Origin of the sequence: Streptomyces glomeratus (assembly GCF_021462825.1) — a bacterium.
GTDB classification, from domain to species: Bacteria; Actinomycetota; Actinomycetes; order Streptomycetales; family Streptomycetaceae; genus Streptomyces; species Streptomyces glomeratus.
The window spans coordinates 57,672-173,014 of the sequence record NZ_JAKEEB010000006.1 but is presented as its reverse complement, the minus strand read 5'-3'; the positions used below and the strand labels follow the sequence as shown (position 1 = coordinate 173,014).

The 115,343-nt window shown below is 70.9% G+C and carries 102 protein-coding genes, 1 tRNA gene and 2 pseudogenes (2 of these 105 cut by a window edge); 69 read left to right on the top strand and 36 right to left on the bottom strand.

What is annotated here, in order from left to right; genetic code table 11:
* Together LZ604_RS09790 and LZ604_RS09785 are read left to right on the top strand one after the other, a co-directional pair.
* Positions 1-221 carry the 3' portion of an NAD(P)-dependent malic enzyme gene (locus LZ604_RS09790; RefSeq protein WP_234514188.1) on the top strand. It extends 1,003 nt beyond the left edge of the window, so only the last 221 of its 1,224 coding nucleotides appear in the window; the start codon falls outside the window, past its left edge; it ends in the stop codon at positions 219-221.
* A gap of 135 nt (positions 222-356) precedes the next feature.
* On the top strand, positions 357-1,322 hold the full coding sequence (locus tag LZ604_RS09785; RefSeq protein ID WP_234514184.1) for a zinc-binding dehydrogenase: 966 nt from the start codon (positions 357-359) through the stop codon (positions 1,320-1,322).
* 97 nt (positions 1,323-1,419) lie between these two features.
* On the opposite strand, the gene LZ604_RS09780 is transcribed toward LZ604_RS09785, so the two are convergent.
* The 3 genes from LZ604_RS09780 to LZ604_RS09770 form a co-directional block, all read right to left on the bottom strand.
* Positions 1,420-2,430, bottom strand: a complete 1,011-nt coding sequence (locus tag LZ604_RS09780; RefSeq protein WP_234514182.1) for a PadR family transcriptional regulator — start codon at positions 2,428-2,430, stop codon at positions 1,420-1,422.
* A 1-nt stretch (position 2,431) separates the two neighbouring features.
* On the bottom strand, positions 2,432-3,322 hold the full coding sequence (locus tag LZ604_RS09775; protein WP_234514180.1) for a DUF4097 family beta strand repeat-containing protein: 891 nt from the start codon (positions 3,320-3,322) through the stop codon (positions 2,432-2,434).
* A gap of 518 nt (positions 3,323-3,840) precedes the next feature.
* Complete coding sequence (locus LZ604_RS09770; protein WP_028420339.1) at positions 3,841-4,020, bottom strand: DUF6104 family protein; 180 nt, start codon at positions 4,018-4,020, stop codon at positions 3,841-3,843.
* Positions 4,021-4,163: 143 nt separating this feature from the next.
* Between LZ604_RS09770 and LZ604_RS09765 the strand changes: the two genes are divergently transcribed.
* The 7 genes from LZ604_RS09765 to fxsT all read left to right on the top strand — a co-directional run bounded on the left by LZ604_RS09765 (position 4,164) and on the right by fxsT (position 15,380).
* Entirely contained in the window at positions 4,164-4,568 is a 405-nt protein-coding gene (locus LZ604_RS09765; RefSeq protein ID WP_234514178.1) for a CU044_2847 family protein, read from the top strand.
* Positions 4,561-6,549, top strand: a complete 1,989-nt coding sequence (locus LZ604_RS09760; RefSeq protein WP_234514177.1) for a VMAP-C domain-containing protein — start codon at positions 4,561-4,563, stop codon at positions 6,547-6,549. The genes LZ604_RS09765 and LZ604_RS09760 overlap by 8 nt, the downstream gene beginning before the upstream one ends.
* A 157-nt stretch (positions 6,550-6,706) precedes the next feature.
* Complete coding sequence (locus tag LZ604_RS09755) at positions 6,707-7,744, top strand: AAA family ATPase (RefSeq protein WP_234514176.1); 1,038 nt, start codon at positions 6,707-6,709, stop codon at positions 7,742-7,744.
* A gap of 6 nt (positions 7,745-7,750) precedes the next feature.
* Entirely contained in the window at positions 7,751-11,008 is a 3,258-nt protein-coding gene (locus LZ604_RS09750) for an SAV_2336 N-terminal domain-related protein (protein WP_234514175.1), read from the top strand.
* Positions 11,005-11,199, top strand: coding sequence for a hypothetical protein (locus LZ604_RS09745; protein ID WP_234514174.1), 195 nt, complete (start codon positions 11,005-11,007; stop codon positions 11,197-11,199). Before LZ604_RS09750 ends, LZ604_RS09745 begins: the two co-directional genes overlap by 4 nt.
* The gene (locus tag LZ604_RS09740; protein WP_234514173.1) at positions 11,196-12,347 is read left to right on the top strand and encodes an FxsB family cyclophane-forming radical SAM/SPASM peptide maturase; all 1,152 of its coding nucleotides are present in this window, start codon (positions 11,196-11,198) and stop codon (positions 12,345-12,347) included. Before LZ604_RS09745 ends, LZ604_RS09740 begins: the two co-directional genes overlap by 4 nt.
* Before the next feature lie 57 nt (positions 12,348-12,404).
* Positions 12,405-15,380 (top strand): FxSxx-COOH system tetratricopeptide repeat protein, encoded by a 2,976-nt coding sequence (fxsT, locus tag LZ604_RS09735; RefSeq protein ID WP_234514172.1) that lies wholly within the window; start codon positions 12,405-12,407, stop codon positions 15,378-15,380.
* A 73-nt stretch (positions 15,381-15,453) separates the two neighbouring features.
* On the opposite strand, the gene LZ604_RS09730 is transcribed toward fxsT, so the two are convergent.
* The 4 genes from LZ604_RS09730 to LZ604_RS09715 form a co-directional block, all read right to left on the bottom strand.
* Positions 15,454-19,251, bottom strand: a complete 3,798-nt coding sequence (locus LZ604_RS09730; protein ID WP_234514171.1) for a multifunctional oxoglutarate decarboxylase/oxoglutarate dehydrogenase thiamine pyrophosphate-binding subunit/dihydrolipoyllysine-residue succinyltransferase subunit — start codon at positions 19,249-19,251, stop codon at positions 15,454-15,456.
* 281 nt (positions 19,252-19,532) lie between these two features.
* On the bottom strand, positions 19,533-20,639 hold the full coding sequence (locus LZ604_RS09725) for a sensor histidine kinase (RefSeq protein ID WP_234514170.1): 1,107 nt from the start codon (positions 20,637-20,639) through the stop codon (positions 19,533-19,535).
* The gene (locus LZ604_RS09720; protein WP_234514168.1) at positions 20,636-21,373 is read right to left on the bottom strand and encodes a response regulator transcription factor; all 738 of its coding nucleotides are present in this window, start codon (positions 21,371-21,373) and stop codon (positions 20,636-20,638) included. Before LZ604_RS09720 ends, LZ604_RS09725 begins: the two co-directional genes overlap by 4 nt.
* A 111-nt stretch (positions 21,374-21,484) precedes the next feature.
* A complete protein-coding gene (locus tag LZ604_RS09715) occupies positions 21,485-22,171 on the bottom strand; it encodes a spermidine synthase family protein (protein ID WP_234514166.1) in 687 nt (228 codons plus the stop codon).
* Positions 22,172-22,374: 203 nt separating this feature from the next.
* Between LZ604_RS09715 and LZ604_RS09710 the strand changes: the two genes are divergently transcribed.
* Positions 22,375-23,169, top strand: coding sequence for a rhomboid-like protein (locus LZ604_RS09710; protein WP_372482119.1), 795 nt, complete (start codon positions 22,375-22,377; stop codon positions 23,167-23,169).
* A 133-nt stretch (positions 23,170-23,302) separates the two neighbouring features.
* A complete protein-coding gene (gene lon, locus LZ604_RS09705; protein WP_234514164.1) occupies positions 23,303-25,720 on the top strand; it encodes an endopeptidase La in 2,418 nt (805 codons plus the stop codon).
* 111 nt (positions 25,721-25,831) lie between these two features.
* Here lon and LZ604_RS09700 read toward each other — a convergent pair whose 3' ends face one another.
* Entirely contained in the window at positions 25,832-26,665 is an 834-nt protein-coding gene (locus LZ604_RS09700) for a lysozyme (RefSeq protein WP_234514162.1), read from the bottom strand.
* Between the two features lie 274 nt (positions 26,666-26,939).
* Between LZ604_RS09700 and LZ604_RS09695 the strand changes: the two genes are divergently transcribed.
* Entirely contained in the window at positions 26,940-27,431 is a 492-nt protein-coding gene (locus LZ604_RS09695; protein WP_234514160.1) for a MarR family winged helix-turn-helix transcriptional regulator, read from the top strand.
* A 19-nt stretch (positions 27,432-27,450) separates the two neighbouring features.
* Here LZ604_RS09695 and LZ604_RS09690 read toward each other — a convergent pair whose 3' ends face one another.
* Positions 27,451-28,239, bottom strand: coding sequence for a protein phosphatase 2C domain-containing protein (locus LZ604_RS09690; RefSeq protein WP_234514159.1), 789 nt, complete (start codon positions 28,237-28,239; stop codon positions 27,451-27,453).
* A gap of 359 nt (positions 28,240-28,598) precedes the next feature.
* On the opposite strand from LZ604_RS09690, the gene LZ604_RS09685 reads away from it, so the two are divergent.
* The 6 genes from LZ604_RS09685 to LZ604_RS09655 all read left to right on the top strand — a co-directional run bounded on the left by LZ604_RS09685 (position 28,599) and on the right by LZ604_RS09655 (position 35,566).
* On the top strand, positions 28,599-31,583 hold the full coding sequence (locus LZ604_RS09685; RefSeq protein WP_234514158.1) for a sensor histidine kinase: 2,985 nt from the start codon (positions 28,599-28,601) through the stop codon (positions 31,581-31,583).
* Entirely contained in the window at positions 31,580-32,083 is a 504-nt protein-coding gene (locus tag LZ604_RS09680; RefSeq protein WP_234514157.1) for a roadblock/LC7 domain-containing protein, read from the top strand. Before LZ604_RS09685 ends, LZ604_RS09680 begins: the two co-directional genes overlap by 4 nt.
* On the top strand, positions 32,080-32,484 hold the full coding sequence (locus LZ604_RS09675; RefSeq protein WP_234514156.1) for a DUF742 domain-containing protein: 405 nt from the start codon (positions 32,080-32,082) through the stop codon (positions 32,482-32,484). The genes LZ604_RS09680 and LZ604_RS09675 overlap by 4 nt, the downstream gene beginning before the upstream one ends.
* Positions 32,465-33,103: a GTP-binding protein gene (locus LZ604_RS09670; protein WP_234514155.1), complete on the top strand. Its 639-nt coding sequence runs from the start codon at positions 32,465-32,467 to the stop codon at positions 33,101-33,103. Before LZ604_RS09675 ends, LZ604_RS09670 begins: the two co-directional genes overlap by 20 nt.
* Positions 33,104-33,169: 66 nt before the next feature.
* Complete coding sequence (locus LZ604_RS09665) at positions 33,170-34,405, top strand: styrene monooxygenase/indole monooxygenase family protein (RefSeq protein WP_234514154.1); 1,236 nt, start codon at positions 33,170-33,172, stop codon at positions 34,403-34,405.
* A 567-nt stretch (positions 34,406-34,972) separates the two neighbouring features.
* On the top strand, positions 34,973-35,566 hold the full coding sequence (locus tag LZ604_RS09655; protein ID WP_234514153.1) for a hypothetical protein: 594 nt from the start codon (positions 34,973-34,975) through the stop codon (positions 35,564-35,566).
* 185 nt (positions 35,567-35,751) lie between these two features.
* Here LZ604_RS09655 and LZ604_RS09650 read toward each other — a convergent pair whose 3' ends face one another.
* The 4 genes from LZ604_RS09650 to LZ604_RS09635 form a co-directional block, all read right to left on the bottom strand.
* A complete protein-coding gene (locus LZ604_RS09650) occupies positions 35,752-36,510 on the bottom strand; it encodes a coiled-coil domain-containing protein (RefSeq protein ID WP_234514152.1) in 759 nt (252 codons plus the stop codon).
* 102 nt (positions 36,511-36,612) lie between these two features.
* Positions 36,613-36,927, bottom strand: coding sequence for a DUF8847 domain-containing protein (locus LZ604_RS09645; protein WP_234514150.1), 315 nt, complete (start codon positions 36,925-36,927; stop codon positions 36,613-36,615).
* A 49-nt stretch (positions 36,928-36,976) separates the two neighbouring features.
* A complete protein-coding gene (locus tag LZ604_RS09640; RefSeq protein WP_234514148.1) occupies positions 36,977-37,702 on the bottom strand; it encodes a TetR/AcrR family transcriptional regulator in 726 nt (241 codons plus the stop codon).
* 85 nt (positions 37,703-37,787) lie between these two features.
* Positions 37,788-38,717 carry an AurF N-oxygenase family protein gene (locus LZ604_RS09635; protein ID WP_234514147.1) on the bottom strand — a complete coding sequence of 310 codons (930 nt, stop codon included), beginning with the start codon at positions 38,715-38,717 and terminating at the stop codon, positions 37,788-37,790.
* Between the two features lie 208 nt (positions 38,718-38,925).
* On the opposite strand from LZ604_RS09635, the gene LZ604_RS09630 reads away from it, so the two are divergent.
* Positions 38,926-39,846, top strand: coding sequence for an ADP-ribosylglycohydrolase family protein (locus LZ604_RS09630; protein WP_234514146.1), 921 nt, complete (start codon positions 38,926-38,928; stop codon positions 39,844-39,846).
* A gap of 178 nt (positions 39,847-40,024) precedes the next feature.
* Here LZ604_RS09630 and LZ604_RS09625 read toward each other — a convergent pair whose 3' ends face one another.
* The 3 genes from LZ604_RS09625 to LZ604_RS09615 all read right to left on the bottom strand — a co-directional run bounded on the left by LZ604_RS09625 (position 40,025) and on the right by LZ604_RS09615 (position 43,705).
* Positions 40,025-41,605, bottom strand: a complete 1,581-nt coding sequence (locus tag LZ604_RS09625) for a penicillin-binding transpeptidase domain-containing protein (RefSeq protein WP_234514145.1) — start codon at positions 41,603-41,605, stop codon at positions 40,025-40,027.
* Complete coding sequence (locus LZ604_RS09620) at positions 41,602-42,975, bottom strand: FtsW/RodA/SpoVE family cell cycle protein (RefSeq protein WP_234514144.1); 1,374 nt, start codon at positions 42,973-42,975, stop codon at positions 41,602-41,604. The genes LZ604_RS09625 and LZ604_RS09620 overlap by 4 nt, the downstream gene beginning before the upstream one ends.
* A gap of 223 nt (positions 42,976-43,198) precedes the next feature.
* Positions 43,199-43,705, bottom strand: coding sequence for a protein-tyrosine phosphatase family protein (locus LZ604_RS09615; RefSeq protein WP_234514143.1), 507 nt, complete (start codon positions 43,703-43,705; stop codon positions 43,199-43,201).
* A gap of 97 nt (positions 43,706-43,802) precedes the next feature.
* Here LZ604_RS09615 and LZ604_RS09610 point away from each other — a divergent pair, with 97 nt between their 5' ends.
* Complete coding sequence (locus tag LZ604_RS09610) at positions 43,803-44,606, top strand: nuclease-related domain-containing protein (protein WP_234514142.1); 804 nt, start codon at positions 43,803-43,805, stop codon at positions 44,604-44,606.
* 46 nt (positions 44,607-44,652) lie between these two features.
* On the opposite strand, the gene ligD is transcribed toward LZ604_RS09610, so the two are convergent.
* Positions 44,653-45,540, bottom strand: coding sequence for a non-homologous end-joining DNA ligase (gene ligD / locus LZ604_RS09605; protein ID WP_234514140.1), 888 nt, complete (start codon positions 45,538-45,540; stop codon positions 44,653-44,655).
* Positions 45,541-45,592: 52 nt separating this feature from the next.
* Between ligD and ku the strand changes: the two genes are divergently transcribed.
* Positions 45,593-46,705 (top strand): non-homologous end joining protein Ku, encoded by a 1,113-nt coding sequence (gene ku / locus LZ604_RS09600; RefSeq protein ID WP_443732472.1) that lies wholly within the window; start codon positions 45,593-45,595, stop codon positions 46,703-46,705.
* A 15-nt stretch (positions 46,706-46,720) separates the two neighbouring features.
* Here ku and LZ604_RS09595 read toward each other — a convergent pair whose 3' ends face one another.
* The 5 genes from LZ604_RS09595 to LZ604_RS09575 all read right to left on the bottom strand — a co-directional run bounded on the left by LZ604_RS09595 (position 46,721) and on the right by LZ604_RS09575 (position 53,780).
* Complete coding sequence (locus LZ604_RS09595; RefSeq protein ID WP_234514138.1) at positions 46,721-47,989, bottom strand: epoxide hydrolase family protein; 1,269 nt, start codon at positions 47,987-47,989, stop codon at positions 46,721-46,723.
* 511 nt (positions 47,990-48,500) lie between these two features.
* Complete coding sequence (gene meaB, locus LZ604_RS09590; RefSeq protein ID WP_234514137.1) at positions 48,501-49,496, bottom strand: methylmalonyl Co-A mutase-associated GTPase MeaB; 996 nt, start codon at positions 49,494-49,496, stop codon at positions 48,501-48,503.
* 5 nt (positions 49,497-49,501) lie between these two features.
* Positions 49,502-51,679, bottom strand: a complete 2,178-nt coding sequence (gene scpA, locus LZ604_RS09585; RefSeq protein ID WP_234514136.1) for a methylmalonyl-CoA mutase — start codon at positions 51,677-51,679, stop codon at positions 49,502-49,504.
* Complete coding sequence (locus LZ604_RS09580) at positions 51,679-53,487, bottom strand: methylmalonyl-CoA mutase subunit beta (RefSeq protein ID WP_234514135.1); 1,809 nt, start codon at positions 53,485-53,487, stop codon at positions 51,679-51,681. Before LZ604_RS09580 ends, scpA begins: the two co-directional genes overlap by 1 nt.
* Complete coding sequence (locus tag LZ604_RS09575) at positions 53,484-53,780, bottom strand: hypothetical protein (protein WP_234514134.1); 297 nt, start codon at positions 53,778-53,780, stop codon at positions 53,484-53,486. The genes LZ604_RS09580 and LZ604_RS09575 overlap by 4 nt, the downstream gene beginning before the upstream one ends.
* 380 nt (positions 53,781-54,160) lie before the next feature.
* Here LZ604_RS09575 and LZ604_RS09570 point away from each other — a divergent pair, with 380 nt between their 5' ends.
* The gene (locus LZ604_RS09570; RefSeq protein ID WP_234514343.1) at positions 54,161-55,459 is read left to right on the top strand and encodes a phosphatase PAP2 family protein; all 1,299 of its coding nucleotides are present in this window, start codon (positions 54,161-54,163) and stop codon (positions 55,457-55,459) included.
* A 318-nt stretch (positions 55,460-55,777) separates the two neighbouring features.
* On the opposite strand, the gene LZ604_RS09565 is transcribed toward LZ604_RS09570, so the two are convergent.
* A complete protein-coding gene (locus tag LZ604_RS09565; RefSeq protein ID WP_234514133.1) occupies positions 55,778-56,869 on the bottom strand; it encodes an ABC-2 transporter permease in 1,092 nt (363 codons plus the stop codon).
* Between the two features lie 1,255 nt (positions 56,870-58,124).
* Here LZ604_RS09565 and LZ604_RS09560 point away from each other — a divergent pair.
* Positions 58,125-59,201: a zinc-dependent alcohol dehydrogenase family protein gene (locus LZ604_RS09560; protein ID WP_234514132.1), complete on the top strand. Its 1,077-nt coding sequence runs from the start codon at positions 58,125-58,127 to the stop codon at positions 59,199-59,201.
* A 551-nt stretch (positions 59,202-59,752) separates the two neighbouring features.
* Here the strand turns inward: LZ604_RS09560 and LZ604_RS09555 are convergent.
* Positions 59,753-59,926, bottom strand: coding sequence for a hypothetical protein (locus LZ604_RS09555; protein ID WP_234514129.1), 174 nt, complete (start codon positions 59,924-59,926; stop codon positions 59,753-59,755).
* 252 nt (positions 59,927-60,178) lie between these two features.
* On the opposite strand from LZ604_RS09555, the gene LZ604_RS09550 reads away from it, so the two are divergent.
* The 5 genes from LZ604_RS09550 to LZ604_RS09530 are packed head-to-tail and all read left to right on the top strand — an operon-like array spanning position 60,179 to position 63,405.
* A complete protein-coding gene (locus LZ604_RS09550) occupies positions 60,179-60,556 on the top strand; it encodes a DoxX-like family protein (protein WP_234514127.1) in 378 nt (125 codons plus the stop codon).
* Positions 60,553-61,476: a BtaA family protein gene (locus LZ604_RS09545; RefSeq protein WP_234514125.1), complete on the top strand. Its 924-nt coding sequence runs from the start codon at positions 60,553-60,555 to the stop codon at positions 61,474-61,476. The genes LZ604_RS09550 and LZ604_RS09545 overlap by 4 nt, the downstream gene beginning before the upstream one ends.
* A complete protein-coding gene (locus LZ604_RS09540; RefSeq protein WP_234514124.1) occupies positions 61,473-62,237 on the top strand; it encodes a DUF2071 domain-containing protein in 765 nt (254 codons plus the stop codon). The genes LZ604_RS09545 and LZ604_RS09540 overlap by 4 nt, the downstream gene beginning before the upstream one ends.
* On the top strand, positions 62,234-62,980 hold the full coding sequence (locus LZ604_RS09535) for a class I SAM-dependent methyltransferase (protein ID WP_234514123.1): 747 nt from the start codon (positions 62,234-62,236) through the stop codon (positions 62,978-62,980). Before LZ604_RS09540 ends, LZ604_RS09535 begins: the two co-directional genes overlap by 4 nt.
* Entirely contained in the window at positions 62,977-63,405 is a 429-nt protein-coding gene (locus LZ604_RS09530; protein WP_234514122.1) for a hypothetical protein, read from the top strand. The genes LZ604_RS09535 and LZ604_RS09530 overlap by 4 nt, the downstream gene beginning before the upstream one ends.
* Before the next feature lie 101 nt (positions 63,406-63,506).
* Here LZ604_RS09530 and LZ604_RS09525 read toward each other — a convergent pair whose 3' ends face one another.
* The 5 genes and pseudogenes from LZ604_RS09525 to LZ604_RS09505 all read right to left on the bottom strand — a co-directional run bounded on the left by LZ604_RS09525 (position 63,507) and on the right by LZ604_RS09505 (position 66,724).
* Positions 63,507-63,815: an NAD(P)H-binding protein gene (locus LZ604_RS09525; protein ID WP_234514121.1), complete on the bottom strand. Its 309-nt coding sequence runs from the start codon at positions 63,813-63,815 to the stop codon at positions 63,507-63,509.
* Positions 63,816-63,921: 106 nt separating this feature from the next.
* Positions 63,922-64,196: pseudogene (locus LZ604_RS36205) on the bottom strand (NAD(P)-dependent oxidoreductase); the annotation flags it as partial.
* 25 nt (positions 64,197-64,221) lie between these two features.
* The gene (locus tag LZ604_RS09515; RefSeq protein WP_234514120.1) at positions 64,222-64,812 is read right to left on the bottom strand and encodes an NADPH-dependent FMN reductase; all 591 of its coding nucleotides are present in this window, start codon (positions 64,810-64,812) and stop codon (positions 64,222-64,224) included.
* Positions 64,809-65,789 carry an RNA polymerase sigma-70 factor gene (locus tag LZ604_RS09510; RefSeq protein ID WP_234514119.1) on the bottom strand — a complete coding sequence of 327 codons (981 nt, stop codon included), beginning with the start codon at positions 65,787-65,789 and terminating at the stop codon, positions 64,809-64,811. The genes LZ604_RS09515 and LZ604_RS09510 overlap by 4 nt, the downstream gene beginning before the upstream one ends.
* Entirely contained in the window at positions 65,786-66,724 is a 939-nt protein-coding gene (locus LZ604_RS09505) for an NAD-dependent epimerase/dehydratase family protein (protein ID WP_234514118.1), read from the bottom strand. Before LZ604_RS09505 ends, LZ604_RS09510 begins: the two co-directional genes overlap by 4 nt.
* Positions 66,725-67,069: 345 nt before the next feature.
* Between LZ604_RS09505 and LZ604_RS09500 the strand changes: the two genes are divergently transcribed.
* From LZ604_RS09500 to LZ604_RS09470, 7 genes are all read left to right on the top strand, one after another.
* Complete coding sequence (locus LZ604_RS09500) at positions 67,070-67,432, top strand: hypothetical protein (protein ID WP_234514117.1); 363 nt, start codon at positions 67,070-67,072, stop codon at positions 67,430-67,432.
* Positions 67,429-67,575: a hypothetical protein gene (locus tag LZ604_RS09495; RefSeq protein WP_234514115.1), complete on the top strand. Its 147-nt coding sequence runs from the start codon at positions 67,429-67,431 to the stop codon at positions 67,573-67,575. The genes LZ604_RS09500 and LZ604_RS09495 overlap by 4 nt, the downstream gene beginning before the upstream one ends.
* Positions 67,556-68,593, top strand: a complete 1,038-nt coding sequence (locus LZ604_RS09490; protein WP_234514114.1) for an AAA family ATPase — start codon at positions 67,556-67,558, stop codon at positions 68,591-68,593. The genes LZ604_RS09495 and LZ604_RS09490 overlap by 20 nt, the downstream gene beginning before the upstream one ends.
* Complete coding sequence (locus LZ604_RS09485) at positions 68,590-68,781, top strand: helix-turn-helix transcriptional regulator (RefSeq protein WP_234514112.1); 192 nt, start codon at positions 68,590-68,592, stop codon at positions 68,779-68,781. Before LZ604_RS09490 ends, LZ604_RS09485 begins: the two co-directional genes overlap by 4 nt.
* Positions 68,782-68,902: 121 nt before the next feature.
* On the top strand, positions 68,903-70,240 hold the full coding sequence (locus LZ604_RS09480) for a tyrosine-type recombinase/integrase (protein WP_234514111.1): 1,338 nt from the start codon (positions 68,903-68,905) through the stop codon (positions 70,238-70,240).
* A gap of 612 nt (positions 70,241-70,852) precedes the next feature.
* The gene (locus LZ604_RS09475; RefSeq protein ID WP_234514110.1) at positions 70,853-71,257 is read left to right on the top strand and encodes a RidA family protein; all 405 of its coding nucleotides are present in this window, start codon (positions 70,853-70,855) and stop codon (positions 71,255-71,257) included.
* A gap of 48 nt (positions 71,258-71,305) precedes the next feature.
* Entirely contained in the window at positions 71,306-71,800 is a 495-nt protein-coding gene (locus LZ604_RS09470) for a cupin domain-containing protein (RefSeq protein WP_234514109.1), read from the top strand.
* A gap of 351 nt (positions 71,801-72,151) precedes the next feature.
* Here LZ604_RS09470 and LZ604_RS09465 read toward each other — a convergent pair whose 3' ends face one another.
* Together LZ604_RS09465 and LZ604_RS09460 are read right to left on the bottom strand one after the other, a co-directional pair.
* On the bottom strand, positions 72,152-74,206 hold the full coding sequence (locus LZ604_RS09465; protein WP_234514108.1) for a SpoIIE family protein phosphatase: 2,055 nt from the start codon (positions 74,204-74,206) through the stop codon (positions 72,152-72,154).
* Positions 74,207-74,470: 264 nt separating this feature from the next.
* Positions 74,471-74,542: transfer RNA gene (locus tag LZ604_RS09460), tRNA-Arg, on the bottom strand.
* 115 nt (positions 74,543-74,657) lie between these two features.
* On the opposite strand from LZ604_RS09460, the pseudogene LZ604_RS09455 reads away from it, so the two are divergent.
* From LZ604_RS09455 to LZ604_RS09335, 25 genes and pseudogenes are all read left to right on the top strand, one after another.
* Positions 74,658-75,086 (top strand): annotated as a pseudogene (locus tag LZ604_RS09455) (response regulator); the annotation flags it as partial.
* A 369-nt stretch (positions 75,087-75,455) separates the two neighbouring features.
* Positions 75,456-76,631: an ArgS-related anticodon-binding protein NrtL gene (gene nrtL / locus LZ604_RS09450; RefSeq protein ID WP_234514107.1), complete on the top strand. Its 1,176-nt coding sequence runs from the start codon at positions 75,456-75,458 to the stop codon at positions 76,629-76,631.
* Positions 76,632-76,655: 24 nt separating this feature from the next.
* On the top strand, positions 76,656-78,047 hold the full coding sequence (gene lysA / locus LZ604_RS09445) for a diaminopimelate decarboxylase (protein WP_234514106.1): 1,392 nt from the start codon (positions 76,656-76,658) through the stop codon (positions 78,045-78,047).
* A 223-nt stretch (positions 78,048-78,270) separates the two neighbouring features.
* On the top strand, positions 78,271-79,563 hold the full coding sequence (locus LZ604_RS09440; RefSeq protein WP_234514105.1) for a homoserine dehydrogenase: 1,293 nt from the start codon (positions 78,271-78,273) through the stop codon (positions 79,561-79,563).
* A gap of 6 nt (positions 79,564-79,569) precedes the next feature.
* Positions 79,570-80,628 (top strand): threonine synthase, encoded by a 1,059-nt coding sequence (thrC, locus tag LZ604_RS09435; protein ID WP_234514104.1) that lies wholly within the window; start codon positions 79,570-79,572, stop codon positions 80,626-80,628.
* Between the two features lie 273 nt (positions 80,629-80,901).
* Positions 80,902-81,819 (top strand): homoserine kinase, encoded by a 918-nt coding sequence (gene thrB / locus LZ604_RS09430; protein ID WP_234514103.1) that lies wholly within the window; start codon positions 80,902-80,904, stop codon positions 81,817-81,819.
* Positions 81,820-82,227: 408 nt separating this feature from the next.
* Positions 82,228-84,207 carry a transcription termination factor Rho gene (rho, locus tag LZ604_RS09425; protein WP_234514102.1) on the top strand — a complete coding sequence of 660 codons (1,980 nt, stop codon included), beginning with the start codon at positions 82,228-82,230 and terminating at the stop codon, positions 84,205-84,207.
* A 397-nt stretch (positions 84,208-84,604) separates the two neighbouring features.
* On the top strand, positions 84,605-85,744 hold the full coding sequence (locus tag LZ604_RS09420; protein ID WP_234514101.1) for an LCP family protein: 1,140 nt from the start codon (positions 84,605-84,607) through the stop codon (positions 85,742-85,744).
* Between the two features lie 233 nt (positions 85,745-85,977).
* On the top strand, positions 85,978-86,199 hold the full coding sequence (rpmE, locus tag LZ604_RS09415; protein WP_234514100.1) for a 50S ribosomal protein L31: 222 nt from the start codon (positions 85,978-85,980) through the stop codon (positions 86,197-86,199).
* Positions 86,200-86,337: 138 nt separating this feature from the next.
* Positions 86,338-87,405, top strand: coding sequence for a peptide chain release factor 1 (gene prfA, locus LZ604_RS09410; RefSeq protein WP_234514341.1), 1,068 nt, complete (start codon positions 86,338-86,340; stop codon positions 87,403-87,405).
* Between the two features lie 55 nt (positions 87,406-87,460).
* Positions 87,461-88,306: a peptide chain release factor N(5)-glutamine methyltransferase gene (gene prmC, locus LZ604_RS09405; RefSeq protein WP_234514099.1), complete on the top strand. Its 846-nt coding sequence runs from the start codon at positions 87,461-87,463 to the stop codon at positions 88,304-88,306.
* 55 nt (positions 88,307-88,361) lie between these two features.
* Positions 88,362-89,009, top strand: a complete 648-nt coding sequence (locus LZ604_RS09400; RefSeq protein WP_234514098.1) for an L-threonylcarbamoyladenylate synthase — start codon at positions 88,362-88,364, stop codon at positions 89,007-89,009.
* Positions 89,006-89,707 (top strand): arsenate reductase/protein-tyrosine-phosphatase family protein, encoded by a 702-nt coding sequence (locus LZ604_RS09395; protein WP_234514096.1) that lies wholly within the window; start codon positions 89,006-89,008, stop codon positions 89,705-89,707. Before LZ604_RS09400 ends, LZ604_RS09395 begins: the two co-directional genes overlap by 4 nt.
* Before the next feature lie 128 nt (positions 89,708-89,835).
* Positions 89,836-91,077: a serine hydroxymethyltransferase gene (gene glyA / locus LZ604_RS09390; protein ID WP_234514095.1), complete on the top strand. Its 1,242-nt coding sequence runs from the start codon at positions 89,836-89,838 to the stop codon at positions 91,075-91,077.
* Positions 91,078-91,203: 126 nt separating this feature from the next.
* A complete protein-coding gene (locus LZ604_RS09385; RefSeq protein WP_234514094.1) occupies positions 91,204-92,544 on the top strand; it encodes an MraY family glycosyltransferase in 1,341 nt (446 codons plus the stop codon).
* 297 nt (positions 92,545-92,841) lie between these two features.
* Positions 92,842-93,279: a Cg1360 family ATP-synthase-associated protein gene (locus LZ604_RS09380; RefSeq protein ID WP_234514093.1), complete on the top strand. Its 438-nt coding sequence runs from the start codon at positions 92,842-92,844 to the stop codon at positions 93,277-93,279.
* A 225-nt stretch (positions 93,280-93,504) separates the two neighbouring features.
* Positions 93,505-94,323, top strand: a complete 819-nt coding sequence (atpB, locus tag LZ604_RS09375; protein WP_486388719.1) for a F0F1 ATP synthase subunit A — start codon at positions 93,505-93,507, stop codon at positions 94,321-94,323.
* 79 nt (positions 94,324-94,402) lie between these two features.
* A complete protein-coding gene (gene atpE, locus LZ604_RS09370; RefSeq protein ID WP_234514092.1) occupies positions 94,403-94,648 on the top strand; it encodes an ATP synthase F0 subunit C in 246 nt (81 codons plus the stop codon).
* A gap of 39 nt (positions 94,649-94,687) precedes the next feature.
* Positions 94,688-95,239, top strand: a complete 552-nt coding sequence (locus tag LZ604_RS09365) for a F0F1 ATP synthase subunit B (protein WP_234514091.1) — start codon at positions 94,688-94,690, stop codon at positions 95,237-95,239.
* Positions 95,236-96,051, top strand: coding sequence for a F0F1 ATP synthase subunit delta (locus LZ604_RS09360; protein WP_234514090.1), 816 nt, complete (start codon positions 95,236-95,238; stop codon positions 96,049-96,051). The genes LZ604_RS09365 and LZ604_RS09360 overlap by 4 nt, the downstream gene beginning before the upstream one ends.
* 115 nt (positions 96,052-96,166) lie before the next feature.
* Positions 96,167-97,759, top strand: coding sequence for a F0F1 ATP synthase subunit alpha (gene atpA, locus LZ604_RS09355; RefSeq protein ID WP_234514088.1), 1,593 nt, complete (start codon positions 96,167-96,169; stop codon positions 97,757-97,759).
* Between the two features lie 21 nt (positions 97,760-97,780).
* Positions 97,781-98,698 (top strand): F0F1 ATP synthase subunit gamma, encoded by a 918-nt coding sequence (locus LZ604_RS09350; RefSeq protein ID WP_234514086.1) that lies wholly within the window; start codon positions 97,781-97,783, stop codon positions 98,696-98,698.
* On the top strand, positions 98,698-100,134 hold the full coding sequence (gene atpD / locus LZ604_RS09345; RefSeq protein ID WP_234514085.1) for a F0F1 ATP synthase subunit beta: 1,437 nt from the start codon (positions 98,698-98,700) through the stop codon (positions 100,132-100,134). Before LZ604_RS09350 ends, atpD begins: the two co-directional genes overlap by 1 nt.
* Positions 100,135-100,309: 175 nt before the next feature.
* Complete coding sequence (locus LZ604_RS09340; RefSeq protein ID WP_234514084.1) at positions 100,310-100,684, top strand: F0F1 ATP synthase subunit epsilon; 375 nt, start codon at positions 100,310-100,312, stop codon at positions 100,682-100,684.
* Between the two features lie 159 nt (positions 100,685-100,843).
* Positions 100,844-101,290: a DUF2550 domain-containing protein gene (locus LZ604_RS09335; protein ID WP_234514083.1), complete on the top strand. Its 447-nt coding sequence runs from the start codon at positions 100,844-100,846 to the stop codon at positions 101,288-101,290.
* Between the two features lie 36 nt (positions 101,291-101,326).
* Here LZ604_RS09335 and LZ604_RS09330 read toward each other — a convergent pair whose 3' ends face one another.
* The 3 genes from LZ604_RS09330 to LZ604_RS09320 form a co-directional block, all read right to left on the bottom strand.
* Complete coding sequence (locus tag LZ604_RS09330; protein WP_234514082.1) at positions 101,327-103,165, bottom strand: glycoside hydrolase family 18 chitinase; 1,839 nt, start codon at positions 103,163-103,165, stop codon at positions 101,327-101,329.
* A 146-nt stretch (positions 103,166-103,311) separates the two neighbouring features.
* Complete coding sequence (locus LZ604_RS09325; protein ID WP_234514081.1) at positions 103,312-103,953, bottom strand: response regulator; 642 nt, start codon at positions 103,951-103,953, stop codon at positions 103,312-103,314.
* Positions 103,950-105,116 carry a sensor histidine kinase gene (locus LZ604_RS09320; RefSeq protein WP_234514080.1) on the bottom strand — a complete coding sequence of 389 codons (1,167 nt, stop codon included), beginning with the start codon at positions 105,114-105,116 and terminating at the stop codon, positions 103,950-103,952. Before LZ604_RS09320 ends, LZ604_RS09325 begins: the two co-directional genes overlap by 4 nt.
* 152 nt (positions 105,117-105,268) lie before the next feature.
* Between LZ604_RS09320 and LZ604_RS09315 the strand changes: the two genes are divergently transcribed.
* From LZ604_RS09315 to LZ604_RS09295, 5 genes are all read left to right on the top strand, one after another.
* Positions 105,269-105,847 carry a hypothetical protein gene (locus LZ604_RS09315; RefSeq protein WP_234514079.1) on the top strand — a complete coding sequence of 193 codons (579 nt, stop codon included), beginning with the start codon at positions 105,269-105,271 and terminating at the stop codon, positions 105,845-105,847.
* Positions 105,848-105,865: 18 nt separating this feature from the next.
* Positions 105,866-106,561: a response regulator transcription factor gene (locus LZ604_RS09310; protein WP_234514078.1), complete on the top strand. Its 696-nt coding sequence runs from the start codon at positions 105,866-105,868 to the stop codon at positions 106,559-106,561.
* A gap of 169 nt (positions 106,562-106,730) precedes the next feature.
* Positions 106,731-108,194, top strand: a complete 1,464-nt coding sequence (locus LZ604_RS09305) for a sensor histidine kinase (RefSeq protein WP_234514076.1) — start codon at positions 106,731-106,733, stop codon at positions 108,192-108,194.
* A 50-nt stretch (positions 108,195-108,244) separates the two neighbouring features.
* Entirely contained in the window at positions 108,245-108,646 is a 402-nt protein-coding gene (locus tag LZ604_RS09300; protein ID WP_234514074.1) for a hypothetical protein, read from the top strand.
* 14 nt (positions 108,647-108,660) lie between these two features.
* On the top strand, positions 108,661-108,882 hold the full coding sequence (locus tag LZ604_RS09295) for a hypothetical protein (protein ID WP_234514073.1): 222 nt from the start codon (positions 108,661-108,663) through the stop codon (positions 108,880-108,882).
* 26 nt (positions 108,883-108,908) lie between these two features.
* Here the strand turns inward: LZ604_RS09295 and LZ604_RS09290 are convergent, their stop codons facing one another.
* Positions 108,909-109,481, bottom strand: a complete 573-nt coding sequence (locus LZ604_RS09290; RefSeq protein ID WP_234514072.1) for a cob(I)yrinic acid a,c-diamide adenosyltransferase — start codon at positions 109,479-109,481, stop codon at positions 108,909-108,911.
* Between the two features lie 354 nt (positions 109,482-109,835).
* Here LZ604_RS09290 and LZ604_RS09285 point away from each other — a divergent pair, with 354 nt between their 5' ends.
* The 3 genes from LZ604_RS09285 to LZ604_RS09275 all read left to right on the top strand — a co-directional run bounded on the left by LZ604_RS09285 (position 109,836) and on the right by LZ604_RS09275 (position 113,985).
* Positions 109,836-110,684, top strand: coding sequence for a 3-hydroxyacyl-CoA dehydrogenase family protein (locus tag LZ604_RS09285; RefSeq protein ID WP_234514071.1), 849 nt, complete (start codon positions 109,836-109,838; stop codon positions 110,682-110,684).
* A gap of 155 nt (positions 110,685-110,839) precedes the next feature.
* A complete protein-coding gene (locus LZ604_RS09280) occupies positions 110,840-111,163 on the top strand; it encodes an STAS domain-containing protein (RefSeq protein WP_234514070.1) in 324 nt (107 codons plus the stop codon).
* Between the two features lie 245 nt (positions 111,164-111,408).
* Positions 111,409-113,985, top strand: a complete 2,577-nt coding sequence (locus LZ604_RS09275) for an ATP-binding protein (RefSeq protein ID WP_234514069.1) — start codon at positions 111,409-111,411, stop codon at positions 113,983-113,985.
* Between the two features lie 73 nt (positions 113,986-114,058).
* On the opposite strand, the gene nucS is transcribed toward LZ604_RS09275, so the two are convergent.
* Entirely contained in the window at positions 114,059-114,730 is a 672-nt protein-coding gene (gene nucS / locus LZ604_RS09270) for an endonuclease NucS (protein WP_234514068.1), read from the bottom strand.
* A gap of 291 nt (positions 114,731-115,021) precedes the next feature.
* On the opposite strand from nucS, the gene LZ604_RS09265 reads away from it, so the two are divergent.
* Positions 115,022-115,343, top strand: the 5' portion of a protein-coding gene (locus LZ604_RS09265) for an SCO5389 family protein (protein WP_234514067.1). It continues 71 nt past the right edge of the window; 322 of the gene's 393 nt are visible here — the first part of the coding sequence; its start codon is at positions 115,022-115,024; its stop codon lies beyond the right edge, outside the window.

Below are 115,343 nucleotides of genomic sequence, written 5' to 3'. Positions count from 1 at the left end.
TGCTGGCGTTCCCGGGCATCTTCGCGGGCGCGCTCCAGGTGCGGGCGTCCCGGATCACCGAGGGCATGAAGATCGCGGCGGCCGAGGCGCTGGCGTCGGTCGTCGGCGACGACCTGGCGGCCGACTATGTGATCCCGTCGCCCTTCGACGAGCGGGTTGCGCCGGTCGTGACGGCGGCGGTGGCCGCGGCCGCGCGGGCCGAGGGCGTCGCGCGACGGTGACGCAGTGCCGGGCGGGCGGGGTCGGATGACGCCGCCCGCCCGTGTCCTTGCGGCCGGTATGTGGCTTCCGGGCGGGACACGCGTCACAGTCGGTCCTGGTTCCCTACGCCCACCGCGGAGCCTATCGTCAAGGTCATGTTCGCTGCCTACGCCGCCCGCATCGACCGCGACCGCCCGCTCTCCGGCCTGGAGTTGGGAGAACGCCCGGCCCCCGAGCGGAGGCCCGGCTGGACGACCGTGAACGTCAGGGCCGCCTCCCTCAACCACCACGACCTCTGGTCCCTCAGGGGGGTCGGTCTCTCCGAGGACAAGCTGCCCATGATCCTCGGCTGCGACGCGGCGGGTGTCGACGAGGACGGCAACGAGGTCGTCCTCCACTCCGTCATCGGCCAGACCGGCCACGGCGTCGGCCCCGACGAGCCCCGCTCGATCCTCACCGAGCGCTACCAGGGCACCTTCGCCGAGCAGGTCTCCGTGCCCACCTGGAACCTCCTGCCCAAGCCGAAGCAGCTCTCCTTCGAGGAGGCCGCCTGCCTTCCCACCGCCTGGCTGACGGCCTACCGCATGCTCTTCACCAACGCCGGTGTACGCCCCGGGGACTCGGTCCTCGTGCAGGGCGCAGGCGGTGGTGTCGCCACGGCCGCGATCGTGCTCGGCAAGGCGGCCGGGCTGCGGGTGTTCGCCACCAGCCGCGACGAGGCCAAGCGCAAGCGGGCGCTGGAGCTGGGCGCGGTGGAGGCCCTGGAGTCCGGGGCGCGGCTGCCGCAGCGGGTGGACGCCGTGATCGAGACCGTCGGCGCCGCCACCTGGTCGCACTCCGTCAAGTCGCTGCGCCCCGGCGGCACGATCGTCATCTCGGGCGCCACCAGCGGTGACCGGCCCTCCCACGCGGAGCTCACACGCATCTTCTTCCTGGAGCTGAAGGTGGTGGGCTCCACCATGGGCTCCAAGGACGAACTGGAGGACCTGCTCTCCTTCTGCGCCGCCACCGGAGTGCGTCCCGTCATCGACGAGGTGCTTCCGCTCGACCGCGCCCGCGAGGGCTTCGAACGCCTGGAAGCGGGCGACCAGTTCGGCAAGATCGTACTGACCGCGAACTGAGGTCCGCCGGGGCCGGGTGCCGCCGGAGGCGTACTCGGCCCCGGAGGAGCGGCACTCGGCCCCGCCGGAGGCGCACTCGGCCTCGCCGGCCGAACCGTCACACCTTCCGGGAGCGCAGTGCCGCGCCGATGCGGGCCGCCGCCGTCGACAGGTGGCCCCGGGCATCACGGAGTTGCTCCTCCGTCACGCCGTGGTCGCGGGCCGCGTCGCGGATGTCGTCACGGAAGCGGTCCAGGAGCCGGTCGAGGGCCCGGGCCGGGTCGCCCGGGAAGTCCTCGTGCGCCCAGGAAGGCTCGTAGGCGCCGGGGAAGTCCCCGGGGGTCGTCGTGTACTCCGGTTCCTGTGCCGCCCCCGAGCGGCCGAAGCCGAAGTCCTTCCCGAACTCTCCGAACTCCTTGGCCAGCTCGGTCAGGCCCTCCCGTACGCCCGTGGGCCAGTCGCCCCGCGCGAAGTGATCCTGCACATGCTCCTGGACGCGCCGCGCCATGCGCTGGAGTTCCTCCTGGGCCTGGACGTGCGCCCGCTCCTGGGCCTCCTTGGCCTGGCGGCGTGCCTGCTGGGCCTCTTCACGGGCCCGCCGGCTCTCGTCCTTGGCGCGCCGGGCCTGCTCCTTCCACTCCTGCTTTGCGCGGCGCAGTTCCTCCTTGGCGGCGCGCCATGCCTCCTTCTCGGACTGGTCGCCGTGCTCCCCGTAGGAGTCCGCGTGTCCCTTGTCACCGCGGCGGGCCTGGGAGACCGCGGCCCGCATCTCACGGCGCAGATCGCCGGCCGCGCCCCGGACGTCCGCCCGGATCTCGGCGGCCAGCTCCGCGACGGACTCGCGGATCTCCAGCTCGAGGTCGGCCAGCTCCGCACTGCGGTCGGCGAGTTCGGCGCGGCCCGCGTCCGTGATCGCGTACACCTTGCGGCCGCCTTCGGTGGTGTGGGTGACCAGGCCCTCGGCCTCCAGCTTGGCGAGCCGGGGGTACACGGTGCCGGCGGACGGTGCGTACAGCCCCTGGAAGCGCTCCTCCAGCAGCCGTATCACCTCGTACCCGTGGCGGGGCGCCTCGTCGAGCAGCTTCAGCAGGTAGAGCCGCAGTCGGCCATGGGCGAAGACGGGAGGCATGTCAGAGCCCCTTCTGCTCGGTCGGGCCGCCGGTGGAGCCGGCCGAGGGACGCGCCTCCCCGGGCGCCTCCCATGGGTCCTCCTCCCCGGCCGGGCGGCGCAGGATGGCGATCGAGCCGGAGACCGTGGTCGCCTTCAGCCGGCCGTTGCCCCCGCCGAGGCGGCCGGTGATCTTCTTGGCGCCCCACTGCCCGGTCACCCGCAGGTCGTCGAAGGCATTGGAGACGGTGCCGCTCGCCGTGTTGGCCTCGATCTCCGCGTCCGCCGGGTGGGGGAGGCGGATCGCTATCTCACCGGAGACGTTCGTCAGGCGGGCGTCGGTGGGGCCACTCGTGGGATCGAGGTCGAGGATGATCGAGCCGCTGACGGAGTCGGCCTTCACGAGCGGGCAGGCGCCCTCGATGACGGTGAGGTCGCCGGAGACCGAGTTGAGTCGCAGCTCGCCGGTGACGCCCTGGGCCTCCACGTTGCCCGAGACCGTGGTGACGCGGACCGGGCCGGAGAGGCCGACCAGGGTCGTCTCGCCCGTGACGCCCTTCGACTCGACAGGGCCGTCGATTCCCGAGACCACGGCGTTGGCCCCGATCACGCCGACCTCCACGCGGGTGGACGCGGGAACGGCCAGGGAGACCACCGCACTGCGGCGCCAGCCCTTGCGGTCCAGCCACTTGAGGAAGCCCTTCCAGGGAAGGTCGTCGTAGGCCACCGTCAGGGTGCCGTCCTGTTGGGTCACCGTGAGCGGGGGTCCCTCGATCTCCGAGACCTCCAGGCGGGCGGAACTCTCGTCCGTGCCCACCACGTTCACCGTTCCGTTGACGGTGCGCACATGGAGTGCCGTCACGGGGGCGTCGAAGGTGAGCTTCCTCGGCTCTGCGACGGACCACTCGGACATGGGGTGACCTCCTCGGCCGGTGCGGGACGGCCTACTCGACGGGCGACACCGCGGACGTGGCGACGGGCGCGGGGCGAGGTCACCCAACGCGCCATATCGCGTCTTCGTATTCACGATATATCGTGGCCTGGCAAAGTCAAGGCGCCCGTTGGGGGAACTGTGGGGGAGGGGGCGGAATCGGCTCAAGGTGCGACCGAGGAAGGCGCGACCGAGGAAGGCGCGACCGAGGAAGGCGCGACCGAGGAAGACGCGACCGAGGAAGACGCGACCGGGGAGGGTGCGACCTAGGAGCGGGGCGCCTGTGATCACACGGAAGGCTGCGCGGACGGCGCCCGCCGCCGCTGTGCAGCATGTCGCGACACGTCGCTTGTGCCGCCCTGTGGGCAGGGGGACTCGAGGACATGGGGCATGGGCATGGGGACACGGGTGCGCAGCCGCTGCCCCGTCGGCGGGCGCACCCTTCGTCGGCCGCCCCGTCGGCCGCCCCGGCCTGCCGCCCCGATCGACCGCTGACCGGCCTACTCGTCGTCCTCGTCGTCCAGACGCGCCAGCCAGGTCGCCAGCCGCTCCACCGGCACCTCGAAGTCGGGGTTGAGATCGACGAACGTACGAAGCTGCTCGGCGAGCCACTCGAAGGTGATCTCCTCCTCGCCGCGTCGCTTCTCCAGCTCTTCGATGCCACGGTCGGTGAAGTACATGCCTTCAGAATATGCGCCACTTGGCCGGTTAGCGGTCTCGCTCCGGAACCGCCCGGGCGGCTAGCCTCGTCGCAGTTCAAGAGCCCGGTGCCGGCGTGGTCCGGCGGCCGGGCGAGCGGAGCCGTGCACAGGGCGGGGGAGCCATGGACGAGACGCTGCGCGAGATCACGCTGCCCGGGGGCCAGACGGTGCTGGCGCGGGTGACACCCACACAGGCCGCGACGAAACCCGGCGAGTACGGCTCGGACGACCTCGACATCGGGGTGGGGCGCGCTGCGGCCGCCAAACTGGAGCAGCTGGGCGAACTGATCCAGGGCGTCGGTCAGTCGGTCCTGGACGCGGCACAGTCCGTGGGGCCGGACGAGGCGACCATCACCTTCGGCGTCGAGATCGTCGCCAAGCCCGGCAAGGCGATCGCCGTGCTCGCCGACGGGGAGGCCAAGGCGTCGCTGGAGGTCGGCCTGGTGTGGAAGCTGGACGAGCGCCGCGAGCGGAAGCTCGCCGAGCGCCGTGAGCGGGCCACCACCGAGTCCGGCACGGATGTCTGAGCGGCGTGATGCCCGCCTCGAGCACCTGATCGAGAACGCCACGGTCCACTTCCACTCCGCGCGTCCCGATGACGAGGACATGTGGGGCAGCGGCTTTCTCGTCGCTCCGGGTTGGGTACTGACCTGCGCCCATGTGCTGCTCGGTCGTGTCGGGGAAAGGGGCGACGAGGAGTTCCGGGTGCGGGGCCCCGGCCTCCACGACGGCCGCCCTGTGCCCGCCCGGCTGGAGGAGTGCCTCTACCAGGGATCGCTCGGCGAGCAGATCCACGAGCAGCCGCAGCTGCCCCTGGAGCAGGACATGGCCCTGGTGCGCCTGCTCGACCGCTCCGTGGAGCACGAGTGCGTCTGGCTGAGCGACCGCTCCGACCATCCGTTCGGCGACCACCGGATCGTGTACGGCTACCGGCCGCTGGCCGACGGGGCGGCCCAGGCGTGGAACGGCGAGGCCACGGTGAACGCCCACGACGGACCGTACGGACTGCGGCTCGGGCCCAGCAACGAGTTCCCGTCCGGGGTCTCCGGCGGCCCGGTGCTGGATCCGGCCACCGGAGCCGTCGTGGCCGTCATCAAATGCCGCCGCGGTGACCGGGACGGCGGGCTGTCCATAGCGGTCTCGTTGATGCGGCAGTTCGCGGCCTACCACCGGGTGATCGCCGCGCACGACCGATGGCACGACAAGCGTCGCAGGGTGGAGCACAACTGGGTCACCCGGCAGACGAAGCTGCCCGGGACGCCGCGCGAGGCCGACTCCGACCAGTGGAGCCCCGTGGACCGCCGGAAGGCGCTCGCGCTGCTGGCGGCGGTCGAGCCCGCCGACGCCCCGCACACCATCACCCGGCTGGTGCGCAAGGCGCGTGGCGACGACCCGGCCGGGCGCCCGCACCTGCCCGTCTCCTGGCGCGACGGGCACGGGCAGCTGTACGAGGGGGACCGGCCGCAGGAGGCGTTCGTCTTCCTGCGCTATCTCCGCCTGGTCCAGCTGTTCCTGGAGGCCCGTGACCCCGAGGACAAGGCCGCCGTCGAACACCTCGGCGAGTGGATATGGGACCGGCTCGCCGAGGTCAGGCCGTCGGTGCGCACCAACGTGGAGGACGCCGTGCTGCCGCCCGGGCTGCTCCCGTGCGGGCAGCGGACCGTGGAGCCGTACCCGGGACCCGGCGAGCGCGGGGTCGTGCTGCTGGAGCTCGAGCCGCTCGACGACGACCACTCCCGCTTCTACTGGACGCTGCGCATCGACGACGGGGGCGAGAACAGCGACATACCCCGCTACGGAACCACCACCGGTCCCGGCGTCGACCGTGACCACCTGCGGGACGTGCTCGACAAGCCGCTCGCCAAGGCCTTCGCGTCGGTGGACCGCCCGGAGCAGCCGGCACCGCTCGAGGTCGCCCTGGACCTGTCGAACTTCGACACTCCCGTCCACACCTGGCAGATCTACGACTCCGCACCGCTGTGGGACCGGACGCGCCAGCAACTGCTCGGTGTGCGCCGTCCCGTGGTCATCCGTGACATCGAGCGCCGGGGAGTTCCAGCCGAATCCTGGGACACCCGCTGGGCCGAGATGCTGTCCCTCGGACGGCTGACCGCGAGGAACACCGTCTTCGACGGCGACCCCCCGGAGGCCCACCAGTTCGCGCGGATGCCTCCCGGCGACATCCCCGTGCAGTGCCGGCGGGCCGGATCGGGCGCCGGCCGCACCGCGATGCGCATGGCCCTGGACGCCGGACACGGGGTTGCCCTGTGGCACTCCGGTGACCACCCGGGACACGAGTGCGGGCTCCGCTGCGACGACCTCCACCGGGAGACCGTCGGCTTCCTGGCGGAAGTGACCGATCCGGCTGAACTGCCCGACCGCCTCCGCCGTATCAGAGAGCACATCACCACAGGGAACGGACATCACTGGGCCGGTGAGGTCGCCATCCTCTACGACGATCCGCGCCGTCCCCTGCCCGCGGAAGAGGGGGTGTTCGACGCCCCATGAGTCCCGGTGGACACCCCGCGACACCCCTGCACGGCTGTCCGGAAATCGACCGCCGTCTCCTCGTGGACGGGTACGTTTTCAGGGGCCCGTTGTGGGCGCCGCCTGCCCTCGTCGGCCGTGACGCGCCGTGCCATCGATCGTCGACGAGGAGCGAACCATGAGCGAGTGGCTGGTCTACCGGGGCAAGGGCGAACCCGCGCCGGCACGCGTCGACTCCCTGCCGCCGCCCCCGCACTGGCGCCGGTTCGACGGCACACCCCTCGACGACGTGTACCCGGTACCCACCATCGACAGCGCCTCCTCCCGGCGGCTCGGCCGCCGCCCCCCGCTGCCCGTGCAGGACCCGCGGGCCGTGGAACTCATCAATGCGGCCCTCTACCTGAGGCGCCCCCTGCTGGTCACGGGCGAGCCCGGCTCCGGCAAGAGCACCCTGGCGCACGCGCTGGCCCACGAACTGGGGCTCGGCCGCGTGCTGCAGTGGCCCATCGTCAGCCGCACCGAGCTGAGGTCCGGGCTCTACGCCTACGACGCGATCGGCCGCCTCCAGGACGCGCAGCTCGACCGGGCGGGCGCCGAGGAGACGGAGGAGTCGCCCGGGGCGCGCCGCGACCTCTCGATCGGCCGCTACATCCGGCTGGGCCCGCTGGGCACGGCCCTGCTCCCGATGAAACGCCCCCGGGTCCTGCTCATCGACGAGCTGGACAAGAGCGACATCGACCTGCCGAACGACCTGCTCAACGTCATCGAGGAGGGGGAGTTCGGCGTCCCGGAGCTGGAGCGCATCGCCGACCGCCCCGGACAGGGCACCGTGCAGGTCCTCACCGACGACGGGCAGCGGGCGCCCGTCACCGGCGGGCGCATCCGCTGCCACGCCTTCCCCGTGGTCGTGATGACGAGCAACGGCGAACGCGAGTTCCCCGCCCCCCTGCTGCGCCGGTGTGTCCATCTGCACCTCGACCCGCCGCGCGGCGACCGGCTCGCCGCCATGGTGCAGGCCCACTTCGGCGAAGGCGCCGACCGGGACCACCGGGACCTCCTGGAGCTGTTCGCCACGGACGGGGCGGGACCGCACCGGCCGACCGACCAGCTGCTCAACGCGATCTTCCTCACCCAGCGGGTGGCTCCGCCGGGCAGTCCGCGCCGTACGGAACTGGCGCGGCTGCTGATGGGTTCGCTCGACTCCGGACAGCGGTAACCGGCCATGACCGTCGCGGCGTCCCTGGAGCTGCTCGCCCGCCGGCTGCGCGAGGCCGGGCTCGCTCCGGACGCCGAGGAACTCGCGGACGCGCTCTGGCTCGCCCGCCATGTCCCCGGCACCACGGCGACCACCGGATCCCCCGACGAGGACGACGGCGAAGAGGACACGAACCTTGGGCGGCGCGGCGACCGTGCCACCGTTCCACCCGAGACGACCCTGACCGTGCCCTCCCGGAAGCGGGCAGCGGACCACCGGACGCCGGCGGTCGGCGGCATCGCGACCGAAGGCCCCGCGGGCGCCACCGGCACCGTCGTGGCCACCCGGGTGCCCGCCGCCTCCGTCCTGCCCGAACCGCTCTCACTGCAACGCGCGTTACGGCCGCTCAACCGCTACCGGCCGCCGAGCGGGCCCTCCTGGTCCGGACTGGACGAGGAGGCGACCGCGCAGCGGGCGGCCGACACCGGCGTGATCGTCCCGGTGCCCGCCCTGGGCCAGCGCCGGGAGGCACGACTGCAACTGGTCATGGACGTCTCCTCGTCCACCGTGGTGTGGCAGGACACCTTCGCCGAGCTGCGCCGGATCTGCGAACGCGCCGGCGCCTTCCGGGAGATCCGGACCCACTACCTCCATGAGGGAGGGCGGGACGGGGTACGGGTGGCACCCTCGCCGGACCCGTCGTCGCCCGCCGACGGCCCCGGCCTGCTGCGCGACCCGAGCGGACGCCGGCTGACCCTGGTCCTCAGCGACTGTGCGGGACCGCTGTGGCGCAACGGCAGCATGCAGCGGCTGCTGCACGACTGGGCGGGCTGCGCCCCGGTCGCCGTCGTGCAGCCGCTGCCCCAGCGGATGTGGCGCGGCACGCACCTGCCCGCGTACTCCGGGGAACTGCGCCGCCGCGAGGGACTGACCGGCGGCCTGGAATTCCGGTCGGAACGCGCCGGACCGCCCCCCAGGCGCGCCCTGCCGGTGCCCGTGCTCGCCCTGCGCCCCTCATCCCTCGCCAACTGGGTCCGCCTCGTATGCGACGCGACCGCCCGGCGGCAGGTCGCCTCCGCGGCCTGGGTGCGGCCCGACCATCCGGCCACCGCCGCACGGCCGCTCGCCGAACGCGAGATCAGCCCACGCGACCGGGTCCGGGCGTTCCGGCGTACCGCCTCGCAGGACGCACGGCACCTCGCCGAGTACCTGGCCACCGTCCCCCTCGTGCTGCCGGTGATGCAGCTCGTCCAGCGGGCCATGCTGCCCGGCAGCGGCCCGGAGGCGATGGCCGAGGTCCTCCTCGGCGGGCTGATGAGACGCAGCGACGCCGTCGTCGACGGCGGATACGAGTTCATCGGGAGCGTGCGCGAGGAGCTCCTGCGCCATCTGCCCGGCGGCGAGGCCCAGCTCGTCCTCAAGCACAGCTCGCACTACGTCGAACGGCAGTACGGCCGCTCGGCCCGGAACTTCCCGGCGCTGGCCGCCGCCTACCTCGCCGGCGCGACGGCCGCACCCCCCGGGGCCGAGGACGGCAGCGACGACCGTCTGCTGCGTGCCTTCGCCCGGATCTCCTCCCAGGTCCTCGCCCGCTACGGCAAGGTCCCCTCCGCCCCGCCCGGCGCAGGCCCGGCACAGCTGGCCGCGCACGCTCACGAGCTGCTGGACCGCTACGCCGACCAGGGCACCGCCCGCGACCTCGACCAGGGCATCGGCCTGCTGCGCCGCGCACTCGAGGTCGAGCGCCGGCAGTCGGACCGCAACGCGCTGCGGGCCCGGCTGTCCGGGGCCCTGCTGGAACGGTGGCGGGTGACGGGAACGGCCGACAACCTCCGGGAGGCGTACGAGGTTCTTCCCCGCACCCGCAAGACCGACCCGGCGGAACTCGTCGGAGAGGCGCAGATCCTGCTGCACATCGCGGCCGACCTGGAGAGCGCGGGCGCGGCCGCCGCGACCCTGCCCGCGGGTCTGGGCCAGGACCTCGGAGAGCCCGACGCCACCCCCCGCCGACTCGCCCTGCTCGCCTACCGGCAGGCCCGGCAGCGGCTGGAGGAGATCCCGCCCGACACGGAGCGATGGACGACCCGTGCCCTGGGACTGCGCGCCACCGCCGTGTTCCAGGCGGCGTCGCTGGTCGCCCGGGCCGGCACAGCCGTGCTCCGCCCGGACGAGGGGACACCCCAGGACTGGGCCGCCCAGCAGTTCGAACAGGCGGCGGGCCTCGCGACCCAGCACCGGCTGCGCAACGACGAGTCGTCGTCCCGCCTCCTGGAGGCCCGGGCGCTGCTCGCGCTGGCCCGGCACGACTCCGGACGCGGCACAAGGCCCTGGGAACCCGGACCGGAGCGGCGCGCCCTCGCCCACCGCTCCGCCGAGCTGGCCGAGGTGGGCTTCCGGGAGGCGCTGCCGCTGCGCGCCGCCGAGGGAGCCGACGCCCGGGAGCTGACCCGGATCTGCCTCGACATGGCCGGTGCCCTGGACCTCACCCGCGACGCGGAGCAGGACCCCCGCGCCCGCCGCAGGATCACCGTCGTGCTCCGGCAGGCGCTGGACCACGCGGGCGACGATCCGGAACTGCGGTCCCAGTGCTTCGACCGGCTCGGCGAGGCGTACCTGGCGACCTATGAACTCACCCGCGACGCGGCCGATCTGGAGGCGGCCGTCTGGTCCTGGTGGCAGGCCGCCGGAGAGCTGCCCCTGGACGATCCGGTCCGGCCCGGGCTGCTGCTCCGGCTGGGCCTCGCCCTGGGCGCGGCCGACGAGTGGACCGACGCCGTGCGGGTGCTGCGGATGGCCGTCGACGAATCCTCCGAGCACGACCCGGAACTGCCGCGCCGCCGGGTGGAACTGGGCGATGCGCTGCTGCACCGGAACCTGCTCCAGGGCGGCCTGTCCGACCTCCACGAGGCCGACTGGATAGTCGGCACCGCCGCCCGGGAGACCGACGACGACCTGCTCGCCGCACGCGCCTGGCGGCTGCGCGCCGCGGCCGCCGGACGACTCGCCGAACACACGGCGCAGTGGTCCGACTGGGAGCGGGTCGCCGACCACCTGCTGCGGGCCGCCGAACGCTACCGGGACCTGGACCTCGCGGCCGCGGAGGCCCGCGTACGGGTCGAGCGCGGCGAGGCCCTCGGCCGGGCCTCGGCCCCGGCCCGCGCCGCCGAGGAGTACCGCACGGCACTCAGGCTGTACGAGCGGGCCGGGCTTGGCGACGGGGACGAGGCGGAGGAGGCTCGGGCCGCCCTGAGTGCCCTGGATCCGAGCGGCGGGGGCGGGGCATGAGGAGTCCGGACGACGCCCCGGGCATACCCCTGCCCGTTTTCGAGCGCCCCGGCGTCGGCGGCACCCCCCACCCCGTACTCGCCGCGGTGCTCGCCGAACTGCACGCCCGGGAGACGGAGGACGAGCTTCCGGCCGCCTACTACGGGGACTCGCCCGACCCGCCGAGTCCCCCGGCGGGAGCCGCCCCGTGAGCTCCGACTGCCTGCGCCAGTTCGTCCTCAAGGTGCACAGCCGCTGCAACCTGGACTGCACCTACTGCTACATCTACCGCAGCCCGGACACCAGTTGGCGCGACCGCCCGCACCACGTCGGCGAGCACACCATGCGCCAGACCGCCCGGCGCATCGCCGAGCACGTCGCGACCCACCGGCCCCGGTCCGTACGGGTCGACCTGCACGGCGGGGAGCCGCTGCTGACCGGACCCGAACCGCTCGTCGCCTACGCCGACACGGTGCGCCGCGCCGTACCGGACGGCACCGACGTGACGGTCACCGTGCAGACCAACGGCACCCTGCTCACCCGGCCCGCGCTCGACCGCCTGGCCGACGCCGGCATCCGGATCGGGATCAGCCTCGACGGCGGTACGGCCGCCCTCAACGCCCGCCGCGTCGACCACGCGGGCCGTCCCTCCTGGCCCGCCGCCCGCCGTGCGGCGCGGATGCTCGCCGCACGGCGGCCCGACGCCTACGGCGGCCTTCTGTGCACCGTCGACCCGGCCACCGACCCCGCCGAGGTCTACAGCTCGCTGCGGGCCCTGGCACCGCCCGCGCTCGACTTCCTGCTGCCGCACGTGCACTGGGGCAGCCGCCCGCCCGGCCGCCACCGCCCCGCTCCCACACCCTACGGGGACTGGCTGGCCGAGGCCTTCGACCTGTGGTGGGACGACGGCACACGGGGCCTGCCACGGGTGCGCCTGTTCACCGAGATCGCGGCGCTGCTGCTGGGCGGCTCCTCGCGGACGGACGCGGTGGGCCTGTCGCCGATCGCCGCGGTCGTGGTGGAGACCGACGGCACGATCGAGCGACTGGACTCGCTGAAGACGGCGTACCCGCACGCGCCCGCCACCGGCCTCGACGTCCACCGCAACTCCTTCGACGAGGCGCTCGGGCACCCGAGGATCGCCGCGCTGAGGGCCGGGCTCGGCGGACTCGGCGAGGACTGCCGCGCCTGCCCGGTGGTGCGGATATGCGGAGGCGGCAACTACGCCCACCGCTACTCCCGCCGCACGGGCCACTTCCGGCACCCGAGTGTGCACTGCGCCGACCTGGAACGCATCATCCGGCACGCCGCCGCGCGGATCGGCGAGCAGCTCTCCGTATCGTCAAGGAGTCTGGTCTAACGTGGAGTTGACGGACCACGGCGTAGCTCTCACCTACGTCAGAAGGAGACCCCAGGCATGTCATCCGCGTCCCCTGAGCATGTCACGATCGTCTACGCGGGACAGTCATGGTCCTGGGCGACGTGGATCGAACATCGCCTGGCGTACGCCGGAGCGGTGCCGGAAGCGGTCCGCTGGGACCCGCTGCACACCACGCCGGAGCCCGAGCGGCTGAGCGGTCTGCTTTCCCGCCCCGGCAAACTGCTGCTCCTGCTCGACGACTGGTTCGTGCGCTTCGACGAGGCCCGCCGGCAGGCCTGGGCCGATGTGCTGGCCGACCTCATGCCCCGGCAGGGGCACCGCGTCGTCGCGGTGTCGATCACCGCCGCCTCCCTGCCACCGGCCGCCGAACGGCTCGGCCGGGTGCTGCCGCTGCGCGGCCTCGACGCCGACCGGGCCGCCGAGGTGCTGCTCGACGCGCTGGAGGTGACCCCGCCCACGGGCGGCCCGGTCAGTCTGGACCGCAGCCGAGGCCCCCGGTTCCCCGAGGACCGGCCCGGCATCGACAACGCCCCCCGCCACAACCGTGACTTCACCGGCCGTGAGCGCGTCCTGGAACGCATGCACCAGGCGTTCACCGAAGGCGGTGAGGGCACCCGCATCGCGCTGCGCGGTCCGGGCGGCGTCGGCAAGACGCAGACGGCGACCGAGTACGTGCACCGCTACAAGGGCGAGTACGACATCGTCTGGTGGGTCCGCGCGTCGGTGCGCAACCGGGCGCGCGAGGACTTCGCCCGGCTCGCCGACAAGCTCGGAGCGGAACCGGACACCGGGGACGCCCTGCGGGGACGCATCGAAGCGGCCAAACGGGCCCTGGCCGACCGCATCCGCTGGCTGGTCGTCCTGGACGGGGCGGAGGACCCCGAGGACCTCGGGACGCTGCTGCCCGAAGGCCCCGGCCATCTTCTGGTCACCACTCCGCGCAAGGAGTGGCACCGGTGGGTCGGCCGGATCGTCGACCTTCCCCCGTTCGACCGCGAGGAGTCCGTCGACTTCGCGTGCCGGCGCAGCCGCCGGCTCACCCGCGACAGCGCGGACCGCCTGGCCGCCGCGGTCGAGGACCACCCGCTGCTCATGGACCAGACCGCGGCCTGGGTGGAGCTGAACGAGACCGCCGACATCGACGCGTACATCGCCCGCATCCAGGAGGGCGACCCGCACAGCGTTCCCGTCGTCCCCTCCGAGGAGTACCGCAAGGAGTTCCAGGCCGCCTGGGGGCAGACCGTCAACACCCTGCGCGAGAAGCACCCCAACGCCTATGAACTGCTCTCGCTCTTCGCGTTCTTCTCACCCGACGTGATCCCGCTGGGTCTGGTGCAGTCGGCCCGCGCCGGGGACCTGCCCCCGCACCTGGTGTCCCTGGTCACCGAGCCGAGCAGCTGGAACACCGCGCTGCGGGTGCTGTCCGAGGCCACCTCCATGCGGCTGGAGTACGAGCAGGGGCCGATGGACATCCAGACCGTCGGCACGCTGCGTATGCACCGGCTCTTCCACCGCTTCGTACGCGGTCATCTGGGCCATGGGGAGGCACGGCAGTCGGCCGAGACCGCACGCCGGGTGCTCGTCGCCGCCGATCCCCGCCGCCCCGGCGACCGCGTCCACTGGGCGCGGTACGCGGAGGTGATACCGCATCTGGAGCCCACGGGCGCGCTGCACTCCACGGACCGGGACGTACGGGCGCTGGTGCTCAACTGCATCGAGTACCTGCGGATCCGCGGCGAGTACAAGGAGGGCCGGAAGCTCAGCAGGGCGGCCGTCGCCGCCTGGACCGCCGTGTCCCCGGACACCGATCCGGACGTCCTCGTCGCCGTGCACCAACGGGCCAACATGGAACGCCGGCTCGGCCACTACCGCGAGGCCGAGCGCATCGGACGGGACGTCCTGCACCGGATCACCGCCGACCCCGGGCGCAGCCCCATCCAGGTGCTGCGGGCCAAGAACGGGCTCGGCGGAACCCTGATGGCGCTCGGGCAGTACCAGGAGGCCCGCCTGCTGTACGAGGACGCCGAGGCGCAGGCGGCGGCCGACCTCGGCGAGCACGAGGTGCCCCGTACCCTCGCCATCCGCGGCAACCTCGCGATCGCCCTGCGGCTGCTGGGCCGCTACGAGGAGTCCCTCGTCCTGCACCGGGCCGTACTGGAGTCGTACATCGCCCTCAACGGCGGCCGCGACCCGGCGACGCTCGACGCCGGCCTGCACACCGCCTGGACGCTGCGGCTGCTGGGCCGGTACGGCGAGGCCCTGGCCATCCAGGAGCTGAACTTCCGCCTGCACAGGGAGGTGCTGGGCGGCAACCACGGACAGACCCTGCTCGCCCAGCACAATCTCGCCCTGTGCCTGCGCCGCGACGGGTCCCATCTGCGGGCCCGGGGGCTGATGCGGGAGGCCCGCGACCGGATGCTGCGCCGGCACGGCCCCGACCACCCCGAGACGCTGATGCTGAACACGGACTACGCGATGCTGCTGCGCGACATCGGCGAACTCGAAGAGGCCCGTGAACTCGCCGAGGCCGCCCACGGCCGCTATGCGCGTCTACTCGGAGACAGCCATCCCTATGTCGCGGGAGCCCTCGACAACTGTGCCCTCGTCCAGGGCGACCAGGGGGACCTGCACGGCGCCCGGGAGCGCGCGGAGCGGGCCAGGGCGGGGATGGAGCGCGCCCTGGGCGCGGCCCACGTCTGGTCCGTCGGCTGCGCCATGAACACGGCGACGGCGCTCGCCCGGACCGGTGAGCGGGAGCGTGCGGTCGCGCTGGGCCGGGACGCCCTCGGGCGGGCGCGCGCCGCGGTCGGGGACGCGCATGTGCTCACGCTCAACCTCGCGGCGGGTCTCGCGCAGGACCTGGCGGAGACCGGGCGGGACGAGGAGGCGCGGAGCGTGCGCCGGGAGGCGGTCCGCAAGCTCACCGAGAACTTCTTCGAGGAGCACCGCCAGGTGCGGTACATGCTCGACGGACGGCGTCCCTACTGGGACTTCGAGCCGCAGATGATGTGAGACGGGCCGCACGCCGAGGGGCCCGCCCCCGAGCCGGAACTCGGGAGCGGGCCCCTCATGCGACCGTACGGCCTTACGCCTCGAACACCTCGCGCACGAGCTGCTCCTGCTCCGCCTGGTGCCGCTTCGCGGAACCGACGGCCGGGGACGAGCCGTGCGGGCGGGAGATCCGGCGCAGGCGCTCGCCCGCCGGGACGTCCGCGCCGACCGCCAGGTCCAGGTGGTCGATGAGGTTCAGGGCGATGAACGGCCATGCGCCCTGGTTCGCCGGCTCCTCCTGCGCCCACAGGTACTTCTCGGCGTTCGGGTACTTCTTGATCTCCGCCTGGAGCTCGGCGCCCGGCAGCGGGTACAGGCGCTCGAGGCGGATGATCGCGGTGTCCGTCACACCGCGCTTGACCCGCTCGGCCTCGAGGTCGTAGTAGACCTTGCCGGTGCAGAAGACGACCTTGCGGACCGCGGCCGGGTCCACCGAGGTGTCACCGATGACCGGACGGAACCGGCCCGTCGTGAACTCCTCCGCCTTGGACGCGGCGGCCTTGAGGCGCAGCATCGACTTCGGCGTGAAGACCACCAGCGGCTTGTGGTGCGGGTTGTGCACCTGCCAGCGCAGGAGGTGGAAGTAGTTCGACGGCAGGGTCGGCATCGCGACCGTCATGTTGTTCTGGGCGCAGAGCTGGAGGAACCGCTCCGGGCGGGCCGAGGAGTGGTCCGGGCCCTGGCCCTCGTAGCCGTGCGGGAGCAGCAGGGTGACGCCGGAGGTCTGGCCCCACTTCTGCTCGGCCGAGGAGATGAACTCGTCCACGACCGTCTGCGCGCCGTTGACGAAGTCGCCGAACTGCGCCTCCCACATCACGAGCGCGTCCGGGCGGGCCAGCGAGTAGCCGTACTCGAAGCCCATGGCCGCGTACTCGGACAGGAGGGAGTCGTAGACGTTGTAGCGCGCCTGGTCCTCGGAGAGGTACTGCAGCGGCGTGTAGTCCTCGCCCGTCTGGCGGTCGATGATGACCGCGTGGCGCTGGCCGAAGGTGCCGCGGCGCGAGTCCTGGCCGGACAGGCGGACCGGGACGCCCTCGAGGAGCAGGGAGCCGATCGCGAGGGTCTCGCCCATGCCCCAGTCGATCGTGCCCTCCTCGACCATCGCCGCCCGGCGCTGGAGCTGCGGCAGCAGGCGCGGGTGGACGGTGATGCTGTCGGGGATGTTGACCTGGGACTCGGCGATCCGCTTGACGACCTCGGCGGAGACGGCGGTGTCGACCGCCACCGGGAAGCCGTCCTGCGGCTCCTGCGGCACGGCCGCGACCGACTGCGACGTGGCCTCGCGGACCTCCGTGAAGACCTTCTCCAGCTGGCCCTGGTAGTCCTGCAGCGCGTGCTCGGCCTCCTCCAGGGTGATGTCGCCCCGGCCGATCAGCGACTCGGTGTACAGCTTGCGCACCGAGCGCTTCTTGTCGATCAGGTCGTACATCAGCGGCTGGGTGAAGGCCGGGTTGTCCGACTCGTTGTGACCGCGGCGGCGGTAGCAGATGAGGTCGATCACCACGTCCTTGTTGAACGCCTGGCGGAACTCGAAGGCCAGGCGTGCGACGCGCACGACCGCCTCGGGGTCGTCGCCGTTCACGTGGAAGATCGGGGCCTCGATCATGCGGGCCACGTCCGTCGCGTACATGGAGGAACGCGAGGACTCGGGGGCCGCGGTGAAGCCGACCTGGTTGTTGATGACGACGTGGACCGTGCCGCCCGTGCGGTAGCCGCGCAGCTGCGACATGTTCAGGGTCTCGGCCACCACGCCCTGGCCCGCGAAGGCCGCGTCGCCGTGGATCGCCACCGGCAGGACCGTGAAGTCCGTGCCGCCCTTGTTGATGATGTCCTGCTTGGCGCGGGAGACGCCCTCCAGGACCGGGTCCACCGCCTCCAGGTGGGAGGGGTTCGCGACCAGGCTGACCGCGATCTGCTCGCCGTCCAGGCCGGTGAAGGTGCCGCGGGCGCCCAGGTGGTACTTCACGTCGCCGGAGCCGTGCATCGACTTCGGGTCGAGGTTGCCCTCGAACTCGCGGAAGATCTGCGCGTAGGACTTGCCGACGATGTTGGCGAGGACGTTCAGACGGCCGCGGTGGGCCATGCCGATGACGACCTCGTCCAGACGGGACTCGGCCGCGCTGTCGATCACCGCGTCGAGCAGCGGGATGACCGACTCGCCGCCCTCCAGGGAGAAGCGCTTCTGGCCGACGTACTTGGTCTGCAGGAAGGTCTCGAAGGCCTCCGCCGCGTTCAGCCGGCGCAGGATGCGCAGCTGCTCCTCGCGCTCCGGCTTGGAGTGCGGGCGCTCCACGCGGTCCTGGATCCACTTGCGCTGCTTGGGGTCCTGGATGTGCATGTACTCGATGCCGGTGGTGCGGCAGTACGAGTCGCGCAGCACACCGAGGATGTCGCGCAGCTTCATCATCGACTTGCCGGCGAAGCCGCCGACGGCGAACTCGCGCTCCAGGTCCCACAGGGTGAGGCCGTGCTCGACGATGTCCAGGTCGGGGTGCTTGCGCTGGCGGTACTCCAGCGGGTCGGTGTCGGCCATGACGTGGCCGCGGACCCGGTAGGAGTGGATCAGCTCGAAGACGCGGGCGGCCTTGGTGACGTCGTCGTCGTGCGAGGCGTCGATGTCCTTGAGCCAGCGGACCGGCTCGTAGGGGATGCGCAGGGCCTCGAAGATCTCGTCGTAGAAGCCGTTCTCGCCGAGCAGGAGGTTCGCGACGACGCGCAGGAACTCGCCGGAGGCGGCGCCCTGGATCACCCGGTGGTCGTAGGTCGACGTGAGCGTCATGACCTTGGAGATGCCGAGCTTGTTCAGGGTGTCCTGGGAGGTGCCCTGGAACTCCGCCGGGTAGTCCATCGAGCCGACGCCCATGATCACCGACTGGCCGGGCATCAGGCGCGGAACCGAGTGGACCGTGCCGAGGCCGCCGGGGTTGGTGAGGGAGACCGTCACGCCCGTGAAGTCGTCCATCGTCAGCTTGCCGTCGCGGGCGCGGCGGACGATGTCCTCGTAGGCCTGCCAGAACTCGAAGAAGTTCAGCGTCTCGGCCTTCTTGATCGCCGCGACGACGAGCTGGCGGTCGCCGTTCGGCTTGACCAGGTCGATGGCGAGGCCGAGGTTGACGTGCTCCGGCTTGACCAGGGTGGGCTTGCCGTCCTTCTCCGCGAAGGACCAGTTCATCGACGGCATGGCCTTGATGGCCCGGACCATCGCGTAGCCGATCAGGTGCGTGAAGGAGATCTTCCCGCCCCGGGCGCGCTTGAGGTGGTTGTTGATGACGATGCGGTTGTCGAAGAGCAGCTTCACCGGGACCGCGCGCACGGACGTGGCCGTGGGCAGCTCCAGCGAGGCGTTCATGTTCTTCGCGACGGCGGCGGAGGGGCCGCGCAGGGTCACCAGCTCGGGACCCACGGGCGCCTGGGCCACGGGCTCGTCCTTCTTGGGCTGTGCGGGTGCCGCGGCGGGCTTCGCGGCGGCGGGAGCGGCCGCGGCGGGCCTGGCCGGGGCGGCGGCGGGCCGCGCGGCGGCCGGGGCCTGCGGTGCCGCGGGCACGGCGGCGGGCGCGGCGGGTGCCGGAGCGGTGGGAGCTGCCTGGGCCGACGTGGTGGTCGCTGCGGCCCCCGCGGCCGCAGTACCCGCCGTAGCCGGGGAGGCAGGGGCCCCCGGCTTGTAGTCGGCGAAGAAGTCCCACCAGGCGCGGTCTACCGAATTCGGGTCCTGGAGGTACTGCTGATAGATCTCGTCGACGAGCCACTCGTTCGCACCGAACGCGGCTGCGGGGTTCTTCCCGGCTTGGTCGTCGGTGGAGACACTCGAGTTACTGGGGGACTGTGGCGACACGGCGGCAACCGCCCTCTTCCGCTTCACAAGGTTATGGACAGCGGAAATAAAGGCTACGCCTCCCGGGGGGTGAAGGTCAGGTCGGGCCCGTTCATCGTCGCGTAAGTCACATCGGAGAGCGTGTTTCGGGGCTGGAAATGGCGGGAAACAAGCGTGGTTCCGCTGTGAGAGGGGTACGACGACCCGGGCCCGGAGCGGAGGCTGCGCGGGCCTGTGCCTGATCACACGTGTCCGTCAGCCGGTCCATACGTGGATCTTGTTGTTCCGCTTCGAACTTTACGTCAACTTGGGAGAGATGGCTCCCCTGGAAGGGTGACCTGGATCCGGCAGCCCCGTGAGGATTCGGCCACCCCGATCCGGCCACCGTGCAGATCCACCGCCCAGCGCGCGATCGCCAGACCGAGGCCCGTGCCGCCGTCGCTGCCCGGACCGTGCGGCCGGCTCACGGTGCCGCGGTTGAAGCGCTCGAAGACCCGGTGCCACTCGGACTGCGGGATGCCGGGACCCTCGTCCAGCACCTCCAGCTCCAGGGCGTCGGGGGCGGGCCCTCGCCGGGCCCTCACCGTCACGCGGCCGTGCGGGGGGCTGTGCTTGACCGCGTTGTCGATCAGATTGGCGACGACCTGGTGGATGCGCTCCGGGTCCGCGTGCGCGGTCAGCTCCGGCGGGGAGACGTCGAGGTGCAGATGGACGTCCGTGCGGGTGTGGCTGCCGGAGCCCGAGGCGATCCCCGCCCGTGCCGAGGCCACCATCTGGGCCTCCTTGAGGACGCCCGACAGATAGGGCCACACCTCGAAGCGCCGCTTCTTCAGCGGGACGACGCCGTTGTCCAGGCGGGAGAGGTCCAGCAGGGTCTCCACCAGGCGCCCGAGCCGTTCGGTCTGCTTCAGGGCGGTGCGCATGGTCTCGGGGTCGGCCTCGGTGACGCCGTCCACGATGTTCTCCAGCACCGCGCGCAGACCGGCGATGGGGGTGCGCAGCTCGTGTGAGACGTTCGCCACCAGTTCCTTGCGCTGGCGGTCCTGGGCCTCCAGCTCGTCGGCCATCAGGTTGATGGTGTGGGCCAGGTCACCCATTTCGTCCCGGCGGTTGTCACGGACCCGGCGGGTGTAGTCGCCGTGCGATATGGACCGGGCCACCGCGTTCATCTCGTCCAGCGGCGCGGTCAGCGAGTGCGCCACGAACTGCGTGATCAGCAGCGTGGCGATCATCGAGAACACCGTGATGAAGCGCAGTTCGGTCTCGGTGCGCACCGCGATCAGCAGCAGCCCCGTGGTGATGAGCACCGATATGACGACCAGCGCACCCAGCTTGGTCTTGATCGAGAACGGGCGTACGCCGCCCCGGGGCTCCCCGGGGCTCCTCCGTGCGGCCGGCCCGTCGCTCATGGCGTCGGGGTCTCCAGGGCGTAGCCCACACCGTGCACGGTGCGGATGCGCTCCGCGCCGATCTTCCGCCGCAGGGCCTTGATGTGGCTGTCCACGGTGCGGGTGCCGGAGGCGTCCGCCCAGTCCCACACCTCCGCGAGCAGCTGTTCCCGGGAGAGCACCGCGCGCGGTGTGTTGGCCAGGCACACGAGCAGATCGAACTCGGTGGGGGTGAGGTGGACGTCCTCACTGCGCACCCGGACCCGGCGCTGGGCGTGGTCGATCTCCAGTTCGCCCAGGCGCAGGATGCCGCTGCGGGGTGTGGCGGCGGCCAGCGCGGCCCGCTCCACCCGCCGCAGCAGCACATGCACCCGCGCGGCCAGCTCCCGCATCGAGAACGGCTTGGTCATGTAGTCGTCGGCGCCGACGCCGAGCCCGACCAGCATGTCCGTCTCGTCGTCGCGCGCGGTGAGCATCAGCACCGGTACCGGGCGCTGCGCCTGCACACGGCGGCAGACCTCCAGGCCGTCGAAGCCCGGCAGCATGATGTCGAGAATCAGCAGGTCCGGCTGCCATGCCTCGGCCGTGTCGACCGCCGAAGGACCGTCGCCGGCCGTTTGCACGAGGAATCCTTCCGCGCGCAGCCGGGCGGCGATGGCGTCGACGATCGTCGGGTCGTCCTCGACCACCAGAACCCGCCGCTGGGCGCCCGGGGTCGCCGTCGTGCCGTTGTGCGCGGTGTGTGTCTGCTCCATCGCCCGCCCCTGAGTTGCTTTCCGGAATCCGTGGGGTGATCCCATGACTGCGATTGACGCTTGAATGATCCGCGTCAGGGAAGCAGCGTACGGGGAGTTACCGCCGGTCGGCTATCCAGGTCGGACAGCCAGGTGCACGACGTCGGGAACGCCCCGGGCAACGGGGACCTCTTCGGTATGCACCTGCCGGAACCCGGCATTCCAGAGAGTTCCTTCAAATTCCGGAGAGGGCTGGGCCGACCACACCGCCAGCACCCCGCCGGGCCTCAACACCCGTGCACAGCCCGCCAGTCCGGCCGGCGAGTACAGGCTGTCGTTGTCGTCCGTGACCGTCCAGCCGGGGCCGTTGTCGATGTCGAGGCACAGCGCGTCGTACGTGGCGGATGTCTCACGCACATGGGCCACGAGATCGGCCTCGACGACGCGGGTGCGGGGGTCGGCGAGCGCGGGGGCGGACAGCGCGGCCAGGGGGCCGTCGAGGTGCCAGTCGATGACGGCGCGCTCGCGTTCGACGACGGTGATCTCCCCCCAGCGCGCGTCCGCCGCCGCATGTGCGAGCGAGAAGCCGACGCCCAGCCCGCCGATCAGCACGCTCGGCTCCGGGCGTCCGTCCAGGGCCTCGTACGCGGCGTCCACGAGCAGCCGCTCCGAGCGCCCGTCGGAGGTGTCCATCAGAAAACAGCCGTTGGCGATGATCTGGAGCAGCCCACCGTGGCGGCGGAGCACGACCTCGCCGTGCGGGCCCTCGCGGCGGTCCAGGACTTCAGGGGTCTCACAGATGTCGTACGGATGAGGCATGGGTCACATTGTGGTGACGTGAGGCATCCTGGGCGAGGGATTTTCCGGTACCACCAGGTTTGGGAACGCCGGTTCGGATATGTCCCCCGGACGCAGAAACCGCCTGAGAAGTTGCTTTGAATCCGGCACGTCGGTGGCGTCGGTCATAGACAGCGACCCGGGGCGGCACCAAGGGTGTGGGGTGACGGAAGGAGCTCCCCGCCTTGGAACGCACGGTCTCGGCGGCTGACGCCATGGTCACGGCCTCCGGGACGCCCCTGCTCGACGGCATGCCGCGCCAGCGCACGGCACGGCTTCCCGCCGCCCCGGCCGCGCCCCGGATCCCGGCCGCCGCCTCCGCACCCCGCCCGGGTCCACGCGTCCGGAGCCTCCTGCCGACCCCCACGGACGCGCCGTTCACCTTCGGGTACGCCGCCGTCCTCGTCGTGACTTCCCTGTTCGCCGCGTACGCCGACCCCTCGCTGGTGCACACCCTGTACCAGGGGTCCAGCACCGACGTCGCCCATCTGGTGCGCAGCCCGGTGCTGGTGCTGGTCACCAGCGCGCTGTGGATCGCGGGCGGGCTGACCTCGGCGTACGCCCTCCTCTTCCTGTTCGTGCTGACGGCGCTGGAACGACGGATCGGCGGCCGGGGCACGGCCGTGGTCTTCCTGCTCGGACATGTCCTCGCGACCCTGGCCACCGAGATCCCGGTCGGCGTCGCGGTGCTGGCGGGCCATCTGCCCGGCAGTTCCCTGCACCGCCTCGACTACGGCATCAGCTTCGGGGTCGCGGCGTGCCTCGGCGCGTTGATCGGCCTGCTGCCGCCGTGGCCGCGCCGGGCGGTGCTCACCGTGTTCGGTGGAGTACTGCTGGCCGACCTGATCCAGTTCGCGGACCCCCTGAGCAACTGGGGCCACCTGCTGTCCCTGGCGATCGGCGTCGGGACCTGGCCCCTGGTCCGGCGATGGCGGCGGACGGACCCTCAGGACGCCCGCGCCACCTCGCCCTACGCCTGAGCGATACCGGCTTCGGCGCCCCTGAACCGGCAGGCATCCAGTGATCGCTCAGAGCGAACACCCTCTGGGGAACAATCGGATCGCGGCATGCATTGAGTCGGCATAGCTCAACTTGACTGCCGAAGGGGAGATCATGGCTTCGACGCCCACATCGCTCACCCTGCCCGTGCTGCCGCTCGACGGCGAGGTCGTGCTGCCCGGCATGGTGGTTCCACTGGATCTGAGCGACTCCGACGTGCGCGCGGCGGTGGAGGCCGCGCAGGCAGCCGCCAGGTCGGAACCCGGAAAGCCCAGGGTCCTGCTCGTGCCCCGGATCGACGGCACGTACGCGGGTACGGGTGTGCTCGGCACGGTCGAGCAGGTCGGCCGGCTCGCCGACGGTGACCCGGGCGCGCTGATCCGCGGTCGCGGCCGCGTGCGGATCGGCGCCGGCACCACGGGCCCGGGTGCGGCGCTGTGGGTCGAGGGCACGCGGATCGACGAGAGCGTTCCGGACCCGCTGCCCGGGCACGTCGCCGAACTCGTCAAGGAATACAAGGCACTCGCCACCAGCTGGCTGAGGAAGCGCGGCGCCTGGCAGGTCGTGGACCGCGTCCAGGCCATCGACGACGTCTCCGCGCTCGCCGACAACTCCGGCTACTCGCCCTTCCTGACCACCGAACAGAAGGTGGAACTGCTGGAGACGGCCGACCCGGTCGCCCGGCTGAAGCTCGCCACCCAGCAGCTGCGCGACCACCTCGCCGAGCAGGACGTCGCCGAGTCCATCGCCAAGGACGTCCAGGAGGGCGTGGACAAGCAGCAGCGCGAGTTCCTGCTGCGCCGTCAGCTGGAAGCCGTCCGCAAGGAGCTGCGCGAGCTGAACGGCGACACCGCGGAGGGCGAGGAGTCCGACGACTACCGGGCCCGGGTGGAGGCCGCCGACCTGCCCGAGAAGGTCCGTGAGGCCGCCCTCAAGGAGGTCGACAAGCTGGAGCGGGCGAGCGACCAGTCGCCCGAGGGCTCCTGGATCCGCACCTGGCTCGACACCGTGCTCGAACTGCCGTGGAACGAGCGCACCGAGGACGCCTACGACATCCGCGGCGCCAAGGCCGTCCTGGACGCCGAGCACGCGGGCCTGGACGACGTGAAGGAGCGGATCACCGAGTACCTGGCGGTACGCAAGCGCCGCGCCGAGCGGGGGCTCGGAGTCGTCGGCGGGCGGCGCGGGGGTGCCGTTCTCGCACTCGTCGGACCGCCCGGCGTGGGCAAGACCAGCCTCGGCGAATCGGTCGCGCACGCCATGGGACGCAAGTTCGTCCGGGTCGCGCTCGGCGGTGTGCGCGACGAGGCCGAGATCCGCGGCCACCGGCGGACATACGTCGGTGCCCTCCCGGGCCGGATCGTCCGCGCCGTCAAGGAGGCCGGTTCGATGAACCCGGTCGTCCTGCTCGACGAGATCGACAAGGTGGGTTCGGACTTCCGGGGCGACCCGGCGGCCGCCCTGCTCGAGGTCCTGGACCCCGCGCAGAACCACACCTTCCGGGACCACTACCTGGAGGTCGAACTCGACCTGTCCGACGTCGTGTTCCTCGCGACGGCGAACGTCCTGGAGGCGATCCCCGAGGCGCTGGCCGACCGGATGGACATCGTCCGCCTGGACGGCTACACCGAGGACGAGAAGGTCGTCATCGCCCGGGACCACCTGCTCCCGCGTCAGCTGGAGCGGGCGGGCCTGGACAAGGACGAGATCACGATCGACGAGCGCGCGCTGCGCAAGCTCGCCGGCGAGTACACGCGTGAGGCGGGCGTACGGAACCTGGAGCGGGCGATCGCCCGTCTGCTCCGCAAGGTCGCGGCGCAGCACGAACTGGGCGCGAGGGAACTTCCCTTCACCGTCCGGGACGAGGACCTGCGCGCCCTGATCGGGCGGCCGCACCATGTGCCCGAGTCCGCCCAGGACCCGGCCGAGCGGCGTACGGCCGTCCCCGGTGTGGCGACCGGTCTCGCGGTCACCGGCGCGGGCGGTGACGTCCTCTATGTGGAGGCGTCGCTGGCCGACCCGGAGACGGGCGCGGCGGGCCTGACCCTCACCGGTCAGCTCGGCGACGTGATGAAGGAGTCCGCGCGGATCGCGCTGAGCTTCCTGCGCTCCCACGGCGCCGAGTTGGAGCTGCCCGTCGGCGACCTGAAGGACCGGGGTGTGCACATCCACTTCCCGGCCGGCGCGGTACCGAAGGACGGACCGAGCGCGGGCATCACCATGACGACCGCGCTGGCCTCGCTTCTGTCGGGCCGTCTGGTCCGCACGGACGTGGCGATGACGGGCGAGGTCTCGCTGACCGGCCGCGTGCTGCCCATCGGCGGGGTGAAGCAGAAGCTGCTCGCCGCGCACCGGGCGGGCGTGACGACGGTCGTCATCCCCAAGCGCAACGAGCCCGACCTGGACGACGTCCCGGCCGAGGTGCTGGACAAGCTGGACGTCCACGCCGTCACGGACGTCCGCCAGGTCCTGGAGCTGGCGCTCGCACCGGCCGGCAGCGGTGCGACGCCGGAGGTTCCGGTGGCGGCGTGACGGACGCCTCCGGATGGCAGAAGGCCCGGGTTTCGTGAGGGAGGCCCGGGCCTTCGCCCTGCGGGGGTGCCGGCCGCCGGTGAGCGCCCGAGGCCGGGCGGGGGTCGCGGGCTAGCCGTTGGCGAGCGCCCGCACCCGGTCGAGTGCCCCGTTGAACCGGTCGTGGTCGCCGACCGTCGGGCCCGACGACGTGTACTGCCACATGGTGTAGTAGCCCCAGCCGCCCGGCAGGGCGCCCGGGTCGGCGGCGTAGCGGGCGATCCACAGCGGGTGCGCGGAGGCGAAGCCGGCGTAGTCGCCGGTGCACTGCGTCCACCAGCTGGTGGCCGTGTAGATCACGGCGTCCCGGCCGGTGCGCGCCCGGTAGGTGTTCAGGAAGTCGGCGATCCAGCCGGTCATCCCGCTCGTCGACTTGCCGTAGCAGGCGGCGCCGTACGGGTTCCACTCGATGTCGAGCACGCCCGGCAGGGTCCTGCCGTCCCTCGACCAGCCGCCGCCGTGGTCGACGAAGTAGTCGGCCTGGGCGGCGCCGCTCGTGGTGTTCGGGGTCGCGAAGTGGTACGCGCCGCGGATCATGCCCACGTTGTACGAACCGTTGTACTGCTGGGCGAAGTACGGGTTGGTGTAGTACGTCCCCTCGGTGGCCTTGGTGTAGGCCCATCTGACCCCGCTGTTCCAGAGGGTCGACCAGGCGACGTTGCCCTGGTAGCCGGAGACGTCGACGCCCTCCGTCCGGGTGGCGGCGGCGCTCAGCGGGGTTCCGCCCCGGCCGTCGTGCGCGAGGACACCCATCCCCATGTACGCGCTGCCGCGCACGGGCGTGCCGGCGGCGCGGGCCGGGAGGGTGAACAGGAGAGTCAACGGGATGGAGAGCGCGAGGAGCAGGATTCCGGCCGCGAGCGGGTGACGCGGGGACCGGACCGGTAAGGGTCTGCGCATGGGCATGACATGCCTCCGGAAGGCTGGGGGAGCTCGGTGGGGTTCGCTCGGGCACGCCCGTGCCGGGATGTGCGGGGAGTGCGGGGCACGCTCGCCCCGTTGATGGCGTGGGCATGCCAGTCATGGCCTGATAAGGGAAGCTACGCACGTAGACGAGGGGCTGGGAAGGGGGGCCGGAAGCTGCCGTTGGTCTACGCCTGCGAAATACTGACGGAGCTGCGGCAATGGCGAGCTTTGGCAGAAACTTTCAGAATCCGGTAACCGGGGCAGGGATGCTGACGTGCACGAGGACCCGAATGGCGAGGGACGTCCGGTCGAATGCGGGGCGTCGGGAAGTGGCGTGGACCAGGAGTTCCTGTCGCTGGAGCGCGAGCTGACCGTGTTTCTGCGGCGCGCCCGCGCCAGCCAGGGGGAGATGGCCCGCGAGGTGCACCCGGACCTGGAGTCCGCCGCGTACGGCCTCCTCGTACGGCTCGACGAGTGCGGCCGTCAGCGCGCCACCGAACTCGCCGCGTACATCGGTGTCGGCAAGGCCACGATGTCCCGCCAGCTGCGCGCCCTGGAGGACCTCGGCCTGGTCGCCCGGGAACCCGACCCGGCCGACGGCCGCGCCTGGCTGGTCCACCTCACCGAGGAGGGCCGCAGCCGCGTCGGCCGTGTCCGTGAGGCCCGCCGTGCCCGCTATGTACGCAAACTCGCCGACTGGGACCCCCGCGAGGTCGCCGAGCTCGCCCGGCTGCTGAACCAGTTGAACCGGGGCATGGAGAAGTAGACCGCCGCGAGGCCGCGCTTCACAGGTCCACGTACACCACCGTCGCGTCGTCGTGCGTCTTGCTGCGGCCCAGGTGCTCCCGCCGCTCCCGGTCGGCGTCCTCCAGCGCCCGTACGCGCTCCACCAGCACCGCGGCCCCCTCCTTGCGCACGAGCGTGAACAGGTCCGTCCAGTCGCCCTGGTGGAACTTCTCCGTCCAGCGGGTCGCGCCGTCCGTCAGGGCCACCAGGGTGCGTACCGCCGCACGCGGGAGTTCGCCCGTCAGCGCGCGGGCCGCGACCGAGGGGTCGGCGGCCGCCGTGAAGAAGCCGCCCTCCTTGTTGCGGACCGTGGCGTCCGCGATCGCGTCCGAGGCCAGCGAGGCACGCGGGACGCGGGCCAGGCGGTCGTCCAGCAGGACGGTGACCGTGCCGTCGGGGGCCTCGGCCAGCAGCGCCGAGTCCGAGAGGACCAGGTACTCCACCGTGGTCCCGGACCAGCGGGCGAGGACCACGGTCGCCTGCGGGGTGCGCGGGTGAGAAAGGTCACAGGTGGCCGCATGGGCCTCGGCGGTGCGGCCGAGAGCCTGTGTGAGGATCTCGGACAGTGTCAGATCCCGGCGGGAAACGGACAGTTCGGTCAGTGCCCCGCCGAGGCGTGCGCAGAACCAGTGGACGGAATGAAGACACCCGTCGTCGCCGTCGGGCGGAGTCACTCCGTCCAGTACGACCAGCGCTCCGCCCTGCCCGGAGGCCGGAACGGCGAACGTGGCGAAGTCCTCGTTGGGGCGGGCCGGGTCTCCGGGTTCGGAAATCAGTTCCCTACGCATCCGGCCAGTCTGCACGAGCCCTTCACAAGGCCCACGAAAGACCGGCAATGCTTGCGGAATCGGTGCGGGCGTCCAGGTCAGGCGCCTGTTTTGGCATGGAATGATCGACTCCGGTGAAGCGTGGTGGCGAATACTGCCAAAGCGCGCCGCCGACGTCCAACCGGCCTGCCGTGGGGGGCCGCCTCACGAGCCCCCGAGACTTGCCCGCCAACTCCTCGCCGATGTTCACTCCTTCGGGTGGCGGGTCAGGCGAAGTGAGCCCTCTGCCCACCGGCACTGGGAGGGTCGGAAGCCGTCGTACCGGGTCGACCGCCCCAGTTGACGGGCCGTCACCCGGGCCATGGGTACACGAGTCAGGAATGCGAGCACCGGTGCAGAAGAAGTGGCCTCGGCGCACAGGCAAGCAGACGGTCCCCGAGCGGGGGGCCTCGTCCGAGTCCGCGGGCAGCGGCCGTGCCACGCATGTGCGCAACCGGCTGATCGTGGCCGTGGCCGTGGTCGCCGCAGCGATCGCGGGTGCCGGGGCGCCGAGCGTCATCGCCGCCTCCGGACAGCTGAACGATTCCCAGAACCTTGTGACGCTCGCCGGGCAGACCAAGGACGCCCTCACCCTCGCCCACTCCCTGGCGGACGAGCGCGACGCGGTCACCGCCTACGTGGCCGCGGGGCGCCCCAAGTCGCAGGCGCCGGCCGAGCAGCAGAGCGCCCGCGTCGACCGGGAGATCGAGGACCTGCGCGCCGACCCGGACCTGCCCGCCGCGCTGCGCAAGGACCTCGACGACGTGGGCTCCGTACGGAGAGCGGCGCTCGTCGGGAAGAGCAGTGCTCTCGAAGCCCACCGGGCGTACTCCGCCGTCATCACCGAGCTGCACGCCCTCGCCGACCAGCTGGCCGGGAAGATCCCGCCCCGCGCGGGCACCGGCGCCTATGCCCTCGCCGAGCTGGACAGCGCCGTGCAGCAGGCCGCCGCCGCCCGCGGACTGCTCCTCGCGGCCCTGAACGTCCCGCACACCACCCAGACCACCATCAACCCGGTCACCGGCCTGCCGACCACCACCACCGGCTCCTCGGCCGCCGACACCGAACAGCGCAACGCACTCACCGCCGCCGCCCAGCAGGCCGCCGTGCGCTCCGACGCGGCCGTCGCCGACTTCCGCGACAACGCGACCAAGACGGCCAAGACCTCCTACGACTCCACGGTCACCGGCCCCGAGGTCACCTCCGCCGAGAAGTACCTCGCCGCCCTCACCGACCAGCCCACCCTCTCCGACAGCGACCTCGGCCTCAGCACCAGGAAGGTCGACGCGGCCCTGTCCGCCCGCGTCGACCTGATGCGCGGCGTCGAGTCCTCACTCTACGAGAGCGGCGGCAAGGACCTGGCACAGCTGCGTGACGACGATGTCACCGCGCTGGAGATCCGTATCGCCGTCCTCGGCGCGCTGCTGCTCGCCGCCGTGGGCGTCGCCATGGCCATGGCCCGCAGCCTCACCCGTCCGCTCGCCGTACTGCGCCTCGGCTCGGCCCGGGTGGCCGCCGACCCGGCCGGCGAGGAACCGGTGAAGTTCACCGGACGCAACGACGAGTTCGCCCAGGTCGTCCGCTCCGTCAACGCCCTGCACGCGCACGCCGTCGCCCTCCAGGAGCGCCTCGGCACCCTGGAGGCCGACCGCAAGCACCTGGTCGGCCAGCGGCAGACCATGGCCGACGAGCGCGCCAGGCTGCGCGCCCAACTCGACGAGGCCGCCGCCCATCTTGAGCTGGTGCGGCACACCATCCACTCCACGTTCGTCAACCTCGCTCTGCGCACCCTCGGCCTGGTCGAGCGCCAGCTGACCGTCATCGAGGGGCTCGAGGAGCGCGAGCAGGACCCCGAGCGGCTCTCCACGCTGTTCCGGCTCGACCACTTCGCCACGGTGATGCGCCGCCACAGCGAGAACCTCCTGGTCCTCGCCGGTGCCGAGCACGTCCAGCAGCACGCGGGGCCGGTGCCGCTCGTGGACGTGGTGCGGGCCGCGGTCAGCGAGATCGAGCGGTACGAGCGCGTCCGCATCGCCGCGCTGCCGCCGCACGCGCATATCGCGGGCTTCGCCGCCGACGACCTCTCGCACCTGGTGGCCGAACTGCTGGAGAACGCCGCCTCGTTCTCGCCGCCGGACGTCTCCGTCGAGGTCTCCGGCTGGCTCCTGGAGAGCGGCGAGGTGATGATCTCCGTCCAGGACGAGGGAATCGGCATGACTGCCGAGCGGATGGGCCGGCTCAACGCCCGGCTCGCCGACTTCGACCCGGCCGAGCCACACGACCAGGAGAGCGGCGAGGGGCTGGGGCTCGGCCTGTATGTGGTGGCCCGCCTCGCCCATCGGCACGGCGTCCGCGTCCAGCTGCGCGAACAGAAGCAGGGCGGCGTCGCGGCGGTCGTCGTGCTGCCGAAGACCCTGCTCGCCGCGGCCCCGGCGGCCGCCATGCCCCCGGCGGGCGCGAGTCCGGTGGCGGGCGCCGCGGCCCCGGTATCCCTGCCCGGCGCCGACGCGGAGGCCAACTCCAACGTCCTCAGCGGACGTACCCGGCTCACCGTACGGGAACCGCAGGGCGACGAGGACCCGCTGATCGCGGCGGCCGAACAGGCCGTACTCGACCGGAGCACCGAGGTCTCCCGAAACGCCCGGGACACGGACGCCCCGCAGGACACCGCACGCGGCGAGACCTCGGTTCCCGCCGAGAACGCGGCTCGCGCCGAGACCGCTGTTCCCGCCGAGACCGCGGTACGGGACCACGGCGCCGTACGGGACGAAGATGCCGTACGCGAAGCCGCGCCCGCACAGGACGCCTTCGCGGCGCACGGCGAGCAGCCCCCCGCCGACCTGCCCGGCCCCGAGACCACGATGGAGCTGCTGCTTCCGTCGCCCCGGGCGGAGCAGCCCGCGCCCGCGTCCGCGCCCGACGCCGGCGGCCGGTCCGCGCCGGACCCGTACACCATCGGCCCCGACACCCACGAACGCACCCTCGACGAGGGTGAGCCCGCGGTGGCCCAGGCATCCGAGGAGCCCGAGGCACCCCGGCTCACCGCCAAGGGCCTGCCCAAGCGCACCCCGAAGATCTCCGCGCCCGCCCCGGCCCCCCGGCAGCGCGCCGGCGGAGTGGATGCCGAGGCACTGCGCCGCAGGCTCGGCGGATTCCACCGCGGCGCCACGGCGGGCTACCGCCACGCCGAGGCGGAGATCGCCGATAGGACCGGGGAGAACCGGACGCCCGCGCAGCGCCCCACGGCACCACCTCAGAACGCGACACCCGCTACCGCACAGGACGTTGAACCATCGGGGGGCACAGTCGAGGAGGCAAGCAGTTGACCGCGCCCAGTACCTATGGACTGAGCAGTGAGGCACGCAACCTGCACTGGCTGCTGACGAACCTGGTCGAGGAGGTGCCGGGACTGCTGTCGGTCGCGGTGGTCTCCTCCGACGGCCTGCTGCTGCTCTCGTCCGACCCCGGCAGGAACGCCCAGGCACGCGCCGGCCACGGGGACCGGCCCGGTGGCCCCAGGGGGTCGTCCGCCGACCTCGCCACCGTCGTGTCCGGCATCGGCAGCCTCACCATCGGGGCCGCGAAGCTGATGGACTCCGGCGGGGTCAAGCACACCATGGTCGCGATGGACGAGGGCAGCCTCTTCGTCATGTCCATCAGCGACGGCTCGCTGCTCGGCGTGCACGGCTCCGCGGACTGTGACATGAGCGTGGTGGCGTACCACATGGCGCTCTTCGTCGGCCGCGCCGGACACGTCCTGACGCCCGAACTCCGCAGCGAACTGCGCAAGTCCCTCGAGACCGAGTCGGCGGGGAGCCCCCGATGAGCAGCACACCGAAGAACCTTCCCGTGCGTGGCGGCGAGCGCAAACCCGCCCGCGTACGCCCGTACTCGCTCACCGGCGGCCGTACCCGCTTCGGGCATGTGCTGCTCGTCGAGACCTTCGTGGCGGCACTGGAGGCCCCCGAGGAACGGCGTGAACTGACCAATGGTTCACTGGCCACCCGAGTGATGCCCGAGATGCGGGCGATCGTCGAGCTCTGCCGCCGTATGCGCACGGTGGCCGAGATCGCGGCTCTGCTGAAGATGCCGCTGGGGGTGGTCCGCGTGCTCCTGAGCGATCTCGCGGACCAGGGAAAGATCCGTGTATACGGAACCGGTCACGGCCCGGGACAGCCGGACCGCGCTCTGCTGGAAAGGGTGCTGAGTGGACTCCGTCGTCTCTGACGCCGCCCCGGGCGTCGACCGACTCGTCGAGCCCGACGAGGATCTGAAGGCCTGGCAGACGGACCGCACGCGTGCCCCGATCGCCACGAAGATCGTGGTGGCGGGCGGCTTCGGCGTCGGCAAGACCACCCTGGTGAGCGCCGTCTCGGAGATCACGCCTCTCCAGACGGAGGCGCTGATGACCGAGGCCAGTGAGGACACCGACGACCTCACCGACACGCCGCAGAAGCTCACCACCACGGTGGCGATGGACTTCGGCCGCATCACGCTCGACGACGACCTGGTGCTCTACCTCTTCGGCACGCCGGGCCAGCAGCGGTTCTGGTTCATGTGGGACGACCTGGTGCGCGGTGCGATCGGGGCGGTCGTCCTGGCCGACACCCGGCGGCTCGCGGACTGTTTCCCGGCGCTCGACTACTTCGAGAGCAGCGGACTGCCGTACGTGGTGGCGGTCAACCACTTCGACGGCACCGAGCGGTTCGATCCCGAGGATGTGCGCGAGGCCCTCACCGTCCCTGCACACATACCTGTCATGATCATGGACGCGCGGCGCCGGATCTCGGTGATCGAGACCCTCCTGGCCCTGGTGGGCCACGCGCTCGACGTCACCCCCGAGTGAGGGGCGTCCGTCCTATCCGCGCCGATCCACAAGACACCCCCATGCCCCGATAGGAGCACCATCCGCATGCGGAAGATACTCGTCGTCGGAGCCGGCCAGTCCGGACTCCAGCTCGCCCTCGGCCTCCAGTCGCACGGGTACGAGGTGACCCTGATGTCCAACCGGACCGCGGACGAGATCCGCACCGGCCGGGTCATGTCGACGCAGTGCATGTTCGACACGGCGCTCCAGCACGAGCGTGACCTCGAGCTGAACTTCTGGGAGTCCCAGGCCCCGAGGATCGAGGGACTCGGCGTCTCCGTCGCAGGGCCGGAGTCCCAGCGTGTGATCGACTGGGTGGGCAGGCTCGACGGGTACGCGCAGTCGGTGGACCAGCGGGTGAAGATGGCCGGCTGGATGGAGACGTTCGCCCAGCGCGGCGGTCAGCTGGTCATCCACGGCGCGGCGGTCTCCGACCTCGACTACTTCTCCCGCACGTACGACCTGGTGCTGGTGTCGGCGGGCAAGGGCGAACTGGTGTCCATGTTCGGCCGCGACGCCTCCCGCTCCCCGTACAGCGAGCCGCAGCGCGCCCTCGCCGTCGCCTACGTCCACGGCCTGGGCCCGCGCCCGGAGCACCCGGACTACGACGCGGTGCGCTGCAACCTGGTACCGGGCGTCGGCGAACTGTTCGTCATGCCGACCCTGACCACCTCCGGCCGCGCGGACATCCTGTTCTGGGAGGGCATACCCGGCGGCCCGCTCGACGTGTTCAAGGGCGTCAAGGACCCCTCCGAGCACCTGTCCCTGACCCTGGAGCTGATGGAGCGGTTCACACCCTGGGAGTACGCGCGGGCCACCAAGGTGGAGCTGACCGACGCGAACGGCACCCTGTCAGGCCGCTACGCGCCCACCGTCCGCAACCCGATCGGCCGTCTCCCCGGCGGCGGGCTGGTCCTGGGTGTGGCGGACGTGGTCGTGGCGAACGACCCGATCACCGGCCAGGGCTCCAACTCGGCGGCCAAGTGCGCCGCCATCTATCTCGCCTCGATCCTCGAACACGGTGACAAGGAGTTCGACGAGGCCTGGATGCAGGGGACCTTCGACCGCTACTGGGACGTGGCCCAGCACGTCACCAAGTGGACGAACGCCATGCTGGGCGTGCCCCCGGAGCACGTGCTGAACCTGATCGGCGCGGCGGGCGCCCTCCAGCCGGCGGCCGACCGGTTCGCCAACGGCTTCAACGACCCGTCCGACTTCGAGAACTTCTTCTACGAGCCGGAGAAGACGGAGGCGTACCTGGCCTCGGTCGCCGGCGCCTGACCGGCCTCCGGCCGGCGGGCCGACCGTTGTCGGTCGTCGTCGCCGGGCCTTGTCGGCTGCGCTGGGACGGCCCCGAGACGGCCCCGGTTCGCCGGGGCCGTCCGCACCCCTGGCCCTGGGGCTGAGTTGCCCGAGGACTCGGCGCGCCGGCAGTAGGTCCCGGCGGCATGCGGCCTGACCCGGTTCCACCGCCGCCCCGCCCCGGAAGCCGGCGCCGGCCCCCACCGCCTCCCGCGGGGAATCCGGAGTCGCCGCCGTTGCCACCCACGCCCGGCGTTCCGTTCCCGCTGTTGGTTCAGCCTCCGCTGCCTCCGCCGCCTCTTCCGCCGGAGGCACACATCCCACCGCCGCCCCCGCCGGCACCGGTGCCACTGCCTCGAAGGCCCCGTGGGTGCCGCACGGACTCTGCGCGTGCGCCTCCTGTACCGACGCCTCCGCGTGTCAGGCCGGGGCCGTCTTGGGCCGTCCCGGTGTCCGGACGAAGAGCTCGGCGACGACATCCACATTATCTGACGACCCGTCACTTACACTGGCGCCGTCGGTACACGGAGGAGTCGTGTGAGCAGTATGAACCGAACATCGCCAAGGCCGCGGCGTCATATCGTGCTCGGCGCGGCACTGATCGCCGTGCTCATCATGCTGACAGCCGCGCTCATCTCCCAGCAGGTGCAGCTCGACGATCTAGAGCGCCTTCCCGGGCCCTCCGGCCCGCCCGGTCCCCCTGGTCCGGAGGGGCCCCAGGGCAAGGAAGGGAAGGAAGGGAAGGACGGCAAGGACGGCAAGGACGGAACCGACGGCCAGGACGGCCAGGACGGCACGGAAGGCAGGGAAGGCAAGGACGGCACGGAAGGCAAGGAAGGCAAGGACGGGACGGACGGTTCGGCAGGGAAGGACGGGTCGGACGGGAGGGACGGGATGGACGCCTCCGGCAGCCCGAGCGGGTCCCAGTCGCGGGGCCGCTCCCGCGGCCGCGGGTCGCAGTCCCGGGGCCGCTCCCGCGGCCGCAGCCAGAACTCCAGGCGCAGGGCCGTCCCCAGCGCCTCCCCCGTGACGCCGGAGCCGTCACCCGGCGACTGCCTCACGGATGAGGGATACCCGCAGCTGCAGACGGCGCCGCCCGGCGAACCGCAGCAGGAGGACGAGTGCCCGACGGCCGGGTGACGCCCGGCATGAGCAGGCGGGAGCCGCCCTGCACGGGGTCACGCCCGCTCGGGTGGTACGGGCGACACGGCCGTGTCGCCCGTACCCGGGCCCTCCGCGCCGGGGCCGGGGGCTTCGGCGGCAGGTACTGCCGCACGGGTTCCCCCGCCCGGGTCATAGGCTTCCGGGTCCTCGGCTCCCGGCGCCTACGGCTTGCCGAGCTGCTCGACGGCGTGCCCGAGGGCCCGGCCGCCCTCCGGTGCCGGCGTGCGCTGCGGGCCGAGCGCGCCGGACGACACGAGGTTCTGCGGCGCGTTCTCGGCCCGGCTGCGCTCGTACTCGGAGAGTGCGGCGAGTTGTGCGGGACTCAGCGAGGCCAGCAGTTCCTCGACGTCCTTCAGCCGCCGCTCGACGTCGTCGCGCTGCTTGCGCTGCCGCTGGGCCAGGGTGAGCTGCTCGTCGAGGGCCTTGCGTGCCGCGCGGGCCAGCCGGTCGGCGTGTCGCTCCGCATCGGCCAGTTCCCGCACCCTCTTGGCCCGCTCCTGGGCCAGCTGCGCGATGACATGCCCCTCGTCGAACGCGTGCTGCGGATCCCGGGCCATCAGCAGGCGCAGGTACGAGGAGACCTCCATGCTGTTGCGGTACTGCTGCCGGGCCAGCAGGCCGACCGCGCCCCGGCTGTCCTGGAGGGCGAGCCGGGCCCGGGTGAGCCGTCCGTCCAGCCGGGCGACCTCGGCCTGGTGCTTCTTCAGCTGCCGGGTGGTGGCGTTGTAGGTCTCGGTCGCCACCTCGGCCTGCCGGTACTGTTGCCGAAGCTCCGTCAGCAGCTCGGAGAGCGGGCGGTCGTCCGCCTTCTCCAGGGAGTCGGCGGCCGGGTCCGGGACGGCCACCGCGGGCGCGGGGGCGAGCAGGGCCGAGGCGGTCACCGCGGCCGTGAACACCAGGCGAAGCAGCCGCTCCGACATGTCATCACCTCCGGTGCGGGGGTGGTCCTTCCACCTCGTACCGGCAGCATGGGACGCGTGCCGGCCGGGCGCCCCTCCGGTGGTCGGATCGGCCCAAGGAGGTCACCCGGTGGTGGCATCCGGTCCGCCGCTCGGCATGCCGCCCGGCTTCCGGCGGGGTGCGGACCAGGGCCACCGCAGGCGGCGGCCGGTGTCGCCCTCGGGGTCGTACGCGTACTTCCAGCCGGGGTGGAGGCCGAGCCTGCCGGGGGGGCCGGCCGGGACGCGACGGTAGACCAGGACGGACGGCGGGCCGCCGGCCGAGTCCGGGACCGGAACGCGGTACGTCTTCGGCGGGTGGCCGGTCGGGCCGAGCAGGATCGGAAGGACGCGCCCGTCCAGGGGGCCGCCCACGAACGGGGTGTCTTGGCTCTTCACGGCACCAGTGTCCTCCGCACGGTCCGGGACCGGCCCGCGCGGCACCGGATCACAGCAGGTGACCCGCGTCGCCCACCACCGGCAGCACGCGCCGGGCCAGCGCGCCGACCGGCCCCTCGGCGCTCTCCAGGGCCAGCGCGGCCCGTACCACTGCGGCGGTCTGGGCGTCGCGCCCCGCGGCGGCCACCAGGCACGCCACGAACTGCTCCACCAGCCAGTCCCTCAGCTCGTCGGCCGGCGGCTGCTTGTCCTCGTCGAGCCAGATCAGGGAGGCGGCCTCGACGGTGGTGATCCACATCCGCACGGTCATCCGCAGCCGTGGTCCCGGCTGCTCGGCGTCGAGATGGCTGAGGATGTGCTCGGCGGCGGCCCGCCGCACCCCGTCCACGATGGCGCTGGTGCGGGACGTCTCGACCACGCTGCCGCCCTGGAGCAGGGCGCTGAAACCGGCGTCGTGCCGGCCGACGAAGGCGAGATAGCGGTCCAGGGCCCGGCCCAGGCGGCGGGTGAGCGGCCCCTGCTGGGGTTCGGCGAAGCACTGCTGGAGCTCCTCCGCGGCCGAGCGCAGGGCGGCCTCGTACAGCTGCTGCTTGCCGCCGGGGAAGTAGCGGTACACGAGCGGGCGCGAGACCCCGGCCGCCTCCGCCACGTCGTCCAGCGAGACCTCCTCGGGCGCGCGGTGCGCGAACAGGGACAGCGCGGCGTCGAGGAGCTGGGTGCGGCGCTCTTCGACGCTGAGCCTGCGGTACGCGCGGGTCGGAGCCTCGGAGGTCATGTCCCGCAGCGTAATCGCGACACCGGAGGAAGGGGGACCCGGCGCCGGGGCGGCCGTCCGGTTGTCGCCCGCCCGCGCCCCCTGCTCAGGCCAGCAGCCCCGAGGCCTTCCACAGCCGCCGGCCGACTCCCCGCAGCACCCCGATGTCGTCCAGGAAGCCGGTCAGCCGCTTCGCGCCCGTCTGCATGACCTCCCGGCGGTGGCCGCTGGCCCTCACCTGGGCCACGGCCTCCCGCTTGTCCAGACCCACGTTCGTGTACACCTCGGGGTTCACGAAGGCGACCGAAAACACCCGTGCGAACTCGCCGGAGGTGATGCGCGTGAACTCCTGCGACCACCGGGGAGCGGTCAGCATCTGGCGGCGCAGCTCCTCGCGTGCGTAGCGGACGTGCCGGGCCTCCTCCACGACGTGGATGCGGGTGACCCCGCGGATCAGCGGCTGCACCCGGTCGTCGGGGAAGGTCAGCCGCTGCATCCAGTCCAGGACCTCTTCACCGAGGAGCGTGGCCGTGAAGGACCCGGGTGTCGTCGAGATCGTCTTGAAGACGCGGCCCAGGGTGTGGTGGACCCGGCCGACCGGGTACCAGGGCGTGCCGCCGTGTGTGATCAGCCGGGCGAACATCTTGGAGTGCCGGCACTCGTCCTCGATCTCGGTCAGCGCGTAGCGCACGTGCGCGCTCGTCGCCGCCTTGTCGTAGATGTGCCGCACCAGCAGCTGCATCAGGATGACCTCGAACCAGATGCCGAGCGAGGCGAGCGACGCGGCCTCGTGCTGGGAGAGCAGAATCCGCTGTTCCTCGCCCATCCGCTTCCACAGCGGCGTGCCGTACAGCGACACCAGCTCCGGGGGCCAGAACCACTTGCCGTCCTCGAAGGGCGCGTCCCAGTCCAGTTCCCTGTCCGGGTCGAAGGAGTGCTTGGCGGAGGAGGCGAGCAGCCGCTCGGCCACCTGTTCCCGGTCCTTGAGCAGGCCGAGCGCGTCGCGGAGCACGTCGGCTTCGGTCACGGTCGTCATCGCTGTTCCCCACCACCTCGTCGTACGGGCCGCCGTTACCGGCGGTCAGGTCTTATGAGACTGCCTGTCAGCAAGGGCGTCAATCCCCTGGGCGCCACTTGTTGACGTAGCGTCTACCGCAGCTGGGGGACAATCGGCGGGTGGCCGGCGCACCGGTCGCACCCGGTGCAGGTCATCTCCCGGGAACCGGTGAACGGAGGCTTCGGCAGTGGCGGTTCGAGACCGCGTTCCCCCGGCGAGCAGTGCCGCCGCCCGCCGCAGCCTGGCGGGCCTCGCCCTCGGGGACGCCTTCGGCGAGCGCTGGTTCCCCCTCTTCCGTGAGCCCGCACAGGCGCTGGCGGAGATACGGGCCCGGCGCACACCCGAGGAGCCGGAGTGGCACTGGACCGACGACACGGCGATGGCCCTCGCCGTCCTCCGGGTGCTCGACGAGTACGGGGAGATCCGCCAGGAGGCCCTCGCCCACGCCTTCGCGCTGGGCCACGACGCGGACCCGGCCCGCGGGTACGGCCGCGGGATGCACGAGCTGCTGCCCCGGCTGCTTCAGGGGCCGGAGCGCTGGCGGGAGTGGTCGCGGGAGCTGTTCGGCGGCGAGGGCAGCCTCGGCAACGGGGCGGCCATGCGGGTGGCGCCCCTGGGGGCGTGGTTCCACGACAGCCTGCCGCGGGTCGTCCGGCAGGCCGCCCTGTCCGCCGAGGTCACCCACGCCCACCCCGAGGGCGTCGCGGGCGCGGTCGCCGTGGCCGTGGCGGCCGCGCTCAGCGCGTGCGGACGGCTGAGCATCGACGCCGTGGCCTCCCTGACCCCGCCGAGCGCGGTGCGCCGCGGCCTCGTCCGCGCTGCGGCCCTTCCCTTCGGCACCGAGCCGTGGAAGGCCTCCGACATCCTCGGCAGCGGGCAGCGGATCAGGGCCGACGACACCGTCCCGTTCGCCGTCTGGTGCGCGGTCCGGCACCCGGACGACCTCACGGCCGCCCTGTGGACCACGGCGGAGGGCTTCGGCGACGTCGACACCACCTGCGCCATCACGGGCGGCATCGTGGCCGCCGCCACGGGGCTCGACGGCGTACCGGAGGAGTGGCTGCGACGCAGGGAGCCGCTGCCCGGACAGGGCGCCCGCAAAGGCTAGACGGGGCGGGCCCGGGTCCTCGCCGGCGACCGCACCGGGAAGGCCGGTCACCGGCGCCGCCTCCCCGGCCGGGAACGACGTACGCAGCGTGAAGGCGTACGGCGTCGGCCGTGGGCGCGCGGACGCAGCAGACGATCCCCGGCCTCCGCCACCGTCGGACGGTGCCCGGAACCAGTCGTCACTTCGGGCTGGGCCACAGCCGTCCGCTCGTTCCGGACCTCGGCCGTGACGCCGATCCGTGGGAGTTCGGCCCATATCCCGGCTGCGAGTCCAGCACCGCCTCCATCACGCCCCTCGCGATCGGCGCCGCGTTCCCGCCGCCGCTGATCTCCCCGCGTTCGCCCGCCGCGTCCTCCACCACCACCGCGACCGCCACCGCCGGCTCCGCCGCGTCGTGGGCCTGGGCCCAGGAGATGAACCAGGCGTAGGGCCTGCCCGAGTTGCCGACACCGTGCTGCGCCGTGCCCGTCTTGCCGCCCACCACGGCCCCGGGGATCTGCGCGGTCCGGCCCGTCCCCTGCCTCACCACATCGGTCATCATCTCCCGCAGCACCGCCGCGGTCGCCGGGCTCATCGCCCGGTAGCGGGTGTGCGGGGCGGCCGAGCTCACCGTCTCGCCGGCGCTCGTCGTCGTCTTCTCCACCAGGTACGGCGCCTGCACCGCGCCGCCGTCCGCCACCGCCGCCGCGATCATCGCCATCTGCAACGGCGTCGCCCTCGTGTCGAACTGCCCGATCGAGGACAGCGCCAGCTGCGCCTGGTCCAGCTTCCGGTCGAAGGTACTCGGCGCCACCGCGAACGGAATCCGCAGCCCGGGGTCGTTGAAGCCGAAGCCCTCCGCGGTGGCCGCCATCGTCCGGGGCCCCACATCGACGCCCAGCTTCGCGAACACCGTGTTGCACGACCACTCGAAGGCGTACCGCAGGGATGCGTTCGCACAGCCGTACGTCTCGTTGCGCAGCCAGGTCGTCGTCCCCGGCAGAAGGTAGGGGTTCGGGGACATCGTCCGCTCGTCCGGGTCCCACACCACTCCCGCGTCCAGCGCCGCCGCGGCCGTCACCACCTTGAAGGTGGAGCCGGGCGGGTACGTCTGCCGGATCGCCCGGTTGAGCATGGGCTGCGCCGCGTCCCCGTTCATTCGGGTCCAGGCCTCCGCCACGGACGCCGAAGCCCCCGACAGCTCTCCGGGGTCGTACGACGGCGCCGAGACCAGCGCCAGAATCCGCCCGGTCGAGGGCTCGAGCGCGGCCACCGCGCCCGTCCGCCCGGCCAGGTACCGGTAGGCCGCCCGCTGCGCCGCCCCGTTGAGGGTGGTGACGACCTGACCGCCCGGCGGGTGCCTGCGCACGAAGTCGTTCCACAAGGGGAACAGCGAGAGCATCGGATCGGTGCCCGCCAGCAGCGGGTCCTGCGCGTTCTCCAGCAGGGTCGTCCCGTACCGCTGCGAGGAGAAGCCGGTGACCGCCGCGTACAGCGGGCCGTCCGTGTAGGTGCGCTCGTAGCGGAACATCCCGCCCGTGTACCGCGACCCGGTCACCGGCCGTCCGTCGACCACGATGTCGCCGCGCGGCCGGGCGTAGCGGTCGATCGCCTCCCGGTGGTTGGCGGGATTGCCGCCGTACCGCCCCGACTCGAAGATCTGCACCCGGGTCGCGTTCGCCAGCAGGGCGACCAGCAGCACCGCACACAACGCCGCCGCCCGGCGGATGGTGCGGGTCCCCTCCCGCCGGGCGAAGTCGAGATCGTCGGGGAGGTTCACGGCACCGCCGTCCCGTGGCACTGGCGCGCCGAGTCGCTGATCCGGATCAGCAGCGCCACGATGATCCAGTTGGTGACGACCGAGGACCCGCCCTGCGCCAGGAAGGGCATCGCCATGCCGGTGAGCGGGATCAGCCCCGTCACCCCGCCCGCGATCACGAACACCTGGAGCGCGACGATCGACGCGAGTCCGATGGCGAGCAGACGCCCGAACGGGTCGCGCAGCGCGAGCCCCGCCCGGTAACCGCGCTCCACCAGCAGCGCGTACATCAGGAACAGCGCGGACAGGCCCGCGAGCCCCAGCTCCTCGCCCGCCGTGGCCAGGATGAAGTCCGACTTGACCGCGAAACCGATGAGGACCGAGTGGCCGAGCCCGAGCCCGGTGCCGAGCGCGCCTCCGGCGGCGAATGCGAACAGGGACTGCGCGAGCTGACCCGCGCCCCGCCCCGCCTCGATCGACGCGAAGGGGTGCAGCCAGTCCGTGACCCTGCCGTGCACATGCGGTTCCAGCCATCCGACGGCGAGCGCGCCCGCGACCGCGAGCACCAGGCCGACGGCGATCCAGCCGGTACGGCCCGTGGCGACGTACAGCAGCACCACGAACAGGCCGAAGAACAGCAGTGAGGTGCCGAGGTCACGCTCCAGGACCAGCACGCCGACGCTGAGCAGCCACACGGCCACGACAGGCCCGAGGACGCGCCCGGCGGGCAGCCGCAGCCGCCCCGCACGGCCGCCCGTCAACGCCAGCGCATGGCGGTTGGCGGCCAGATACCCGGCGAAGAACACCGCCAGCAGCACCTTCGCGAACTCCCCGGGCTGAATGGAGAAACCGGAGAGCCTCAGCCAGATCCGGGCGCCGTTCACCGCCGGGAAGAAGATCGGCAGGGTGAGCAGCAGAAGCGCGGCGGCCACGCAGAGGTACGTGTAGCGCTGGAGCACCCGGTGGTGGCGCAGCAGCACCACCACGGCGATGAAGAGCGCCACGCCGACCGTCGACCAGTACAGCTGGGCGGGGGCGGCCCGGTTGCCGGGCGTGTCCAGGTCGAGGCGGTAGATCAGCACCAGCCCCATGCCGTTGAGCAGGACGGCGATGGGCAGCAGCAGCGGATCGGCATACGGGGCCCGCAGGCGCACCGCGCCGTGCGCGAGCAGTGCGAGCAGCCCGAGCCCGGCGCCGTAGCGCACGGTGCCGGGCGGGACCGTGCCGTCGTGGGCGAGACCGACGGCGCAGTAGCCGTACACGGAGAGCAGGACGGCGAGGACGATGAGCGCGCATTCGATGCCACGGCGCCGGGGCGGGCGAGGGGCGACGGTGACGAGGGCGTCCACCGCCGTGTGCGCCGTCCCCGCCGTCTCCGCAATGTCCGCCATCTCCGCCTGCTCCGTCCCTCGGGCCCCTCGGGTCGCTCATGCCCCATGCGTCGTCCCATGCATTGCCCCATGGGTTACTCAGGCTCCTCGCGTACGAGGCACGATCATGTGCGGAACGTAGCAAGGGGGCGGATGGGATGTCCCGTTATAGGGGGTTAATCGGGCTGTTCCGGTGCTTATGGAAGGGGTGGAGGCCGGCGTCGGGCCGGGGCCGGCGCCGGGGTCACTCCGCGAGTTCCTCCAGGAGACGGGCCGTGTCCAGACCGGCCCGCAGATACTCCACGAACAGCTCGTTGTGCAGCGCCCAGGGGCCACGACGGGCACGGATCATCCGTATCGCCTCGTCGGCCGTGTGACCGGCCCGCATCAAAGCCTGGGCGATGACCAGGCCCGAGCGGTTGTACCCGTGGTAACAGCGGACGAGCACCCTGCGGCCGTCCTCCAGGGCGTCGTCGGCCGTCCGGGCGAGCCGTATCACGCCCGCGATCTGCGTTCCGTCCAGCGGCCCGTCCGGAATCGGCCACACATGGTGCTCGACCCCGTCGTCCGGCCCGTGCCCCGGCAGCCGCAGCAGGGTCAGCACCAGATCGAACTCGTCCCGTACGACGGCGAACTCCCGCTCCCCGGAACGCCCCTTGAATTCGTGGCCGCCCATCCACAGGCCGGGCACGATCTCGCTCCACGGGGCGTCCGGAGCGGGAACATCGGGTTGCTTTCTGCGGGTCCGCAACGGCGCCTCCCACCGAGTCCCCAACTGCTCACAAAGGTAACCGGGTTCTTGCCCCTGGAGCACCCCGCCTGTTCCCATGGTCATGGGGTGATGGTGCATGAGCGGACTGCGCGTCATACCGACCTGGCGACACGGGCAGGAACGCCTGTACGTATGCGGCGCCGACGGCAGGAACGTGGCCTGGTACGACCGCGACACGGGCCGGGTCAACCTGCTCAGCGAGGACCTGCGGCAGGACGTCCTGGCCGCCCTGCACCCGTTCCTGACCGGCCCGGTCACCGTGGGACCGCCGCCCGTCCCCACCCCCGCCGAGCTGGCCCGGCTCACCCTCCACCCGGACGACGACCTGGCGCCGAACCGGCCCGGCGAGGCACTGCTGATCGCCCTGGACCGCGATCCCGGGCCCGGGCACCGGCTGCGCCCCGACCCGCGCAGACGGGCACTCTCCGCCGAACAGGCCGTGGGGGAGGCGCTGGACCAGCTCGAGGGCATGGGATGGCGCACCCTGCACTCGGTGCCGCTGCCCGGCGGGGACCGCGTCCACCACCTGGTGATCGGCCCCGGCGGCCTCTTCACGGTGTACTCGCTCCACGCCCGCAGACAGCGGGTCCTCGTCGCCGATCCGGTGGTGACGGTGGGCCGGGGCGAGCCGTACCCGCTGCTGCGCCGGGTGCGCGCCGACGCGGACCGGGCCTCGTACGCCCTGACCGCCGAGGTGCGCCCCGTCCTGGCGGTCACGGAGCCCGCCCGCCTGGAGGTCACGGTCCCGCCGCGGGAGGTCCGCGTGCTCACGGACACCGACCTGCCCGGCCTCGCCCGCCAGGGCGGCGTACTCAAGCCCGCCGATGTGGAGGCCCTGCACGCGGTGGCGCGGGACCGGCATACCTGGGTCAGAGTCTGACGGGCGCCCGACGGCCGGCGGCAGGACGTGACCGACTCGGAGGCCGTCAGAACGAGGGCAGTGGCCCGGCCTGGCCGGGATCGAGCAGCGGGGCGAGCAGATCGCCGTAGGCCTGGAGGCGGGGGGCGATGTCCGAGGCGCGGAAGACGAGGGCGCCCGGGGACGCACAGGCGGCCACCTCCTCCCAGGTCACCGGCGCGGACACGGTCGGCGCCGGCCGGGCCCGCAGCGTGTAGGGCGCCGCCGTCGTCTTACGGGCCGCGTTCTGGCTCCAGTCCACGAAGACCTTCCCGGGCCGCAGGCTGCGCGTCATGCGGTGCAGGACCAGTCGGGGCATCGCCTTCTCCGCCTCCACGGCGAGCCGCTTGGCGTACTCGGTCGTCCGCTGCGAGGGCGTCGGCTCCACCGAGGCCAGCAGGTGCAGCCCCTTCGAGCCGGATGTCTTCGCGTACGCCTCGATGTCGTCCGCCGCGAGCCGCTCCCGCAGCCACAGGGCGACCCCGCAGCACTCGACGACCGTGGCGGGAGTTCCGGGGTCCAGGTCGAACACCAGCCGGTCCGCCACGTCCGGCGTGTCGATGCGCCACTGCGGGGTGTGGAACTCGGTGACGAGATTCGCGGCCCACATCAGGGTGGCCAGGTCCTGGACCAGCACCATCCGGGCGGGGCCCTCCGCGCGCGGCACCTCGGCCGTGGTGACCCAGTCGGGGGTACCGGGCGGCACGTTCTTGGCGAAGAAGAGCTGGCCGTCCGGCCCGTCCGGGTACCGCAGGAAGGACAGGGGGCGGTCACGCAGGTGCGGCAGCAGCGCGGACGCGGTGGTCGCGTAGTAGTGCAGCAGCTCGCCCTTGGTGAAGCCGGTCGCGGGATGGATGACCTTCTCCAGATTGCTGAGCGCGAGCCGGCGCCCCTCCACCTCTGTGATCGGCGTCATACGATGAGAATCCCATGAAACCGCCCGATATCGATGGAAAAGGGTGCGGCACGTGCGATCCATCTGGAACGGCACCATCTCGTTCGGCCTGGTCAGCATCCCCGTCAAGCTGATGAACGCCACCGAGAACCACTCGATCTCCTTCCGCCAGATCCATCTGGAGGACGACGGCCGCATCCGCTACCGGAAGTTCTGCGAGCTGGAGGACTGCGAGGTGGCGTCGGCGGAGATCGGCAAGGGATACGAGGACGCGGACGGCACGGTCGTCCCGATCACGGACGAGGACCTGGCGAAGCTGCCGCTCCCGACCGCCAAGACCATCGAGATCGTGGCATTCGTACCGGCCGACCGGATCGACCCGCTCCAGATGGACACGGCGTACTACCTGTCGGCGAACGGCGTCCCGGCCGCCAAGCCCTACGCGCTGCTGCGGGAGGCGCTCGGGCGCAGCGGGAAGGTGGCCGTGGCGAAGTACGCGCTCAGGGGCCGGGAGAGGCTGGGCATGCTCCGGGTGTTCGACGATGTGCTCGCTCTGCACGCGCTGCTGTGGCCGGACGAGATCCGGGCGCCGGAAGGCGTGGCGCCGGACGCCGACGTCGCCATCCGCGACCAGGAGCTGGACCTGGCGGACACGCTGATGGACACCCTGGGGGAGGTGGACCTGGACGAGCTGCACGACGAGTACCGCGAGGCGTTGGAGCAGCTGATCACGGCGAAGGCGGAGGGCAAGGAGCTCCCGCAGGCTCCCGAGCCCGAGGGTGGCAAGGTACTGGATCTGATGGCGGCCCTGGAGAAGAGCGTGAGCGCCGCGCGGGAGTCCCGGCGCGCGGAGCCGGGCCGGGAGGCGGAGGTGAGGCACCTGCCCTCCCGCAAGCCGACGCGTGCGGCACCGAAGGAGGTCGGCGGCAAGAAGTCGACTTCGACGGCGAGGAAGGCGGCGACGAAGAAGGCTGCACCGAAGAAGACGACGGCGGCGAAGTCGACGGCGTCGAAGCCGACGACAACCGGAAGCGCGACGGGAACCGGAAAGGGGAAGAAGACGACGGCGAAGAAGACGACCGCGACCGCGAAGAAGACCACCTCCGCCGCGAAGAAGACCACCTCCACCGCGAAGAAGACGGCCTCGCCCGCCAAGAAGGCGGCGGGACGGAAGCGGGCGGGGTGAGGCGGGCGGCTTGGCTCAGCGCAGCGACCTGAACGCGGCCCGGAGTTCGTTGGTGAAGATGTCCGGGACTTCCCAGGCTGCGAAGTGGCCCCCGCTGTGTGCCTTGTTGAAGTAGATGAGCTTGTGATAGCTGCGCTCGGCCCAGCTCAGCGGCGCCTGGTAGATTTCGCCGGGAAACACCGTGATGGCGGCCGGGATGGAAACCGACACGGCGTTGAAGTTGTTGGCGTTGTTCTCCCAGTAGAGGCGAGCGGAAGACACGGCGGTGTTCGTCAACCAGTAGAGCGTGATGTCGTCGAGCATCTCGTCTTTGGTGAGCACCCGCTCGGGGTCGCCGCCGCTGTAGGTCCACGCGGCGAACTTGTCGTACATCCAGGCGGCCAGTCCGACCGGCGAGTCCGACAGTCCGTACCCCACGGTCTGCGGGCGGGTGACCATCATGGCGGAGTAGCCCGACCCCGTCTTGTAGAAGGCGGCAAGTTTGTCGTATGCGGCTTTCTCGTCGGTGGACAGGCCGGCCGGGGCCGGGTCGCCGCAGGCGAGTTTCCTCGCGATGTCCGCGGGCACGGTGGGGGGGAAATTCACATGGATGCCGAGCAGCCCGGGGGGCTGCTGTATCGCCATCCTGTCCGAGATCACCGCACCCCAGTCGCCGCCCTGGGAAACATAGTGCTCGTATTCCAGGCGCTCCATCAGCACGGCCCAGGCGCGCGCGATGCGGTCGGGACCCCAGCCGGTACTCGTCGGCCTCTCCGAAAAACCGTAACCGGGCATCGAGGGTATGACGAGATGGAACGCGTCCTCCGCGCGTCCTCCGTGGTCCGTGGGGTTGGTGAGCGGGTCGACCACCTTCAGAAACTCCAGCACCGAGCCCGGCCAGCCATGGGTCAGGATCATCGGCAGCGCGTTCTCATGGCGAGAGCGGACGTGGATGAAATGTATATCGAGCCCGTCGATATCGGTCAGAAACTGAGGCAAAGAATTCAGCCTCGCCTCGATCTTCCGCCAACTGTAGGACTTTCTCCAGTAGTTTGCGAGTTCTTGCATCTTCGCCAACTGGACGCCCTGGGACTGATCGGTGACGGTCTCACGGTCGGGCCACCGTGTCGCGACGATGCGCCAACGGAGATCGGCCAGATCCCGCTCCGGTATGTCGACGCGGAACGGGCGGATGCCCGTGCCTCTGCCCGCGGCGGCCGGTCTCCCGTCGGTCGCCGCGGTCATCGCGGCGGCTGAGAGGGAAAGAAACTTTCGCCGGGACTGCCGCTGGGGGGTTTCAGACATGGCGGATCTCCTTGAGTCATCCCCCGCACCTTTTCGAGAAATAACCCTCAACGACGCTCGAATTCTCATCGGTGACAGCAGAAACACCGGATCCGAGCCGGAACGGGCGGCGATAACGGGGCAGCAATGGGGCCCGATGCCCACGTACAGAACGTCGTGACTGACTGTAACGCTATGTCGCAGATTGTGAATCCGCAACCGGACCACCTGTCAGCCCGAATCCGTGCGCATCGGTGCGCATCCGTGACGAACCCCTCGTGGCGGCACCCGAATCACCGGCTTCCGCCTGTCCCTGCTGAAAGGCATGGGCAGCAGCCGCGGCAACGCCGAGTCCGGCTTCATCCGCAGCGTGGACGATGCGGTGCACCGCTTCTACACCACCGTGGTGGTCCACTTGGACCGTACGGCACCTCGTCGAGCATCGGCCAAGGAAGCGGCGAAGGCGACAACCTGGGCGCCGGCGCCGGGCGTCACGCGGGTGATGTGCGGCAGTGGGACGGGATCCGAGCGCTCAGGACATGTCCGTCTCGGAGCTCCCGAGCGCGCCCAGAATGCGCTCGGCGGCCAGTGTGGGCGTCAGCTCCCCCTCCCGGACCCGCTGTTCGAGGACGGGAGCGAGAGACCGTACCGCCGGATCGGCGTGCAGGCGGCCGAGGAGTTCGTCGCGGACCATGGTCCAGGTCCAGTCGACCTGCTGGTCGCGGCGCTTGGCGACGAGGCGTCCGGTCGAGTCCAGGAGCGTGCGGTGCTGTTCGAGGCGTTCCCAGACGGTGTCCAGTCCGGTCGACTCCCGCGCGCTGCAACTCAGCACAGGCGGAGTCCACACCGCGTCCTTGCCGTGCATCAGCCGTAGTGCACCCGCCAGTTCACGCGCGGCGGCGCGGGCGTCACGCTCGTGCGGGCCGTCCGCCTTGTTGACTGCGATCACGTCGGCCAGTTCCAGGACACCCTTCTTGATGCCCTGCAACTGGTCGCCCGTGCGGGCCAAAGTGAGCAGAAGGAAGGAGTCGACCATGTTCGCGACCGCGGTCTCGGACTGGCCGACGCCGACCGTCTCCACCAGGATCACGTCGTAGCCGGCCGCCTCCATCACCACGATCGACTCCCGGGTCGCCTTGGCGACTCCGCCCAGCGTGCCCGCGGTGGGGGAGGGGCGGACGAAGGCCGCCGGGTCCACGGCCAGACGTTCCATGCGGGTCTTGTCACCGAGGATCGAGCCGCCGGTACGGCTGGAGGAGGGGTCGACGGCGAGTACGGCCACCCGGTGCCCGAGAGAGGTCAGCAACGTGCCGAACGCGTCGATGAACGTGGACTTGCCCACGCCGGGCACCCCGCTGACGCCGATCCGCCGGGCCCGGCCGCTGTGCGGGAGGAGTTCCGTCAGCAGTTCCTGGGCCAGCGCCCGGTGCTGGGGGCGGGTGGACTCGACGAGCGTGATGGCGCGCGCGATGACGGCCCGCTTCCCGTCGAGGACACCCTTCACATAGGTGTCGAGGTCGGTCGCCATGGGCTTCAGAGATCGTGCCCGAGGTCGGCCGACAGCCGCTTCACCAGGTCGTACGCCGCGTCCGGGATCACCGTCCCGGGCGGGAAGACGGCCGCCGCGCCCATCTCCAGGAGCGTGGGCACGTCCTGCGGCGGGATCACCCCGCCGACCACGATCATGATGTCCTCGCGCCCCTCCTCGGCGAGCTGGTCGCGCAGCGCCGGCACCAGGGTGAGGTGACCCGCGGCCAGCGAGTTGACGCCGACGATGTGCACATCCGCCTCGACGGCCTGGCGGGCCACCTCGGCCGGGGTCTGGAACAGCGGGCCGACGTCCACGTCGAAACCGAGGTCGGCGAACGCGGTGGCGATCACCTTCTGGCCGCGGTCGTGGCCGTCCTGGCCCATCTTGGCGACCAGGATCCGCGGGCGCCGGCCCTCGGCCTCCGCGAAGGCGGACACCAGGGTGCGCGTGCGGTCCACGGACGAGGACTCTCCTGCTTCGTTGCGGTACACGCCGGAGATCGTACGGATCTGCGCCGCGTGCCGGCCGTACACCTTTTCCAGGGCGTCGGAGATCTCCCCGACGGTCGCCTTCGCGCGGGCCGCGTGCACCGCCAGCTCCAGCAGATTGCCGTCGCCGCCGCCGGCGGCCCGGGTCAGCGCGTCCAGCGCGTCCCGGCAGGCGGTCTCGTCGCGCTCCGCGCGCAGCCGCCGCAACTTCTCGACCTGCTGGGCACGTACGGCGGAGTTGTCCACCTTGAGGACCTCGACCTGCTCGTCGCTGTCGACGAGGTACTTGTTGACGCCGATCACCGGCTGGCGTCCGGAGTCGATACGAGCCTGGGTGCGGGCCGCGGCCTCCTCCACCCGCAGCTTGGGGATGCCGGCGTCGATGGCCTGCGCCATCCCGCCCGCCTGCTCGACCTCCTGGATGTGCTGCCAGGCCCGGCGCGCGAGGTCGTACGTCAGCTTCTCCACGTACGCGCTGCCGCCCCACGGGTCGATCACCCGTGTCGTGCCGGACTCCTGCTGGATGAGCAGCTGCGTGTTGCGGGCGATGCGCGCCGAGAAGTCGGTGGGCAGCGCGAGCGCCTCGTCGAGGGCGTTGGTGTGCAGTGACTGGGTGTGGCCCTGGGTGGCCGCCATCGCCTCGATGCACGTACGCGTGACGTTGTTGAACACGTCCTGCGCGGTCAGCGACCAGCCGGATGTCTGCGAATGGGTGCGCAGGGACAGCGACTTGCTGTTCTTCGGCTCGAACTGCGTGACCAGTTTCGCCCACAGCAGCCGTGCCGCCCGCAGCTTGGCGACCTCCATGAAGAAGTTCATGCCGATCGCCCAGAAGAACGACAGCCGGGGCGCGAACGCGTCCACGTCCAGGCCCGCCTCCCGGCCCGCCCGGATGTACTCCACCCCGTCCGCGAGCGTGTACGCCAGCTCCAGGTCGGCCGTCGCACCCGCCTCCTGGATGTGATAGCCGGAGATCGAGATGGAGTTGTAGCGGGGCATCCGCTGCGAGGTGAAGGCGAAGATGTCGGAGATGATCCGCATCGACGGCTTCGGCGGATAGATGTAGGTGTTGCGGACCATGAACTCCTTGAGGATGTCGTTCTGGATGGTCCCGGCCAGCTTCTCCGGCGGCACACCCTGCTCCTCCGCCGCCACGATGTACAGCGCGAGCACCGGCAGCACGGCGCCGTTCATCGTCATCGACACCGTCATCCGGTCCAGCGGGATGCCGTCGAACAGCTGCCGCATGTCGTAGATCGAGTCGATGGCCACGCCTGCCATGCCGACGTCACCGGTCACCCGCGGGTGGTCGCTGTCGTAGCCGCGGTGTGTGGGCAGATCGAAGGCGACCGACAGGCCCTTCTGACCGGCCGCCAGGTTGCGCCGGTAGAAGGCGTTGGACTCCTCGGCCGTGGAGAAACCGGCGTACTGGCGGATCGTCCACGGCTGGTTGACGTACATGGTCGGGTACGGCCCGCGCAGATACGGCGCGATGCCCGGATACGTGCCCAGGAAGTCCAGGCCCTCCAGGTCGCGGCCGGTGTAGAGCGGCTTGACCGGGATGCCCTCCGGGGTCTCCCAGAGCAGGTCGTCTCCGCCGGCCGCCTTCTCGACCGCCGTACGCCACTCGTCGGCGCCGCCGTCGGCGGCCGGGGTCCCCAGCTCGATCCCGGAGAAGTCGGGGATTCCCATCAGGACACTCCCATGCGGTCGAGGGTGGCGGAGAGCACGGCCACGGCGTCGCAGCCGGCGAAGACGTAGGCGTCGACACCGGGGTACTGCCCGGGACGCCCGGCGAGGAACACATGCGCGGCGCCCGCCGACCTCAGCTCCGCGGCCACCGCCGCGGCCCGCTCCTCATACAGCGCGTCGCTGGAGCACAGGCAGACCTCCGAGGCACCGCTGTCTTCGAACGTGCCCTCGGTGACGGGCTCGATGCCGCCCGCCTGGAAGAGGTTCGAGGCGAAGGTGAGGCGGGCGGTGTGGGCGGCGGCCGGGCCGATCGCGGCGAGGAAGATCCGGGGCCGGGAGCCGGTGGCGGCGAGGTGGGCGTCGGAGCGGGCGCGCAGCGTCTCGTAGGCCTCGTCGCGGCGCACACGCGGCAGTCCACCGGACGGCGGCTCGGGCGCGCTCTCACGCACGACCGGCTTCTCCCCGAGGTTCGGGAACTCGCTGACGCCCGTGATGGGCTCGCGTCGCTTGGCCAGCTTGCTGGTGCGGGCCTGCCAGGTTTCGGCCAGTTCCCGCCCGAGGTGCCCCGACCGCAGGGCGGCCGCCTGCCCGCCGGCCCGCTCGATCGACCGGAAGAACTCCCAGCCGGCGTGCGCGAGTTCGTCGGTGAGTCGCTCCACGTACCAGGAACCGCCGGCCGGGTCGATCACCCGGGACAGATGCGACTCCTCGATGAGGATCGTCGAGGTGTTGCGGGCGATACGCCGTGCGAACCCGTCCGGCAGGCCGAGGGCGTGGTCGAAGGGCAGCACGGTGACCGAGTCGGCCCCGCCCGCCCCTGCGGCCAGGGTGGCGATGGTCGTGCGCAGCATGTTCACCCAGGGGTCGCGGCGCGTCATCATCACCGGTGAGGTCACGGCGTGCTGGAGCTGCGCCCCCGCACGGGGGGCTCCGCAGACCTCGGCCACCCTGGCCCACAGCCTGCGCGCGGCCCGCAGCTTGGCGATCGTCAGGAACTGGTCGGCGGTCGCCGCATACCGGAACTCGAGCTGCGCACACGCCTGTTCGACGCTCAGCCCCGCCTCCGTCAGCTCCCGCAGATACGTCACCGCGGTGGCCAGCGAGCAGCCCAGCTCCTGGGCGGCCGAGCCGCCGGCCTCGTGGTAGGGGAGCGCGTCCACGGTCAGTGCCCGCAGCCCCGGGTACTCCGCGGCACACCGCCGCGCCAGACCGGCCGCCGGTGCGAACTCGCCGAGCTGCCCGGTACGGGCCTCGTGACCGAGCGGATCCGCGCCCAGGTTGCCGCGCGCCGCTTCGGGGGCGACGCCCCGCTCCTCGTACAGCCGCAGCAACTCCCGTGCGGCGGGCTCGGCATCGCGCCCCGCGTCGAGGACCACGGGCGCCAGGTCGAGATAGACGCCGTCGAGGGCCCTGCCGAGCGCAGGTACCGGGATGCCGCCTTCCCCGACGGTCAGCCAGAGGGAGGTGACGCCGTTCTCCAGGTCCGCGAGCACCGCGGCTGCGTCGGCCACCGTGTGCCGCTGCCGTACGTCCCAGCCGCCGACCGTGTTCCCCTCGGCGCGGCCGCCGCGCACAAAGGGCGCGAACCCGGGCAGGCCAGGCTCGGGCGCGATGTCGCGCGCGGTGTACAGCGGCCGGGTGGTGAGCCCGTCCTCCAGCGCGGTGAACAGGGCTTCCTCGGCCTCGGCACCCTCGACGTCCTTGCCCGACTTGCGCAGGACACCCGCCACAAGGCGCTGCCACTGCTCGTGGGGCACGTCAGGGAACTCGCCGGCCAGCTCAAGCCCGTCGTCAGGCAGGACCGTCATGCTCGGATGCTAGGACACAGGTGCAGAGGAGCAGCAGAGGTCACGGCTGTGACCTTGCCCTCCTCGTGGACCTTGACCTCCTCGGGCCTGTGAGCAATCACGTTGAAACCGAGGCGATGGCCACGGTTCGGCGCCGGCCCCCGGCACGGTAAGGAGTTCAGTGCCGTGCCGTCCTGATGGTCGGTCACCGCCCGTGCCCGGTCGTCGAGGGCGGTCAGGGCCGTACCGAAGCCGCACAACCGGCCGCCGATACGGGCGTCACCGTACTGCCGCCCGGCGTAGCTTCCGGTCATCCCGCGACGGCGCCTGCCGCGGCGCCGGCGGCCTGGTCACGCCATGCGCCCGTGATGCCCTCGATGCCCACCGGGCGGCGAGGGTTTCATGGTCATTCCCGAGAAGCTGGATCATCGAGCCGGGACCGTCCGACCTTCGCGCCATCCGGGACGACTGAAATCCACCCGCAATCCACCACCACGTTCCGATAACATGATCGAATCACGACGAGCGCCCTCATCGCCCGTCCTTCACCGGAAAACCACGCTATCCGGCACGAAAGTGACCTATTTAGCCAACACCTAACAAATCGGCCAAACGATTGATACCTATAACATCGCGGACGTTTTCGCGAATAAACACCAGAATCAAGCTCGCCGCATGGCGTCGGCCCCGGGTGATGCTGTGGGCCGCGGCCGGTGTGGTGGCCCTCGGATTCCTTATCGCGCTGGAAATCGCCGCGCGTCGCTACGGCATGCCGGGACCGATCACCACCCAGGCGCGGGAGGTCATTTTTCCGCCCAAATCGGGTTTCCTGTTGTACGCCAGTATGGCGTTGATGATGGTGGTGCTCACCTGGCGGGAACGGCTCATCGCGGCCGGTGTCGCGATCGGCATCGACATCGTCTTCCTGCTGGTGCGATGGGCGGCCGACGTCAGGGTGACCGAGGGCCATCCCTTCGGCAGCGGCGCGTTGTGGGTGATCTTGGGCTATGCGGTCATCGCCATCACGCGCCGCAGGGGCCGGGAACGTGTCCTGCTGCTGAAAGGCGTCGGGCTGGGGCTGCTGCTGGTGGCCGGCCGCAAGACCGGCGATGCCTGGCTACTCATCACGTCGAAGACCCGCCCGGCGGTGCTGGACCAGTACGTGGCAACCGCCGATCATGCGCTGGGCGACCCATCGTGGCTGGTAGGCCGGATGGTCGAGGCCACCGGCCCGATCGGCGCCCATGTCCTCGACTACGTCTACGTCCAGCTTGCGCTGGCCGCGGTCGTCATCGCGCTGTACCAGCTGCGTGATGTGGCAGTCGAGCGCCGCTTCCCGCGCCATCATCTGGTGCGCACCTTTCTGGTGATCGGCCTTGTCGGGCCGGCCATCTACATGATCTTCCCGGTGGTCGGACCGGTCTTCGCCTACGGCACCGGCGCCTTCGGCACCGGCGGCGGGCACTGGGCGGTGGCCAATCTCTGGCCGGACACGCCGCCGCCGATCCATACCCCGCACCAGATGCCGTTCGACGAGTTCACCCCACGCAACTGCATGCCCAGCCTGCACACCGCGTGGGCCACCGCGATTTTCCTGCACTCCCGCAAGGGCCCCCGGATTCTGCGATTCGCAGGCGCTTTCTGGCTGATTGCCACGCTCGGCGCAACGCTGGGATTCGGCTACCACTACGGCGCGGATCTCGTTGCCGGCGTGGTGTTCACACTCACGATCGAGGCAGGACTGCGCTCGCTCGAACGCGGCTGGGATCGGTCAGGAACCCAGCTGGTCATCTACGGCGCAACCGTCTTCGCCGCGCTCCTGCTGTCATATCGCTATCTGCCAGTGGAGATGGCCAGACATCCGTGGGTGTTCGGGCCACTTCTCATTCTGGCGATGACATCAGTGGTCCACGGCTACGTACGGACCACCAAACTGTGGGAACCGACGGTTGCACCGGTGCGGCAACCGGAACCGCAACCCGAACCGGCTTGAGTGCCTCCTGCTGTTCCTCGCCCGCGATCCACCGGTCGCTGGGCGCGAACTTCTGTGCAGCGCCGCTCAACCACTCGGCGGGCGAACCGAACTATGCGGAGACGGGCCAGCGGGCGCGGTGGCTCACGCGCCGCTCACACGCCGCTCACGCACAATCAGTGCGTGCCACTGAGGAAAGGCGGGAGACAGTGAGACTGTCTCCCGCTCTTTCATGTCGGCATCCCGCCTGGTCGGCGAGCGATTGCGGCCGGCCGCTCGCCTGCGGTGTCCGTGGGTACCGGGTCCGGTGAACCGGGGCGCCCCAGCCTTGTGACGCCCTCAGACCGCGACCGCCTCGCCCATTTCCTCCTCGACCGCTTCTTCTTCGGCGTCCTGCTCCTCGTTCGCCGGTGGGGCTACTTCCGGGGCAGGGGCGGCGCGACGCTCGGCCACCGCGGCGGCGGCCATCAGCAGCAGTCCCGCGACAAGCCAGAGAACCAGGGTGAGGATGCGGCCGGCGAACTCCGCCGAGTCGAAGTAGAGCAGGCTGCGTGCGCCCTCGACGAAGCCGGCGCCGTTCCAGAAGGCGTGCAGTGCGCCGAAGAAGCCGTTCTGCAACGCGGGCTGGAAGATGCCGCCGGAGCTGGTGAAGTTGAGCATCACGAACAGCACCATCAGTGCCAGCGTCGTCCAGCGCTTGAGGAAGGTGTGGAGGGCGATGCCGATGGTGAGGATTCCCGCCGAGTAGAGCCAGGCCATGCCCCACAGTCCGAGCAGGTGGTGGTCGGCGAGGTGGAAGACCGGCCCCGCCAGCACCGTTCCTATGACGCTGACCACCAGTGCGGTGCAGAGGCCGATGGCGGCCCGGATGCCTATGCGGAGTGTCCCGCCGCCCGCGCCGATGGCGGCGACGCTGGCGTAGGAGCCGATGCTCAGCGCGACCAGCAGGAAGAACAGGCCCTGGCCGGTGGGGTCACCGCTGGAGAGCCGGGACAGGTCGGTGACGCGCAGCGGAGCGCCCTGCTTGCCGGCCACGGTCGTGAACACGGCCTCCGCGGCGGTGGCGGAGGTGTCGGAGTTGGCCTTGGCGACCAGTAGCTCGGGGTGTTCGGCGCTGGGCACGTAGGCGCCGACCAGGTCCCGGTCCATGATCTGGCGCTGCGCGGCGACCCGGTTGGGCACGGTGGTGACATCGAGCGCGTCACCGGCCTTGTCCTTGATCGTCTGGGCCAGCACCCGGTAGCGGGGCGAGGTGCCGACGACGGCGACTTTCAGTCCGTGCGCGTGCGGTGCGTGGAAGGCCCCGAGATAGGCCATGCCCATACCCAGGCACATCAGCAGCGGAGTGATCAGGAGGATCACCACATGGCGGACGCTGTGGCGTGTGGCGATCACTGCCGGCCGCTCTCCGGCCAGACGGTGGGTACTCATCGAGGGCTCTCCTTCGCCTAGATGGTTGTAAACTACACCTGAATCTGGTTGTATGCTACAACCATTAGGGGAAGGGTCCCTGGGTGCCCTCCATGTCCGACCGTGAGGCGCCGATGGACGTCGTCCGGCGCGATCTCACCTCCGTTCTCCGCCGCGCTGCAGCGCATGCGAAAGCCGGGCCCCAAGCGGCGAATTCGGGGGCCCGGCTTTCACGGGTGACGGTCACGGGCGCGGATCGTTCCTACATCTCGTGGCCTGGTCGCTGCCGTCAGGGTGGAGCGCGGCCCTCACGGGCCGGCCGGTGGCCTCGGCTTCGCTCAGCTCGCCTGTGGCAATCAGCTGCCCGAGGGTGACCGCGGCTCGGCGAGGCAGTCCGGCATAAAGCGAACGCGGTACGCCACTGCCCAGCCACGTACTTCCGGCAGAACTCGAACCACCGCAAAGGCGGATCGGCGCCCGCTGCTTCGGCGGCTTCGGCCGCCGCCTTCCCCCTCGAGCGACTTGGCAATCTTCGCTGGTGGACTCCTCGTGGCCGTCGATGCAGCTGTGTCAGCGAGGGGATCGGGCAAGCGAGGTCGGCCGCCGGTCCACGGCAAGCGTGATCGGCGGCGTCCGTGTGACCGTTCCGGTCGCACCGGTGTGTCCAAGTCGGTGATTCCGATCAGCGCAAGAAGAGAACATGGTTGAAACATCAACGTTTCGGTCGGATTGGGTTTCAAGAATCGGCAATCCGCCTAGCCGAGAGGACTAAGAAGTGTATTTTTAAGTCGCGCAGGCTCCAGACGGAAAAATGGCTGTGATCGCAGCAGTGTTTTCCTTCGCCGCCATCTCTTCAATCGTTCAGGCCGACGCGGCAACCTTAGAGGCCTGCGACGCAGAAGGTCGCACTAGCCGGGCAAGCTCGTGCGGTTTGCGCCTGAATTTCGCAGCACGGGTCCAGGTCGTCGGTACGGTCGCTTGCGGTCCAACCGTTGGCCCCAAGGATTCGCCGCCGCGGTGTGACGCTGGAAGAGATCAGTACTGAACGGGACCTCATCTGCATCGGCGAGTACGAGAGAATGGCTTCGTCGAGGACTACACCTCGAAGGTGCGCGACGAGCCGATCGCAATCACTGCTGTCTATAGGAACCCAGAGGCACACTCACCATCTTGTGGTGAACCACCGCCCACTGTCCTCGGTCTTTCTTTTCTCTCGACTGTTGGGCGCGCGCTTTGCTGGGACACGGTACGAGCACCCACTTGAAGGAGATATCTCATGTCCATGCCACAATCCATGCGTGCGCTCGTCGCCGGAAAGGTCGGCGAGCCCCACGATGTCCTGCGGCTGGAATCCCGGCCTGTCCCCACACCGGAAGCCGGTCAGGCGTTGATCCGTGTGAAGGCGACCCCGATTCACGCCAGCGATCTGCACGTACTGCGTGGCCGCTACGGTTTCTCCCCGGAGTTTCCCACTGTGGGCGGTCACATGGAATGCGTAGGCGTTATTGAGGCCCTGGGCCCGGATACCGAGGGACTAAAGATCGGCGAACGCGTGGTGACCGTTGCCGTCCCGGCGATACCCGGGCCGCAGGTGGCCGGCACCTGGCAGGAATACCTCGTTGCCGATACACAGAGGCTCCTGCCAATCCCCGACCATCTGAGCGACTCCAGCGCCTGTCAACTCGCCGTCAACCCGTTGACCGCGCTGCTCCTGGTGACTCGCGAACTCGACGTACAGCCGGGTGAATGGCTGTTGCAGACGGCCGCGGGCTCCACAGTCGGCCGGCTCGTCATTCAGCTGGCCAGACATCTTGGCATTCGCACGATCAATGTCGTGCGGCGGCGCGACGCCGTCGAGGAGATCAAAGCGCTTGGTGGTGACGAGGTCATCTGCACCGAGGACGAGGACCTGTTGCAGCGTGTGGCCGAGATAGCAGGGCCGGCCGGCGTGCGGAAGGCCATCGACTGTGTCGCGGGTCACGTGGGTGCCCAGGTATCCCAGGCATTGGCTCCGGGAGGAGAGGTCGTGGTCTACGGCGCGCTCTCTACCCATCGGCAGACCGACCCGGCAGCGCTGACGATCCCGCTGCAGGCGCGCTCGGTCATCTACGAGACCAAAGCAGTCCGTGGCTTCTGGCTGAACCGCTGGTTCGGCACCGCCTCACCTGAGGATGCGCTGCGCGCGCTGTCCGAGGTTCGCAGTCTCGTCGCTGATGGAGTGCTGAGCATCCCCCAGGGCCGGCCGTTCCCGCTCGAACGCTTCACCGAAGCCATCTCGCTCGCCGAAACGCCCGCACGCGGCGCCAAGCCACTTTTCGTCTTCGGAGACGGCGGGGACAGAGACGACAGGTAGGAAGCGGCCCGGCCGGTGCTGGCGGCGAGCGGAGCGGCAGGCTGCCCCGGAGCCGCCAGAGCCTCCGGAGGCATGGCCACTGAGCTCGGGTTGTCAGCACCTACGGTCGTGCTCCCAGCCCCGGTCGGCCGGCCCGACATGGCGGGGGTTCTGCGGCCCTGAGACCGCATGGCAGTGTGTCCTCGTGCTTCCTTCCGCAGATGATCCGCCAAGAGTCCTGGCTACGTGCTGGCCGTGCTGGATCGCTGTACCCACGGGTGATCAAGCAGGGGTCATGGAGATGACCTGCTGCATCTGTGCAGGAGCCTGAGCGCCCGCTACGGCCGGGCGCAGGCGTACTACTACCGGGCCCAGGAAGTGGGCCGCGTTCGACCTCGCTCCCGAGATCGCCGCGGCTCTGGGGTCGAGCGGCGTACGGCCGCACAGACACGAAGACCCCGGCCTCAGTGTTTCCGCTGCTGCACCCCCTGGCATTACGGCTCGCCAGATGGCCACTGCCCTGTCAACGGTTCGGTGCCACGCGACCGCGGTGACTCGATGTCACGACGTTGTCAGCGCTTGAAGGAGTCCTTGGTCCTCTCCTTCTCGCCCCGCATCATGCCCCGAGCTTCGAGGGCGGCGCCCTTTGCCGCGAGGCTCTCCTTGTGCACCGCGTGGGCCGCCTTTCGCACGGTCTTTCCGACAACCTGTTCGGCCCTTGCCTTGGCCTTCTCTCCGACACTCATCTCAGTACCTCCGAACTCACGGGCCGAGTGCCCTTGGCGCAAGGGCGAAACCCTGATCAGGCGGTGTCCCGCTGTTCAACCCCGCCTGCCCGATGTGGCCAACGGCGGGGGCCGATCACGGCCCCACGGCTCCGCGCGAAAGCCGAGCCACAGCCACCTGGGCCCCTGTGAGGAAGGCCAACCTGATCACCGCGCGGCCGGACCAGGGGGGCCGGAACTCGCGCCGAATGGTGCGGCAGGCATGATCATCCCGTGGTGAAGACGTGGCGGGTCCGGGTGGCGCGGTGGGCGATCGCCTTGGTCTGGCTCTACGAGGGGTTCTGGTGCAAGATCTGGCCGGGGCGGGCGGATCAGCGGGCGATCGTGGGTGACGTGCCGTTCCTGCCGGGATGGGCGGTGACGGGAGTGCTTGCCGGGATCGGTCTGGCAGAGGTCGCGATCGGCGCATGGGTGCTGAGCGGGCGGCGGGCGCGTTCGGCCGCGCTCGTGCAGACCGTGCTGGTGGTGGCGTTCAACCTGGGCGGTCTGCTCTTCAGCCCCGGCCAGATCGACGAGCCGGGACGGCTGGTGACGCAGGACCTGGCCTTCCTGGCGCTGATCTGGATGGTGACCTGGACGGCGGCCGAGTGACCGGGACACCGTGGGCACGCGGTCGGCTGCTCGGCGGATTCGACGGCCCACGCCTGCTCTTCGGGCGGATGTACGAGGACTGGGGTGTCGAGCTGGCGGTCTTTCCGCCGCCGGGCGCGCGGGTGCTGTGCATCGCCTCGGCGGGGGACACAGCGGCAGCCCTGCATTCGGCGGGGTACGAGGTGACGGCCGTCGATGTCAATCCGGTACAGCTCACGTACGCGCGGGAGCGGCTGGCCGGCTGCGGTACACGGGAGGGCACGGCGGAGGCGGTCATGCGCCTGGGCCGGGGCGCCGCGGCGCGGCTGCTGCCCGCGTGGAGGCAGAGAGAGCTGCACCGTTTCCTGACACTGGACGATCCGGTGGAGCAAGCTCGCCGCTGGCGGGAGGAGCTGGACACCGCGGGTCTGCGCCGGCTGATGCGGGTTGCGCTGCGCCCCGGCGGAGCCCTGGCGCTGGCGCTGCGCCCGTCGTTCGCCGGTGTCGTACCGAAGCGTTTCGACGAGGTGCTGCGGCGGCGCCTGGAGCGGACCGTGGGCAGGCATCCCAATGCGCGCAATCCGTGGCTGTGGCGGCTGCTGGCGGGCGCGGAGCCGCCGGGTACCCCGGAGCCGTGGGCACCGGGCGTCCGGCTGGTGTGCGACGACGTGGTGAACGCGTTGGAGCAGGCGCCGCGCGGCGGCTATGACGCGGTGACGCTCTCGAACGTGCTGGACGGGCCGGACCCCGACTTCGCCCGTCGGCTGCGGACGGCCGTACGGCACGCGGTGCGGCCCGGTGGGGTGGTGGTGCTGCGCAGTGCCCGGGAGCCGGGTCCGGACGGGCCGGGCTGGGCGGCCCAGGACCGCTCGGCGCTGTGGGGTGTGGTACGGGCGGTGCGTCTCGGGGGCGCTGCCCCGGATCGGAGGATCGAGCCGTGAGGCATCTGCTGCAGCGCCATCCCGTTGCGATACGCACGCGCTTCGCTCACTCGCTGGTGCTGACGTACGCGCTGCCTTCCGCGGTGCTGCGCCCTCTGGTCCCACCGGGCCTGGAACTGGACACATACGGAGAGCACGGGTTCGTGGCGGCCGCGCTGGTGGACACCCGCGCCCTGCGACCGGCGGCCCTTCCCGCCCGTTTCGGGGCGGACTACCTGCTCACCGGTTACCGCGTCTTCACCCGCTTCCGCACTCCGGGCGGGCGCGTCATGCGCGGACTGCGCATCCTGCGCAGCGACACCGACCGCAGGCTGATGGTGCTGGGCGGCAACTTGCTGACCCGCTACAACTACCATCTGGCCCGGATCCGGGCCCGGGCCGAGGGCGAGTCGCTGGAGTTCCGCGTGGACAGCGCCGACGGCCGGGCGGATCTGCATGTGCGGGCGGACCTCGGCAGCGCGCCTGCACCGCTGCCCGCGAGCAGCCCTTTTGCGGACGCGCGCGCCGCCCGGCGCTTCGCGGGCCCGCTCCCCTACACCTTCGAGTACGAGCCGCAGACCCGTTCGATGATCGTGATCAAGGCATTCCGAGCCCACTGGGACCCGCAGCCTGTCTCGGTCGACGTGCGCCGCCTGACCTTTTTCGACCACGGCCCGTTCGCCGGCACGCGGCCGCTCCTCGCCAACGCCTTCCACGTCGCCGATGTGGAGTACGGCTGGGAACGCGGCCTGCGCCGGACCGAGAGCGGGAGCGAGCGGTGACCCGCCGGTCGGGCGTGCGGGACGTGATCGCCTACAACTGGCCGCAGTACGCCGCCGGCCTGGCCACCGCGGCGGTCTTCGCCGCCCTGTCCGGCCGTCTGCCGTACCCGCTGCGCACCATGGCCCGCGCAGGCTCAGCAGCCGCTGTCGGTCTGCTCGCTTCCGCCACGGTCGCGAGCTGGCTCGTCTACGACCGGTCCGAAATGTACGACTACGACTGGCTGGACACGCTGCTGCCGCAGACGCCGTCCGTGCACTTGGTGGTGGGCACCGGCCTGGACGAGGCGAGCGCCCCGCTGGCCGCCCGCTGGCCGGCCTCCCGGCAGATCACCGTCGACCTTTATGACCCCGCCGTGATGACCGAGGGCTCGGTGCGTCGGGCCCGGCGCCGGGTACCCCCGCCACCGCACGCCCTGCCCGGCCGTCCGGATGCCCTTCCCGTGCGCCGGAGCGGGGTGGACGCCGTATTCCTGATCTTCGCCGCCCACGAACTGCGGCAGGCCGAGGACAGGGAGCGGCTGTTCGGGGAATGCGCCCGGGTGCTGCGCCCCGGCGGGCGCCTGGTCCTGGTGGAACACCTCAGGGACAGCCCGAATACGGCCGTCTTCGGGCCGGGTGCCTGGCATTTCCTCCCCCGCGCGGAGTGGCTCCGGCTGGCCGCGCACGCCGGTCTGCGTCCGGCGGCCGAGCACCGCATCGCCGGCCTGGTCACCGCGCTCGCGTTCACCAGGGGACCGGCATGACCCACCTCCTCGCTCTCATCTGGCAGTTGCGCCTGGTCGGTGCCGCCCTCATCGGGGTGGGGCTGCTGCACGTGGTGCTGCCGCGCATCCTGGGCTGGCCGGACGACCTTGGCAACACCAGTCTGCTGACCCGGCAGGTTTCCTACGCGCATCTGTTCTTCATCGGCCTTACCTGCGTGCTGCTCGGTGCACTGCCGCTGGCGTTCGCTCGGGAGCTCCTGACCGGCGATCCCCTGCCGACCGTTCTGCTCTGCGGGCAGACCCTGTTCTGGGGCCTGCGCTGGGTCATGGAATTCGCCTACTTCTCACCGCGGTTGTGGCGGGGTCATCGGCTGCGGACGGCGGGTCACGTCGGACTCTCCGTGCTGTGGACGTGGGTGACCGCCGTGTTCGCGGTGGCGACGGTCCACGCGGCAGGCCAGTAGCGCTTCGTCGACCAGCAGACCGTGGACAGCCGCCCTCACTCATGTCAACGCCCTTGCACACTTGCTGCGTTGCCGCCTCGGCCGGGTGCGGACGGATCGGCTCATCCCCTGGCGAGTGCTTCGCGGCGGATCCACTGGAGCAGAGTGGGGTTGTCGACGGTGGTGATGACGCTGACGGTGGTGCGGTGGTGGCGGTCGTCGCTGAGCAGGGCCGGCATGCTCGCGGCCAGGTCCACGCGGGCGGTGAACCTGCCGTCGGCGTGGCCCTCGACGAGGGTGTAGTCGGTGACCGACGGCAGGTGGTGGAGCCCGCCCGGACGGATGATCGTCCAGTCCAGATCGCCGGCCCGGACCAGCGCTTCCATCCGCCGCATGTCGTCGTACAGCGTCTTGCCCAGCACCCGTGTCACGGCAGAAGCACGCGGTTGCACAGGAGCCGGCATCGGAGTACGGGTGCGGGTCGACCCCGCTCGAGCTGACGACGGTGAGTCGACGTACCCGGTGCCGTTTCATCGCGGCGACGATGTTGGCCACGCCGCGCGAGTAGGTGCCGATGGGTTCCTTCCCAGCGGGGACCCCGAGAGTCGACAGCACCGCGTCCTGCCTTGCCACGGCGGCGGCGACGGCTTCCGGACGAGCACGTCGGCGCCGAGTATGCCGAGCCGCTCGTGGCGCAGCGGGAAGGAGTGCGGCTGCCGGGTGACCGCGGTGACCCGGTGTCCGGCGGCGAGTGCCCGGTCCGTGAGCAGTCGACCGGTGGGACCGTTGGCGCCGAAGACCGTGATGCGCATGACGACTGGTCGTGTCCGCCGGTCTCTAGGCGTTCTGGTGAGCGGTCCGGGGAGCTGTGCGGAGCGGGCCGAGTGCCTGCGCCCACGCCAGCAGCTCATCGACCAGCCCGTGCACCTCCGCCGTATGGAGCTCCCGTGGCCGGAATTCGGTGAAATTCACGAAGTCCTCGCGCAGTGACAGCGCCACCTGTGGCCCGATGTCGGCCATCCGCAGCACGCCGGCCTGTGCGCGCAGCTTCTGCACTGCCATGACAGCGCCGAAGATGCCGTAACCGACGTAGGCGACCGGCTTGCCGCCCCACTCCTGGTGGAGATAGTCGATGGCGTTGGTCAGTGCGGCGGGCGGGGCGGTGTTGTATTCGGGGGTGACGATGACGTAGGCGTCGTAGGAGCCGATCCGCTCGGCCCATCGCCGGGTGTGCCGCTGCCGGCCCGGTGCCCTGGCAGCTGGGACGGCTTCGTCGAGCAGCGGCAGCGCGTGGTCGGCCAGGTCTATGAGCTCGAAGTCGGCGGCGTCGCCCGCGTGTTCGGCTGCCAGGTCCCGTACCCATTGGGCCACCCGGTGGCCGTTGCGGCCTGGGCGGGTGCTGCCGACGATGACGCCGATCCTGATCATGTCCGATTTCCTTGTCCGCGTTGTGCCGGTTGTCCTGTTTCCCGGTCCGGGTCCCGGCGAACCTGCTGTGTTTCGCGCAGAACCGCCCAGGCATCCCCCACGGGGCCCAAGTGCCCGAGCTTGTCGGGGTTGCTGACCGTGCGGATCGTCTGGATCTGCCCGTCGAGGATGTCGAGCGTCCAGGTGTTGATGACCTTGCCGTACCGATCACGGAAGATCGCGCCCGGCTGGCCGTTCACCTGGTGTGGTTCCACCGCGCCGCCGATCCGGACGAACGGCGGCAGGAGGGCGGCGAGCACCCGGGACACATCGTCGGCGCCGAAGAAGCCACCGGCCCACTGCGGAGCCTTGCCGCCGCTGTCCGCGACCATCTGCACGTCTGCGGCGAGCATTTCCCGAAGCCCGTCGACGTTTCCTTCCGAGAGGGCGTCGAAGAACCGCAGTGCGAGTTCCTCGCGCTCGCGCCGATCGGCTTCGAACCGGGGCCGGCCCGCGTTCATATGACGGCGCGCCCGCACCACCAGCTGACGGCACGCGGCCTCCGAGCGCTCCACCGCCGAGGCGATCTCCGGAAAGCCGAAGCCGAACACCTCCCGCAGGACGAACACCGCGCGTTCGAGCGGGGTGAGCCGTTCGAGCAGGAACAGGGCCGCCATCGACACCGAGTCGGCCAGCTCGGCCGAGCGCTCCGGGTCCTGATACGGGTCGGTCAGCAACGGCTCGGGGAACCATGGCCCGACGTACTCTTCGCGCCGGACGCGGGCCGAGCGCAGCACGTTGATCGAAATGCGGCTGACCACGGCGGACAGGAACGCCTTGGCCGAGGTGGGGGGTGTCGTGGACGCCTCGTAGCGCAGCCAGGTCTCCTGGACGGCGTCCTCGGCCTCGGTCACGCTGCCCAGGATCCGGTACGCGATCGAGAACAGCAGCGGCCGCAGCTCCTCGAACTCCTCGGCCTTCTCCGTGCCCCGGGTCACGCCAGCTCCTCCTCGAAGCCCTGTCGCCACGACGGATAGCGCAACTGCCAGCCGAGCTCTCGCTTGGCCTTGGCGTTGGAGAAGCCGCGCCCCTCGGTCATCATCACCACCGCCTGGTCCCCGGCCAGCAGCCGGGCCAGCCACACCGGGACCCGCATCGGCCGCTTCGCTCCCGCGCATGCGGCCAGGTGGGGCAGCCACTCGCTCGCCGGAGCCGGTTCGTCGTCGACGATGTTGAACACGCCCCTCGCCTTCTGCTCCACGGCCAGGACGGTCGCGCTCGCCGCGTCGTCCAGATGCACCCACGAGCTGTAGCCGGTGCCACGCCCGACCAGCGGGTACTGCCGCTTGCGCACCAGCTCGACCTGGTCGTCGATGGCGCCGGGCCCGTAGAACGCGCCGTAGCGCAGGACCGCACCGCCGGCCCTCAGGACCACGTCCTCGACGTGGACCAGCGCCTTCAACCCCACATGCGCCGCCGTCCCCTCAAGCTGGTCCAGCGGGTCCTGTTCGGTCTTCACCCAGCCGCCCTCCCGGATGCCGTTCCAGGAGGCGTAGCCCTGTGCGACCACATGGGACACACCGGCTGCCTCCGCTGCCGCCAGCAGGTGGTCCGTCCCCTCGGTACGCAGCCGGTTGGTGAGGGCGAACCAGCGGTCCGGGTGCTTGATGTCGGGCTTGCCGGCGTGCGCCATGGAGATCGCGGTCATCTGGTGCACGATCACGTCCGGCCGGGCCCTGGCCACCGCCTCACCGACCGAGGCCGCATCCAGCCCGTCCATCACGACCCCGTCCGCGCCGAGCCGCGCCAGCCGGCCCAGCTTGAGCGCGCTTGTGGTCGTAGCCGTCACCTGGTGACCACGGGCCAGGAGCTGCGGCACCAACCGCTGCCCCAGGACCCCCGACCCGCCCGCCACGAACACCCGCATGGCCATCACCCTCCCGACGTAGGCGTCTGCCTTCGCTACCAGAGACAAGACAGCCCGGCCATCTGTGACATGGGAGGGCAGGCAGTCGGGAGAAGAGGCCCTCACGGGATCAACGCCGGCGGGAGGTCCCACGCAACGGCAGCCAGGTATTGGCGTCGCCCCACACCAGAAGGAGGTTCCCCGTGAGTCCCTCGTCCGTTCTGGCACATAAGTGGCACGCCCCGGAGGCCCTGCACCGGGACTCCTCGATGCGCACGACGAGCGGGGCGGTCGCTGGGGTCTGTTCAGGGTATGCCGTGTGGGGCGCACCTCCGCCTCGCACGGCATCGCACGTGAAGGAAAGGTGGCCGAATGTGGTTGGCGCAGGCCCAGCACGGTGGCCCTGACCTGCGCCCGGTCCCATTGCCGCCGCAGACGCCCATCACGGTCGCTCTCACGGGCCGCGGACGGCGCACCGCCTTCCTCCGGTCCGCCGTGAACGGCGAAGTGGAGCGGGTCACCAGCTCCGGCCCGCACGAGCACAACAACAGCCTCTACATCGCCGCCGTCACCCTCGGACAGCTCGTTGCCGGAGGCGAGCTGAGCGAAGCTGACGTCACCGGCTGGCTCCTTACGGCCGCGCTCCAAGTCGGCCAGGGCGAGCGCGAGGCCCGTCGCACCGTCGCATCCGGGCTCCGGGCCGGAGCACGGCGCCCCCAGACGGTCGCCGCATGAGCGCCAACCCCATCCCGCCCCTGCACCTGTACCTGTACTCCGTGCCCAGCGACCCCGAGACGGCCCCCGCAGGCGCCGCCGAAGCGGGAGCGCCCACGGACGGCATGGACGGCCGATCAGCTCATGGCCGCGGACTTCCCTGAGCCGAAATGGGCCGTGCCCGGCATCCTCGCCGAAGGGGGCAACGTGCTCGCCGGACCGCCCAAGGTCGGCAAGTCCTGGCTCTCCCTCGGACTGGGCCTGTCGGTCGCGGCCGGAGGCAATGCGTTCCACTCCGTACCCGTCCAGGGCGGCCCGGTGCTCTACCTCGCCCTGGAAGACACCCCGCGCCGTTTGCAGACCCGCATGGGCAAGATCCTCGGAGGACAGCCAGCCCCCGCCGGGCTGACCCTGGTCACCGAATGCCCGCCCTACCCCCAGGGCGGTATGGAAGCCATCGCACAGTGGCTGGAACGCAACCCCGACGCGCGCATGGTCGTCGTCGACGTGTTCGCCAAGATGCGCGGACCGGCCCCGGCCGGTGTGTCGGCGTACGACGCGGATCATGTCGCCGTCGGCTACGCCAAGCGGCTCGCCGACCACTACAACGTGGCCGTCGTCCTCGTCCACCACGTCCGCAAGGCAGGCTCCGAAGACTTCCTTACCGAGGTCTCCGGCACCAACGGCATCGCCGGAGCCGCAGACGCCACGCTCGTACTCAAGCGGGCCCGCGGGCAAGCGGACGACATCCTGCACGTCACCGGCCGCGACGTGGACGAAGCCGAGTACGCCCTCAGCTTCCAACCCGCCTCCGGCGCCTGGCACCTGCTGGACGGCCCGGTCACCGACCACACCGTCAGCGACACCCGCGCCACCATCCTGCGCTACGTCCGTGCCCACCCCGGCGCCAAGCCCAAAGACATGGCTGGAGAGCTGCCACACGTCGACATCGACGCGATCCGCCGCACCTGCAACCGCATGGTAGACGCCGGACAACTCAGCAAGGACGCCGGCGGCCGGTACTACCCGGACACCCAAACCCGGACGGAGGGCGCCCAAGAGGTGTCCCCACTGTCCGGCTCTCCGGTTACCACGTCTGACCAGCACGAACACCCCGGACAGCCGGAATTGGAGCTGTCCGGCCTGTCCGGTGCGGACGAAGCCGAAGGGATGGCGAAATGAGCGCCCGTACACGGGACGAGAAGATGACCGTCAAGGAGGTCATCGCTGATCTGAAGGTCGCCCCGTCGACCTTCTACCGGCGCCAGCTCGGGAAGCGACCCCGCGCGATCAAGCTCCCGAACGGCGACGTACGGATCCGGCGGTCGGAGTATGAGCGCTGGCTCGCGGAGCGGGAGGACGCTGCGTGAGCACTGAGAACGACACCCCGACCGGGCGCCCCCGCGGGTCGGCCCGGCCGGGCTACTCCTTCGATGTCAAGCTGTGGAAGGTGTCCAAGACCGGACGCAAGTCCCGTCCGTGGCGGCTCAGGTGGGCGTCGCCGGGCGGGTGCACGGCGACACGTTTACCACGTCAGCTCTCGCGGAGAGCCGCCGCTCTGAGCTGTGGCAGGCCATGAACCGGCGCGGTGAAGCGTTCGAGATCGAATCGGGACTGCCAGAGTCCGAGGTGCGCGCGGTGGCCGAAGCTGCCGAGGCAGCAGACGCCGAACCGCCGGTGCGATGGTTCGAGTTCTGCCGGAAGTACGTGGCCGGGCGGTGGCGTACGGCTGCGGCCAAGACCCGTGAGGGCATGGCGGACGGTCTTGCGGCTGTGACGCTCGCTATGGTCAAGCGCGGGGACGACGCTCCCGACGACGAGACCCTTCGGCTGGCCTTCCGCTGGGGGATCGTGCCCGCGAACGAGGGCGAGGACCCGCCGGCCGAACTCAAGGCCGCATACGACTGGGTCACGACGGCCGACCGGCCGTTGGGTGATCTGGCCGATCCCGAGGTGTTCGAGGATGTGCTGTACCGCCTCAGCTACAAGCTGGACGGCACTCCGGCCGCGGGCGACACGTACAAGCGGCGGCGCCGCATTCTGAACACCGCTCTTGAACACGCCGTGGTCGTGGGGGAGCTCCCGGAGAACCCCCTTCAGCGCGCCCGCCGGAAACACGTCGGCTCTAATGAGGTGGTGGACCGCCGCGTCCTCGTGAACGCCGTACAGGCCCGGCAGTTGCTCACTGCTGTCTCCTACGTCGGGTCATGGGATCGCTGCCGCGGGCGGCGCCTGGCGGCTTTCTACGCGGTCCTGTACTACGCGGGCTTGAGGCCCGCTGAGGCGGTCGGGCTGAGGCGGTCTGACTGCCACCTGCCGGAAATGGGTTGGGGCACGCTCACGCTGCGGGAGACACGCCCCGTCTCCGGCAAGCAGTGGACCGACTCAGGCGAGCGACACGACCGCCGTGGACTGAAGGCGCGGGAGGCAACCAGCGACCGCCCGGTGCCCATCCCGCCGGTCCTGGTCGCCATCCTCCGGGCCCACCTGAAGGAGTTCGGGACCGCGAAGGAAGGGCGCGTGTTCGGCAACGAGCGCGGGGGAGTGGTCGGATCATCTACCTACTGGCGGGTATGGGAGGAAGCGCGGGAGTACGCGCTCCCGCCCGATCGCATCGCCTCGCCGTTGGCCGGTCGCCCGTACGACCTGCGGCACGCGTGCATCACACGGTGGCTGAACGCGGGGGTGCCGATAGCCGAGGTGGCCCGTCGGGTGGGTAACTCTCCAGAGATGATCCATCGCCGGTATCACGGCTGCATCGACGGCCATGAGGAAGCTGCCAACGCGAAGATTATGACAGCGCTGGAAGACGACGGCGACGCCCTGTAAGGGTTTGTCCGGGCTGGTCAGGGCGCCATTCGGGCTTGGTCGCGGGAGTTCAGATCCGTACGGAAGTTGTGCCCGCAGGGGCGGGGTGAACGGCCCTGGAGGGCTGCGTACGGCGGTGAACGAGACGGAAACTGAGACGGCCGAGACCTACCTACGCAGCGGTGTTCCAGGCCCTTCCCAGGTCGGTGGAATCGCTGACCCCGCAGTGATCTACCCGGACGCCAACGAGGGGCTCGGCGCACCCTGGGCCGCAGCCGCGAGCAGGTCAGGGCGACGTGACGTCAGTCTTGACTGCCCGGGCCGGCCGTCGACTGGTCTGGGACTGCGGCGGTGAAGGCACCGATTACCAGGGGCGGGCTCCTTTGAGCGTTGCCCCTACCCACCCTTCCGGGTCTTCCACGGTGAGACTGCTGCCGTGGGCACGCTCTTCCTGTTCCTGACCGCCACGGCCCCGGATGCGGAGGTTGCCGGCAGGAGACACCCTGGTCTGGGGTGCTATCTGTACGAGTCACAGGCCGTACGGCGGGTCGCTGATGCGGGCGAACGTTACCTCCGCTGCGAAGTAAATTGCATGAGCCCGGAATGGTTCGGTCGACTATTCGGGAGAGAATCGTGACTGTTCGATCCAGGGAACTCGGCTTCGGTATGCCGTGGGAAGCCCATTACGGGTACAGCCAGGCCGTACAAGTCGGCGACACGCTCTATGTCTCCGGGCAGGTGTCGCACGACAGCACCGGGGCCTTCGTAGGGGTGGGAGACTTCGAGCTCCAGGTGAGGACGACTTTCGAAAACCTCGACCGGGTGCTGAAGCACTTCGGTGCCACCCGCAACCAGATCGTCGAGACCACCGTCCTGGCCCTGCACCTGCGGGAGAACTTCGACACCCTCGCCAGGCTGCACGCCGCTTACTGCGGCGACCACCGGCCCACCAGCACCGTCATGGGCGTGTCCGACCTCGCGCTGCCCGACCAGCTCGTCGAGATAGGCGCGGTCGTCCGCCTTGACGTGACGCACTAACGGAGCGCGCCCCAAGCCTGTTGGTGACGGTCGCAAGGAGGTATGGAAATGTCGCTGTTCGTACCGAAGTTCGACTCGTCCGTGATCGTCCGTGCGGCGGAGGCCGAGACGATCGAAGACGACCCCGACGCTGTCTTCAGACTGCTGGCCGACAGCAGCGCGTGCGGCGGGGCGCTGTCGACTGTGCGGGTCACCCTCGCGGCGGGCACCGACGGAGCCCCGCCGCATCTGCACCGGCACTCCGCGGAGATGTTCTTCCTGCTGGACGGCGCCGCCGAGCTTCTCTCCGGCGACGACGTCGTCACCGCGGAACGCGGCGACCTCGTCGTCATCCCGCCGGGCGAGCCGCATGCCTTCGCCGCTGCCCCCGGCACCGGCGCCGACATCCTCGTAGTGATCACCCCGGGTGTCGAGCGCTTCGAGTACTTCCGCCACATCCAGCGCATCCGCCTGGGCGAGGTCGGACCGGAAAGTCTGCTGGAGGTCCAGGACCTCTACGATAACCACTTCCTGAACAGCGAGGTGTGGGCCGCGCGCCGCTGACGACGGCCTCCCGGGTCGGTCCGGGGGAGACCCCACACGGCACGGCCGGACTTCTCCGTTACTTGGTCAACGGCTTCAGCGTGGGGGGTGTAGTGAGCTGTGCCCGAGATGGAGCGGGTTTTTCCGGGTCCTCTCGCAAACGTGTGCCCCGGCCGAGATCTGCCGTCTGCTGACGAGGCCGCGAAAGAGTATGCCCGAAACGCTTGGCGGCGTACTCGCGCATACGGCCAACATTGTTGGAGATATTGGGGCCCCTGTAGCGAGTCTTGTCACTGGGTTATCGGGCTCTTTGTCTAGCTATGAGTGCGGGATTTGACGCACTCGACCTGCCTCACGCGCTGGTTGATTGGGTTATAGAATCTGCTCGGCCCAGACCGTCTTGCCGTCGAGGGAGTAGCGGACACCCCAGTTCTGCGCGAGTTGGGCGACAATGAAAAGGCCGCGCCCGCCTTCGTCGACCGTCTTCGCGTGGCGCAACCGCGGCGCTAGGGGATTGCCATCGTGGACTTCGCAGGTGAGTGTGCGGTCCTTGATGAGCCGCAACCGCAGCGGCGAGGTGCCGTAGCGGACGGCGTTGGTGACCAGTTCACTGACGATCATTTCGGTGGTGTAGGCGGTTTCCTCATCCACTCCCCAAAGGGCGATCTGCTGTTGGGCGCGAGCGCGCGCCGTGGCGACAGCTTGGGGGTGGTTGTCGAGCTGCCACGTGGCGACCTGGTCGGCGGGGAATGGGTGGGTGCGGGCGAGGAGCAGGAAGACGTCACCGTGGCGGGTGTCGTTCCGCAGCCGGTAGAGCACGTCATCGCATAGATCCTGCAGTGGCCGGTCAGGGTGGGCCAGCACCCGTTGGAGGGTGTCCGTGGACGGGGAGGTGTGCAGGAGGGATGCGGTGTAGAAGGCGAGGACGCTGCCGTCGGCGACAGGGATCGTGGTGGCGGCGAAGGGGGGTCCCTCGGCACTGCCCAGAGGGGGTCCGGCGGACAGGTCGGGGATCTCGGTCCTTCCGTCGGGATGGGCGATGACGGGTGGGGGGTGGCCGGCCAGGGCGATGGTGCAGGTCTGGGCGAGCGGGTCGTAGACCGCGTACGCGCAGCTTCCCCTGAGCGGCATGCGGTCGCCGGGCGGCAGAGCTGCGCGTTCCTGGGCCAGGCCGATGGCGGTGTCGTTGAGGCGTGCGAGGAGCTCGTCGGGCTCCAGGTCGAGCGCGGCCAGGGAGTGGTAGGCGGTCCGCATCTGGCCCAGGGTGGTGGCCGCGTGGATGCCCTGGCCGACGACTTCGCCGACCTCCAGCGCGGTGCGTGCGCCGGACAGGGCGAAGGTGTCGTACCCGCCGCCTCCGCCCACCTCGGAGGGCACGTGCAGGTGCGCGGTCTCCACCGTGGTCTGCGACGCCGGGCGGGGGAGCAGCACGTGGCGCTGGATTGTCATGGCGATGGTGTGTTCGCGGGTGTAGCGGCGGGCGTTGTCGATGCACAGCGCGGTGTGAGCGGCGATTGCGAGGGCGAGGGTGACGTCGCCGTTGTCGTAGAGGTCGGCCTGGTCGGTGCGGTACAGGCTGAGCAGCCCCAGCACGGTTCCACGCAGCGTCAGGGGTGCGGTGATCAGGCTGTGGGCATCGGATGCGCGGATCGCCTTGCCGCGCTTCGGGACGGCTGCCAGCCAGGGTGTGTCGGGGCCCAGGGTGACAAGGCGGGGCTTGAGGTCGGCCAGCGTCTGGGCGTAGGGCGTCGGGAACGGCAGAGCGCGCACGTCACCCACCGGATGTGCGTGCATCTGCTCGTCGCCGCCGCTGTGGCCGAAGGCGGTACGGCGCAGTGGCACCTCCCGTCCCAGAGGACTCGGCGGAGGGTCCTCGCCACGTATCACTGCGTCCACCACTTCCACCACGGCGATGTCGGCGAAGTCCGGCACCACCTCCTGCACCAGTTCCTCGCAGGTGGCCACCACGTCGAGGGTCTGTCCCACGTGCTCGCGCACCGAGCCGAAGACGCGCACGCGGGCTCGCGTCTTTTCGCGTTCGGTGACATCGAGCATCTCCACCAACACCCCCAAGATCCTCCCCTGCGAGTCCTCCAGGCGAGATACCGAAACGGAGAACAGGGACTCCGGCCCCGGCGCGCTCTTCGGACGCACCCCCACCAATTGCCCCCGTGCGGGAGTGCCGCTCTCCAGCACCCCGTGCAGCATCGCCAGCACCTCACCGGGTGCGGAAAGGTCGTATACGTCGGTGAGGTGTCGGCCCGTGATCTGTACAGGGGGCGCTTCGTGCAGAACCGGCCTGTTGACGTTGATCCGAAGTATCCGCAGTTCCGTGTCCAAGATCAGCAGGCCGGTAGGGGATTCGTGGAACAGAGCTCCGAATGCTGCAGCATCCGCGAGGGGCGAGACGGCTTCGTTGTGCGCCACGGCAGTCCACCTCCACCATCCAGCCTGCTCCCGGCTCCCGCCGTTCGCTCCCTCGCTTCGCGAGACGTGTCGGACATCGGGTGCGCTAGATGTAGGTCTGGGTGGCCGGCCTGCTCGCCTTGGGTCGTCATCTGAATGTGTCGGAGGTGTGTCGCGAATGCTGAGAGACAACGAGAAAGGGCGGGAGTCAGTGAGACTGACTCCCGCCCTCTTCTGTCAGCATCCGCTCTGGTCAGCGCCTGTTTTCTGCTGATCCTGGGCGAGTGCCCCCGGCAGGATTCGAACCTGCGCACACGGCTCCGGAGGCCGTTGCTCTATCCCCTGAGCTACGGGGGCGTGTTCCGCGGTGTTCGCGGTGACGGGTAGAACCCTACCAGCTCTTTCGGGGTGTTCATGAACGGTTTCCCTCGGGGGGGACCGTCGTGCTCGGGTCCCCCGCAGGGGGGTGGAAGTGGGGAAAAGCCGGACGCGGTCGTGTGGGCGGACCTACTCTCGAGTTGTGCCAGGGGCGTCCGGCCGGGTTCTTGTTGTGGACGACAACAAGGTCATCCGGCAGCTGATCAGGGTCAACCTCGAGCTGGAGGGTCTCGAGGTCGTGACCGCGGCCGACGGTGCCGAGTGTCTGGACGTCGTCCATCAGGTGCGGCCCGATGTCGTCACTCTGGATGTCGTCATGCCGCGGCTCGACGGGTTGCGGACCGCCGCCCTGCTGCGTTCCGACCCCAGGACCCGTGGTCTGCCCCTCGCCATCATCAGCGCCTGTACCCAGCACGAGGTCGAGAGTGGTCTCGACGTCGGTGTGGACGCGTTTCTCGCCAAGCCCTTCGAGCCGTCGGAACTCGTGCAGGTCGTCATGGAGCTGATGGAGCGTCGTGGTCGGGGGAGTGGCTATCACCCCGGTCACGATTGTCACGATGGTTTCAGTGGCCATTCTGGGATCAATGGTCACATCGGCAGTGGCAGTGGTAGCGGTGGTACGCACGACAGTGGCGACAGCGGCACAAGTGACGGGCTGCACGTCGGTCAGGCGGGGTCAGCAGGGTCAATGGGGTCGGTGGGGTCAGGGGGGTCTGCGGGATATCTGGGGCAGTTGGGGTCTGCGGCCGGCAGTTGAGGGCTTCCCGAGTGAGTCGCCGGGGCCCTTCGGTCGGGGGCATGGGCCGGCGACGGTCGGCCGCCTCCGTCCACATGCCGGGACCTCCCCAAACCGGCTCGCGTACACACCCCCTCCCTCCCCTACCCTTGTCCCGTGACCCCCGTTGAGCTCTCCCGTACCGTGCTGCGCGCGGTGCGTCGTGCTGTGGAGGACGGGGAACTGAGGGTGGCCGTGCCTGCGCGTGCCGTGGTCACTCCGCCCGGGCCGGGTGGCCGGGGGGACTACGCCACCAACATCGCGCTTCAGCTGGCCCGTCCCGCCGGGCGGGCGGCCCTCGATGTCGCCGAGATACTTCGGCCCCGTCTCCGGGACACCGCCGGGGTCGCCGATGTCGAGATCACCGGGCCGGGCTTCCTCAACATCCACCTCGAACGGGCCACCGCCACCACCGCACTCGTCCGGGAGATCCTCGACCGAGGGCACGAAGGGCACGAAGGGCACGAAGGGCACGAACGAGGCCGCGACCGAGGGCACGGCCTTCCCGCCGACGCCGACAGCACCGACAGCACCGGCATCCCAGGTGACCACAGCGCCGACGGCAACCGCCCCAACAGCAACGGCAACAACAGCAACAGCGCCGACAGCCCCAGCGGCCACAGCAGCAACCCCAGCCACACCCCCTACGGCCACACCCCCACCCTCACCGCCCAGCTCATCCCCCTGCGCATCCCCTACGACATCCGGGCCGAGGTGGTCGCCGACACGCTCGTGCGGATCATCGCCACCCAGGGCGGTCGCGCCGAGGTTCACCACGCTCGGCCCGGTGAAGCCGTCGACCTGCGGCCGGTTCCCGCTCCGGAGGACCCCGCGCCGCTCGGGCCCGATGCCGCCCGCTGGGCGCTGTTGTACCCCGCCCCGCACGACCGGCCCCGGATCACCGCCGATCATCTGCTCCAGCGGGAGAGCAATCCGCTCTTCCGTGTTCGCTATGCCCACGCCCGCGCCCGTGCCCTCGGCCGTAACGCCGGACGGCTCGGATTCGAGGCGGTCCCCGGTGAGGTACCCGACGCGGTACCCCTGACGCGCGCCCTCGCCGGATACCCCAACGCCCTCACCCAGGCGGCGGCCCACCGCGCTCCCGATCGGCTCGCGCGGCATCTCGTGGCCGTTGCCGACGGGCTGCTCGCCTTCCAGCACACCGTGCTCCCGCTCGGCGACGAGAAACCCTCGGCCGCCCACCGTGCCCGGCTCGCCCTCGCCGAAGCCGCCGGGACGGTGCTGGCCGGCGGCCTGTCCCTGCTCGGCATCAGCGCACCCGACTACCTCTGAGACCCCGAGAGAGCCCAGACCGACATGAGCCGTTCCGCACATCCCGCCGGGCCCCGCCACGCCGACGTCCTGCCCGAGGGCCACTACTCCGCGCCGCCCGCCGACCTCAACGCCCTCGATCCCAAGGTGTGGGCGCAGACCGTCACCCGGGACGGCCACGGGGTCGTCACCGTCGGCGGGATCGATGTGAAGACGCTTGCCGAGCAGTTCGGCACCCCCGCCTACTTCCTCGACGAGGCCGACTTCCGGGCCCGGGCGCGCGCCTGGCGCACCGCCTTCGGGCCGGACGCGGACGTGTTCTACGCCGGGAAGGCGTTCCTGTCCCGTGCCGTCGTGCGCTGGCTGCACGAGGAGGGGCTCAACCTCGATGTGTGCTCCGGCGGTGAGCTCGCCACCGCGCTCGCCGGTGGTATGCCCGCCGAGCGCATCGCCTTCCACGGGAACAACAAGTCCGCCGAGGAGATCACCAAGGCCGTCGAGAGCGGTGTCGGGCGGATCGTCCTCGACTCCTTCCAGGAGATCGTGCGGGTCGCGCACATCGCCTCGTCCCTCGGGAAGCGGCAGCGGGTGCAGATCCGAGTGACCGTCGGTGTCGAGGCGCACACCCACGAGTTCATCGCCACCGCCCACGAGGACCAGAAGTTCGGCATCCCGCTGGCGGACGGCCAGGCCGCCGAGGCCGTGCGCCGCGCGCTCCAGCTCGACGGGCTGGAGCTCGTCGGCATCCACAGCCACATCGGGTCGCAGATCTTCGACACGTCCGGGTTCGAGGTCGCCGCCCACCGGGTGGTGGGCCTGCTGAGGGACGTTCGCGACGAGCACGGCATCGAACTGCCCGAGATCGACCTCGGGGGCGGGCTCGGTATCGCGTACACCAGTGACGACGATCCCCGTGAGCCGCACGAGATCGCCAAGGCGCTGACCGAGATCGTCTCCCGCGAGTGCGACGCGGCCCGGCTGCGTACCCCGCGCATCTCCGTCGAGCCCGGGCGCGCGATCGTGGGGCCGACCGCCTTCACGCTGTACGAGGTCGGAACCATCAAGCCGCTCGAGGGGCTGCGCACCTACGTCTCCGTCGACGGCGGTATGTCCGACAACATCCGCACCGCGCTCTACGACGCCGAGTACAGCGTCGCCCTGGCCTCCCGCACCTCCGACGCGGAGCCGATGCTGGCCCGTGTCGTCGGCAAGCACTGCGAGAGCGGGGACATCGTGGTCAAGGACGCCTTCCTGCCCGCCGATCTGGCGCCGGGGGACCTCATCGCCGTACCGGCCACCGGCGCGTACTGCCGCTCCATGGCCAGCAACTACAACCACGCGCTGCGCCCGCCCGTCGTCGCCGTGAACGACGGACAGGCCCGGGTGATCGTCCGGCGGGAGACGGAGGAGGATCTTCTCCGGCTCGATGTGGGGTGACGCCCCGCCCTGGATGGGGGGTGACGCCCCCGTCCCTGAGGAAGGGGCCGGGCAGCGCCCGGAGGAAGGGGCCGGGCAGCGCACCGAAGCCCGACGGAAGATCTCCTGTCTTCCGGCGCTGACAAGATGAAACAGATGTCTCAGGATCCGGACAAAGGGAAGAAAGTCCCGTCCGGTGGGTGAGACTGGTCCAACCGTAGACCGCATGAGGAAACGAGGTCGGATGATGCGTACGCGTCCGCTGAAGGTGGCGCTGCTGGGCTGTGGGGTTGTCGGCTCAGAGGTGGCGCGCATCATGACGACGCACGCCGACGACCTCGCGGCCCGGATCGGGGCCCCCGTCGAGCTGGCGGGGGTCGCGGTCAGGAGGCCCTCCAAGGTGCGGGAGGGGGTTCCCGCCGATCTGGTCACCACCGACGCCACCGCCCTCGTCAAACGGGGCGACCTCGACGTCGTCGTCGAGGTCATCGGGGGCATCGAGCCCGCCAGGACCCTGATCACGACCGCCTTCGAGCACGGCGCCTCGGTCGTGTCGGCGAACAAGGCGCTGCTCGCCCAGGACGGCGCCGCCCTCCACGCTGCGGCGGAGGAGAACGGCAGGGACCTCTACTACGAGGCCGCCGTCGCCGGCGCGATCCCGCTGATCCGGCCGCTGCGCGAGTCCCTCGCCGGTGACAAGGTCAACCGGGTGCTCGGGATCGTCAACGGCACCACCAACTTCATCCTCGACAAGATGGACTCCACGGGGGCCGGGTATCAGGAGGCCCTCGACGAGGCCACCGCCCTCGGGTACGCGGAGGCCGACCCCACCGCCGACGTCGAGGGTTTCGACGCGGCCGCCAAGGCCGCCATCCTCGCCGGGATCGCCTTCCACACGCGCGTGCGCCTCGACGACGTGTACCGCGAGGGCATGACCGAGGTCACCGCGGCCGACTTCGCCTCGGCGAAGGAGATGGGCTGCACCATCAAGCTGCTCGCCATCTGCGAGCGCGCCGCGGACGGGGACTCGGTCACCGCGCGCGTGCATCCCGCCATGATTCCGCTGACCCACCCGCTCGCCTCCGTGCGCGGCGCGTACAACGCCGTCTTCGTCGAGTCGGACGCCGCGGGGCAGCTGATGTTCTACGGGCCCGGTGCCGGTGGCGCGCCGACCGCGTCCGCAGTTCTCGGCGATCTGGTCGCCGTGTGCCGCAACCGGCTCAGCGGAGCCACCGGACCCGGTGAGTCCGCCTACGCCGCTCTGCCGGTGTCGCCCATGGGCGACGTGGTCACGCGCTACCACATCAGCCTCGACGTTGCCGACAAACCGGGTGTTCTCGCCCAGGTCGCCACCGTCTTCGCCGAGCATGACGTGTCGATCGACACGGTTCGGCAGCAGGGCAAGGACGGGGAGGCCTCCCTTGTCGTCGTCACCCATCGTGCGTCCGACGCCTCGCTCAGCGGGACCGTCGAGGCGCTGCGCAAGCTCGACACCGTGCGGGGTGTCGCCAGCATCATGCGGGTTGAAGGAGAGTAAGCAGCAATGACCCACCAGTGGCGCGGAATCATCGAGGAGTACCGGGATCGGCTGCCGGTGTCGGACAGCACGCCGGTCGTCACGCTCCGTGAGGGCGGTACGCCGCTCGTGCCCGCGCAGGTGCTCTCCGAGCGCACGGGCTGCGAGGTCCACCTGAAGGTGGAAGGTGCCAACCCCACCGGATCCTTCAAGGACCGGGGCATGACCATGGCCATCAGCAAGGCCAAGGAGGAGGGCGCCAAGGCCGTCATCTGTGCCTCCACCGGCAACACCTCCGCCTCGGCCGCCGCCTACGCCGTACGCGCCGGGATGGTGTCGGCCGTGCTCGTGCCGCAGGGCAAGATCGCGCTCGGCAAGATGGGGCAGGCCCTTGTGCACGGCGCGAAGATCCTCCAGGTCGACGGCAACTTCGACGACTGTCTCACCCTCGCGCGGGAGCTCTCCGACAACTACCCTGTGGCACTGGTCAATTCGGTCAATCCGGTGCGTATCGAGGGTCAGAAGACAGCGGCCTTCGAGATCGTGGACATGCTCGGCGACGCCCCCGACATCCATGTCCTGCCGGTCGGCAACGCCGGCAACATCACCGCCTACTGGAAGGGCTACCGGGAGTACGCCGCCGACGGCGTCGCCGGCCGGACCCCGCGCATGTGGGGCTTCCAGGCGTCCGGTTCGGCCCCGATCGTGCGCGGCGAGGTGGTCAAGGACCCCTCGACCATCGCCACCGCGATCCGTATCGGCAACCCGGCGTCCTGGAGTCACGCCCTGGCGGCGAGGGACGAGTCGGGCGGCCTCATCGACGAGGTGACGGACCGTGAGATCCTGCGCGCCTACCGGCTGTTGGCCGCGCAGGAGGGTGTGTTCGTCGAGCCCGCGTCCGCCGCGTCCGTCGCCGGTCTGCTGAAGGCCGCGGAGCAGGGCAAGGTCGACCCCGGGCAGCGGATCGTGTGCACGGTCACCGGCAACGGGCTCAAGGACCCCGACTGGGCCGTCGCCGGCGCCCCGCAGCCGGTCACCGTCCCCGTCGACGCCGCGACGGCGGCCGAGCGGCTCGGGCTCGTGTGACGCGGCGCCCCGGGCTCCGTATCCCGCGTAACCCGGCCGCCCACGGGGCAGAACCCTCGTAGGAGCAGACGGCAGAGGGGGCACGGGGGGCTTACGACACGCATCGTGCGCCTCCCGTGCGCCCTATGTCGCCACAGAACCTTCCTTCGATAGGCTGTACTCAACCCGCCCGCCGCATATGCCGCGGTGCCGCGCCATCCCCACGGCCTCCGGGTTTTCCGTACGCCTCGAATTCGTTCGACCATCACGCAGCTCAAGGAGAGTCATCGAGCGATGGCCGGTCCAGCGTTCCGCGCCGCCGCCGTCCGGGTGCGCGTCCCCGCCACCAGTGCCAACCTCGGACCGGGCTTCGACGCCCTCGGTCTCGCGCTGGGGCTCTACGACGACGTCGTCGTCCGGGTGGCCGACTCCGGGCTGCACATCGACATCGCGGGTGAGGGCGGCGAGACGCTCCCGCGGGACGAGAGCCACCTGCTCGTACGGTCCCTGCGCGCCGCCTTCGACGTGCTCGGCGGGCAGCCCCGCGGGCTGGAGATCGTCTGCGCCAACCGCATTCCGCACGGCCGTGGCCTCGGCTCCTCCTCCGCCGCCATCTGCGCCGGCATCGTCGCCGCCCGCGCCGTGACGATAGGCGGTGACGGCCGCCTCGACGACATAGGGCTGCTGGAACTCGCCACCGAGATCGAGGGTCACCCGGACAACGTCGCGGCCTGTCTCCTCGGCGGTTTCACCCTGTCCTGGATGGACCGCGGCGCCGCCAGGGCGATCCGCATGGACCCCGCAGATTCCATCGTTCCGGTGGTTTTCGTGCCGGGAAAGCCGGTACTGACCGAGACCGCGCGCGGACTGCTCCCGCGCTCCGTGCCGCACGTCGACGCCGCAACCAACGCGGGCCGCGCCGCCCTGCTCGTCGAGGCCCTGACCCGGCGCCCCGAGCTGCTGCTGCCGGCCACCGAAGACCGTCTCCACCAGGAGTACCGCGCCCCGGCGATGCCCGAGAGCGCCGCGCTCGTGGAGCGGTTGCGGGCCGACGGGATCCCCGCGGTGATCTCCGGCGCGGGACCCACCGTCCTGGCGCTGGCCGACGGCGCGAGCGCCGACAAGGTGGCCGATCTGGCGGGCGAGGGCTGGGCCGCCAACCGGCTGGAGCTGGACAGCCAGGGAGCGAGCGTGCTGCCGCTTGCGCCCTGACACACGGTCGCCGGATTTCGAGAGGGGGAATGTTTGTTGGATCCGGTAGTGTTAACCTCAAGTCTGCACCCGAGCCCGCCATGGCGAGGTGCTTCGTGTCCCCGTCCGGGACAACCCTTCTTCCGGGAGCTTCCCAAGCCGCGCTGTGTTCCGTATCACGTATGTGAGCGGTATGTCGTACGCGAACACTGAGCTGTTTGCCGAGCACGCTCCGGAATCGGCGTGACCGAGCCGCGTGACACAAAACCGGGTGTCACGGCGCAGGGAAACGCCAATCACCAGATATTTCCTCCGCCGCTTTGGCGGACCACCGCCCCGGCACGGTTCCCCCACACGGGGCCGAAGCCGGACAGCACAACCGGTCGCCGAGCCAGACAGGCCGACGTCCGCTCCAGGGAAGGACCCTTCGTGAGCGACACCACCGATCTGATGGGCGCACGTGTCGAGGAGACCGCTGCCGCGCCCGCCACGGACGCCTCCGCGCCTGCCACCGGTGCCGGCTCCCGGCGGCGCCGCGGTACCGGCCTCGAGGGCATGGTGCTGGCCGAGCTGCAGCAGGTCGCATCCGGCCTCGGCATCAGGGGCACCGCGCGGATGCGCAAGAGCCAGCTGATCGAGGTCATCAAGGAGGCCCAGGCCTCCGGCGGCGCCCCGGCCAAGGCCGAGGCCACCACCGAGGCCAAGCCGAAGCGCCGGTCCACCTCCCGGGCCCGTACCGGCGACGACGGCGCCGCGGCCGAGCCCGCCGAGAAGGCTGCCGAGCAGTCCGTGGCCCAGCAGCAGATCGAGATTCCCGGCCAGGGAGCCGGTGACGGTGCTCCGGCCGAGCGCCGCCGGCGCCGCGCCACCGCCGAGGCCGGCAGCCCCGAGACGGTCGCGGCCGAGGCCAAGGGCGAGTCGAAGGCCGAGACCCCGGCCGCCTCGGTCCAGCAGGCGCAGGGCGATGCCAAGTCCTCCGAGTCCGAGCAGCAGGGCACCGCCGGTGACGGCGGCGAGGGCCGCCGCCGTGACCGCCGCGAGCGCGGCCGCGACCGCGACCGCCGCGGCAAGGGCGACGACCAGCAGGGCCAGGGCGGCCAGCAGCGTCAGCAGCAGACCCAGCAGCAGGGCGGCGGCCGTCAGGACCGCCAGCGGGCCGACGAGGACGGCGACGACTTCGACGGCGGGCGCCGTGGCCGCCGCGGGCGCTACCGCGACCGCCGTGGCCGCCGTGGCCGCGACGACATCGCCGAGCCGCAGGTCACCGAGGACGACGTCCTGATCCCCGTCGCGGGCATCCTGGACATCCTCGACAACTACGCCTTCATCCGTACGTCGGGCTATCTGCCGGGCCCGAACGACGTGTACGTCTCCCTGGCCCAGGTCCGCAAGAACGGCCTGCGCAAGGGTGACCACATCACCGGCGCGGTCCGCCAGCCCAAGGACGGCGAGCGGCGCGAGAAGTTCAACGCGCTGGTCCGCCTGGACTCCGTCAACGGCATGGCGCCCGAACACGGCCGCGGCCGCCCGGAGTTCAACAAGCTCACCCCGCTGTACCCGCAGGACCGCCTGCGTCTGGAGACCGACCCCGGCGTCCTCACCACCCGCATCATCGACCTGGTGTCGCCGATCGGTAAGGGCCAGCGCGGTCTGATCGTGGCCCCGCCGAAGACCGGCAAGACCATGATCATGCAGGCGATCGCCAACGCGATCACGCACAACAACCCCGAGTGCCACCTGATGGTCGTCCTCGTCGACGAGCGTCCGGAAGAGGTCACCGACATGCAGCGGTCGGTCAAGGGCGAGGTCATCTCCTCGACCTTCGACCGCCCGGCCGAGGACCACACCACGGTCGCGGAGCTGGCCATCGAGCGCGCCAAGCGCCTGGTGGAGCTGGGCCACGACGTCGTCGTGCTGCTCGACTCGATCACGCGTCTGGGCCGTGCGTACAACCTCGCCGCGCCCGCCTCCGGACGCATCCTGTCCGGTGGTGTCGACTCCACCGCGCTCTACCCGCCGAAGCGCTTCTTCGGCGCCGCGCGGAACATCGAGGACGGCGGCTCCCTGACGATTCTCGCCACCGCGCTGGTCGACACCGGCTCGCGCATGGACGAGGTGATCTTCGAGGAGTTCAAGGGCACCGGCAACATGGAGCTCAAGCTCGACCGGAAGCTCGCCGACAAGCGCATCTTCCCGGCGGTGGACGTGGACGCGTCCGGTACCCGCAAGGAGGAGATCCTGCTCGGCGCCGAGGAGCTGAACGTCGTCTGGAAGCTGCGCCGGGTGCTGCACGCGCTCGACCAGCAGCAGGCGATCGAGCTGCTGCTCGACAAGATGAAGCAGACCAAGTCGAACGTCGAGTTCCTGATGCAGATCCAGAAGACGACGCCGACGCCGAACGGCGACTGACCTCGTCCGAGGACCGCATGCGCCATGCGAAGGGCCGCTTCCCCCGCACCCCGGGGGAGCGGCCCTTCGCGTTCGCCGGGGCCCGGTGCGGGGTGCCTGGGCGGCTGCCGGCGCGCGGCGCGGCTGCGGGAACGGCCGCAGCCGAGACCTTCGCCACAGGCCCGGGAGCCGGTCAGGGCCCTCCGGGGCCACCCGGCCGCGGACGAATGCCCAGGTGAAACGGCTTCTTCCCGGATTCGTAGTGACTCAGTGCGTTCGTCCCTGTACGTACCGACCGGGGCGAGTTGTGCAACCCTGTCCCCGGTTTCTCCGTCTGTTCGAAACGGAGTGACCATGGAGCGACGGGAGTCTTCACCCGAACAGGGGGTAGCCGACCGGACGAGGACTGAGGGAGCACATGCCTGCCGAGAGCACACCGGACGCCGGCATAGCCGACGAGGCCGCCGCGACGGGCCCGCGCCGCCGGGCGAAGGGCCGCCGCCGCAAGCCGCGCGGGAAGGGACGCACGGCCCTCCTCGTCACTGCCTGGACCGCCGGGGGCATCCTGGTGCTGGGCGGCACCGGCGTCGGCTTCCTGTACTTCAAGCTCAACGACAACCTCAAGAGCGTCGACATCAACCAGGCACTGGGCACCCACCGGCCCATCAAGGTCGACAACGGCTCCGAGAACATCCTCGTCCTCGGCTCGGACACCCGCGCCGGCGGCAACAAGAAGCTGGGCGGCGGCGCCGACGACGGCAGCGCCCGCTCCGACACGGCGATGATCGTGCACCTCTACAAGGGCCACAAGAAGGCCGCCGTCGTCTCGATCCCCCGCGACACCCTCGTCGACCGCCCCGAGTGCACCGACACCAAGGGCACCGTGCACCCGGCGGCCTCCGGGGTGATGTTCAACTCCGCGTACTCCACCGGGGGCGCCGCCTGCGCCGTGAAGACCGTCGAGGCCATCACCACGGTCCGCATGGACCACTACCTCGAGGTGGACTTCTCCGGATTCCAGAAGCTGATCGACGACCTCGGCGGCGTGCGGGTGACCACCACCAAGGACATCGCCGACAAGGACAGCCACCTCGACCTGAAGGCCGGCACGCACACCCTCGACGGCCGGCAGGCGCTCGGCCTGGTCCGCACGCGGCACGGCGTCGGCGACGGCTCCGACCTCGGCCGCATCCAGCTCCAGCAGGCCTTCGTCAAGGCCCTGGTCGCCCAGGTCGAGCAGATCGGCGTCCTGACCAGCCCCACCAAGCTGGTGGAACTCGCCGATACCGCGACCAAGACCGTCACCACCGACTCCGACCTGGGCTCCGTCAAGGACCTGGCGTCCTTCGCAGGCGGGCTCAAGAACATCAGCTCGAGCCACATGAACATGGTCACCGTGCCGGTCCGGTACGACCCGGCGGACCCCAACCGCGTCCTGCTGGAGAAGGCCAAGGCCCAGCTCGTGTGGGACGCCCTGAAGAACGACCGGCCGATCCCGGCGGGCGTGACGAAGGGAACGGCGAGCGGCCAGGCCGACGGCGTCGTCACGTCGTCCTGAGCGTGCCCTCGGGCGTCGTCACGTCGTCCTGAGCCGTGCCCTCCGGCGCGTGACGGCGTCCTGAGCCGGTGTCCTCGGCCTCCCACCCCTCCGGCCCCTCCGGGGGAATAGATCACCTGTGCCCCCGGTTTTGGGGGATGCGGCCAGTCCTGGCAGACTGGTACGTCGGCCCCGGTTCACGCCTCCGCATCCCGCGGCTGCGACCCGGAGCCCTCCCGAATCTAGGAGACACCTTGAAGCGCGACATCCACCCCACGTACGTCGAGACGCAGGTCAGCTGCACCTGCGGCGCGTCGTTCACCACCCGCAGCACGATCGAGTCCGGAAGCATCCGGGCCGAGGTCTGCTCCGAGTGCCACCCGTTCTACACGGGCAAGCAGAAGATCCTCGACACCGGTGGCCGTGTGGCCCGCTTCGAGGCCCGCTTCGGCAAGGCTGCCGCTGCCAAGAAGTAGCGAGCCCACAGCGCCGGTCACCGGTGCTCCCGTGCGGATACGGGGGCGCCGGGACCGGCGCTTTGCGGTGCAGCCCAGACATTGTCGTACGTACGTCCCCACGCCCCCGCCGGGCCGGGACACCTCATGGGAGCCGGAATGTTCGAGGCGGTCGAGGAACTGGTCGGGGAACACGCCGACCTGGAGAAGAAGCTCGCCGATCCGTCGGTCCACGCCGACCAGGCCAACGCGCGCAGGCTCAACAAGCGCTACGCCGAGCTGAGCCCGATCGTCGCCACGTACCGCTCCTGGAAGCAGGCGGGCGACGACATCGAGACCGCCCGCGAACTGGCCGCCGACGACCCTGACTTCGCCGCCGAGGTCAAGGATCTGGAGCGGCAGCGCGAGGAGCTGACCGAGAAGCTGCGCTTCCTGCTCATCCCGCGGGACCCCAGCGACGACAAGGACGTCATCCTCGAGATCAAGGCGGGCGCGGGCGGCGACGAGTCGGCCCTGTTCGCCGGCGACCTGCTGCGCATGTACCTGCGGTACGCCGAGCGCCTCGGCTGGAAGACCGAGATCATCGACTCCACCGAGTCCGAGCTCGGCGGCTACAAGGACGTCCAGGTCGCCGTGAAGACCCGCGGTCAGACCGAGCCCGGCCAGGGCGTGTGGGCCCGCCTGAAGTACGAGGGCGGGGTGCACCGGGTGCAGCGCGTGCCCGCCACGGAGTCCCAGGGCCGAATCCACACCTCCGCGGCCGGTGTGCTGGTCACCCCGGAGGCGGAGGAGGTCGACGTCGAGATCAACCCGAACGACCTCCGCATCGACGTCTACCGCTCCTCGGGCCCCGGCGGGCAGTCCGTCAACACGACCGACTCCGCCGTACGCATCACGCACCTGCCGACCGGGGTCGTCGCCTCCTGCCAGAACGAGAAGAGCCAGCTGCAGAACAAGCAGCAGGCGATGCGTATCCTGCGCTCCAGGCTGCTCGCCATGGCGCAGGAGGAGGCGGAGAAGGAGGCCGCCGCGGCGCGCCGCAGCCAGGTCCGCACCGTCGACCGCTCCGAGAAGATCCGCACGTACAACTTCCCCGAGAACCGCATCTCGGACCACCGGGTCGGCTTCAAGGCGTACAACCTGGACCAGGTCCTGGACGGCGACCTCGACGCGGTGATCCAGGCGTGCGTCGACGCCGACTCGGCCGCCAAGCTCGCCGCCGCGTAAGCACCAGCGCGGCCCCCACCAGCACCGGACACCAGCTCAGCCCCGGAGGACCAGCGTGAACCTGCTGCTCGCGGAGGTGGCCCAGGCCACCCAGCGGCTGGCCGACGCCGGCGTGCCCTCGCCGCGCAACGACGCGGAGGAGCTCGCCGCGTTCGTGCACGGCGTCAAGCGGGGCGAGCTGCACTCCGTCAAGGACTCGGACTTCGACGCCCGCTACTGGGAGGTCATCGCCCGCCGCGAGGCCCGCGAGCCGCTCCAGCACATCACCGGGCGCGCCTACTTCCGCTACCTGGAACTCCAGGTGGGGCCCGGCGTGTTCGTACCCCGCCCGGAGACCGAGTCGGTCGTCGGCTGGGCCATAGACGCCGTACGTGCCATGGACGTCGTCGAGCCGCTCATCGTGGATCTGTGCACCGGCTCGGGCGCCATCGCGCTCGCCCTCGCCCAGGAAGTGCCGCGCTCGCGCGTGCACGCCGTGGAACTGAGCGAGGAAGCGCTCCAGTGGACCCGCAAGAACATGGAGGGCTCCAGAGTCGACCTGCGCCAGGGCGACGCCCGGACCGCGTTCCCCGACCTCGACGGCCAGGTCGACCTCGTGATCTCCAACCCGCCGTACATCCCACTGACCGAATGGGAGTACGTCGCCCCCGAGGCCCGGGACTACGACCCCGAGCTGGCCCTGTTCTCCGGCGAGGACGGCCTCGACCTCATCCGGGGCCTGGAACGCACCGCGCACCGGCTGCTGCGCCCCGGTGGCGTCGTCGTCATCGAGCACGCCGACACCCAGGGCGGCCAGGTGCCGTGGATCTTCACCGAGGAGCGGGGCTGGGCCGACGCGGCCGACCATCCCGACCTCAACAACCGCCCGCGCTTCGCGACCGCCCGCAAGGCACTGCCGTGAGCGCGCCCCACCATCTCTTCCCTCAGCAGTACGTGTACGAGGAGGCCCTCTAGACATGGCACGGCGATACGACACCAATGACGCGACCGACCGCGTGACGGGTCTGCGCGAGGCCGCGTCCGCCGTCCGCCGTGGCGAACTCGTGGTGCTGCCGACCGACACCGTGTACGGCATCGGCGCCGACGCGTTCTCCTCGGAGGCCGTGGCCGACCTTCTCCAGGCCAAGGGCCGTGGCCGCAATATGCCCACGCCTGTCCTGATCGGCTCCCCGAACACCCTGCACGGCCTCGTCACCGACTTCTCCGAGATGGCCTGGGAGCTGGTCGACGCGTTCTGGCCGGGCGCGCTCACGCTGGTCGCACGCCATCAGCCGTCGTTGCAGTGGGACCTCGGGGACACCCGTGGCACCGTCGCCGTGCGCATGCCGCTGCACCCGGTCGCCATCGAGCTGCTGACGGAGGTCGGTCCCATGGCCGTGTCCTCCGCGAACCTCACCGGCCACCCGTCGCCGGAGACCTGCGACGCCGCGCAGGAGATGCTCGGGGACTCCGTCTCCGTCTATCTGGACGGCGGCCCCACCCCGGGCAACGTCCCGTCGTCGATCGTCGACGTCACGGGCAAGGTGCCGGTCCTGCTGCGCCAGGGAGCGCTGTCGGCGGAGGAGCTGCGCAAGGTCGTACCCGACCTCGAGGTGGCGAATTGACAGCCCCCGCGGCGGGGCGTGGCATAGGCAACGGGGGCGGGACGGGGAGTCCGGTACCGCCGGGAGGTCCCCGTGACAGCTTCCGCATCCTCCACGTCAGCACCGGCAACGTGTGCCGTTCGCCGATCACCGAGCGGCTGACCCGGCACTTTCTCGCGGACCGGCTCGGCTGCCCCGCGCCCGGTCTCGCCGGGGGCAGCGCCATGGGCGGGCTGATCGTGGAGAGCGCCGGCACCTGGGGCCACGAGGGCGCGCCCATGGAGGCGAACGCGGAGGCGATCCTCGCGGAGTTCGGCGCGGACGCCTCCGGCTTCGTCGGCCGTGAACTGCTGGACGAGCACGTCATCCGTGCGGACCTGGTCCTGACGGCGACCCGTGACCACCGGGCCCAGGTCATCTCCATGGGGCACTCGGCGGGTCTGCGCACCTTCACGCTGAAGGAGTTCACCCGCCTCGTCCGGGCGATAGACCCGGCCACGCTGCCGCCCCTGGAGGACGGCGTGGTGGCACGCGCCCGCGCCCTGGTGCGGGCGGCCGCGGCCCTGCGCGGCTGGCTGCTGGCGCCGACGGCGGAGGCCGACGAGGTGTACGACCCGTACGGGGCGCCGCTGACGTTCTTCCGTTCGATCGGGGACGAGATCCACCAGGCCCTGGACCCGGTGGTGACGGCCCTGACGGGGGTACCCGCCCGGGCCTGACCCGACGCCGGTGAGAGCCCGCCGGGGCCGCCCGCCGGGTGTTCCGGCGGCCGTGGCGGCCGGGCGCCGCGAGGGGCGCGGGCCTACATTGGACGTACATCCCGACGCCCGGAGCCCCGGAGCCCACCATGGCGGTCACCTCCACCACCGAGGCCGACGTCCTGCACCGGCAGGACCCCGAGCTGGCCGAGATCCTCCTCGGGGAACTCGCCCGGCAGTCGACGACCCTGCAGCTCAGCGCCGCCGAGAACTTCACCTCCCCGGCGGTGCTCGCGGTCCTCGGCTCCCCCCTCGTCAACAAGTACGCCGAGGGCTACCCCGGCGCCCGGCACCACGGCGGCTGCGAGATCGTCGACGTCGCCGAGCGGATCGCCGTGGAGCGGGCCAAGGCGCTGTTCCGGGCCGAGCACGCCAATGTGCAGTCGCACTCGGGATCGTCCGCGGTGCTCGCCGCGTACGCCGCCCTGCTCAGACCGGGCGACACCGTGCTCGCCCTCGGACTGCCGCACGGCGGGCACCTCACGCACGGCTCTCCCGCCAACTTCTCCGGACGCTGGTTCGACTTCGTCGGCTACGGGGTCGAGGCGGAGTCCGGGCTCATGGACCATGTGCAGGTGCGCGCCCTGGCCCGTACCCACCGCCCGAAGGCGATCGTGTGCGGGTCGATCGCCTATCCGCGCCACATCGACTACGCCTTCTTCCGGGAGGTCGCCGACGAGGTGGGGGCGTACCTCATCGCCGACGCCGCGCACCCGATCGGTCTGGTCGCCGGGGGAGCGGCCCCCAGCCCGGTGCCGTTCGCCGACGTCGTCTGCGCCACCACCCACAAGGTGCTGCGCGGCCCGCGCGGTGGCATGATCCTGTGCGGCGGCGAACTGGCCGAACGCGTGGACCGGGCCGTCTTCCCCTTCACCCAGGGCGGCGCCCAGATGAACAGCATCGCCGCGAAGGCCGTCGCGTTCGGGGAGGCGGCGACCACGGACTTCGGGGCGTACGCCCACCAGGTGGTGGCCAACGCGCGGATGCTCGCGGCCGGCCTGGCCGCCGAGGGGCTGCATGTGATCACCGGCGGCACCGACACCCACCTGCTGACCGTCGATCCCGCCCCGCTGGGGATCGACGGCCGTACCGCCCGGGGGCGGCTCGCGGCGGCCGGGATGGTCCTCGACACCTGCGCGCTGCCCCACGGAGACGCCCGCGGGCTGCGCCTGGGCACCGCCGCTCTGACCACCCAGGGCATGCGCGAGGCGGAGATGGCGCGTGTCGCCGCTCTCTTCGCAGCGGTGCTGCGCGAGGAGGCGAGCGCCAAGCGGGCTCGTGAAGAAGTGCGGGAGCTGACCGACGGATTTCCGCCGTATCCCGGCCGCTGAGGGGTACGCGCAGCGGAGTGCACAGGCACACATGCAACCATCGTCGCTACCCGTGAGTCCTCAACCGTATGCACGCAAAGCTAGGGTGTGGGGCTGAGGACGCCCAGCGAGACTTGTGGGGAAGCCGTGCGTGAATACCTGCTGACGCTCTGCATCACGGCCGCGGTGACGTATCTGCTGACAGGGCCGGTACGGAAGTTCGCGATCGTGGCCGGAGCCATGCCGGAGATCCGGGCCCGGGACGTGCACCGGGAGCCCACTCCCCGGCTCGGCGGTATCGCCATGTTCTTCGGCCTGTGCGCGGGCCTGCTGGTCGCCGACCACCTCAAGAACCTCAACGAGGTCTTCGCCAAGTCGAACGAGCCCCGGGCCCTGCTCTCCGGTGCCGCGCTGATCTGGCTGATCGGCGTCCTGGACGACAAGTTCGAGATCGACGCCCTGATCAAGCTGGGCGGCCAGATGATCGCCGCGGGTGTGATGGTCATGCAGGGTCTGACCATCCTGTGGCTGCCGGTCCCGGGTGTGGGCCTGGTCGCGCTCACCCCGTGGCAGGGCACCCTGCTGACCGTCGCCCTGGTCGTCATCACGATCAACGCGGTCAACTTCGTCGACGGCCTCGACGGCCTCGCCGCCGGCATGGTGTGCATCGCGGCCGCCGCGTTCTTCATGTACGCGTACCGCATCTGGTACGGCTACGGGCTGGAGGCCGCCGCTCCCGCGACCCTGTTCGCGGCCGTTCTGATGGGCATGTGCCTGGGCTTCCTGCCGCACAACATGCACCCCGCACGGATCTTCATGGGCGACTCGGGGTCGATGCTGATCGGGCTGGTGCTCGCCGCGGGGGCCATCTCGGTCACCGGCCAGGTGGACCCGGACGCGATGAACCTCTTCTCCGGTTCCGAGCGTGCGACGGTGCACCAGACCGTCCCGGTGTACATCCCGCTGCTGCTCCCGCTGACGATCATCGCGGTCCCGGCCGCGGACCTGATCCTGGCGATCGTGCGCCGTACCTGGCGCGGTCAGTCGCCGTTCGCCGCCGACCGCGGCCATCTGCACCACCGGCTGCTGGAGATCGGGCACTCGCACAGCAGGGCCGTACTCATCATGTACTTCTGGTCGGCGCTCATCGCCTTCGGCGCCCTGGCCTACTCGGTGAACTCGGCGTCCCTGTGGATCGTGCTCGGCATCGTCGCCCTGAGCGCGGTCGGCCTGGTGCTGCTCCTGCTGCCGAGGTTCACTCCGCGCGCCCCGCGCTGGGCCGAGTCCTTCGTGCCGCCCCGTTACCGCCGCGGGCGCCGGACGGCGGCAGGGCCGGTGCCGGCCGCCTCGCGCGAGGAGGGGCGTGAGCCGGTGGCCGGGGAGCCGCGCCGCACTCCGGTCGCCGCGGGCGTCTCGGGTGTCAACGGGGCCACCGCGCTCGGCGCCCGTTCGCGTCTGGACCGGCGTGGGGCCGAGTCGTCACGCTGACGCACAAGGTAAGAATCTGACGAGCGCGTTGCCAATTCGTGGGGGTGCATAGCGCCCCAATACCAGACAAGTGGGTTGCTTGCCTGCACAGACGCGCAGGTTCACTCTCATGTGTGATGGTGGGCACACCCCCTAGGTAAAGACCGCATCAAATAGTTTGTGATACCGTTCACGAGAACCCGGGATAGAGCCGAAGGTCCCTCTGGGACGCCCCCTCGGCGTGAGGTTCCCACTCGCCCCGGGACTACGCTCGTCCATGACGACACCCTGCCCCCTTCAGTAAGCGGAGTTGCCGCCATGCCGTCCAATGACGCCCGGAACCTTCTGCAGACCGCTGCGCCCACAGCGGCCGTCGGCGTGATCGCCGTCGCCGTCGGTGGTGCGGTCGTGGGGGGCAAGGGAGCGCTGGGTGCGGCCGTCGGCACGGTGCTCGCCCTTGTCTTCATGGGGGCCGGGCTCTACGTCCTGCAGCGGACGGCGAAATCGCTCCCGCAGCTGTTCCAGGCCATGGGGCTGATGCTCTACACCGCTCAGCTTCTGCTGCTCCTGATCTTCGTGGCTCTCTTCAAGGGCACTTCTCTCTTCGATCCCAAGGTGTTCGCGATCACGCTCGTGATCGCGACGGTCGTATGGATGGCGGCGCAGGCGCGCGCGCATATGAAGGCCAAGATCTTCTACATCGACCCGGACTCCCAGAAGAGCGAGAAGCCCGAGAAGACAGGGTCCACGTCGTGAGGGGTAGGGCCGGGATAAAGACGTGCGGGAGATCCTGCTATCGTCCGGTGCCAACTGCGGCATCGCGGGCGCGGGCATCTGAGCTGACGCCTGCTCAATCGCGAGGCTTGATCCCCGAAGGCCGCCCCCACATCCGTAACACCAGTCCGGTGCCGATCCGCGGCTGCGCGCCGCGCCGACACAACGAGGTTGCCGTACCCATGCGTCACGCCGAAGGAGCCCGCGGTGAGTGCTGACCAGACCCAGCTCGCCTTTGACTGGAGCTGCCGCATCCTGTCCGACAACGGCTGTGGCTTTCCGGCTCCGGGCCTGAACTCCTTCCTCTTCAAGCCCCTCTTCACGGCGGGCGGCTTCGAGTTCAACAAGGTGATGCTGCTCGCGCTCGTCACCACCGTGCTGATCGTCGCGTTCTTCTGGGCGGCCTTCGGCAACGCCAAGGTGGTCCCCGGCAAGCTTCAGATGGTGGCCGAGGCCGGCTACGACTTCGTGCGCCGCGGCATCGTCTACGAGACGCTCGGCAAGCGCGAGGGCGAGAAGTACGTCCCGTTCATGGTCTCGCTGTTCTTCTTCATCTGGATCATGAACATCTGGTCCGTGATCCCGCTGGCCCAGTTCCCGGTCTCCTCGGTGATCGCCTTCCCGATGGTCCTCGCCGCGATCGTCTGGATCATGTGGGTCTCGCTGACCTTCAAGCGCCACGGCTTCGTCGGGTTCTTCAAGAACGTCACGGGCTACGACAAGTCGCTCGGCGCGGTGCTGCCGCTCGTCATGGTCATCGAGTTCTTCTCGAACCTGCTGGTCCGCCCGTTCACGCACGCGGTGCGACTGTTCGCCAACATGTTCGCCGGTCACCTGATGCTGGTGATGTTCACCGTCGCCTCCTGGTACCTGCTGAACAGCTACATGATCCCGGCCGCCGGTGTCTCGTTCGTGATGACGATGGCCATGATCCTCTTCGAGCTCTTCGTCCAGGCCGTCCAGGCGTACGTCTTCGTGCTCCTCGCCTGCTCCTACCTTCAGGGTGCTCTCGCCGAGCACCACTGAGCCTGAACCACCCGCCCGCACATCCCAGACGTCCGGTGGCCAACCCCCACCGGTCCATGAAAGAGAAGGAAGAACCGGCATGTCCGCTCTTGAGACCCTCGCCGCTGCCACCGGTGTCCACGGCTCCGTCGGCTCCATCGGTTACGGCCTCGCCGCCATCGGCCCCGGCATCGGCGTCGGCATCATCTTCGGCAACGGCACCCAGGCCCTGGCCCGCCAGCCCGAGGCCGCCGGTCTGATCCGCGCCAACCAGATCCTGGGCTTCGCCTTCTGTGAGGCGCTCGCCCTCATCGGCATCGTCATGCCGTTCGTGTTCGGTAAGTAATCACTCTCTTACTGACACGTATCGACGAAAGGCACTGATGTGATCGCCAACCTGGCACAGCTGGCGGCCGAGGAGACCGAGCAGAACCCGCTCGTCCCGGCCGGTCCCGAGCTGCTCGTCGGCACCATCGCCTTCGCCATCGTGTTCTTCTTCTTCTGGAAGAAGCTGCTTCCGAACATCAACAAGGTTCTGGAGGAGCGTCGCGCGGCGATCGAAGGCGGCATCGAAGAGGCCGACGCCATGAAGGTCGAGGCCCAGAGCGTGCTTGAGCAGTACAAGGCTCAGCTCGCCGAAGCCCGGCACGAGGCCGCGCGGCTGCGCCAGGAGGCGCAGGAGCAGGGCGCCACGCTCATCGCCGAGATGCGCGCGGAGGGTCAGCGGCAGCGCGAGGAGATCGTCGCCGCCGGTCACGCGCAGATCGAGGCGGACCGCAAGACCGCCGCGCAGACGCTGCGGCAGGACGTGGGCAAGCTGGCCACGGACCTGGCCGGCAAGCTCGTCGGCGAGTCCCTCGAGGACCACGCCCGGCAGAGCCGCGTGATCGACCGCTTCCTCGACGAGCTCGAGGAGAAGGCCGAGGCCGCGCGATGAACGGAGCGAGCCGCGAGGCCCTGGCTGCCGCACGCGAGCGTCTCGACGCGCTGACGGACGCCACGTCCGTGGACGCGGCGCAGCTCGCCGACGAGCTGGCCGCCGTCACCGCGCTGCTCGACCGCGAGGCCGGCCTGCGCCGGGTTCTCACCGACCCGGCGCAGCCCGCCGAGGCCAAGGCCGAGCTGGTGCAGCGCCTGCTCGGCGGCCAGGTCGGCGGCCCGGCCGTGGATCTGGTGGCGGGCATGGCACGCACGCGCTGGTCGCAGCCGCGCGACCTGGTCGACGCGCTGGAGGAGCTGGCGAGCCTCGCCGACCTCACCGCCGCCGAGAAGGCGGGCGCGCTCGACGACGTCGAGGACGAGCTGTTCCGGTTCGGCCGGATCATCTCCTCCAGCACGGAGCTGCGCGCCGCGCTCACGGACCGTGCGGCCGGCGCCGCGGCCAAGACCGAGCTGCTCCACCGGCTGCTCGGCGGACGGGCCAACGTCACCACCGAGCGTCTGGTGCAGCGCCTTGTGACCGCGCCGCGGGGACGTAGCCTGGAAACGGGAATCGAGTCCCTGTCCAAGCTGGCCGCCGACCGCCGGAACCGGATGGTCGCCGTCGTCACCTCGGCGGTCCCGCTGAGCGACGCGCAGAAGCAGCGCCTCGGCGCAGCGCTGGCGAAGCTCTACGGCCGCCAGATGCACCTCAACCTGGACGTGGACCCCGAGGTCCTCGGCGGGATCCGGGTGCGGGTCGGTGACGAGGAGATCAACGGTTCGCTCGCGGACCGACTCGAGGACGCCGGCCGCCGCCTGGCGAGCTAGCAGCAACTCCATACGCAGTACTACGGCCCGGGTTGGGCCGTGCAGAGGATTCCTGGGGGTCGCCCCCAGACCCCCACAGAAACTTCGGGCCCAACAAGGAGAGCAGGGAACCCAGATGGCGGAGCTCACGATCCGGCCGGAGGAGATCCGGGACGCGCTGGAGAACTTTGTCCAGTCGTACAAGCCGGACGCGGCCTCGCGCGAGGAGGTCGGTACGGTCACCCTTGCCGGCGACGGCATCGCGAAGGTCGAGGGTCTGCCCTCGGCCATGGCCAACGAACTGCTGAAGTTCGAGGACGGCACCCTCGGCCTCGCCCTCAACCTGGAGGAGCGCGAGATCGGTGCCATCGTCCTCGGTGAGTTCAGCGGCATCGAGGAGGGCCAGCCGGTGCAGCGCACCGGTGAAGTGCTCTCCGTGGCAGTCGGCGAGGGCTACCTCGGCCGTGTCGTCGACCCGCTCGGCAACCCGATCGACGGCCTCGGCGAGATCGAGACCGACGGCCGCCGCGCCCTCGAGCTGCAGGCCCCCACGGTCATGCAGCGCAAGTCGGTGCACGAGCCGATGGAGACCGGCTACAAGGCCGTCGACGCGATGACCCCGATCGGCCGCGGTCAGCGTCAGCTGATCATCGGTGACCGCCAGACCGGCAAGACCGCCCTGGCCGTCGACACGATCATCAACCAGCGTGACAACTGGCGCACGGGCGACCCGAAGAAGCAGGTCCGCTGCATCTACGTCGCCATCGGCCAGAAGGGCTCCACCATCGCGTCCGTGCGCGGCGCCCTGGAGGAGGCCGGCGCGCTCGAGTACACGACGATCGTCGCCGCCCCGGCGTCCGACCCGGCGGGCTTCAAGTACCTGGCGCCCTACACCGGTTCGGCCATCGGCCAGCACTGGATGTACCAGGGCAAGCACGTCCTGATCATCTTCGACGACCTGTCCAAGCAGGCCGACGCCTACCGCGCCGTGTCCCTGCTGCTGCGCCGCCCGCCGGGCCGCGAGGCCTACCCGGGTGACGTCTTCTACCTGCACTCCCGTCTGCTGGAGCGCTGCGCCAAGCTCTCCGACGACATGGGTGCCGGCTCGATGACCGGTCTGCCGATCGTCGAGACCAAGGCCAACGACGTCTCGGCGTTCATCCCGACCAACGTCATCTCCATCACCGACGGCCAGTGCTTCCTGGAGTCCGACCTGTTCAACGCCGGCCAGCGCCCGGCTCTGAACGTCGGTATCTCGGTCTCCCGCGTCGGTGGCTCCGCCCAGCACAAGGCGATGCGCCAGGTCTCCGGCCGTCTGCGCGTGGACCTCGCCCAGTTCCGTGAGCTGGAGGCGTTCGCCGCCTTCGGTTCCGACCTGGACGCCGCGTCGAAGGCGCAGCTGGAGCGCGGTCAGCGCATGGTCGAGCTGCTGAAGCAGGCGCAGTACCAGCCGATGGCCACCGAGGACCAGGTCGTCTCGATCTGGGCCGGCACCAACGGCCGTATGGACGACGTTCCGGTCGGCGACGTCCGCCGCTTCGAGCGTGAGCTCCTGGACTTCCTGCACCGCAAGCACCAGGGCCTGATGACCTCCATCAAGGAGGGCGCCAAGATGTCGGACGACACGATCCAGGCGATCGACGACGCCGTCGCGGAGTTCAAGAAGCAGTTCGAGACCTCGGACGGCAAGCTGCTCGGCGAGGACGTTCCGGCCGCAGCCGCCAAGTGACGTAAGGAAGGGACCTGACTCATGGGAGCCCAGCTCCGGGTCTACAAGCGTCGCATCCGATCCGTCAGCGCGACCAAGAAGATCACGAAGGCGATGGAGATGATCGCCGCCTCGCGCGTCGTCAAGGCGCAGCGCAAGGTGGCGGCCTCCACGCCGTACGCGACCGAGCTCACTCGCGCGGTCACGGCGGTCGGCACCGGCTCGAACACCAAGCACCCGCTGACCACGCAGGCCGAGACGGTGACGCGGTCCGCGGTGCTGCTCCTGACGAGCGACCGTGGTCTGGCCGGCGCCTTCAACTCCAACGCGATCAAGGCGGCGGAGCGGCTGACCGAGCGCCTGGAGCGCGAGGGCAAGCAGGTCGACACGTACATCGTCGGCCGTCGCGGTGTCGCCCACTACAACTTCCGTGAGCGCAAGATCACGGAGTCGTGGACGGGCTTCACGGACGAGCCGACGTACGCGGACGCCAAGAAGGTCGCGGCTCCGCTGATCGAGGCCATCGAGACGGAGACGGCGAACGGCGGAGTGGACGAGCTCCACATCGTCTACACCGAGTTCGTCTCGATGATGACGCAGACGGCGCTGGACGACCGTCTGCTGCCGCTCAGCCTCGAGGAGGTGGCGGAGGAGACGGCGCCGAAGGGCGAGATCCTTCCGCTGTACGAGTTCGAGCCGTCGGCGGAGGACGTCCTCGACGCTCTGCTGCCGCGCTATGTGGAGAGCCGTATCTACAACGCGCTGCTCCAGTCGGCCGCTTCGAAGCACGCCGCCACGCGGCGCGCGATGAAGTCGGCCACCGACAACGCCGGAGAGCTCATCGAGAACCTCACCCGGCTTGCCAATGCGGCCCGTCAGGCCGAAATCACCCAGGAAATCAGCGAGATCGTCGGTGGCGCCAGCGCCCTGGCCGACGCGACCGCGGGGAGTGACCGCTAATGACCACCACTGTTGAGACCGCGACGGCTACGGGCCGCGTCGCCCGGGTCATCGGCCCGGTCGTCGACGTGGAGTTCCCCGTCGACGCGATGCCGGACATCTACAACGCCCTTCACGTCGACGTGGCCGACCCGGCCAACGCCGGCGAGAAGAAGACGCTGACCCTGGAGGTCGCCCAGCACCTGGGTGACGGCCTGGTCCGCGCCATCTCCATGCAGCCCACCGACGGTCTGGTCCGCCAGGCCCCGGTGACCGACACCGGCGCCTCGATCTCCGTCCCGGTCGGCGACTTCACCAAGGGCAAGGTGTTCAACACCATCGGTGAGGTCCTGAACGTCGACGAGAAGTACGAGGGCGAGCGCTGGACGATCCACCGCAAGGCCCCGAACTTCGACCAGCTCGAGTCCAAGACCGAGATGTTCGAGACCGGCGTCAAGGTCATCGACCTGCTGACCCCGTACGTCAAGGGCGGCAAGATCGGTCTGTTCGGCGGCGCCGGCGTCGGCAAGACGGTGCTCATCCAGGAGATGATCTACCGTGTCGCCAACAACCACGACGGTGTCTCCGTGTTCGCCGGTGTCGGCGAGCGCACCCGTGAGGGCAACGACCTGATCGAGGAGATGTCGGACTCGGGCGTCATCGACAAGACCGCCCTGGTCTTCGGCCAGATGGACGAGCCCCCGGGCACCCGTCTGCGCGTGGCCCTCGCGGGTCTGACGATGGCGGAGTACTTCCGCGACGTCCAGAAGCAGGACGTGCTGTTCTTCATCGACAACATCTTCCGCTTCACGCAGGCCGGCTCCGAGGTCTCGACCCTGCTCGGCCGTATGCCGTCCGCGGTGGGTTACCAGCCGAACCTGGCCGACGAGATGGGTCTCCTCCAGGAGCGCATCACCTCGACCCGCGGTCACTCGATCACCTCGATGCAGGCGATCTACGTCCCCGCGGACGACCTGACCGACCCGGCCCCGGCCACCACGTTCGCCCACCTCGACGCGACGACGGTTCTGTCCCGTCCGATCTCCGAGAAGGGCATCTACCCGGCCGTGGACCCGCTGGACTCCACGTCCCGCATCCTGGACCCGCGCTACATCGCGCAGGACCACTACGACGCCGCCATGCGCGTCAAGACGATCCTGCAGAAGTACAAGGACCTCCAGGACATCATCGCGATCCTCGGTATCGACGAGCTGGGCGAGGAGGACAAGCTCGTTGTCCACCGTGCCCGTCGCGTGGAGCGCTTCCTGTCCCAGAACACCCACGTCGCCAAGCAGTTCACCGGTGTGGACGGCTCGGACGTGCCGCTCGAGGAGTCGATCGCCGCGTTCAACGCGATCTGCGATGGTGAGTTCGACCACTTCCCGGAGCAGGCGTTCTTCATGTGCGGTGGTCTCGAGGACCTGAAGAAGAACGCGAAGGAGCTGGGCGTCTCCTGACGGTGGCCTGCTCACGGGCCCGAACGGGCCCGTGACGGGTACCGCCTCTTGGTGAGAGGGGTGGAGAAGTGCCGCGCGGGTTGTCCTGCGGGGTGCGGTCCGCCCCTCTCCTCACGCCTACTAGAATTCAGACCAACACCCGGCGCCCGCCGGGTGGTGACCCGAGGAGCCTCTCTTGGCTGCTGAGCTGCACGTCGAGCTGGTCGCCGCCGACCGCCAGGTCTGGTCCGGCGAGGCCACCCTGGTCGTGGCGCGCACCACGTCCGGCGACATCGGCGTCATGCCCGGTCACCAGCCGCTGCTCGGTGTGCTGGAGTCGGGCCCGGTGACCATCCGTACGAGTGATGGGGCAACGGTCGTCGCCGCGGTGCACGGCGGTTTCATCTCGTTCGCGGACAACAAGCTGTCGCTGCTGGCCGAGATCGCCGAGCTGGCGGACGAGATCGATGTCCAGCGTGCGCAGCGGGAGCTCGAGCGCGCGAAGGCGGAGGGTGACTCCACCGCCGAGCGCCGCGCGGAGGTCCGACTGCGTGCGGTGTCGGCGCACTGACCGTGGGGGCGTCTCCCAGGCCGTTCAGGCAGTGGGGGAGCCCGTGAAGACGTGACTCAGCCGCGGCTGGGACCGGAACCATCCGGTCTCGGCCGCGGCTGAGGCAAATCCGGGTGTTTTATCCGTTCCGTTACCTAGGAGACGAGGAGGTCGGTGTCGATGGTCCTCGCTCTGAGTGCGTGCGGATTGGTTGTGGCACTCGTGGTGGTGGGGCTGTTCGTCTTCGGCCTCAGACGCCGCCTCATCCAGCGTTCCGGCGGCACCTTCGACTGCAGTCTGCGGTGGGGCGTCCCGGAGGAACCCGACACCAGCGGCAAGGGCTGGGGCTACGGCATCGCCCGCTACAACGGCGACCGTGTCGAGTGGTTCCGTGTCTTCTCGTACGCGCCGCGCCCGCGCCGGGTGCTGGAGCGCTCGGCGATCGAGGTGGCGGGCCGGCGTGCTCCCGAGGGCGAGGAGGAGCTGGCGCTGCTCTCCGACGCGGTGATCCTCGCCTGCCACCACCGGGGCATCCGTCTGGAACTGGCGATGAGCGAAGACGCGCTGACCGGTTTCCTGGCGTGGCTGGAAGCCGCACCGCCAGGCCAACGAGTGAATGTGGCCTAGCCACATTCACTCGTCGGATGGGAGTGCGGGTGGAGGTTACGACAGGCCGTTGCTCAGGGCACTCACCAGTTCGCCGTTGCCGGTGTCACCGCTGAACTCCCAGAAGAAGGCGCCGCCCAGGCCCTGGCTCCTGGCCCACGCCATCTTGGTGCCGATGGTGGCCGGGGTGTCGTACGACCACCAGTTGCCGCCGCAGTGCGCGTACGCCGTGCCCGCGACGGTGCCGGTGGCGGGGCAGGAGGTCTTGAGCACCTTGTAGTCCTCGATGCCCTGCTCGTAGGTGCCGGCCGCCGGGCCGGTGGCCGTGCCGCCCGGGGCGTCCTGGGTGACGCCGGTCCAGCCGCGGCCGTAGAAGCCGATGCCGAGGAGCAGCTTGCTCGCGGGGACCCCGATCGCCTTGTACTTGGCGATCGCGTCGGCCGTGGTGAACCCGGCCTTGGGGATGCCGCTGTACGAGGTGAGCGGGGAGTGCGGGGCCGTGGGGCCCTGGGCGTCCCAGGCGCCGAAGAAGTCGTACGTCATCACGTTGTACCAGTTGACGTACGCCGAGGCGCCCGCGTAGTCGGCCGCCTCGATCTTGCCGCCGGAGGAGCCGTCGGCGGTGACGGCCGCGGTGACCAGGGCGGAGGAGCCGAACTTGGCGCGCAGCGCGGCCATCACGTTCCTGAAGGCCGCGGCCCCGCTGGTGTCGCAGGACAGACCGCAGGCGTTCGGGTACTCCCAGTCGATGTCGATGCCGTCGAAGACATCGGCCCAGCGGGAGTCCTTCACCAGGTCGTAGCAGGACTGGGCGAAGGCGGCCGGGTTCCTGGCCGCGTCCGCGAAGCCGCCGGACCAGGTCCAGCCGCCGAAGGACCACAGCACCTTGAGGTTCGGGTACTTCGCCTTCAGTTCGCGCAGCTGGTTGAAGTTGCCGCGCAGCGGCTGGTCCCAGGTGTCCGCGACGCCGCTGACGGACTGGTCGGCGGTGAACGCCTTGTCGTAGTCGGCGTAGGAGTCGCCGATCGCGCACTTGCCGCCGGTGACGTTGCCGAAGGCGTAGTTGATGTGCGTGATCTTCGCTGCGGACCCGGACGTCACCAGGTTCTTGACGTTGTAGTTGCGGCCGTAGATACCCCACTCGGTGAAGTAGCCGAGCTTGACCGCGGATCCGCCCGTCGGGGGCGGGTTGGTGCCGCCGCCGGTGGTGTGCACGGAGACCGCGCCGCTGACCGGGCCGGTCTGGTCGGCGGTGTCACGGGCCTGGACGGTGTACGCGTAGTCGGTGCCGGCGGTCAGGCCGGTGTCCGTGTACGAGGTCGTCGTCACGGTGGCGACCGCCCTGCCGTCGCGCAGGACGTCGTAGTTCTTGACGCCCTTGTCGTCCGTGGCCGCCGCCCACGACAGCTTCACCGAGGTGTCGGTGATGCCGGACGCCGTGGGAGTGCCCGGTGCGGAGGGCGGGTTGTCGCCGGGGACGGTCGGACCGCCGTCGCAGCCGCCGCCGTTCAGCTTGCAGTTGGCGGGGGCGCCGGAGCCCGTGCCGTTGAAGCCGAAGGAGACGGAGGCGCCCGGGGCGAGGGTGCCGTTGTAGGACTTGTTCCTGGCGGTCCAGTGGGTGCCGGAACTCGTGACGTCCGCGTCCCACGCGGAGGTCACGGAGGTGCCGGAGGGGAAGTCCCACTCGATCGTCCACGAGTTGATCGCGGTGGTCCCGGTGTTCTTGACGGTCCACTTGCCCTCGAAGCCGGTGCCCCAGTCCTGGGTCTTGGCGTACGTGGCGGTGGCCGACGAGGCGTCCCCTGCGGCCGGGGCGGGGCTTGCGAGGCCGACCAGTCCGGCCAGCGGGAGCAACAGGGTCGTGAAGCCTGCCGCGGCTCTGTGTCTGAAGCGCATGCTGCGCCTCCTCTTGTCGATGTGCGCCGTAGGGGCGCCACAGCCGGTGTCGTGGGCATGACTGAGCCTTCAGCCCACAGTGCGGCGAGAATAGAAAGGTCTGGACCATAGGTCAATAGGTCTGGACCAGTGCGCAAGGCGGGGTGCTAGATCCTCAACTCCTGCGCCAGCACCGCGGCTTGGACCCGGCTGCGCAGCCCCAGCTTTCCGAGGAGACGGCTCACGTGGGTCTTCACGGTGGCCTCCGCCATGTCCAGACGGGCGGCGATCTCCGCGTTGGACAACCCCTCACCGAGGCAGGACAGCACCTCCCGCTCCCGGCGGGTGAGGACGTCCAGAACCGCAGGGTCGGCCTCCGGCTCCCGTACCGGTCCCGCGGCGAACGCGGTGATCAGCCGCCGGGTCACGGCCGGCGCGATCAGTCCCTCCCCGCGCGCCACCGTACGGACCGCCTCCACCAGGTCCCCGGCCTCCGCGTGCTTCAGCAGAAACCCGGCTGCCCCGGCCCGCAGCGCCCCGAACACATACTCGTCGAGGTCGAAGGTGGTCAGCACGAGGACGTCGGCGAGCTGCTCCCCGACCACCTGCCGGGTCGCCGACACCCCGTCCAGGCGCGGCATCTGCACATCCATCAGGACCAGATCCGGCCGCAGCTCCCGGGCCAGCGCCACCGCCTCCTCGCCGTCCGCCGCCTCCCCGACCACCTCGATGCCGGGCGCAGCGCGCAGGATGAGGACGAGCCCGGCACGCACGGCGGACTGGTCCTCGGCGACGAGCACACGGATCATTCGGACTCTCCTCGGGTCAGGGGAAGCCGGGCGCGCACGGACCACAGGGTCCCGTCCGGACCGGCGTCGAACGTACCGCCGAGCAGCACGGCCCGCTCCCGCATCCCCACGAGCCCGGACCCGGAACCCGGGGCGCGCGGCCCGTCCGGACGGCCGTAGGGGCTGGTCACCCGCACGGACAGCACACCGTCGTGCCGGGTGAGGGACACCGTGACGCGGCCCGGGCGGGCGTGCTTGAGGGCGTTGGTCAAGGACTCCTGCACGATCCGGTACGCGGCCAGCTCCACCGGCGCGGGCACCTCCCCGCACCGCGCGTCGAGCGTGACGTCGAGTCCGTTGGTGCGCGCGTTCTCCACCACGGCGCCGAGCCCGTCGAGGGTGGGGGTCACGGCCGGTGTGCCGTCGTCCGCGCGCAGGATCCCGATCAGCCGCCGCATCTCGGCGAGACCCGCCACGCTGTTCTCCCGGATGACGCCCAGCGCGTCCCGGGAGGTGTCCGGGTCGCCGAGGGAAAGGGCCGCCGTGGAGTGAATGGCGATCGCGGACAGATGGTTGGCGACCATGTCGTGCAACTCCCGTGCCACCCGGGCCCGTTCGGCGGTGACCGCCTGGGCGCGGTCCGTCTCGGCAAGCAGGGCGGTCTGTTCTGCGCGCAGCCGGGCGGCCTCGGCCGCGTCGCGGTGGTCGCGCACCACCCAGCCGGTGGCGGCCGGCGCGAGGGCCACCACACCGACAGCGACGCCGATCAGCAGCCCCGCCGGGTCGCGCCACAGGGCGAGGGGCAGCACCCCGCCGATCACCGTGAGCAGCCCCGTGATCCAGGGCAGACGCCGGGCGGAGGCCGGGGTGCCGTACAGGACGGCCGCGTACATCAGGTCCGTGAACATCACGACGGTGGCCACATTGCCCCGGGTCACCGTGTCGGCGCACAGCGCGGCCGTGCCGATCAGCAGGGCGGCCTTCGGCCGGGTGCGGCGCAGCAGTTCGCAGCCGGCCGTGACGACGAGCGGCACCGGCAGCACCCACCACGCCGGCCACAGCACGACAGGGTCGTGTGCCCCGCGGGGGCTGAGCCCGAGGGCCCACAGCAGCAGTCCGCCGAGCAGCCCGCCCAGCGCGATGCGCAGGTCGTCACGGTGGGGACGGGGGAGTCGAGGGGCCATGACCCCATCCAACACGGCCCGCGGGCCGCCCGCGTGCGTCCCCGGAAGGGTCCCGGACTGCATCTTTCGATGTACCGCGAGCTCGTCACCGCCGACGACGCCGCGGGCGTCCCGCGGCGGAAGTCTGGTGGGACGAGCGAGGGGAGCGAACCGTGATCGTGGCACTGATCGTCGCCTGCGAGGCCGGCTTCTGGGTGCTGCTGGCGGCGGGCCTGGCCGTCCGTTACCTGCTGAAGCGGCGGCGCGCCGGTATGGCACTGCTGCTGTGCGAGCCACTGCTGGAGCTGGTGCTGTTCGCGGCGGCGGCGGTCGACCTGAAGAACGGTGCCACGCCGAGCTGGGAGCACGGGCTGGCGGCGCTCTACCTCGGCTTCACCGTCGCCTACGGGCCCTACCTGATCCGGTGGCTCGACGGTCACGCGGCCCATCGGCTGGCCGGGGGCCCGCCTCCGCCGAAACCGCCGCGGCACGGCCGGGCCCGCGCCCGGCACGAGGCGCGCCTGTGGCTGCGGGCGGTGCTCGGGGCGGCGGTGGCGCTCGTGCTGCTGGAACTCGCCATCCGGTACGTCGGTGACGACGGCGACGTCTCCGCGCTGCGCACCTTCCAGTGGGTGGCCGTGCGCACGGTCGGCGTCTACGGTCTGATCGCGCTGTCGTACCTGCTCTTTCCCAGGAAGGCCCCGGCCGCCGATGCCCACGAGCAGGGGGACCGTACGCTGACCGAACGGTAGCCGGAAGCGGGAGGGCGGATGAGCGAGGGCATACGGCCTGGCGCGGTGCTGGTCGTCGACGACGATCCGGCCATCCGCCGTTCACTGGAGCGCGGGCTGCGGCTCGGCGGCTTCCGTGTGCGCACCGCCGCAAGCGGCGCGGAGGCGCTGGCCGCGATCCGGGACACACCGCCCGACGTACTCGTCCTCGATGTGTCGATGCCCGGCATGAGCGGTATCGAGGTGTGCACACGGCTCCGGGGCGACGGCCGGGACCTGCCGGTCCTCATGCTCTCCGCGCTCGACGAGACGGCGGACCGGATCGCCGGGCTCCAGGCCGGCGGCGACGACTACCTCGTCAAACCCTTCGCCCTCCAGGAGCTGGTCCTGCGGTTGCACGCCCTGCTGCGCCGGCGGCCGCCGGTGGACCGGGACGTTCTGCGGGTGGCGGACCTGGTGATCGACCCTGCGGCCCGCACCGCCCACCGGGCGGGCCGGCGCCTCGAGCTGACCCGGCGCGAGTTCGAACTGCTGGAGGTGCTCGCCCGCAACGCCGGTCTGGTCCTCACCCGCGACCAGCTCCTGGACCGGGTGTGGGGCTACGACTTCGATGTGCGCACCGACGCCGTCGACACCTTCGTCAGCTATCTGCGGCGCAAGCTGGAGGCGGACGGCGGCAAGCGGCTGGTGCACACCGTGCGCGGGGTGGGCTTCGTCCTGCGGGGGGAGCCGTGACGGGCGCCGGGGCACGGGCGACGGGCTTTTGGGCCGGTCGGGTGGGTGCCGGGAGATGGGTCATGTGCCTTGGGGCCGGTCGGGTGGGTGCCGGGAGGCGGGTCATGTGCCTTGGGGCCGGTCGGGTGGGTGCCGGGCGGCGGGTCACGGGCCGGGCGGAGGAGTCGTCATGAGACTGTCCACACGCATCGGGCTGGCCGTGGGACTCACCGTCCCGCTGCTGGTGCTCGCCTCCGGCTGGCTGCTGCTGCGCCTGGTCGCCCAGGACCTGCGCCACGAGGAGGACGACCATCTGCGCGAGCGGGCCACCGCCGTGGCCCCGGACGCCCGCGCCCTGCTCCGCGCGGCCGCCGCCGGCCGGCCCAAGGCGGCCGACACCAGGGAACGGCAGCTGTACAGCGCCGCGCTCGACGTCGGCGTGCGCGTGGTCGGACCCACGGCGGCCTTCAGCGGCGGACCGCAGCCCGGCGCCTCGGTCACCCTGCCCGCGAGGGCCGCCGGACCGGTCACCGTGCGGGACGCCGGGCACAGCTGGCGGGCCCTGGCCGTGCCGGTCAGCGGCCCCCGAGCCACGGGCACCCTCTGGGTGTTCCGCCCCGACGCCGCCGACCGCACCCAACTCCGTCTGGTGCGACGACGGGTGGTCCTCACCGCCCTGCTCGCCGCCCCGATGTCCGGCCTGCTCGCCTGGGGCGTCGCCACCGGTGCCACCGGCCCGCTGCGCCGCCTCGGCCGTCGCACCGCGGGCCTCGACCCGCGGACCAGTGCCGCCCGGCTGCGCCACGAGCCGACCGGCGTGCGGGAGGTCGACGACCTCGCGGCCACCCTGCGGACGGTCCTCGCCCGCTACGACGAACAGGCCGCCCGCACCGCCGAGGCCCTGCAGACGGCCCGCTCCTTCTCCGCCGCGGCCTCGCACGAACTGCGCACCCCGCTCATGAGCATGGGCACCAACCTCGACATCCTCGCCGACCACCCCGCTCTGCCCGAGCCCGACCGCACGGAGGTCCTCGCCGATCTGCGCCGGGAGCACGCCCGCCTGCTCGGCCTGCTGGTGATGCTGCGCGAGCTGGGGCGCGGCGACCTGGTGGAGGCGGAGGCGTTCCGGACGGTGGACGTGGCGGAGGCCGCGGACGCGGCGGTCGCGGAGGCCCGCCGCCGCGATCCGCACGCCCGGATCACCCTGCGGGCGGAGCCCGGGCTCACCGTGCACGGCTGGGAACCCGGACTGCGGCTGGTGCTGGACAACCTGCTCCTCAACGCGCTTGCGCACGGCCGGGACCCGCAGGGGCGGGCGACCGTCGCGGTCGCTGTGGCGGGGACCGGCACCGAGGCCGTGATCACGGTGGACGACCGCGGTCCGGGCGTCCCGCCCGAGGCCCGCGGCCGGATCTTCGAACGGTTCCGACGGGGGCCGGACAGCGCCGGCACCGGTCTCGGCCTGACCCTGGTCGCCCAGCAGACGGCTCTGCACCGGGGGAGCGTCACGGTGACGGACGGCCCGGAGGGCGCCGGTGCGCGGTTCGAGGTGCGGCTGCCGCGGGCGGGCGGGGCCCTGCCCGAACGGCGGGACTGGCTGATCGCGGCGGCCGGGGCAAACCGGTCACAGAGTTCCCACAAAGACGGTTCCTAACCTCCGCGACGACGGACGGACTACGGGGCCGTCCGGGAACGGAGGCGAAGATGAACGCACGACGCAGCAGGCGCACCCTGCTCGCGGGGCTGGCCACGGCCGCGCTGCTGGTGAGCGGGACCGGCGCGGCGGCGGCCGCGGACTCGGCCGCTCCCACTCCGACCGGTGACGGGGCACGGGCACTGTGCAAGCGGGTGCCGAAGATCGACGCGCGGATCGAGCGGGCACTGGAGCGGCTCGACGGGGGCGCCGATGTCCGCGGGTCGGTCGCCCGGCTCCAGCAGCGCGTGGACAACGCGAAGAAGGCCGGCCACGGCGAGATCGCCACCTATCTCCAGCACCGGCTGGACTTCCGCAGGTCCCTGGTGCCGACGCTCCAGCAGCGGCAGAAGGATCTCGCCGGGGTCAAGAGCTGGTGCGCGGACCACGAGAACGGAAAGGCGGCGAGCTGATGCGGGGCCGGCGGATGCCGTGGGTCGCGGTCCCCGCGGTGGTCCTGCTCGTGGGCCTCGCCGCGGGCTGTGCCCGGGACCAGGGCACGGCCGCCCCGGCCGCCTCGTCCTCGACGCCCTCCGCTTCCGCGGGCGCGCGGCAGGACACGCAGCAGGACATGGAGAGGAAGGTGGCCGCCGCCGAATCCGCGCTCTCGGCGGCGGACCGGGACGCCGCACAGGACGGCGGCCGCTGAGGTGTGCGCTCGGTGGGGAGCGCCGGTCAGCGCTCCCCACCCGGGACCCACAGCACGTCCCCGGTCTCCTTGTTGGCGTACCGGGCCAGGATGAACAGCAGGTCCGACAGGCGGTTGAGATAGGTCGCGGTCAGCGGGTTCATGACCTCGGCGTGGGCCTCCAGCGCGGCCCAGGTGGAGCGCTCGGCGCGCCGTGCGACCGTGCACGCCTGGTGCAGCAGGGCCGCGCCCGGGGTGCCGCCGGGCAGGATGAAGGAACGCAGCTTCTCCAGCTCGGCGAGGAAGCGGTCGCAGTCCGCCTCCAGCCGGTCGACATAGAACTGCTCGACCCTCAGGGGCGGGAACTCCGGGTTCTCCGCGACCGGCGTCGACAGGTCCGCGCCCACGTCGAACAGGTCGTTCTGCACGCGGGTGAGGACCTTGACGACCTCCTCGGAGAGGTTTCCCAGGGCGATCGCGGTGCCGATCACCGCGTTCGCCTCGTTGGCGTCCGCGTAGGCGGCGATGCGCAGATCGGTCTTCGGCACCCGGCTCATGTCCCCGAGGTGCGTGGTGCCCTTGTCGCCGGTCCGCGTGTAGATGCGCGTCAGATTGACCATGCGACCAGCGTAGTTAGGCACCGGCCGTCCCGGACACCCGTGTGCCGGCCGTCACGGCCGGTGCGCGGGGCCGGGGCGGCTGTGACGCCGTACGGCAGCGGTGCGGCGGCCCACGACGGTGCAACGCAATCCGGACGAAGTGGTGTGTGGGGCGCTATCGCTTCTGGGCGACAGCGAACAGCCGTTGAGGCGGCGGGTGCTCAAGTACGCCGTCCGGGCGGCGGAATGAATCGTGCCGGTGTGAAGTCCGTCATGTGAGACGTGACGCGCGTTACTAACCGGTCACACAGCGCCTCTCGGACGCTAGGGTCCGGCCGAGAGGCCTATAGGCACAGCGTTCAGGGGAGTCGCACAGTGGCACGGAAGCTTGCCGTCATCGGAGCCGGACTCATGGGTTCCGGTATTGCCCAGGTATCGGCCCAGGCCGGTTGGGATGTCGTCCTGCGTGACGTCACGGACGAGGCGCTGACGCGTGGCACGGACGGCATCAAAGCCTCCTACGACAAGTTCGTGAGCAAGGGCCGGCTCGAGGCGCACGACGCGGAAGCGGCGCTCGCCCGTATCACGGCGACCACCGACCTGGACGCCGCCGCCGACGCGGACATCGTCGTCGAGGCGGTCTTCGAGAAGCTCGAGGTCAAGCACGAGATCTTCCGGACGCTCGACAAGATCGTCCGCGAGGACACCGTGCTGGCGTCCAACACCTCCGCCATCCCGATCACCAAGATCGCGGCGGCCACCGAGCACCCGGAGCGGGTCGTCGGTGTGCACTTCTTCTCCCCGGTGCCGATGATGCAGCTCGTCGAGCTGGTCCGCGGTTACAAGACCAGCGACCGGACGCTGGCCGCCGCGCGCGAGTTCGCCGAGTCCGTCGGCAAGACCTGCATCGTCGTCAACCGCGACGTCGCCGGCTTTGTGACGACCCGTCTCATCTCGGCCCTGGTCGTCGAGGCGACGAAGCTGTACGAGTCGGGCGTGGCCACCGCCGAGGACATCGACCTCGCCTGCAAGCTGGGCTTCGGCCACGCCATGGGACCGCTGGCCACGGCCGACCTCACCGGCGTCGACATCCTGCTGCACGCCACGAGCAACATCTACACGGAGTCCCAGGACGAGAAGTTCGCTCCGCCGGAGCTGATGCGCCGGATGGTTGACGCCGGTGACTTCGGCCGCAAGACCGGGCAGGGCTTCTACACGTACTGAAGACGCACCGAATCGCACGCACTCCTGAGTCCTCACCTCATCGGGTGAATTCGGTATCGGTTCGCTTACAGACGGCAACCTGACTGCGCTCAGCGCAGTCAGACGTTGCACAACAACAACACGGAGTACGGACGACGCACTCTCGGGGAGCGCATATGCACATCAGGGGCGACCACGCCGAGCTGGTCGTCGGGGGCCGCCTCGACGTCCGCAGCGCGGCGGACGCCCGTACGGTCCTGCACTCGGCCGTCGACGGCGGAGTCGGCGACCTGGTGCTCGACCTGTCCGAACTGGACTCCTGGGACGCCACCGGCCTCGGGGTGATCATGGGCGTCCATCGGCGGGCCGGGCGGTGCGGCCGGCGGCTGGTGCTGCGCGAGGTCCCGCCACAGATGCAGCGCCTGCTGGTGGCCACCCGGCTGCACCGGATCCTGGCCATCGAGGGCGGCATCGGCGTGGAGTCACTCCCCAGGGTGTGAGCGGGTGACGCGCGGCGTCTCGGCAGGGAACGCCGACGAAACGCGCGTGGCGCGCAATCCTCACGAGACTGTGATGTCTCGGACGGCGCGGTACCCCGACTTGTCAGAGATACTGTGCCAAGGTTTAGGGTTCGGCTGCCCGCCGCCCGCACCCCTCGCGCGGGCACCGGACCAGAAGCGACAGCGCAGTGTGCGGCAAGGCCGGGAGGGGCTCAGGCACACGACGCTTTTGGGGGCTTGGACCTATGGACCCGAACAACGCGGGACCCGAGGAGTACGGCCACGACGGCAGCCACGCCGCAGCGCGCCAGCGTCCGCCGCGGGACCCCATGACATCCGACTTCGGGCAGCCGGCACCGGCTCTGGCCCGCACCGTGCAGCTCGTGACGGCCGACTTCCTGGTCACCGTCAACCCCGTCGACGGCAGCGAGATAGAGGCGTGCACGCCCGGGCAGCGGCCCGAGCGGCCGGTGAAGCGCACCGCCGCCGAGCGGGCGGACAAGGCCCGCGCCGCGAAGCCGCCCGTGCCGGCCGGGCCCGGGCGCCCGCAGCAGCCCCTGCTGGAGCGCCAGGAGGATCGGGAGCGGCTGGTACGGCTCCTCGCCCGCGGCCGCTCGGTCCGGCTCACCGGCCCGTCCGGCTCCGGCCGCACCGCGCTCCTGGACATCGTCGCCGAGGACTGCGCGGACCTCGCCCCGGACGGCGTGATCCGCCTCTGCGGCTACCGGCGCACCACGAGCGATCTGCTGTACGACCTCTTCGCCGCCGTCTACGACGCGCCCCGGTTCCGCCCGGACCGGGAGGAACTGGCGCAGTACCTCCAGGAGATCGGGGCCGTCGTCGTCCTCGACGACCTGGAGTTCGGCGGCAGCGCGCTCGACGAACTGCTCGACGCGACGCCCGAGTGCGCCTTCCTGCTCTCCGCCACGCCCGACGTGCCCGCGCCCTCGGCCGACTCGCACGTCGAGGAGGTCTTCCTCGGCGGACTCGACCGCGCGGCCAGCCTGGAACTCCTCGAACGCGCCGTCGGCCGCGACCTCACCGAGGAGGAGGCGAACTGGGCGGGAGACCTGTGGTTCGAGTCCGAGGGCCTGCCGCTGCGCTTCATGCAGGCCGGGGCGCTGCTGCGGCAGCGGGACCGGCAGCGGGCGGAGGAGGACGCCGTCGACGAGTTCGGCGTCTTCCAGGACGCCCCCTCCGCCAAGGCCGCGTCCGAGCAGGCGGAAAGCCCCGTGCCACGCGACGCCGCGGACGGGCCCGAGGTGCCCCTGCCGTCGCTCGCCGAGGCCGCCGCGGCCGCCCCGCTGCTCGCCTCCCGGCTCAGCGTGTCGGCGCGCGAGACGCTCAAGTTCGCGGTCGCGCTGGGCGGCGAGGTGCCCCACCAGACGCATCTGCCGGCCCTCGTGGACGACACCCACGCGGACGCGGCGCTCGCCGAACTCGCCGACTGCGCGCTGGTCTCCCCGGTGGGTGCCCGCTACCGTCTCGCGGCCGGGGTGCCGGCCCAGCTGGAGGCGGCCGGGTACGCGACCGGGGCGCAGGAGTACGCGCTCAAGGCCGCCCAGCATTACTCCTGGTGGGCCGGACACCCCTCGGTCACCCCCGCGAGGGTCGTGGCCGAGGCGGATGCCGTGCTGGCCGCGCTGGCCGCCCTGGTGCCGGTCTCCCCCCGGCTCTCGAACGCGCCCGAGCAGGAAGGGTCCCCCTCGTCGCCCGGCGAGGACGAGGAGGGCAGCGTCGCCGTACGGCTGGCCCGGCAGGCCGCGCCCGCGTTCGCCGCGGGGCTCGACTGGGCGGCCTGGGAGCGGGCGCTGCGCTCCGGCGCGGAGGCCGCCCGGCTCGCCGGTGAGGTCGGCGAACAGGCCTACTTCCACCACGAGTTGGGCATACTCGCGCTCTGCGCGGGGCAGATCGACCGGGCTCGCGCCGAGCTGGAGGCATCCATCGGGCTGCGCGGCGCCCTCGCCGACAAGCGCGGCACGGTCGCCGGCCGGCGCGCCCTCGCCCTGGTCGGCGACCACGCGGGCACCACGCCGCTGGTGGTGCGCACCGTGGCGGGCGGGGAGGCGCCGGACGCGCGGCAGGAGGAACCGGCGTCCGCGTCGGGCGGCGTACCGGGCGGCTTCGGCCCGTCCGCGCCGACCGGCGACACGGCGACGCTGATCACGCACCAGGAGCGGGCGCCGAAGCCCGGCGGCGTTCGCGGTGTGGTGAAGGGCACACGGCGCAATCTGGTGGCCGCGGGCGCGGGAGCGGCCCTGGTCGCCGTGCTGGGCACCGTGGTGACGCTCGGCATGACCTCGAACAGCAACGGCAACGCCCCGTCCGACCAGGTCCGTGTGGGCCCCTCGGCGACCGAGGGCCCGAACGACGACGGCCTCGGCGCGGACAAGGCCGGCGGCGACTCGGACGGCGGTGGCGCCTCCGGCGGTGCCCCGACGCCGACGAACCCCGGCCCGGACGGCACGTACGGCACCTCCGACGATCCGACACCGCGGAGCACCGGTGGCGTGCCGGTCGACGAGCCGACGAGCAAGCGGCCGACGGTCCCGTCGCAGTCGCCGACGAGGCCGACGTCCCGGCCGCCGACGAGGCCGACGACGGGGCCGACGACGCCGACGACGAAGCCAGCGACACCGTCGGGCTCCCCGTCGCCGACGCCCACCACGCCGCCTACGTCGCCCCCCGCCACCACGCCGCCCGTCTCCAACTCGGCCAGCGGCCCGGCGTCCTCCAGCGCCCCGGCCTCGACGTCCGGTTCCGCGAGCGCGCCGCAGAGCAGTGGTTCGGGGACGCCGAGCGGCGAGCGCCTGGTGATCTGACGGCCCCAGTGGCGCAAGAGGGCCGGATCCGGAACCCCGGACCCGGCCCTCTCGGCGTCAGGCGACGCCGGAATCAGAACAGCCGCAGCTTGTCGTCCTCGATGCCCCGCAGAGCGTCGTAGTCCAGGACGGCGCAGCCGATGCCGCGGTCCGTGGCGAGCACGCGGGCCTGGGGCTTGATCTCCTGGGCCGCGAAGATCCCGCGGACCGGCGCGAGATGCGGGTCGCGGTTCAGAAGCTCCAGGTAGCGGGTGAGCTGCTCCACCCCGTCGATCTCGCCCCGCCGCTTGATCTCGACCGCCACGGTCCCGCCCTCGGCGTCCCGGCACAGGATGTCCACCGGGCCGATCGCCGTCATGTACTCGCGGCGGATGAGCGTGTAGCCCTCGCCGAGCGTCTCGATGCGATCGGCGAGCAGCTCCTGCAGGTGCGCTTCCACGCCGTCCTTGATCAGTCCGGGGTCCACGCCGAGTTCGTGCGAGGAGTCGTGGAGGATTTCCTCCATCGTGATGATCAGTTTTTCGCCCGTCTTGTTGATGACGGTCCAGACGCCCTCCTCGTCGCCCGTCCCCTCCTTCAGCGTGCAGGGCGGCGACATCCAGTTGAGGGGCTTGTAGGCCCGGTCGTCCGCGTGGATCGAGACGCTGCCGTCCGCTTTCACCAGGATCAGGCGGGGTGCGGAGGGGAGATGGGCGGTAAGGCGGCCCGCGTAGTCGACGGAGCACCGGGCAATGACGAGACGCATGGTCGGCAACGCTACTCGACCGCACCGTCCCGACGCGATTCGTCCTCCTGGGCCGCCCCGGGCGGCAGCCCTCCGGTGTCCTCCCTTTCACCCGGGATGCCCCCGTTCGCCAATGGCTGGTTGTGTGCCTAATGGGAGACGGCTCTGCGCGCATTCTCCTGGTGCCGTCACCGTCCGTTGCTTACCGTAGTAAACGGGAGGTCGCGTGGTGTGTACGCAGCGTGTTCGAGATAGCGAACTCCCGTCCCTGTCCGTCAACCCCTGTTGTCTCGGGGTGCGAGAGGAGTACCCATGTCGCTCGACGTCTCACCGGCCCTACTGGAAAAGGCCGAGCGAGGCGAGGTCGACGAAGCCGATTTCGTCGACTGCGTCCGGACCTCCCTGCCCTATGCGTGGGAGATGATCAGCTCCCTGGTGGCCCAGCTGAAGGTGGACGGCGGCGAGTTCGCCGACAACCAGACGCCCCCGCCGGACGAGCAGGCACGTGGACAGCTGCTGCGTGCGCTTGCGAGTGACGCGATACGCGGCGCCCTGCAGCGGCACTTCGGAGTGCGCCTGGCCTTCCAGAACTGCCATCGGGTGGCCGTGTTCCCGCTGGACTCCTCGGTGGACG

Bases quoted from the DNA above. Each gene is read 5' to 3' on its own strand.
- LZ604_RS09785 (WP_234514184.1), top strand. From the start codon at position 357: ATGTTCGCTGCCTACGCCGCCCGCATCGACCGCGACCGCCCGCTCTCC.
- LZ604_RS09780 (WP_234514182.1), bottom strand. From the start codon at position 2,430: ATGCCTCCCGTCTTCGCCCATGGCCGACTGCGGCTCTACCTGCTGAAG.
- LZ604_RS09775 (WP_234514180.1), bottom strand. From the start codon at position 3,322: ATGTCCGAGTGGTCCGTCGCAGAGCCGAGGAAGCTCACCTTCGACGCC.
- LZ604_RS09770 (WP_028420339.1), bottom strand. From the start codon at position 4,020: ATGTACTTCACCGACCGTGGCATCGAAGAGCTGGAGAAGCGACGCGGC.
- LZ604_RS09765 (WP_234514178.1), top strand. From the start codon at position 4,164: ATGGACGAGACGCTGCGCGAGATCACGCTGCCCGGGGGCCAGACGGTG.
- LZ604_RS09760 (WP_234514177.1), top strand. From the start codon at position 4,561: ATGTCTGAGCGGCGTGATGCCCGCCTCGAGCACCTGATCGAGAACGCC.
- LZ604_RS09755 (WP_234514176.1), top strand. From the start codon at position 6,707: ATGAGCGAGTGGCTGGTCTACCGGGGCAAGGGCGAACCCGCGCCGGCA.
- LZ604_RS09750 (WP_234514175.1), top strand. From the start codon at position 7,751: ATGACCGTCGCGGCGTCCCTGGAGCTGCTCGCCCGCCGGCTGCGCGAG.
- LZ604_RS09745 (WP_234514174.1), top strand. From the start codon at position 11,005: ATGAGGAGTCCGGACGACGCCCCGGGCATACCCCTGCCCGTTTTCGAG.
- fxsT (WP_234514172.1), top strand. From the start codon at position 12,405: ATGTCATCCGCGTCCCCTGAGCATGTCACGATCGTCTACGCGGGACAG.
- LZ604_RS09725 (WP_234514170.1), bottom strand. From the start codon at position 20,639: ATGAGCGACGGGCCGGCCGCACGGAGGAGCCCCGGGGAGCCCCGGGGC.
- LZ604_RS09720 (WP_234514168.1), bottom strand. From the start codon at position 21,373: ATGGAGCAGACACACACCGCGCACAACGGCACGACGGCGACCCCGGGC.
- LZ604_RS09715 (WP_234514166.1), bottom strand. From the start codon at position 22,171: ATGCCTCATCCGTACGACATCTGTGAGACCCCTGAAGTCCTGGACCGC.
- lon (WP_234514164.1), top strand. From the start codon at position 23,303: ATGGCTTCGACGCCCACATCGCTCACCCTGCCCGTGCTGCCGCTCGAC.
- LZ604_RS09700 (WP_234514162.1), bottom strand. From the start codon at position 26,665: ATGCCCATGCGCAGACCCTTACCGGTCCGGTCCCCGCGTCACCCGCTC.
- LZ604_RS09690 (WP_234514159.1), bottom strand. From the start codon at position 28,239: ATGCGTAGGGAACTGATTTCCGAACCCGGAGACCCGGCCCGCCCCAAC.
- LZ604_RS09685 (WP_234514158.1), top strand. From the start codon at position 28,599: ATGCGAGCACCGGTGCAGAAGAAGTGGCCTCGGCGCACAGGCAAGCAG.
- LZ604_RS09675 (WP_234514156.1), top strand. From the start codon at position 32,080: ATGAGCAGCACACCGAAGAACCTTCCCGTGCGTGGCGGCGAGCGCAAA.
- LZ604_RS09665 (WP_234514154.1), top strand. From the start codon at position 33,170: ATGCGGAAGATACTCGTCGTCGGAGCCGGCCAGTCCGGACTCCAGCTC.
- LZ604_RS09655 (WP_234514153.1), top strand. From the start codon at position 34,973: ATGAACCGAACATCGCCAAGGCCGCGGCGTCATATCGTGCTCGGCGCG.
- LZ604_RS09650 (WP_234514152.1), bottom strand. From the start codon at position 36,510: ATGTCGGAGCGGCTGCTTCGCCTGGTGTTCACGGCCGCGGTGACCGCC.
- LZ604_RS09640 (WP_234514148.1), bottom strand. From the start codon at position 37,702: ATGACCTCCGAGGCTCCGACCCGCGCGTACCGCAGGCTCAGCGTCGAA.
- LZ604_RS09635 (WP_234514147.1), bottom strand. From the start codon at position 38,717: ATGACGACCGTGACCGAAGCCGACGTGCTCCGCGACGCGCTCGGCCTG.
- LZ604_RS09620 (WP_234514144.1), bottom strand. From the start codon at position 42,975: ATGGCGGACATTGCGGAGACGGCGGGGACGGCGCACACGGCGGTGGAC.
- LZ604_RS09610 (WP_234514142.1), top strand. From the start codon at position 43,803: ATGAGCGGACTGCGCGTCATACCGACCTGGCGACACGGGCAGGAACGC.
- ligD (WP_234514140.1), bottom strand. From the start codon at position 45,540: ATGACGCCGATCACAGAGGTGGAGGGGCGCCGGCTCGCGCTCAGCAAT.
- LZ604_RS09595 (WP_234514138.1), bottom strand. From the start codon at position 47,989: ATGTCTGAAACCCCCCAGCGGCAGTCCCGGCGAAAGTTTCTTTCCCTC.
- meaB (WP_234514137.1), bottom strand. From the start codon at position 49,496: ATGGCGACCGACCTCGACACCTATGTGAAGGGTGTCCTCGACGGGAAG.
- scpA (WP_234514136.1), bottom strand. From the start codon at position 51,679: ATGGGAATCCCCGACTTCTCCGGGATCGAGCTGGGGACCCCGGCCGCC.
- LZ604_RS09580 (WP_234514135.1), bottom strand. From the start codon at position 53,487: ATGACGGTCCTGCCTGACGACGGGCTTGAGCTGGCCGGCGAGTTCCCT.
- LZ604_RS09575 (WP_234514134.1), bottom strand. From the start codon at position 53,780: ATGACCGGAAGCTACGCCGGGCGGCAGTACGGTGACGCCCGTATCGGC.
- LZ604_RS09570 (WP_234514343.1), top strand. From the start codon at position 54,161: ATGCTGTGGGCCGCGGCCGGTGTGGTGGCCCTCGGATTCCTTATCGCG.
- LZ604_RS09565 (WP_234514133.1), bottom strand. From the start codon at position 56,869: ATGAGTACCCACCGTCTGGCCGGAGAGCGGCCGGCAGTGATCGCCACA.
- LZ604_RS09560 (WP_234514132.1), top strand. From the start codon at position 58,125: ATGTCCATGCCACAATCCATGCGTGCGCTCGTCGCCGGAAAGGTCGGC.
- LZ604_RS09555 (WP_234514129.1), bottom strand. From the start codon at position 59,926: ATGAGTGTCGGAGAGAAGGCCAAGGCAAGGGCCGAACAGGTTGTCGGA.
- LZ604_RS09530 (WP_234514122.1), top strand. From the start codon at position 62,977: ATGACCCACCTCCTCGCTCTCATCTGGCAGTTGCGCCTGGTCGGTGCC.
- LZ604_RS09515 (WP_234514120.1), bottom strand. From the start codon at position 64,812: ATGATCAGGATCGGCGTCATCGTCGGCAGCACCCGCCCAGGCCGCAAC.
- LZ604_RS09505 (WP_234514118.1), bottom strand. From the start codon at position 66,724: ATGGCCATGCGGGTGTTCGTGGCGGGCGGGTCGGGGGTCCTGGGGCAG.
- LZ604_RS09500 (WP_234514117.1), top strand. From the start codon at position 67,070: ATGTGGTTGGCGCAGGCCCAGCACGGTGGCCCTGACCTGCGCCCGGTC.
- LZ604_RS09495 (WP_234514115.1), top strand. From the start codon at position 67,429: ATGAGCGCCAACCCCATCCCGCCCCTGCACCTGTACCTGTACTCCGTG.
- LZ604_RS09490 (WP_234514114.1), top strand. From the start codon at position 67,556: ATGGCCGCGGACTTCCCTGAGCCGAAATGGGCCGTGCCCGGCATCCTC.
- LZ604_RS09485 (WP_234514112.1), top strand. From the start codon at position 68,590: ATGAGCGCCCGTACACGGGACGAGAAGATGACCGTCAAGGAGGTCATC.
- LZ604_RS09470 (WP_234514109.1), top strand. From the start codon at position 71,306: ATGTCGCTGTTCGTACCGAAGTTCGACTCGTCCGTGATCGTCCGTGCG.
- lysA (WP_234514106.1), top strand. From the start codon at position 76,656: ATGAGCCGTTCCGCACATCCCGCCGGGCCCCGCCACGCCGACGTCCTG.
- LZ604_RS09440 (WP_234514105.1), top strand. From the start codon at position 78,271: ATGATGCGTACGCGTCCGCTGAAGGTGGCGCTGCTGGGCTGTGGGGTT.
- thrC (WP_234514104.1), top strand. From the start codon at position 79,570: ATGACCCACCAGTGGCGCGGAATCATCGAGGAGTACCGGGATCGGCTG.
- thrB (WP_234514103.1), top strand. From the start codon at position 80,902: ATGGCCGGTCCAGCGTTCCGCGCCGCCGCCGTCCGGGTGCGCGTCCCC.
- LZ604_RS09420 (WP_234514101.1), top strand. From the start codon at position 84,605: ATGCCTGCCGAGAGCACACCGGACGCCGGCATAGCCGACGAGGCCGCC.
- prfA (WP_234514341.1), top strand. From the start codon at position 86,338: ATGTTCGAGGCGGTCGAGGAACTGGTCGGGGAACACGCCGACCTGGAG.
- LZ604_RS09400 (WP_234514098.1), top strand. From the start codon at position 88,362: ATGGCACGGCGATACGACACCAATGACGCGACCGACCGCGTGACGGGT.
- glyA (WP_234514095.1), top strand. From the start codon at position 89,836: ATGGCGGTCACCTCCACCACCGAGGCCGACGTCCTGCACCGGCAGGAC.
- LZ604_RS09380 (WP_234514093.1), top strand. From the start codon at position 92,842: ATGCCGTCCAATGACGCCCGGAACCTTCTGCAGACCGCTGCGCCCACA.
- atpE (WP_234514092.1), top strand. From the start codon at position 94,403: ATGTCCGCTCTTGAGACCCTCGCCGCTGCCACCGGTGTCCACGGCTCC.
- LZ604_RS09360 (WP_234514090.1), top strand. From the start codon at position 95,236: ATGAACGGAGCGAGCCGCGAGGCCCTGGCTGCCGCACGCGAGCGTCTC.
- atpA (WP_234514088.1), top strand. From the start codon at position 96,167: ATGGCGGAGCTCACGATCCGGCCGGAGGAGATCCGGGACGCGCTGGAG.
- LZ604_RS09350 (WP_234514086.1), top strand. From the start codon at position 97,781: ATGGGAGCCCAGCTCCGGGTCTACAAGCGTCGCATCCGATCCGTCAGC.
- atpD (WP_234514085.1), top strand. From the start codon at position 98,698: ATGACCACCACTGTTGAGACCGCGACGGCTACGGGCCGCGTCGCCCGG.
- LZ604_RS09335 (WP_234514083.1), top strand. From the start codon at position 100,844: ATGGTCCTCGCTCTGAGTGCGTGCGGATTGGTTGTGGCACTCGTGGTG.
- LZ604_RS09330 (WP_234514082.1), bottom strand. From the start codon at position 103,165: ATGCGCTTCAGACACAGAGCCGCGGCAGGCTTCACGACCCTGTTGCTC.
- LZ604_RS09325 (WP_234514081.1), bottom strand. From the start codon at position 103,953: ATGATCCGTGTGCTCGTCGCCGAGGACCAGTCCGCCGTGCGTGCCGGG.
- LZ604_RS09320 (WP_234514080.1), bottom strand. From the start codon at position 105,116: ATGGCCCCTCGACTCCCCCGTCCCCACCGTGACGACCTGCGCATCGCG.
- LZ604_RS09310 (WP_234514078.1), top strand. From the start codon at position 105,866: ATGAGCGAGGGCATACGGCCTGGCGCGGTGCTGGTCGTCGACGACGAT.
- LZ604_RS09305 (WP_234514076.1), top strand. From the start codon at position 106,731: ATGAGACTGTCCACACGCATCGGGCTGGCCGTGGGACTCACCGTCCCG.
- LZ604_RS09300 (WP_234514074.1), top strand. From the start codon at position 108,245: ATGAACGCACGACGCAGCAGGCGCACCCTGCTCGCGGGGCTGGCCACG.
- LZ604_RS09295 (WP_234514073.1), top strand. From the start codon at position 108,661: ATGCCGTGGGTCGCGGTCCCCGCGGTGGTCCTGCTCGTGGGCCTCGCC.
- LZ604_RS09290 (WP_234514072.1), bottom strand. From the start codon at position 109,481: ATGGTCAATCTGACGCGCATCTACACGCGGACCGGCGACAAGGGCACC.
- LZ604_RS09280 (WP_234514070.1), top strand. From the start codon at position 110,840: ATGCACATCAGGGGCGACCACGCCGAGCTGGTCGTCGGGGGCCGCCTC.
- LZ604_RS09275 (WP_234514069.1), top strand. From the start codon at position 111,409: ATGGACCCGAACAACGCGGGACCCGAGGAGTACGGCCACGACGGCAGC.
- nucS (WP_234514068.1), bottom strand. From the start codon at position 114,730: ATGCGTCTCGTCATTGCCCGGTGCTCCGTCGACTACGCGGGCCGCCTT.